The sequence below is a fragment of the Paraburkholderia sp. J8-2 genome, assembly GCF_905220195.1.
Lineage (GTDB): Bacteria > Pseudomonadota > Gammaproteobacteria > Burkholderiales > Burkholderiaceae > Paraburkholderia.
The window spans coordinates 114264-229606 of sequence record NZ_CAJMZA010000008.1 but is presented as its reverse complement, the minus strand read 5'-3'; the positions used below and the strand labels follow the sequence as shown (position 1 = coordinate 229606).

The window sequence follows — 115343 nt, the reverse complement described above, 5'->3', positions numbered from 1 at the left end:
GAACGTGGCCTCGTCAAAAAATGAACGGACGACCGGCATCCTATGTTGACCGGCACGAGTCTGAACGATGATCTCGATGGCGTGTTCAAGTGATCGATCCACGCGACGTCTCCTCTGTCTCGCCCGCGAGCCTCGCCGGGGCGTGCAATTTGTTGCGCGAGGCCTGTATGAATCGCTATACAGGCACACCATCGCAGACAAACTGTTCAGTTTTCCAGGAACTCGAGAAGATCCAGGTTGACTGCGTTCGCGTTTATCGTGGCCATGCCGTGCGAACCGCCGGGGTAAACCTTGAGTCTTGCGTTCGGGGCGATTTCGACCGATCGTCGCGCCGATGTGTCGATGGGGACGATCTGATCGTCGTCGCCATGCAGAATAAGGAGGGGGACGTCGATTCTTTTCAAATCCTCCGTATAGTCGACTTCGGAGAATTCACGAATGCAATCGAATTGTCCTTTGATCGAGCCCATCAACCCTTGAACCTGGAAGGCATCAATCGTCCCCTGCGGCACTTCCACACCCGAACGATTAAAGTTGTAGAAGGGGACGGCCAGATCCTTGTAGAGCTGCGAGCGATTGTTGACGACTCCGGCACGAAGTCCATCGAATACGTCTATCGGCAGACCCCCGGGATTTTCCGTAGTCTTCAGCATGATGGGCGGAACGGCTCCGATCAGTACCGCCTTCGCAACGCGCCCTGTTCCATGACGGCCAATGTAATGGGCGACCTCGCCGCCGCCGGTCGAATGCCCAACCAGGACCGCTCCCTTTAGATCGAGATGATTTAATAACGCTGCGAGGTCGTCGGCATACTGATCCATGTTGTTGCCTTCCCACGGCTGACCGGAGCGGCCGTGACCGCGGCGATCATGCGCAATGACGCGATAGCCTTTGGATCCGAAAAACAGCATCTGTGCATCCCAGGCGTCGGCACAGAGAGGCCAGCCGTGGGAGAAGACGATTGGGATGCCAGTGCCCCAGTCTTTGTAGAAAATTTCGGTGCCGTCCGTGGACTTGAAATAGCTCATTACGTATTCCTTGTTGATAAAAATGGAAGGGATACTTCAGGCAGAGCAATACGGCCATCGGGCCGAATCAGTGATTGCGAATCGTTCGCCCTGCTGAAACCGGCGTTCTGGATGTCCAGCGTACCTGCCGGAACCGGGGTGGTCTTGGACGAAGCGACGATACGATGGACAAACCACGGGCGGTTGCTGCAAAAGTCGAACGGGTTCGGCTTCGAAGCTGTCAACGGCGATGTTGGCGTGAACCTAGCGTCTGCGATTGTGCTGACGCCACTCCCTCGGCCCGCATCCTTCAAGGCGCGAAAACACACGTGAGAAGTGGCTCTGGTCGAAAAAGCCGCAGTTGGACGCGATGGTGGCAAGGCTCGCGTCGGTTTCGCGCAATTGGGATTTCGCTCGTTCGATCCGGTGCTTCAGCAGCCACTGATGGGGTGTGAGCCCGGTTGTTTGTTTGAACGCATCGGTGAAATAGCTCGTGGAGAGGTTGCACTGGCGCGCCAGGTCGAGAATGGACGGATTGCCGTGCAGGTGAGCGTCGAAAAATTCTTCGATTCGCCGCATCTGCCACGGCGCGAGTCCAGCGCGGCGAGGGCGGTTCGATCTATTGGCATTGCCATACCGCATCACCACGTGCTCGCAAAAGGCGAGGGCGATGTAGTCGACAAACAATGAACTCGCCGTGTCCGATTTTTCCAGAACAGCCTGCAGTGTTTGTGAAAGGCGATACAGGACAGGGTCGCTCGCGCCGAATTCGCGTTGCATGAGACCCCCGATGCGCCGTCGCCCTTTTTGCCAGGCAAACTCCTCGATCGTGCTCTGCGAGAGATAGAGCCGGATATTGTCGAATGGCAAGTCGAGCCGGCGCGTCGGCCCCGCGCGCAGATCAAGCAGATAGCTGTAGCCCGGTACGCAGGATGTCGACCCGTAGACGCTTGCACCTGAACAACGTACGTCGGAATCCGGACACGCAATAAGCGGAATTTGAAAGACGAATGCCTTTTCCGGTTGTGGCGTCAGAGAACGTCCGGGTTGCGGCCGGTTGTTTGTCAGCCTCGAGAAAGAGATCGGGGGGCCTTGCGAAACGATGCCTGCGCGCACGGTCGGCGCTTCCAGCAGGTTGAACCGCTTGGCGAGCGCCTCCTCCAGAGACGGCGGGTTCAGATCCACAGGGCTTCTTTCGTTCATCGATCTCGCTCGCGAAGGGACCGTGCCGACGGCTCTGCCGTTGCGGGGTATCAGGTGCAAAGAAGGAATCGCTAATCTAACCGAATTTTATTTCTGCTGCGCTAACCGGGCGCCGTCGTCTGAAATGCCTGACGGCCGGCGCCCGGAGTCGCCGCCAGGCTTGCCATAACTGACCGGGCGGGAGGGTGGTGACCTGCGAATGTGCGTTACCGCTAAGCGCGTGCGTGGTCAATTTGTGTCAGCGCCGCTCGGTCGTCACGCTTCAACTAGACGTGGCAACACACTAAAACCTGCGGAATCCAGAACGAACGTGACGTTTGTTTCGCGGATTCGAGGAGAACGACCATGCATGCGCAGTTTCGCGAACCTGCCTCATCGCATCCCGCCACTGGCGATGATATGTTCGCCCGTCAACCACTTTGCATCGTCGGAGGCGAGGAAAACCGCGATCGACGCCACGTCGTCCGGTCTGCCCACGCGCCCGAGCGGCGTCTGGCTGACCGCCGAACTTTCGAACTCCGATCCGATCACTCCGGCGAGCTGTGCGCCTTCGGTCACGATCACGCCTGGATTGATCGTGTTCACGCGAATCTTGCGCGGCCCGAGTTCGCGTGCGAGCGCGCCGGTGATGGAATCGACCGCTCCCTTGGTGCCGCTGTACACGGCGGTCGTGGCGGGCGTGAGCGTCGAGACGACCGAGCTGACGTTGATGATGCTTGCGCCCTCGCCAAGATGCTTGACGGCAGCCTGCGTGGTGAGCAAAACACCGAGCACGTTGATGTCGAACTGTTTGCGGTATTGCGCTTCCGTGAACGCGTCGATAGGCGCGAATTCATAGACGCCGGAATTGTTGACGAGGATGTCGAGGCGGCCATAGGTTTCGATTGCCGCTTCGACGATGCCTTTTGCGTCGGCGGCCTTCGATACGTCTCCGCCCACGGAAATCGCCTTGCCTCCGGCCGTGGTGATGGCGGACACCACGGCATCCGCGCCACTCTTGCTGCTCGCGTAGTTCACGACAACCGACGCTCCCTCTGCCGCAAGCGCCTTCGCAATGGCCGCGCCGATCCCTTTCGACGCGCCGGTGACAACCGCCACTTTCCCTGCAAGCTTGCTCATGATTTTCACCTCAGTGTGAATGAATCCGCTGATAGAAGCCGACGTCGCGTCGCGTACGATGCGATCGCCAATGTTTTCTGCCACCCCGGGCCGATGCGGCGTCGCGATATCGGAGTGCCAATCGCATGGCGTAGCACGAATCGCCGCGTATCGTCCCGCAGGACTTTTTCTTTAGCCCGGCCACGGCGAATTTCGGATCACCGAACAGAAATTGCCGCGATGGAAATGCGGCTCCTTGTCGGCGATTACGTCGGCTTTCACGTTGCCGAAGGTGGTCTCCGGTTTGTGTTTGATGCCGTCGTAGAAGGCCTGAATGATTGCCTCCTTGAAGTGGGGCGGGCGCGGATGCGCGTGCGTCACGGCTTCGCGTTCCTCGTGGGAAAACTCGTGGTAGGAGAGTCCGAGCACGTCCATCTCGACACCGGCCGTCACCAGCGCGACGATCGGGTGCATATGGCGTGGAATGCCGGGCGTGGTGTGCAATGCGATGGCCGTCCAGACCAGATCGATGTCGCTCGCGGTGATGCCCCGGGCCGAGAGAAAGTCGCGGGCTGCATTGGCCCCGTCGACTTCGAATCGCTCGGCGGCGCTGCTGTACGCACCGGCCAGGCCCACGTCATGAAACATGGCGCCCGCGTACAACAGTTCCGGATCGAATTTCAGGCCGCGGCGCAGGCCCTCCAGTGCGCCGAACATATACACCCGGCTCGAATGATGAAAGAGCAGCGGGCTGGACGTGTCGCGCACGAACTCGGTAATTTCCCGTGCGAGCTGACTGTCGGGTACGGAGACATCCTGAACGAACTGTGACATGACGTTTCTCCATCGAGATGTGAGCGCGCGTTGACGTCCTGGCAGACGCCGCGCGCGAATGGTCTGCTACTTCGTTGCAGTCATCGCCCTGTGTCTTGCGAGGGCCTCGCGAACGCCCGCGCCGTATTCGGGGTCGGCCTTCGAGCAATTGAGGATGTGGCGTTCCTGGATATGCGCCTGAACGGAGGCCATCTGGCGAGCGGTGTTATCGAACAGCAACTGCTGCTGCGCCTTGCTCATCAGACGAAACAGATCGCCGGGCTGCGCGAAATGATCCACGTCCACCCGATGGTCCCAATGGGCGGCGTCGCCGTCGATTCGCAGCGGCGGTTCGTGAAGTTCGGGACGCACCTCCCACTCGCCGGAACTGTTTGGGTAGTAAGACGGTGTGCCGCCGAGGTTGTCGTCGGTGCGCATGGCGCCGTCGCGGTGGTAGCTGTGGACGGGGCACTTCGGCGCATTGACGGGAATGTGATTGAAGTTCACGCCGAGCCGATACCGTTGCGTGTCGCCATAGGAGAAGAGGCGCGCCTGGAGCATCTTGTCGGGCGAGAAGCCAATCCCGGGGACCACGTTCGCGGGCGAGAAAGCAGCCTGTTCGACCTCGGCGAAAAAGTTGCCGGGGTTGCGGTTCAATTCGAGAACGCCCACCTCGATCAAGGGGAAATCGCCTTTCGGCCAGACCTTGGTGAGATCGAACGGATTGAATGGCAGAGACCGGGCCTCATCATCGTTCATCACCTGAATGAAGAGTGTCCAACGAGGAAAGTCGCCGCGCTCTATGCTCTCGTAAAGATCGCGGCCATGCGTCTCGCGATCCTTGCCCACAAGGTGCTCCGCTTCGCTATCGGTCAGATTTTCGATGCCTTGCTGCGTACGAAGGTGAAACTTTACCCACGTCCTGCGATTGTCGGCATCGACAAGACTAAACGTATGGCTGCCGAATCCGTGCATGTGGCGATAGCTGCGCGGAATACCTCGATCGCTCATGACGATCGTGACCTGGTGGAGCGCCTCCGGCAAAAGCGTCCAGAAGTCCCAGTTGCTGTTTGCGCTGCGCAGTCCCGTGCGCGGGTCGCGCTTGATCGCATGGTTGAGGTCGGGAAAACGCAGCGGGTCACGGAAAAAGAACACCGGCGTGTTATTGCCCACAATGTCCCAGTTCCCTTCTTCCGTGTAGAACTTCACTGCGAAGCCCCGGATATCGCGCTCGGCGTCGGCGGCGCCGCGCTCGCCGGCCACGGTCGAGAAGCGCAGGAATACCGGCGTGGTCTTGCCGATTTCCGAAAAGAGTTTCGCCCTGGTGTACTGCGTGATGTCGTGCGTGACGGTGAACACGCCGTGGGCGCCCGATCCTTTGGCGTGCATGCGTCGTTCAGGAATGACCTCGCGGTCGAAGTGCGCGAGCTTTTCGATCAGCCAGATATCCTGCAGCAGCGCGGGACCACGCGGCCCGGCCGTTTCGATGTTCAGATTGTCGACAACGGGCGCACCCGTTGCGTGATCAAGACGCGTAGACGTATCGCGATTTGTCATGCCACGACTCCAGGAAGGTTGTGCGGGACCGGCGCAGCGCCGTAGCGTTCCAGGCTGGCGCACGCGCGAGGCTTTACGGGCAAATCAGCGTGCTATTGCTGCGGGCGCGGCGAGTGACGAAACTGCCGCGCTGCGGTGGCCTCTCGATCAACGGGCGATGAGGGGCAGAGGCATCGACTCGTCGATGTGGAGAAAGCGTACCTGTTGGGTGCCAGACCGATCTTGGATAAAACAACGATTCGATGGACAAATCGCGGGCGGTCGTCGCGCATCTGTTGCGGTCGCTCGTGTTGCAGGGGAATGGCGAAGGCGAGGGAATTCCGGCGCGTTGTGTGTCGGCGAGCATCGCGCGGACGTACAAGCGTCGATAACGACGCTTGCGCATACCCGACGCTATCGCTTCTGTTGGCGCCGGTGCTTCGGCCCGCACCCTTCGAGGCGCGAGAACACCCGCGAAAACTGCCTCTGAGCGAAAAGGCCGCAGTTCGAAGCGATGGTCGCAAGGCTTGTATCGATTTTCGTTGCGCGCTCCACCACCGGGTGGCTTCGTCAGCGCGAAGACAGCGACGGCGGCATCTGGAGCGAGACCGGATCCCAGCCACCGCCGAGCGCCTTGAACGTCGAGATCGCTGCATGCGCGGATTCCGTTTGCGCTTGCGCGCGCGCGTCGGCGGCCTGGAGCAGGGTTTCGTTGGCGTGCAATACATCGATGAAGCTCGCCGCGCCGCTCCGGTACGCGGTCATCGACGAGTCCTTGGCCTTGGATAAGGACGATTCCGCGTGCGTCAGCGTGGCCGCTTGTGCTTCGCGATTCACCAATGACGAAAGCGAATTTTCCACGTCCTCGGTGGCTCGGAGGACGGACTGGCGATAAGCCGCGAGCGCTTGCTCGTCGGCGCCTTTCGCCTCGTTGACATCGGCGTTGATGCGCGCGAAATCGAACAGGCGCCAGCGCAGCCCGACGAGCCCGGCCGCCTGGCTGGCGCCGCCCGAGAACAACGTGCCGGCCGCGGCCGCGGTCGCGCTGCCGAGGAAGGCGTTCAGCGAGACCGTTGGGTAGTACTCGCTGATCGCAGCGCCAATGCGCGCATTGGCGGCGGCGAGGTGACGTTCTGCGGCGATCAGATCGGGGCGTCTTTGCAGCAGTTCGGCCGGCGTGCCCAAATCCGCGAGCGTGGGCGCAACAGGGATCAACGACGGCGGGTTCAACTCTGCCCGGTGCGTGCCGGGCGGCGCACCTAACATCACGTCGAGGGAATTCGACGCTGCATCCAGCGCCGCGTCGAGGACGGGCACACTGGCCTGAACCTGGTCGAGCGAGCCTTGCGCCTGCTGAACCTGATAGTCGGCGGCCGCACCCTTCGAATACAGGAGTTGCACGTCCGCAAGCAGCGCCTGCTGCGTCTGCACCTGCCGGTTTGCGATATCCAGACGCGCCTGGAGGCCGCGTATCGTGACGTAGATATCCGCAGTCTGGGCCGCGACGGCGAGCCGGGTGGCGACCGCCGCCGCCTGCGTCGCCGAATAGTCGGCGAGCGCGGCTTCACGCTGGCGCCGCAGGCCGCCAAAAATGTCGATCTCCCAACCGGCCTCCAGGTTGGTTTCGTACTCGGTGCCCCAGCGCTCGTAACCCGGCGTGGCATTGAGCAACTGGCCCACCGGCGTGTCGACCGACTGGTAGGCTCGCGCCGCCGTGGCCGAAACCGAGGCTGAGGGAAGCAGCGCGGCGTTGGCCGTGCCGAGGCGCGCGCGCGCCTGAGCGATTTGCGCCACGGCTTGGGCCAGGTCCAGATTCTGGGCCAGCGCCAGAGAAACATAGTGCGTAAGCAGCGGGTCGTTGAAGCCTTCCCACCATGCTGACAGATCGGCAGCCGGAGCCTTTGCAGCGCTGGCGGACGGCGGCTGGGTCGCATAGCGCTGCGCCAGCGGCGCATCCGGGCGATGGTAGTCGGGACCCACGGCGCAGGCCGAAAGGGCGGCGACGCTAGTCAGGAGAGCGAGTGGACGGCGCAAAGACATGATCATCTCGGGAGCGACATCGGAAGCGGTGAAAGTGTGACCAATATACAATATGGTCACAAGTTGTCAACTGCTGGGTGAGGGGCTAAGCTTGAGACATGAACAAGCCCATTCCCACCGCCTCCCCGTCCCGTGGCCCCTCAGACCACGAAGTTCGTGCCCAGATCGTCGAAGCCGCAACGGAATACTTCAGTCGCTACGGCTATGAAAAGACCACGGTCTCCGACCTTGCGAAGGAAATCGGGTTTTCGAAGGCCTATATCTACAAATTTTTCGACTCGAAACAGGCGATCGGCGAAGTCATCTGCGCCAATCGCCTCGCGGCCATGATTGCGGCCGTCAGCGAAAACGTCGACGACGCGCACAGCGCGACGGAAAAATTTCGACGTATGTTCAAGACCTTGCTGGCAGCAGGAAGCCAGCTTTTCTTCCAGGATCGCAAGCTCTACGATATCGCCGCCGTGGCGGCCGGCTCGCCCTGGCCTTCCGTCGCAGGCTATGAAGAACAGATCCGGCAACTCATTGCCGATATCCTGCGGCTCGGACGCGAAACCGGCGAATTCGAGCGCAAGACGCCACTGGACGAGGCTGTGAATGCGATCTTTCTGGTGATGAAGCCTTACTTCAATCCTTTGCTGCTCCAGTACAACCTTGATGCTGCCGACGAGGCAACGGTTCAACTCGCGAGCCTGGTGCTCAGAAGTCTTGCTCCATAAATTTGATAGTGACTATTGACTGAAATAGTCACTGGAATCAAAATGAGGCCTCCTGTTCTTTGCGAGGGGCGACCTCATGTTTCGGCACCATCATTTTGTCTGCGCACTGAGCCTGGTTTCGCTCGCCCTCGCGGCGTGCGGCGAGCGGCCTGCCGCTGATCCGCGTACCGAGGCGCCGCTCGTGCAGACAAGCGCTGTCCACGGCGCGTCTGGCGCAAGCCGGTCGTTTTCGGGCGTCGTGGGCGCTCGCGTTCAGAGCGATCTCGGCTTCCGGGTTCAGGGAAAGGTCATTGAGCGTCTGGTCGACGTGGGCCAATCGGTCAAGCGCGGCCAGCCGCTGATGCGCATCGACCCGATTGATCTGGGATTGCAGGCCCGCTCGCAGCAGGAACTCGTGGATGCCGCACAGGCACGCGCGACGCAGACGGCCGCCGACGAGGCGCGCTATCGGGATCTCGTTGCGGCCGGCGCGGTGTCGGCGTCGACCTATGAGCAGCTCAAGGCGGCCGCCGATTCCGCGAGCGCGCAACTCGTCGCGGCGAAGGCGCAGGCGGCGCTCGCCAGCAACGCGTCCGGATACGCCGTTCTCGTGGCGGACGCCGACGGCGTGGTGGTAGAGACGCTGGCAGAGCCGGGTCAAGTGGTTGCGCCGGGGCAGATCGTCGTGCGTCTCGCGCATGCCGGGCCCCGCGAGGCCGTCGTCCAGCTTCCCGAGACGCTGCGTCCCGCACCGGGCTCGATTGCCGAGGCGACGCTGTATGGCGCGGACAAGAAGCCGGTGCCCGCCGCCTTGCGTCAGCTCTCGGATTCGGCCGACCGGCTGACGCGGACCTACGAGGCAAGGTACGTACTCGAGGGCGCGCTGTCGAATGCGCCGCTCGGTGCGACCGTGACCATCGATCTGGCCGGCGATGCCAGCCAGGGACCGGCCGCGATGGAAGTGCCGGTCGGCGCCTTGTTCGACCCGGGCACGGGCACGGGCGTCTGGATCGTCGACAGATCGCAGGCGCGGGCGAGCTGGCACAAGGTTCGTGTCACCGCCTTGAGCGACGACACTGCAACGGTGACCGGCGATCTTCACGAAGGCGACCAGGTCGTTGCGCTCGGCGCCCAGCTGATTCACGACGGAGAACGCGTGCGCCTCGCCCACGATGCCGTGTCGACGGCGTCGGTCTCCCGGCAAGGAGCTGCGCAATGAGCGGCTTCAATTTATCGGCGCTTGCGGTGCGGGAGCGCTCGGTCACGCTGTTTCTGATCCTTCTGATTTCCATCGCAGGCGTCGTTGCCTTCTTCAAACTGGGGCGGGCCGAAGACCCGCCATTCACCGTCAAGTCGATGACGGTCATCACAGCATGGCCGGGCGCTACCGCGCAGGAAATGCAGGATCAGGTGGCCGAGCCGCTCGAGAAGCGCATGCAGGAGTTGCGCTGGTACGACCGCACCGAGACCTATACTCGCCCGGGGCTGGCCTTCACCACCGTGACCTTGCTCGATAGCACGCCACCCGCCGACGTTCCCGAGGAGTTCTATCAGGCGCGCAAAAAACTCTCCGACGAAGCGGGCAGCCTGCCGCCCGGCGTGATCGGTCCGCTCGTCAATGATGAGTATTCCGATGTGACGTTCGCGCTGTTTGCGCTCAAGGCGAAAGGCGAGCCGCAACGATTGCTGGTGCGCGACGCAGAGGGACTGCGCCAGCGGCTCCTTCATGTGCCGGGCGTCAAGAAGGTGAACATTATCGGCGAGCAGGCGCAACGGATCTATGTTTCGTTTTCGCACGACCGCCTCGCGACGCTCGGCGTGACGCCTCAGGATATCTTCGCAGCCCTGAATAACCAGAACGTGCTGACGCCCGCGGGGTCGATCGATACCAAAGGCGCGCAGGTTTTCATTCGTGTCGAAGGGGCTTTCGACAAGCTGCAGACCATCCGCGACACGCCCATCGTCGTTCAGGGCCGAACCTTGAAGCTCTCAGACGTGGCGAGCGTCGAGCGCGGTTACGAAGACCCGGCTAGCTTTGAGATTCGCAATAACGGCGAACCGGCGCTACTGCTTGGCGTCGTGATGCGGGACGGCTGGAACGGACTCAGCCTGGGGCAGGCGCTCGACACGGAAGTCGCGTCGATCAACGCCGGATTGCCGCTCGGGATGAGTTTCACGAAGGTGACCGATCAGGCCGTCAATATTCATTCGGCGATCGACGAGTTCATGGTCAAGTTCTTCGTTGCGCTGCTCGTGGTGATGGTCGTGAGCTTCGCGAGCATGGGGTGGCGTGTCGGCATTGTGGTGTCGGCTGCGGTGCCGCTGACGCTCGCGGGCGTGTTCGTCGTCATGGCCGCAACGGGCAAGAGCTTCGACCGCATCACACTGGGTTCACTGATTCTCGCGCTGGGCCTGCTTGTCGACGACGCGATCATCGCCATCGAGATGATGGTCGTGAAAATGGAGGAGGGCTATAGCCGTGTTCAGGCATCGGCGTATGCGTGGAGCCACACGGCGGCGCCGATGCTCTCGGGCACGCTGGTCACGGCCGTCGGCTTCATGCCGAATGGCTTTGCGCGGTCGACGGCGGGCGAATACACGAGCAACATGTTCTGGATTGTCGGCATCGCCTTGATGACTTCATGGATCGTGGCCGTTGTGTTCACGCCGTATCTCGGCGTCAAGCTGTTGCCCGACATTCCCGTGATCGCAGGCGGCCACGCCGCGATCTATAACACGCCGAACTACCAGCGTTTTCGCCGGTTCCTGGGGCGTGTGATCCGGCGAAAGTGGCTGGTCGCGGGGATCGTGGTGGGCTCGTTCGTGATTGCCGTGATGGGCATGGGGCTCGTGAAAAAGCAGTTCTTCCCGACCTCCGATCGCCCGGAAGTACTCGTGGAAGTGCAGATGCCTTACGGTACGTCGATCGAACAAACTTCCGCGGCGACGGAGAAAGTCGAGGCCTGGCTCGCGAAGCAGCCGGAAGCGAAGATCGTGACGTCGTACATTGGGCAGGGGGCGCCGCGCTTCTATCTGGCGATGTCGCCTGAGTTGCCGGATTCATCCTTCGCGAAGATGGTGATCCGCACGAATGACGAGAAGCAGCGGGAGGCGCTCAAATTCCGTCTGCGCAAAGTGATTGCCGAAGGCCTGGTGCCAGGGGCTCAGGTGCGCGTTACCCAACTGGTGTTTGGCCCTTACTCGCCTTACCCCGTTGCGTTCAGGGTCATGGGCCCGGACTCCCAGACCTTGCGCACGATCGCCGCGCAGGTCGAACGGACCCTGAACGCGAGCCCGATGATGCGAACGGTGAACGCCGACTGGGGGCCGCGCGTTCCCACGGTGCATTTCACGCTGGATCAGAATCGACTCGGTGCGTTCGGCTTGACGTCGAGCGCCGTCGCACAACAACTGCAATTCCTGCTGACCGGCATTCCCGTCACGCACGTGCGCGAGGACATTCGTTCGGTGGAACTTGTCGCGAGATCGGCGGGCGACATCCGGCTCGATCCGCAGCGCATCGACGGATTTACGCTGATCGGCGCGGCAGGTCAGCGCGTGCCGCTCTCGCAGGTCGGCAAGGTCGATATCCGCATGGAAGAGCCGATTCTTCGCCGCCGCGATCGGACGCCGACGATCACTGTGCGTGGCGATATCGCGGAGGGGTTGCAACCGCCCGACGTGTCGACCGCGATGCTCGTGCAACTTCAGCCTATTGTCGCGAAGCTGCCAGAAGGCTACCGGATAGAGGAGGCGGGTTCCATCGAGGAAGCCAACAAGGCGACGAAGGCGCTCGCACCCCTGTTCCCGATCATGATCGCGCTGACCCTGCTCATCATCATTTTCCAGACGCGCTCGATTGCCGCGACCATGATGGTGTTCGCGACCAGTCCGCTGGGTTTGATCGGCGTTGTGCCGACACTGCTGCTGTTCGACCAGCCCTTCGGGATCAATGCGCTGGTGGGGCTCATTGCGCTCTCCGGCATCCTGATGCGCAATACGCTCATCCTGATCGGCCAGATCGAGCAGAACGCGCGCGAGGGCATGACGCCGTTCGACGCGGTGGTGGAGGCCACCCTCCAGCGCTCCAGGCCTGTGATCCTGACCGCGCTAGCCGCGATGCTCGCCTTCATTCCGCTGACCCATTCCGTATTTTGGGGCACGTTGGCTTATACGCTGATAGGAGGGACGTTCGCCGGCACGATTCTGACATTGGTGTTTCTGCCGGCGATGTATTCGATCTGGTTCAAGATCCGGCCCGGTGCAGGGGAAAACCACTCCGCGCTCGAACCCAGTGCCAGTGCGATTATGTAGACATGTCCACACCCGGGCGATGCTGGTTTCGCCCGGGGCTCGTCGATGCGGGCCCTCAACGAGGCATTCGGACAGGAAGCAACTCCGTGTCTGAAGTCCTCAAGACGACTGCGGTATTGGCAGGACACTCAAACCGACGTTCCGCGGAAGCAAACCAAACCTGAGCGCATCGGCTGTGGAACATCCGAATTTAGGGGTTTTGCAACAAGCGACGACGTGATTGTATGGCGCCTCCTGGCCGATCGCGCGCTCGGTGATTTCGCCGTTAGCTTTCGTTCAAAACATTCCCGGGCGCGGGGCGAAAGTCAGGGATCGGGTGGACTGAAAAAATCCAGACGGAATGTGCGGTATCCAACGTACCGCCGCTGAAACTCCCTACAGCGATGCTGACAAATTGACTACGCTTCTGGCGGCATACCCAGGAGCGTGTTCTACGGTGTGGACCCCGCGAGATGCCACAGGACAAACCACGAGAGGAGGTGCCAGCGATGCCTACGATCACTACCCCGGATGGGGTAGAAATCTTCTACAAGGATTGGGGGTCCGGTCAGCCGATCCTCTTCAGCCATGGCTGGCCCCTGTCGGCCGACGACTGGGACGCCCAGATGATGTTCTTCCTGCACCACGGCTACCGGGTGATCGCCCATGACCGGCGCGGGCACGGTCGGTCCGACCAGGTCGGCACCGGCAACGACATGGACCACTGGGTCGCCGACCTCGCTGCACTGACCGAGCAACTCGATATTCGCGACGCGATCCACATCGGCCACTCCACCGGCGGCGGTGAGGTGGCCCGCTACGTCGCTCGCCACCAGGAGCGGGTCGCCAAGGCAGTGCTGGTGGCCTCGTTGACGCCGAACATGGTGAAAACCGACGCGAACCCCGGCGGTCAGCCGCAAGAGTGGTTCGAAGCGGTTAAGTCGGGCGTGCTTGGCAACCGGTCGGAGTTTTACCGGGCAGTCCCGGAGGGTCCGTTCTACGGATTCAACCGTCCGGGCGCCAAGCCGTCTGAGGCAGTGATCGCGAACTGGTGGCGCCAGGGCATGGCCGGCAGCGCCCAGGCCCACTATGAGACCGTCTTCTCCTGGCTGGAGGACTACACCGAAGATCTGAAGAAGATCAGTGTGCCGGTCCTCGTCATGCACGGCGAAGACGACCAAATCGTCCCATTCGCCAGTTCGGTGCCGCGCGCGGTCGACCTGCTCGCGAACGGTACGCTGAAGGCATACCCTGGCTTCCCGCATGGCATGCTGACCACCCACGCGGACGTCCTCAACCCCGACCTTCTCGCGTTTATCAGATCCTGACTGGACGAAGGGACTGCTGACGGCGCTGAGCATCTGCTAGATCTCGGCGTCGATTCGTTCTGTGATTCGTCTCGTAACAGACGAAAATCAGGTCGATGCGCTTTGGGCGCGGCTTCCCCAACTTTCAACTCGCGCGAATAGAGAGAAGGATCCAGGCGGGCGCGCACTCGCGACCTCCTTCGCCCCGTCACCCCTCTGCGCGCCGCCATGCGTGGCTCGGACAGACCGTTGCCGCGCGTCCACGTCGCGCGTGCCCCGACGCCGGGCGTTGACGAGCCACTCTGAGCATGCGTCGCTGGGCGGACGTATTTCGACTCTGAACAGCCTTTCAGACTGGCACTACACCAATGTCTGCCTACGGGGGTACAACTGCCCGCGGTATCTCCCCACGTTTGCGGGTGCATGGTCAGCGTTTTCGGAAGGTCCACACCCAGATTTAAACGGCCATTGGCGACTCACCGACGCATACAAATTACTTACAGTTTCAATTATAGTTGATTTATCAACTTGAAAGACGGAGGGGCGATGACGACCGAACAACAATTTGTCGGGACGCTGGAAGCGCGATTGCTGGATGTGCTAGCTGATGGAGCGCAACAGAGCGTCGCGCAGTTGGCGGCAGCCTCGGGTGTAGCTGGCCGGCGACTAACAAACGTGCTTAGGGCACTGGTGTTGAGCGGCGACGTGCATGTTTCGCAGCGCGACAGCCGAAGTGGCGAGCGCCATTTCAAGCGTGGCCTGGCACCCGTCAAAGACCGGGCACCACGCATGCACCAATCGACGGACACTGCGAAAAAGTCGCCCACGATGGACCCGGTCTACGCGGCCTTTCATGCGATGGCGGCCCTTGGACACCACCCTGAGCAATACTGATCATGAACTGCAAACCCAAAATCATTCACTGGGAGGACGTTGAACCTACACGTTCCTTCCTGAAGTATTCGATCCCTGCCAGGGATCTTTGTCTGGGCTTGGACGAATGGCCCCTGTTCCTCGAAACGAGCATGGGTAGCGGCAGGCCATTCGAGCGCATGCAGCGGCTGGAAGAGGGTACCCTGTACCGGCAGGGCAGAGATCTCGTCCTGCTTGTGCTTGACCGCAAAGTCCGGTCAGGTCGCTTTCGGGAGAAAGTCTTCTCGATGGTTGTTTCTTAACGAAGCAGGGTAAGCAATCTTTATCGCACTCATCAGAGCAATCCGCCTCACGGATCCTGGACCACACCGTCAGCCTGAAGAGGAGCACGGGAGAGGGACGACCTCGCCGGACACTTTATTGCGCAATCGGCGCTTTTGGCGTACCGGCTTGTCGGGGGGCGAGCGCGCCGTGCACACACTGGCCGGGCGCCCGTGCAGGCGAGACGCGATGCGCACGGGTTGCGTGTCGCGCGGCATCGGCAGGACACGGGCCACTCAGGCGAATCTCAGGTCGCGTCGCGTACCGGGAAAAATCGGTTGTCCGGACGCGGGAGGCCCAGATGATCGCGCAGCGTCGTCCCTTCGTATTCGCGCCTGAAAATGCCGCGCCTCTGCAATTCGGGCACGACCTTCTGCGCGAAATCGTCGAGCCCGTCCGGCAGGTACGGAAACATGACGTTGAACCCGTCCGAGCCTTCCTCTACCAGCCATTGCTCCATTTCGTCGGCGATCATCTCCGGCGTGCCGGTCATCTGCAAGCCGGAGTAGCCGCCAACGCGTTGTGCAAGCTGGCGCACCGTCAGCCCTTCAGTTTGGGCCATTTCGATCACACGTTGCCGGGACGTGCGACTTGCATTGCTCTCTGGAATTTCGGGCAGCGGCCCATCGGGCTCGAGGCCCGAAACGTCATGGCCCAATGCGATCGACAGCGATGCGATACCGCTGTCGTAATGCACGAACGAATCGAGGCGCTCGCGCTTCTCGCGCGCTTGCTCGAGCGAATCGCCTACCACGACGAACGCACCAGGGAGAATCTTCAGGTGATCACGCTGCCTGCCGAGCGCATCGAGCCGTCCTTTGACGTCGGCATAGAAGCGCTTGGCGGCGTCGAGCGACGATTGCGCCGTGAACACGGCTTCGGCCGTTTCGGCGGCCAACTGGCGGCCGGCCTCCGACGAACCGGCCTGCACGACGACGGGCCAGCCCTGCACCGGGCGCGCGATATTCAGCGGGCCGCGCACGGAAAAATGTTCGCCCTTGTGGCCGAGGACGTGCAGCTTTTGCGGGTCAAAATACAGGCCACTTTCGGCATCGCGCACGAACGCGTCGTCAGCCCAGCTGTCCCATAGGTCCGTGACGACGTCGAAGAATTCGCGCGCGCGGTGATAGCGGGCATCGTGCTCCACGTGCTCGTCGAGGCCGAAATTCAGGGCGGCGTCCGGATTCGAAGTGGTCACGAGATTCCATCCGGCGCGCCCGCCGCTCAGGTGATCGAGCGAGGCAAATCGGCGCGCGACGTGATAGGGCGCCTCGAACGTCGTCGAAGCGGTCGCGACGAGGCCGATGCGCTCGGTAACCATGGCGAGCGCGGACAGCAGCGTGAGCGGCTCGAACGACGTCACCGTGTGGCTGCGCTTGAGCGACTCGATCGGCATGTTCAGGACTGCAAGATGATCGGCCATGAAGAATGCGTCGAAGCGAGCGCGTTCGAGCGTCTGGATGCAGCGCCTCAGGTGCGTCAGGTTGAAGTTGGCGTCCGGCCACGCGCCCGGATGACGCCACGCGCCGGTATGCAGGCTGACTGGGCGCATGAAGGCACCGAGATGCAGTTGTCGTTGACGTTTCATGGTGGAGCGCCGAGGGCGTCATCGGGAAACAGGGAGCACCAACGATACGCCGGATCGGCGCATTGCGCTGGACGTCACATTGGGCCGCGTTCGGGATTGCCGCCCGATTTCGCAGGCTTTTCACCTCGGCCCCGGGGCAGCCCGAGGCTGTTCTGGCGGTTGGATCCCAAAGCGGGGCACGGCATGCATCCGCGCGCCGCCCTTTTTTTGTTACTGCCTGACGGCAACGGTCTGCTGCACGGGCAACAGCGCCCATTGATGCTCGCGCACCACGAGGTCGATGCTTTTCACGCCGTCGACGCGGCGCGTATGCGGATCGAAGGTCGCCTTGCCGAATACCACGCTCGGCACGTCGTGCAGCTTCGGTAGCGCGTCGTGCACGCCCTGGCGTGTCGTGCCGCCCGCGCGCAGCGCATAGGCGGCGATGATGGCCGCGTCGTACGCGTAGGCGTTGAACGCGTCGGGGTCCCGATGATATTTTGCCTTGAAGCCCTGCACGAAGCGCTGAACCTCGGGGCGCGGGTCGCCGGGAAAGAAGCTCGTGTTCGTTGTCACCCCATTCACGGCGTCGCCGCCCAGCTCGAGGAATTTCGGTGAATAGACTGAGCCCGCCGCGACCACCGGCAGGCCGATCCCGCTTTCGCGCGCCTGGCGCACGATCTGCGCGCCATCGGCGTAATAAGCGATCAGCACGAGGGCGTCCGGGTGCGTGTCCCGCACACGAATGAGCGTTGCGCGAAAGTCCTTGTCAGTGGGCTGATAGCCTTCGGCGGCAATGACCTGCGCACCGCGTGCGTCGGCGGCCTTCACGAACACGTCCTTGCTGGCGCGCCCCCAGTCGGTGTTCTGATAGAGCACTGCCACGCGCTTGAAGCCCTGCTTCACGGCGAGATCGGCGATGAGCGGCTGCGCGTCGGCCTGGCTGACCGATGGGCTCCAGATATAGTCGCCGCCCTTGGTGAAGTCAGGGTGCGAGTTCGTGAAGCCGAGCTGCACGAGGCCCGCGCGCTGATAGATCGGCGAGGCCGCCATCGAAGCCGGGCTCGAAAAATCGCCGAGCTCGATCAGGATGCGAGGATCGGAGACGAACTTCTGCGCGATGGTGACGGCCTGGCGCGGGTCGCTCTGGCTGTCCTCGAACACGTAGCGCAGCGGATGACCGTTGATGCCGCCTTGCGCGTTGATCTGGTCGAGCGCGAGATCGAAGCCCGCTTGCCATTGGGCGCCGTACTGCGCGTTCGGGCCCGTGAGCGGACCGCTCACCCCGAACCAGACAGGTTCGCCCGTCGCAGCCGCGGCTTGCGCGTTTGTGCCAAACGCGAGAAAGCCCGCGCCGCCTGGCGCGAGCACGAGCGCAACCGCGAGGCGGGCGAGCAGCTTGCGTCTTGCACCGCGAAATGATGTCGTCATGGCTGTGCTTCCTTTGTGGATTCGTTGAGTTCACATGAATGGAAAGCGATTTCCTGTCGAGTCTCCAACGTGCCCTCCCTCTGCACAACAAAGCGATTCAACTATCGATATGCGGTTCACAAGGGCCCGGTTCCGCTTCGTGAAGTGCGCCGGGCGCGTCGTTCAACAGGCACAAAGCGCATTTCAGCAATGCGAATAAGCATTTCACAGCCGCGCTTAAAAGCTTTGACACGAAACTTGGTTGGTCCGCCTCTTTGCCGCGTGATTAGATCTCGGCACATCAATCCGTTGTACGGGAACAGAGCATGGCAAACGGGGTAGGCAAAGAGGGCGGCGCATTGGCGTCATTCAGGTGGCTGCGCGCGCTGGCGTGCTTCGGCGCGCTTGCGCTGCCGTGCGCGGCGCACGCCGCCGACCCATACTGGGTAGGCGTGAGCGGACCGCTAACCGGTCAGGACGCCCAGTACGGCGAGCAGTGGAAACGCGGCTTCGACCTCGCGCTCGATCAGATCAACGGCAGCGGCGGCATTCATGGCCACCCGCTGCAATACGACTTCGAAGACAGCCGCAGCGACCCACGCCAGGCCGTGGCCATCGCACAGAAGTTCGCGGGCGACAGCCGCATCCTGCTGGAACTGGGCGACCTCTCGAGCGGCGCTTCGATGGCGGCTTCGCCCGTCTATCAGCGCGCGGGGCTCGTGCAATTCGGCTTCACGAACTCGCATCCCGACTTCACCAAGGGCGGCGACTATATGTGGAGCACGGCGATCAGCCAGGCGGAGGAGCAGCCGATGCTCGCGAAATACGTAACCGGCGGCCTTGGCTTCAGGAAGATCGCCGTGCTTTATCTGAATAGCGATTGGGGCCGCACCAGCGCGGACATCTTTGCGAAGGCCGCGCGTGCACACGGCGCGCAGATCGTGGCCGCCGAAGGTTACCCGCCCGACGAAAAGGATTTCCGCGCAACACTCACCCGCGTGCGCAGCGCCAACCCCGATTCGATCGTGCTGATCTCCTACTACTCGGACGGCGCGCAGATCGTGCGCCAGGCGCGCACCGCGGGTGTCACGCTGCCCATTGCCGCCGTCGGATCGGTGTATTCGCCGAAGTTTCTCGAACTCGGCGGGAACACCGTGAACGGCGTCTATACCGAGTCGAACTTCTTTCCCGGCGATCCGCGCCCCGAGGTGCAGAGCTTCGTGCAGCGTTATCGCGCGAAGTACGGCGCCGATCCCGACACGTTCGCCGCGCGCGCCTACGACGCGATGATCCTCGCGGGTGAATTGTTGCGCCGCTACGGCGCGACGCGCGCCGCTGTGCATGACGGCCTCGCGCAAATCGACGATGTGCCGAGCGTGATCTTCGGGCGCTTTCGCTTCGACCCGCAAACGCGCCGCGTGGCGGGCGCGAAGAATCAGGATCTCGTCGTCAAGGACGGCAAGTTCGCGCGCTGGGACGGCGCGAGCGCGCTGCGCGCGCAGTAGGCGCCGTGTTTTTCGCACTTCCCATACGGAACTTCCGCGACCATGAGCGCATGGCTTGACTACACCCTCAACGGCCTGATCGTCGGCAATATCTATGCGTTGCTGGCGGTTGGGCTGGCGCTGATCTTCGGCGTCTCGCACCTCATCAACTTCGCGCACGGTTCCGTGTATATGGTCGGCGCGTTCATCGGCTGGCTGTGTCTCACGCGGCTCGGCCTGCCGTTGCCGCTCGCGCTCATTGCCACCGTGGCGGGATGCGCGCTGCTCGGCATGGCGATCGAGCGCATCGGTTTGCGTCCGCTGCAAGGGGCCGCGCGCATCGCACCGCTGCTCGCCACCATCGGCATCAGCTTCGTGCTCGATCAGCTCGCGCAGCTCGCCTTCGGGCCCGATCCGCGCCCCGTGCCGTCGCCGCTGCCGAACTGGACGCTCGCGATCGGCGGCGCCACGCTGGGCTCGCTTGACGTGCTGATCGCGGCGATCGGCATCGGTGCGGCCGGCGTGCTCTACGCCTTCCTGCGCTTCAGCCGCCTTGGCTGGGCCGTGCGAGCGACGGCCCAGGACCGCGACGCCGCGCAGCAGATGGGTGTCGACGTCAACGCGGTCAACCGTGCGGTGTTCGCCATCGCGTGCGGCCTCGGCGGACTGAGCGGGCTGCTCGTCGGCATGTACTACAACAGCATCGACCCGGCGATGGGCTTCCAGGCCACGCTCAAAGGCGTCGTGGCGCTGCTGATCGGCGGGCTCGGCAATGTGCCGGGCGCGATCGCGGGCAGCCTCATTCTCGGGCTCGTGGAGAGCTATGGCGTGGCGCTCTTTGGCACGAGCTATCGCGATCTGTTTGCGTTCGTGTTGCTGCTGGCGTTTCTGGTGTGGCGTCCCAACGGCTTGTTCAGCGCAAACCGGCGCTTGCCGCCGGAGCCGCTCACGGGCACCTTTGTTTCGAATCGGCGGGCGCTGAGCGTGCCCAGGCCCGCGATCCCCGCCCTGATCGCGATCGCGGCCGCGCTGCCGTTCGTGGTCGCTTCGTCGTATGTGCTGCAAACGCTCACGAACGCATGGATTTATGGCCTGCTCGCGCTGAGTCTCACGCTCGTGGCGGGCACTGTAGGGCAGATCTCGCTGGGCCACGCGGCGCTGCTGTTGATCGGCGCCTATGCCTCGGCGCTGCTCAGCGCCCATTTCGGATGGACGCCCGCGTTGACCATTGTGCTGGCAGGATTGCTGACGGCGGCGCTCGGCACGCTGCTGGTCTATCCGTCGTTCCGCCTTCGCGGCCACTACGTTTCGATCGCAACGCTCGGCATTGGCGAAATCGTGGGACTGATCGTGCTCAATTGGGACAGTCTCACGCGCGGCCCGATCGGTGTGTCGGGGATCGCGCCGCTCTCGCTTTTCGGCTGGACGCTCGAAGGCGCGCGCCAGGTTTACTGGTTCACGCTCACCGTCCTGATCGTGCTCGCGCTGCTGCAACTGCGGCTGCTGCGTTCGCATCTGGGCCGCACATGGCGCGCGGTGCGCGAAGATGACGTGGCCGCGCGCGCGTACGGCGTGCGTCCGAACCGCTACAAAGCCCTTGCGTTTGCGTGGGGCGGCTTCGCGGCGGGGATAGGCGGCGGCATTGCCGCGCACCTGTACAGCTATATCAACTACCAGACTTTCGATTCGCAGGTGTCGATTCTCGGCCTGACGATGGTGATCCTGGGCGGACTCGGAAACGTTGCGGGCGCACTGATCGGCGCGACGGCGCTGATTGGCCTGCCCGAGCTGTTCCGCTTCGCGGCGGAGTATCGAATGCTTGTGTACGGTGTCGTGCTTCTGTTGCTCGTGCGATTCAGGCCGCAGGGTCTGTTCGGTTCGGTCTGAAGGGGGATCTGCGATGTCCATCCATTCCACGGCGCAAGCCGAAATCCTCTTCGACGTGAGTAATGTCACGCGCCGGTTCGACGGACTGACCGCGGTTGCGGGCGTGAGCTTTTCCATTGCGCGAGGCGAATGCGTGAGCGTGATTGGCCCCAACGGCGCGGGCAAGTCCACGCTCTTCAACCTGCTCGCGGGCGCCGACATGCCCAATGAAGGCGTGATCCGTTTCGAAGGCGAGGATGTAACGGGCTATGCGCCCGAGCAGCTTGCCGCGCGCGGTCTCGCGCGCACGTTTCAGCACGGCCGCGTATTTGGCAACCTGAGCGTGCTCGACAACGTCCTGATGGGCGCGCATGCACGCCTTGACGCCGCGCGCAAAGGCTTGCCGGTTGCGGGGGCAGTGGTGGAGTTGCTGCGCGCGTTGTTCCAGCCGCCCGCAGTGAGGCGAGAGGAGGCGGCGCTGCGCGCCGAAGCGCACGCCGTGATCGCGCGCTTTGGCGAGCGTCTCGCGCCGCGCGTCGATCAGCCCGCGCATAGCCTCTCCTATGCGAACCGGCGGCGCGTGGAGATCGCGCGCGCGTTGATGCTCGGCCCACGCATTCTGCTGCTCGATGAACCGACCGCCGGCATGAACGAATCCGAAACGGCCGAGATGCTCGCGCTGCTGCTCGATCTCAAGCGCGAAGGGCTGACCATTCTGCTCATCGAGCACAAACTCGAACTCGTGATGACGCTGTCCGACCGCGTGCTCGTGCTCGACGAGGGCCGCGTCATCGCAGCGGGCGCGCCGCACGAGGTGCGTCATGATCCGGCAGTGATCGAAGCCTATCTCGGTCATCGCCATGTCGGCGCCGACGATCTATCGCGTGCGGTGGGCTTATGAGAGAGGCGCACGTCATTCCACTTTTCAACGACACTTCACGCGAGCGCCGCGCCATGACCACGCCGCTCCTGAAACTCGAGCGCATCGACACGTTCTACGGCCAGAGTCAGGTCCATTTCGGCGTGACTGTCGAGGTGCCGCGCGGCGAGATCGTCTGCCTGCTAGGCGGCAACGCGAGTGGCAAATCGACGACCATGAAGGTGATTCTCGGCCTGCACAAGCCGCGCGCGGGCACGGTGAACTTCGACGGCGCGCCGCTCGACGGGCTAAGCACCGCACAGATCGTGCGCCGCGGGATCGCCTCCGTGCCGGAGGCGCGGCGGCTGTTCGGTGACATGAGCGTGCGCGAGAATCTGCTGATGGGCGCCTTCACGCGGCGCGACCGCGAAGGCATTGCCGAGGACTACGAACGCATGCTGACGTTGTTCCCGCGTGTGAAGGAGCGGCTCAGCCAGCGCGCGGGCACCCTCTCCGGCGGCGAGCAGCAGATGCTGGCGATGGCGCGCGCGTTGATGAGCCGACCGAGGCTCGTGTGCATGGACGAGCCGACGATGGGACTGTCGCCGCTTTATGTCGACAAGGTGCTCGACCTGATCCGCACGATCAACGCACAGGGCGTGACGTTCTTCATGGTCGAGCAGAACGCGAGCCTCGCGTTGCAGATCGCGCATCGCGGCTACGTGCTGCAAACCGGGCGTGTGGTGCTCGCGGGCGAGGCTGGCGCGCTGCTCGCCGACGAGCGCATTCGTGACGCTTACCTGGGCGGCCCGCTCGCGGCGCAGACCGCCTCCTGAGCGCGCGGCCCGTGTGTCCGCCACTCGGCGCGACGTGCAGTCGTGCCGCTCATTCGCCCGAGCCATAGCCCGGCGGCGCCTGGAAGCCGCCATACGCATCTTCCAGCAAGCGTGCGAACGCGATCGGCGTGCGATCTTCCAGCCACGGTCCGACCGCCTGTGCGCCGATCGGCAGTCCGTCGTCGTCCAGGCCCAGCGGGAAGCTCGTCGCGGGCAGGCCGGGCAGCACCGGCAAGCCGGCCCAGTAGAAAAAGTCGCTAAAACGCAGCGTACGCACGCCGTCCGCGAACGTCACGGCGAACCCGCGCTGGTCCTTGGGTTCGCTGTGATCGTGGCGGAAAGCCGGCGTGGGGGCGACGGGCGTGACCACCACGTCGAACGCTTCGAAGAGCGCTTCCCATTGCGAGCGCAGCGCGAAACGGCGCTCGTTGGCGGCCAGCCAGTCGCGATGCGAGATCGAAGGCGCGCGCAGCGTGGCGGCTTCGTGGCTGTCGTCGTCGTGCGCGAGGGCGGCGAGGCGCGCTTGCGCAGTCTTGTCGGGCAACGGCTGCACCGCCGATGAACCGAGCAGCGTCCGGTACACCGTGTGCGAAGTGCGCAGATCAGGCAGCAGGCCTTCGGGTAGATCGGCAGGGCGCCGGAATTTCACGCGCTGCGCGTTCAGGCGCTCGACCACCCGATCGACAACGAGCCGCTCCGAGGCGCTCGGCTCCACGCCCGGCCAGCGATCGATCACGAGCACGCGAAACTCGGCGAGCCGCGAGTGGCGCGGCGGCGGCAGCGTGACGCGCCACGCCTTGTTCAACTCCGGGTCGCGGTTGAGCAGCAGGCCGAGCGCGAGATCGAGATCGGCGGCGGTGCGCGCCAGCGGCCCGGCCACGCCGAGATCGCGCGGTGCGTGGCGGCCGGGCGGCAGGCCCGAGCCCCGCGTGGCGATGAGGCCATAGCTTGCCTTGTGCCCATAGACACCCGTGAAATGCGCCGGAATACGCACGGAGCCGCCAATATCCGAGCCGACTTCGAGCGCGACATAGCCCGCCGCGACGGCCGCCGCACCGCCGCCCGATGAGCCGCCAGGCGTACGCGCAAGGTCCCACGGATTACTGGTGTTGCCATAGACCGCGTTATAGCTCTGCAAATCGGTGAGCCCGAGCGGCACGTTGGTCTTGCCGATCACGACTGCGCCTGCCTCGCGCAACGCGGCGACCACCGCTGAATCGCGCTGCGCGCGGTTTTCAGCCAATTCGGGCTTGCCGACCGTCGTGACGAGCCCTTCGGCATCGAACGATTCCTTCACGGTGATGGGTACACCGAGCAGTGGCTTGCGCTCGCCGCGTGCGAGCGCGGCCTCCGCGGCACGGGCGTCGGCGCGGGCGCGTTCGTCGTCGCGCACGACGACTGCGTTGATCGCGCCGTCGAAGCGGTCGATGCGCGCGAGGCTGTGCTCGAGCAACTCGAGTGCGCTCACGCGGCCTTCGGAGAGCGCGCGGGCTTGTTCGCTCGCGCTTGCGAAGGTGAGCGCATCGAGCACGCTGGCAGTGTCGTTGTCGTTGTCGTTGTCGGTGTCGTGCAGGTTGGTGGTGCTCATGGTGTGGCTTTCCTTGTGGTCAGGGTCGGCTCAGGCCGGTGCGATCCATGCGTCGGACAGGTCTCCGGCCGTGAGATCGATGCTGTTGTTGAGGTTGTGCACGCGGCGGTTGTAGACCTGTACCGCCGAGGGCACGGTCACGAGCGGGAGCACGGGCAAATCGCGGCCGACGATCTGCTGGATCTGCTTGAAGTTCGCCGCGCGCCGAGCGTCGTTCTGCTCGACGGCCGCTGCCTTGAAGAGCGCGTCGACCTCCGGACTCTGGTAATGCGACGCGTTGATCCAGATGAGCGGATGCGTCACGCCGTCGCCCCAATAGATGCGCTGCACGCCCACGGTCGGGTCGTAGAGGCGCCCGAGCCCGTTGATGTTGAGATCGAAGTCGCGTGCGGTATAAGCGCGGCGCAGATACGTGGGCAGATCGCCGTCGAGAATCGTCGCCCTGATGCCCACGCGAGACAGCGCCGCACGCAGGTATTCGGCGCTGCGCCGGAAATCGCTGCCGGTGATGTAGTTGATCTTCACCGTGAAGCGCTGGCCGTCCGCGCCACGTTTTTGACCCGCGGCGTCGAGCAGCGCATTGGCCTTTGCGACATCGTACGAATAGGCGAAGGTGCTGTCGTCGTAGTAGTCGGCGAGCACGGGCGGCACCGGCGAATTGACGACCTGCGAACGGCCGTAGAACACGTGATCGCGCAGGAAGTTGCGATCGACCGCATGCGCGATGGCACGGCGCACGTCGGCGTTCGCGAACACCGGATTGTCGAGATTGAATTCGAGGAACGCTGCATTGTTGAGGTACGCGTCATAGCTGTCGTCCACGCGCAGATGTGGCAGGCTCGCAAGCCGCGGCAAGTCGGCGAGCGCGACGTTGGTGGCGGCGTCGACTTCGCCCGTTTCGAGCGCCGCCGAAATCGCGCCTTGGTCGGGCGTGATGCGATACACCACGTGGTCGAGATGCGGCGCGCCCTTGCGCCAGTAGTCCGGGTTGCGCTTGAGGCTGATGTACGTGCCGCGCACCCATTTATCGAAAACGAACGGACCCGTGCCGACGGGCGCGAGCACGTTCGGGTTCGTCACGGGATCGCCTTCGCCGTAGCGGTGTTGCGGCACGATCGGCAGTTCGGCCGAAGCGAGCGCCTTGAGCAGATACGGCGTGGGCTTGTCGAGCACGAGTATGGCTGTCAGCGCGTCGGGCGTGTCCACGCGGGAGACGTTCGCCAGCGTGATGCGCCCGCGCGGGCCGAGGCGCTTTTGCGTGAGTACGGAAAAACGCACATCGTTCGATGTGAACGGCTGGCCGTCGTGCCAGCGCACGTCGGGACGCAGCGCAAACGTATAACGCAGGCCGTCGTCGCTCACCGACCAGCGCACCGCGAGCAGCGGCTGCGGACGGAACTGTGCGTCATAGCGCAGCAGTCCTTCGGAAATTTTCGCGCTGATGTTGCGGATCACCGTATTGGTGTCGAGCAGCGAGACGAGGCCGGGGGGCTCCTGCTGGACCGCGTAGGTGAGGGTGCCGCCCGCTGCAGGCGTGGGGGATGCGGCGGCCGTCTGTGCGCGCGCCGCGAGCGGCATGCCGGCTCCGCTCGCGAGCAGGCTCGCGGAAAGTTGCAGGAAAGCCCTGCGGTCGATACTCATCGTGCCTCCAGTGGTGGAAACGGGATTCGGCGCGCCTCGCGCGCCGCAATGCGTTCGTGCCAACGCGGGAACTAGTCGGGCTGCCGATAGCCTTTGCAGGTATCGTTGTGCAGGTTCGCTGTACGGAATTCGTCGGCGTAAGGACAGCGGCCGGCAACGCTTTGCTGCGCGAAAATGCGCGGCTTATGAGGCCTGACCGAGCACGCCGAGCCATAGCTGCCCGATCAGTAGTACTCAAGACGTTACCTCCTGTATGCAGGCGCTGGCGCGAGGCGTATCACCGTGTGGCGCAAGCGTTCGCGCCCGCAGCGGTCCAGACGGGGTTGAGAGCGCGCGTTTCACGCCAGGGCGAGCGCGCGTGTGCGGCGAGAGCCGCTCATTGCCGATTATGGTTTTCGCCTTGAACGACGGCCAATATCAATTCGAGATTTACATATCGGCCGCCGATAATACGAACATCGAATCATTTCCGGTATCCGTCGTGCAGGTGAGCGACTTCAAGCCCGAAATCACCGTGCGGATCGTGCGTTCGCCTGCCATCGGCTAGATGGAGTCCGCAATGGCCGTGCTCTCACAGCGCATTGCGCAATGCTTCAAGACCATATTCGAAATCGTGTGCTGCTTTTGATGAAGGCCCCCATAAGGATATAAGAAGAGCAGCGTTCACCTGGCCATGAGCGAGCAATACAATCAGCCGTTTCACACGCCGTTCCCTGCTGCCATGCCCCGCCAGATCCGCTTGAACGCTTTCATGATGAATTGTGTCGGGCATCTTGCGCCCGGACAGTGGACCGGCCCCGCCGACAATTCAATCGGCTACCTCGATACCGACTACTGGGTCGACCTCGCAAAAGTGCTGGAACGCGGACTCTTCGACGGACTCTTCCTCGGCGACGTGACCGGCATCTACGACGTTTTCGGCGCAAGCCCCGCAGCCGCCGTTCGCACGGCCGCGCAGGTGCCGATGAACGATCCCGTCCCGCTCATTCCCCTGATGGCGCACGCCACGAAGTCGCTCGGCTTTGGCGTGACCGTCTCGGTCGCTTATGAAGCCCCCTACCTGCTTGCACGACGTTTCACGACGCTCGATCACCTGACGAAAGGACGCGTAGCCTGGAACATCGTGACGTCGTATCTGCAAAGCGGTGCCCGCAGTCTTGGCGAGACGCAACTGCGCGCGCACGACGAACGCTACGATCGCGCCGACGAGTTCCTGGAAGTTTGCTACAAGCTGTGGGAGGGGAGTTGGGCAGACGGGGCCGTGAAGCGGGATGCGGCGCGAGGCATCTACGCCGACCCGGAACAGGTTCGCCCGATCGTGCACAAGGGCCGTTACTTCCAGAGCGAAGGCATTTTCCAGTGCGAGCCGTCGCCGCAGCGCACGCCGCTGCTGTTTCAGGCCGGCGGGTCCACACGCGGCACGCAGTTTGCCGCGAAGCACGCGGAATGTATCTTCGTTGGCGCGCCCACGCGCAACGGTCTTCGCAAATCGGTCCAGGCGATCCGCGCGGCGCTCGAAGAAGCGGAACGCGCGCCCGACAGCGCGTTGCTGTTTGCAATGTGCACCGTCATCGTCGACGAAACCGCGCAACGGGCACAGGCGCGTTACGAAGCCTACCGGCAACGTGCGAGCTACGAGGGCGCACTGGCGCTGCTTTCAGGCTGGACGGGAATCGATCTGTCGCGTTACAAGCCCGAGGATACGCTGCACTATGTCGATACGGATGCGGGCCAGTCCGCGCTCGCGTCGTTCAGCAAGCTCGATCCGGATCGCGAATGGACGGTGCGTGACGCGGTCGAGTTCGTGACGATCGGCGGACGCGGCGCCGTGATCGTCGGCGATGCCGCGCAGGTCGCGGACGAACTGCAGTCGCTGGTGGAGGAAACCGGCATCGACGGTTTCAATCTCGCGTGGGTCGAATCTCCGCGCACGTTCCACGATGTCGTGGATTACCTCGTGCCCGAACTGCAGCGGCGCGGCGCATACAAGACATCTTATGAAGAAGGCACGCTGCGCGAGAAGCTGCTCGGACAGGGTGCGCATCTCGAAGCGCCACACGTGGGCGCGCGCTTGCGCTTCGATTCCGGCGCGGCGCAGTGAGTACGAGCCCTTCATCCACTTCCTTTCACGGTAGAACCCCCTATGCCCCGCGTCAGCGAACCCGATCCTTCCAACTTTTCCGCCGGACTGCGTGAACTCTTCGATGCATTCACCGGTAATGGCGCACACTTCGCCGATCAGTTCTCCGTACTTTCGCACGTCGGGCCCGCGGTCGAGCATTTGCCGCGCATGCTGCTTGCACTGAAAGCGCGAAATGCGGTGCCGTACCGGTACATCGAAATGGCGATCGTCGTGGTCTCGCTGCTGAACGACTGCGAGTACTGCGTGAGCAATCACGCACCGCGTCTCGCGATCGAAGGCGTGAGCGAGGCCGGCGCGCGCTCGTTGCTCGAGTATCGGGACCATCCGGAACTGGATGCCGTCGACAAGCTGGTGGTGGAATACGCGATCGCGGTGACCAACGCGCCGCAGCGCATTCGCGACCAGGTGTTCGAGCGTCTGCGCGAGCACTTCAACGAGGCGCAGATCGTCGAACTGACCTTGCGCATCGCGCTGTGCGGCTTCTTCAATCGCTTCAACCAGGCGCTGCAGATCGGCGAAGACCCGACTGCCGTGCATCCGGCTTAACCGCTCCTTTTCACCGTTTTTCACCGCTTTTCACCGTTAGTCATGTCCGATTCCACCTTCGACCGCCGTGCCTTCCTGGGTGTGGCGAGTGCCGCCCTCGCCGCACTTGCCGCTCCGCGTCTCGCATTTTCACAGGACCGTGGTGCTGTCCGCATCGGGCTGCTCGCGCCACTTACCGGCGCGGGCGGCGCCTATGGCGAAGGCATGGTCAACGCCGCGAAAAAGGCCGCGGACTTCATCAACACTGAGGGCGGCGGTGTGCTGGGCGGCCGCAAGATCGAGATCCTCGTCGAAGACGACGAAAGCAATCCGACCGCGGGCGTTGCCGCCGCACGCAAGCTGCTCGACGTCTCGAAGGTCGTGGCGATCACAGGGGTGTGGAGCAGCGCGGTTGCGATGGCGATCAAGCCGCTCACCATCGAAAAGGGCGTGCCGCTGTTCGTGACCGGCTCCGGCGACGAAGTCACGCAAGGCGACAACAAGGGCCTCGTATGGCGCTTCCAGGCGCGCGGCACCGACTGGGGCGCGGCCTTCGCGCGCGCCGCGCTGAAAGACGGCGCGCATACGGCTTCGGTGCTCGCGTTGCAAACGCCGTTCACGTTGAGCATGGTGAATCCGTTCGTCGATACCTTCAAAAAGGGTGGCGGGAAGATTCTCGACGTGGTGTATTACAACCCGGATCAGGCTTCGTATCGCGCGGAAGTGGAGAAGGTGTTCGGCAAGAAGCCCGACGCCGTGTTCCTGCCGAGCTATCTGCCGGACCTCTCGGCGATCACGCGCGAAGTCTATCGCAGCGGCTTCAGCGACTCGCGTATCTATGCGAACTCGTCGGCGGCGGACGCGGAGGGCGCATTCATCAAGAACGTCGGCAAGAGCGTGGCCGAGGGCATTCATCATATTCAGTCGATTCCGAGCGCAAGCTCGACCGCGTACAAGACCTTTGCGCAGCGGGCGAGCATTCCGGCGAACACGCTCGCAATCTTTCCTTCCAACGTGTGGGACGAGATTTCGGTGCTGGCGCTTGCGATCGAACGCGCTGGCAGTGCCGACCCCGCCGTGTTCGCGAAGTTCATCTTGCCGGTCGTCAACGGCACGGGGCCGAATCCCAAAACGGTCGAGAATCCGGTCGATGGCCTCAAGGCGCTGCGCGCGAAGCAGGCGATCGCCTACAGCGGCGCGGGGTCGAGTTTCCGCTTCACGCCGACCGGCGATCAGCTCAACCGCGAGTACGGGCACTTCGTCATCAAGAACGGCGCGAATCAACTGGTCGACACGCTCGGATGAACGACGACATTGCGTTGAGCGCCGAGCATGTCAGCGTTGCTTTCGGTGGCGTGCACGCCCTCGACGGCGCATCGCTCGGTTTGCGGGCCGGCCAGATCACCGGGCTCGTTGGGCCGAACGGCGCGGGCAAGTCGAGTCTCTTCAATGTGCTCGCGGGCACGCTGCGACCGCAGCGCGGCACGGTGATGCTGCGCGGACGCGACATCACACGGCTCGCGGTCCATGCGCGCGCGCATGCGGGCATCGGACGCACCTTTCAGCTGTCACGCGAACTGGATAGCCTCACGGTGCTCGAGAATCTGTTGCTCGCCGCGCCCGCACAGCGCGGCGAAAGTCTCGTGGGCGCAGTGTTCTCGCGCCGCAGCGTGCGGCGCGCCGAAGCGCTGGCCACGGAACAGGCGCTGTCGCTGCTCGCGCGCGTACGTCTGACACATCTGGCCGACGAACCGGCGGGGGTCCTCTCGGGCGGTCAGAAGAAGCTGCTGGAGCTATGCCGCGCGCTGATGCTCGAACCGTCCATCCTGCTGCTCGACGAACCCGCCGCGGGCGTCAATCCTGCGCTCATCGGCGAACTCGGCGAGTTCATTGTGGATCTGCGCAATGAAGGCATGACGTTCGGCATCGTCGAACACAACATGGAACTGATGGCGGCGCTGTGCGATCACGTGTATGTGCTCGCGGAAGGCCGTGTGCTGACCCAGGGCACGTTCGACGCCGTCACCGCCGATGCGCGCGTGCAGGAAGCCTGGCTCGGAGCGCCGGCATGAGCGCGGCCCTGTCACTGCAACGCGTGCATGCGGGATACGCCGGCAAGGACATTCTTCATGGCGTCGATATCGAGCTGGAGGCGGGCGGCGCGCTCACCGTCGTCGGGCCCAACGGCTCGGGCAAATCGACACTGCTCAAGGCGGTGGTCGGGCTATTGCCGCTGTCGCGTGGATCGATCGCGCTGAGCGGCAAGCCTGTCGAAGCGTTGAACGCGCTCGCGCGATCGCGTCTCGGGCTCGCGTATGTGCCGCAGGAGCGCAATGTGTTCGCCAATCTCACCGTTGGCGACAACCTGCGGCTCGGCTGGGAGTTTCTGCATCCACGCATGGAGATATCCGCACGGCGCGATCGGCTCGATTACGTTCTGCAGCTCTTTCCCGAGATCCGCGACCGCCTTGCGGCGAGCGCCGGCTTGCTGAGCGGCGGGCAGCGCCAGATGGTGGCGATCGCGTCCGCGCTGATGCAGACCCCTTCGCTGCTGGTGCTGGACGAGCCCTCAGCGGGCCTCTCGCCGCGCAACGCGGCACTGCTGTTCGAATCGATCGCGCGCATTCGCGCGACGGGCATCACGCTGCTGATGATCGAACAGAACGTGAAGCTCGGCCTCGCAGCAGCGGATCACGGTCTCGTGCTCGTCGCGGGACAGGTTCGCCTGCTCGCGCCAGCGCAGGAACTGCTCGCCGATGACCGGCTGCATCGTCTTTACCTCGGCACGCAGCCCGGCGTGCCCGAGACTCTCTGATTACCTCGCACCATGTTGCAGATCCTTTTCAATGGTCTCGTCTCCGGCCTGCTCGTCGCGCTGCCCGCACTGGCGTTGGCACTGAGCTTCAGCATTCTGCGTTTCGCGAACTTCGCGATCGGCGCAATGCTCACGCTCGGGGCCTACGTGATCTACTTCTTCAATGTCGCGCTGGGCTGGCCAATCCAGTTCGCGGCGCTGGCCGGTATCCTGCTGGGCGGACTGATCGCGGTCGTGATCGACTGGCTGGTCTATCGCCCGTTGCGCGGCCGCTCCGGCGTGACGCTGCTGGTCGCGAGCATGGGTGTCGCGCTGGTCATGGAAAACGCGGTGCGCTTCGTGGCGGGCGGCACGCCGCTGGGCTACGACGTGGAGCCGGCGCGGCCGACGCGTTTCCCGTCGCTCGATTCGCTCGGCGGCTTGCGTGTGAATCATGAGCAGTGGCTGATCGCTGCCGTCGGTCTCGGCAGTCTCGTCGCCGTGTGGGCGCTGTTCGGCTATTCGCGTCTGGGACGGGCGATGCGGGCGGTCGCGGACAACGCGGCGCTTGCTGCGGTGCGCGGCGTCTCGCTCAACCGGACGGTGGCCGCGATGTGGTTCGTGAGCGGCGCGCTCGCCACGGCCGGCGGGCTGCTCGTCGGGCTCGACGCGACGCTCGATCCGCAAATGGGCTGGAACTACCTGTTGCCGATGTTCGCCGCGGCGATTCTCGGCGGCATCGACAAGCCGATGGCCGCCGTGTTCGGCGCGCTCGTCATGGGCGTGGCATCCGAACTCTCGACGCTCGTCATTGCGTCGCACTACCGCACCGTGGTCGCTTTTGCCGTGCTCGCCGCGCTGCTGCTCGCACGCCCCTGGGGCGTGTTTGGGCAGGCGCGCGTTACTCGATAGGTCAAGGACATGGCGCCGTATTTTCTTTCTCTGATGATGCTGATCGCGATTGCGGGCATCGCAGCGCTCGGGCTGAACGCGCAATGGGGCCTGACGGGTCTCGTCAACTTCGGGCTCTTCGGTTTCTACATGCTGGCGGCGTACGTGTGCGCACAGCTCACGAAGATGGGTCTCAACCCGTGGCTCGCGATGGTCTTCGCCGTCGTCGTTACCGCGTTGGCGAGCGCGTGTGTCAGCCTCATCTCGATACGTCTGTCCGACGACTATCTCGCCATCGTCACGCTCGGTGCGGCGGAATGTCTGAAGCTCGTGGTGGTTCATGAGGAATGGCTCACGCGCGGAAGCCTTGGCATCTCGAACATCGCGCGGCCCGTCGCGGGCGACGCGTCGCTTCTGCTCCTCACGCTCGCGCTGCTCGCGGGCGTGTTCGTGCTATTCGAACTCGTTGCGCGCGCACCGCTCGGGCGTGCGGCCCGCGCGATCCGCGACGATCCGCTGGTCGCCGCGACGCTCGGCAAGAACGTGCTGGCGCTGCGCCTGCGCCTGTTCGCGCTGGGCGGCGGCGCGATCGGGTTGGCAGGCTGCCTGCATGCCTTTTACTACCAGTACATCGACCCGACGCAATTCGGTCCCATTCTCACCGCGTATGCGTTCATGAACGTGATCATCGGCGGCAGGGGCAGCAATCGCGGCATGCTGCTCAGCACGTTCACGGTGGTGCTGCTGCTCGAGGGCACGCGATTCCTGAACGACTACGTGACATGGTTGTCTTCGAGCCAGCTCGCGGCGTTGCGGCTCATGCTGGTCGGACTGGGGCTGATACTCGCGCTGATCTTCAAGCCCGAAGGTTTCGTGCGCGAGTACCGGCTCGAAGTCGGGCGCGGTTCGCAATCGAATCAGGCCGCTAACGGCGTAGGGGGCGGGCGCCGGAGGCGGTCGGCGGCAAGCGCGGGTGAGCGATCGGTGTGAGTGCGCAAGCGCGCAAGCGCCCACGTGCGCTCGCGCGATCAGCCGGTTTGCGCAAGCGCGGTGTCCTCGCGCCGCCGCGGCGGATTCCAGTCCCGCCCCGGCACCGATTCGAGCAGCGTGCGCGTATAGGGGTGGGCCGGCGCGGAGAATATCTCGCCCGGCGCGCCGTACTCGACGATGCTGCCGCCCTTCATGACCGCGACGCGGTCGCACAGTTGCGCCGCCACGCGCAGGTCGTGCGTGATGAACAGCATCGACAGGCCGAGTTCGTTCTTCAGCCGCGCGAGCAGCTTCAGCACCTGCGCTTGCACCGAAACGTCCAGTGCCGATACCGGCTCGTCGGCGACAAGCAGCTTGGGCTCGAGTGCGAGCGCACGCGCGAGCCCGATGCGCTGACGCTGTCCGCCGGAGAATTCATGAGGAAAGCGCGTGAGCGCGTCGGGCGCGAGACCGACCAGCGCGAACAGTTCGCGTGCGCGGGTATAGGCGCGCGCCGGCTCCACGCCGCGCGCGATCGGCCCTTGCGTGACGATGTCGCCAACGCGCCGCCGCGGGTTCAGCGAACCGTACGGGTCCTGGAACACCATCTGTACGCCGAGGCGGTGCGCGCGCGTTTCGCGGGTGCGGGCGCGGTGGGCCAGGTCGTCGCCGCCGTAGCGGATCGCGCCGGCGTCGGGGGCGATGAGTTGCATGATGGCGCGCGCGAGCGTCGATTTTCCCGAGCCGCTTTCGCCGACGATGCCGAGCGTCGCGCCTTGCTGCACCTCGAACGACACGTCGCGTAAGGCGGCGGTGGCTTGCGCGCGCCGGCCGCGGGCGCGGTACGTCTTCGTCAGTCCCTCGACGCTCAGCAACGCCGGCGCGGCCCCTTGCGTGAAGGGCGGCGCGGCGTCGACGCGAGTTGCCGCAGGCGCCGGTGGCACTGCGTCGATCAGCGTCTGCGTATAGGTATGACGCGGCCGGTTCAGCACTTCGCGGGCCGCGCCTTGTTCGACGACTTCGCCATGCCGCATGACCGCGATGCGATCGGCAACTTCGGCCACCACGCCGAAGTCGTGCGTGATGAACAACACTGCGGTGCCGTTGCGGCGCTGCAGGTCGCGAATCAGATGGAGGATTTGCGCTTGCGTCGTAACGTCGAGCGCCGTGGTCGGTTCGTCGGCGATCAAGAGCGCCGGTTCGAGCGCGAGCGCCATGGCGATCATCGCGCGCTGACGCTGACCGCCGGAGAGCTCGTGCGGGTAGCGGCGCAGCGCGTGTTCCGGTGTGGGAATCTGCACGGCGTCGAGCAGTTCCAGCGAGCGCGCGCGAATCTGGCCGCGGCCAAGGCGAGTGTGCGTGCGAAAGACTTCGGCAATCTGGTCGCCGATCGTGCGCAGCGGATTGAGTGCTGTCATCGGCTCCTGGAAGATCATGCCAATGCGGCTGCCGCGCCAGCGGCGCAACTGCGCGTGCGGCAGTGTCAGCAAATCGGTGTCGCCACGCCACAGCAGATTGCCGCCCGTCACGCGCACGCCTTCCGGTAACAATCCCAGCAGGGCGCCGGCGGTCATCGACTTGCCGGAGCCGCTTTCTCCGACCATGCACAGCAGTTCGCCCTGGTCGAGCGAGAGCGATACGTCGCGCAACGCGTGCGGCCGGTCGGCGCCTGCGGGCAGGTCGACCGTGAGGTTGCGTACTTCGAGCAGCGTAGTCATCGCGTTTCCGGGGTTAGAGGCGCTGGCCGCCGCTTGCGTCGATTTTCTGGCCCGTGACCCAGCGGCCCTCGTGGCTTGCGAGAAAGGCGACGATGTCGGCAACGTCGTCGGGCTGGCCCACGCGGCCTAGCGCGACGGTTTGCGCGATGGCCACGCTCGCGACCGGGTCGCTCGCGTCGCGGTTCAGGTCCGTCGCGGTCGCGCCGGGCAGCACGGCGTTCACGGTGATGCCACGGCTGCCGAGTTCGGCGGCGAGCACGAGCGTCAGCGCTTCGAGCCCGGCCTTGGCGGGCGCATAGACGCTCATGCGCGGATAGGCGGCGCGCGTGCCCATCGACGAGATGTTGACGATGCGCCCGCCGTCGCGCAGCAACGCCAACGACTGCTGGATCAGGAAGAAGGGCGTTTTCAGGTTGACCTGCATGATGCGGTCGTAGTCGTCGGGCTGCACCTCGGCAATGCGTGCGCGCAAGCCCTCGCCGGCGTTGTTGACGAGGATGTCGAAGGCTTCGGGCAGGCCGCGTTCGCGCAGCGCGGCGCGCAGGCCGTCGAGCAGCACGCGCACGCCATCGGTGGTGGCGAGGTCCGCGCCTAGCACGAAGGCCTGGCCGCCTGCATCGGCGATTTCGCGTGCGACTTGCTCGGCCTTTTCACGCGCGCTGCCGAAGTGCGCCGCGACGAACGCGCCACGCCGGCCAAGCGCGAGCGCGATCGCACGGCCGATGCCACGGCTCGCGCCCGTGACGAGCGCGACTTTGCCCGCGAGGCTCCCGGGCGCGGCATTGACGTTCAGGGCGGCGCTCATGCGAGGACTCCCGGCGCGGCCAGCTTGCCGCGACTCCAGCCGCCGGCGGCTTCCAGCTCGCGTGCGCGCTGCAGCAGCGCGTGGCGATCGACCTTGTTCGTGCCCGCCCACGGCAGTTCCGCGACGAACGCAATACGGCGCGGGTGCTGATAGGCTGGCCCGTTCGCCAGCGCATGCTGCTTGAGCGCATCGGCCGACAGCGCGCTGCCGGGCTGCCGCACGACGAAAGCCACGGGCACGGCGGCGCGTTCCTCGTCGGGCAGCGGCACAACGCTCGCCTGGCGCACTTCGGGGTGCGACTCGAGCAGTTTTTCGACCTCGACCGGATAGATGTTCTCGCCCGCGCAGACGAACATGTCGTCGGCGCGGCCTACGAAGTAGAAGAAGCCGTTCGCGTCGCGGCGCATCACGTCGCCGCTGTTGTACCAGCCGTCGTCGAGCACTTGCGCGGTCTTTTCCGGCAGCCGGTGGTAGCCATGCATCACGGCGGGATTGCGCATGAGCAGCACGCCTTCGCTTTCATCCGGGCCGTTCACGAGACGCACCGCATCGGCCGAAAGCGGGTAGCCGAGGGCAAGCGGGGGCGTGGGCAAGCCTTGCGGATGCGGCCCGAACACGCTCGGCCCGGCTTCTGTGGTCCCGTAGCCGTGGACGATGCGCGCCTGCGCGAACACCGCCTGGATGCGCTCGAACAACGCGAGGCTCATCGGCGCGGAGCCGAGCATGATGCGCCCGAGCGCGGAAAAGTCGCGGCCGGCGTAGTGCGCGGGGTCCTTCACGATGCGCGCGAACATGGTGGGGACCGCGGCGAGCACGGTAATGCGGTAGCGTTCGAGCGCATCCACGTAGGCGGGCACGTCGAAGCCTGGCTGGATCACGAGCAGGCCGTTCACCGAGAAGGCGCGCTTGGCCATGAACAGCCCGTTCATATGAAAGAGCGGCTGCGCGAGCAGATAGCGCTCCGCGCCAGGGTCGGCGGGCTTGACCCAGGTCGCCCCGAGCGCCCACAACTGGCCCGCGTGCGTGAGCGGCACCCCCTTGGGCTTGCCCGTCGAGCCCGACGTGTAGAGCATCTGCGCGACCTGGCCGGGGTTCGCGGCGACGGCTTCGAAGTCGGCTGGCGCGATGCGCGCCGCGAAGCCTTCGGGCCCGGCGTCGTCGAAGTCGATCACGGGTACGCGCGCGGCCAGCGCCTCGCGGCGGTCCGCGTCGACGAACGCTAGCGCCACTTCGGCGTCCTGCAGCACGTAGTCCAGGTTCTCCTGGGACTGCTTGATGTTGATCGGCACCGCTACGAGTCCTGCCCGCATGATGCCGAAGTAGGCGATCAGATATTCGGCCCGATTCAGCGAGGCAATGGCGACATGCGTGCCAGCCTGCAACCCGCGCGCGAGGAGCGCGGCCGCCACGCCGTTCGCGAGACGGTCGACCTGGGCGTGTGTCCATGTGACGGGACGCGAGGCGTCGCGCAGATCGATAATGGCGGGGCTGTCGAGATCGAGCGAGCGATCGACCAGGCTGCCGAGATTGGTCCATCGTGTCATGATCAGGAATCCTTCTTGATGAGTTTGAAAAATCGCGACCGCGCGCCTAGCGCTTGCGGAACACGGGATTGAGCGCGTCGTTCAGGCCGTCGCCGATCAGGTTGAGCGCCAGCACGACGAGCATGATCGCCATGCCGGGCTCGGCGCACAGGTACCAGGAGGACCTGATGAGCGTGCGCCCCTCGCCGATCTGGCGGCCCCAGCTCGCGAGGTTCGGGTCGCCGAGCCCGAGGAACGACACGACCGATTCATAGAGGATCGCGCCCGCTATGACGAGCGTGCCCATCACGAGCACGGGCGGCAGCGCGTTGGGCAGGATCTCGCCGAACGCAATGCGCCACGGGCTGAGTCCGACGGTGCGGCACGCCGCCACGAAGTCGCGGCTTTTGAAGCTCAGGCATTGCGCGCGCGTGAGCCGGGCGATTGCCGGCCACGAGACGAGCGCCACGGCGATCACGGTGTTTTGCAGGCGCGGGCCGAGAATCGAGACGATAGTCAGCACGAACACGACGTTGGGCACGATCTGGAACAGCTCGGTCGTGCGCATGAGAAGGGCGTCGATCCAGCCGCCGTACCACGCGGCGGCGAGGCCGATCGCGACGCCGATCAGCGTTGCGACGAGGCTGGCGCAAAGGCTCGCGAGCAGCGTGGCGCGCGCACCGTGCGCGAGCAGTGCCGCGATGTCGCGTCCGAGTGCGTCGGTGCCGAGCGGAAAGTCGCGCGTCTGGAAGGGCCAGGTCTCGGGCGCACCGACGATACGCAGCGGGTCGCCAGGATAGAGCCAGCCCGCCGCGACGGCGACGGCGACCGTGAAGGCGAGCAGCAGTGCGCCCAGCACCGCGCCTCGATGGCGCAGGAACTGCCGCCATGCGCCGCCGCGCGCGGGCGAGGGCTCGCGTGCAACGGGCGCGGTGCCGGCGAGCGGATCGAGCGTCGTCATGGCGCCTCCGTACGAATGCGCGGATCGAGCCGCGCGTAGAGCAGGTCAACCACGAGATTGGCGAGCACGACGAGCAGCGAGCTGAGCACGAGGATGCCCAGCACGACAGGGTAGTTTCGGCTCATCACGCTGTCGAACAGCACGCCGCCGATGCCCGGCCAGCTGAATACGGCCTCGACGACGATGCTGCCGCCGAGCACCGCGCCGAGCTGGATGCCGAGCAGCGTGAGAACGGGCAGCAGCGCGTTGCGCACCATATGGGAGAGCACGACGCGCAGGCGCGTGAGGCCCTTGGCGTAGGCGGTTCGAACGAAGTCGAGGCGGCTCACTTCGAGCATCGACGCGCGCATCACGCGCGCATAGGTGGCGGCATAAAAGAGCCCCAGCGTGGTGGCCGGCAGCACGAGGTGCCGCGCGACATCGAGCGCGGCATGCCACTGGCCCGCGAGCCCGCCGCCATAGTCGGCGCCGATGGTGGTCATCCCGCCCACAGGAAACCATTCGAGCCGCACCGAAAACAGGATGATGAGCATGATGCCGAGCCAGAAGCTCGGCGCCGCGAAACACAGCACGGCCGCGGCGGAAACGAGCGAGTCCCACCACGTGTTCACCTTGACCGCGGCGATCACACCGGCGCTTACGCCGACGAGCACCGCGATCGCGATGCTGGAGAGCATCAGCACGAGCGTGGCGGGCAGGTGCTCGACGATCACGTCGAACACGGGTTCGTTGTGCCGGTACGAGTAGCCGAGATCGAGATGCGCGACCGCGCCGATGTAATGCAGCAGTTGCTGCCACAGCGGTTGATCCATGCCGTAAAGCACGCGCAGACGCTCGATCAGCGCGGGGTCGGTGACCTGCTGGTCGGCGGTCATCACGTCGAGGAAGCTGCCCGGCACCGAGTGAATCAGGAAGAAGTTGAGCACGATGACGCCCAGCAGCAGCGGAACGGCCTGCAACAGCCGGCGTACGATCAGGCGCGCGATCATGGCTGCGCCCCTCTCACGCGGCCAGCCAGACCGCGTTGAGCGAGTCGCCCTGCACGTTCGAGCTGGTGGTGAAATCGCGCACGTTCGCTCGTGCGAGCGTGAACGACTGCATTTCGACGAGCGGCACGATCGGCACCTCGGTCGAGGCGAGGCGCGCGAAGTCGTGCGCGAGCTGCTTGCGCTTGTCGGGGTTCGTCTCGGTGCTGAGTTTGTCGACGAGCGCATCCATGGCCGGATTCGAATAGCCGGTCGCGTTACGGAACGCCGCGCCCTTCACGATGCCATCGGTCGTGAAATATTGCGTGACTACCGGCACCGGTTCGAGCGGCGCGGTGAAGTTCGAAATGGCGATGTCGTAGTCGTAGTCGGTGTAGATGCGCTTGAGCGCGGTCGCGCGGTCAACGGAATCGAGCCTCACCTTCACGCCAACGTCTTCGAACGCCTGCTTCAGGTACTGGCCGAGCTTCGCGTTCTCCTCGAACCACGCGGCCGCGAGCAGGTTCACGGTGAAGCGACCGCCCTCGCGGTTCGGGAGCCCCGCCGCGTCGAGCAGCGCGCCTGCGCGCTTCGGGTCGAAGGGGTAATGGGGCACGTCGTCGGTGAAGAAGAGCGGATTGCTGTGAAAGATCGGCGAGACGGCGGGGCGGCCGCGCCCGAAGTAGATCGTGTCGACGATGAACTTGCGGTCGATGGCATGCAGCAACGCCTGGCGGACTTCACGGCGCTGCACGTTGGCGCGGCGCTGGTTGAACTCGACCGTGACCGTCCACGCGGAATCTTCGTAGCCCCTGGTATCGACGACCACCTTGCCGGTTTTCACGAGCCGGTCGATATCGCGCACCGGCACCGGGTTCGAGTACGCGAGTGCAAGCTCACCGGTTTCGAGTGCTGCGGAACGCGAGGCGGAGTCGCCCCACCACGAGACGACCAGCTTGTCGAGATACGGCTGACCCGCGCCCCAGTATTGATCGTTGCGCCGGTACTCGACGTGGCTGCCGCGTACCCACTCGCCGTATTTCCACGCGCCAGTACCGACCGGCGCGTTGTTCAGCGGGTTCGTGAGGATTTCCTTGCCGGCATAGCGGTGCTTCGGCAGCAGCACCTGGTACTGACCCGCGAGCACCGATTTCAGGAAGAAGTCGGGCACGGGCCGCGTGAAGCGCAGTTCGACCGTGAGCGGATCTAGGGCCTTTGCGCTTTGCAGCGTCTTGAGCGCGATGCCCGCGGAAATGGGCTTCCAGTATTCGAGCACATTGAAGACGACGTCGTCCGCCGTGAACGGCTGGCTGTCGTGCCAGCGCACGTTCGGGCGCAGCTTGATGGTGTAGGTCTGGAAGTCGGGCGAAGCGCTCACACTCGTGGCGAGCACCGGCTGGAACGCAAGCGTGCTGTCGAGCTTGAGCAGGCGCTCGAGGATCTTCGTGGACGTCTGCAGCGGGCTGGAGCCGCCGCCGCCGGGCACGAACAGCGCCTGGGGTTCAAGTCCGCCCCAGCTCGCCACCAGCGCGCCGCCGCGTCTGGGCGCGACGGTTTGCGGGGCGGGCGTGGCCGCGATGGCGCGGCCCGCCGTGGCGAGACCGCCGATGCCGCTAACGCCGGCACCGGCCGCGAGCGCGCCGCGAGCGGTCAAGGAAAGAAAGGAGCGTCGGGAGTAGGGCGGATTCTTCTTCATGACGAAATGGGGCGACCCGCACGGGCCGGCGTAGCGTGGGTTCTGGAGGGATCGCGAGCCGTCGTGGTCTCACGCGGTGGCGTAGCTGGCGCGGCCGATGGCGAGCAGCACACCTTTGTCGTTGTAGAGTTCGACGTCGGCCACACTCACGCTGCGGCCGAGGCGTCGTACGGTGGCGACGGCCTCGATGCCGGTCTCGATGGCGGGCCGCAAATAGTCGACGCGGAAGTTGATGGTGGGCAGACCGCGCCCGACCAACATGCCGACCGCGAAGTCGCCGACGGTATCGATGATCGCCGCGAGCGGGCCGCCATGCCATTGACCCGTGCCCGCGCCTCGCTCGAAACCGGGCTGAAACGGTATGTGTACGCGCAGCGCCTGCGCTTCGTGGTCGGCCCCGGTCACGCGCATGCGCAGCGAGGCGATGTAGGGTGAACGGTCGAACGCCTGCTGGATCTGCTCGATCGTGAGGATGTCGCGCGCTTCGCTCATGACGCCACCAGCACCTTGCCGACCACCTCGCGGTTTTCGAGCGTCGCCAGTGCCTGCGCGCCTTCTTCCAGCGGCCACTTCCGGTCGATCAGCACGCGCAACCGGCGACGCTGAACGAGATCGAGCAGTTCGTGAAGGTCTTCGCGCTCCCAGCCGTTCGAGCCGCGAATCTGCAATTCGAAAGTCCAGATGTAACGGATATCTTCAGGCGGGGCATAGCCCGCGGTCGCCCCGCAGGTGAGCAGGCGCCCGCCAAGACGCAGGCAGCGCAGCGAACGCGTCCAGGTGTCGCCGCCGGTGAAGTTCACGACCACGTCCACGCCGCCGCGTTGCGCGGCGTTGCGTCGCCGCGCGGGCTTGCCGAACTTCGCGTGTACCGCCCGCATGAAGTCTTCTTCGGTGTACAGAATGACGTGATCCGCGCCGAGATCGCGCAGGCGCTGTGCCTTTTCCGGCGAACCCGCGCAAGCGATCACTTCTGCGCCCGCGAGCTTCGCGAGCTGCACCGCGCACACGCCTACGCCGCCGCTCGCGCCGAGAATCAGCACGCGCTCGCCGGCCTCGATCTGGCCGATGCGGCGCATCATACGCAGTGCGGTGCCGTAGGCGACCGGCAATGCGGCCGCTTCGTCGAAGCTCACATCGTCGGGCAAGCGGATCAGCTGATGCGCCGGCACGCGGCACAGTTCGGCCAGGCCACCGTGCGTGGTTTCGCCGACGAGGCCGCCGTCGACGCGATCGATGGGGTCGACGAGCACGCGATCGCCTGGCCGCCAGTCGCGCACGCCTTCGCCGACCGCGACGATTTCGCCCGCCACGTCGAGCCCGATAATGACGGGAAAGGGCAGATTGATGCCGGGCATGCCGCGCCGTGTGAACACGTCGTGGTAGTTCAACGAAGCGGCTTTCACGCGGAGCACGACATCACCGGGACCGGCCGCCGGATCGGGGAACGCAGTTTCGAGCCGCAGCTTGTCGAGGCCGCCGTGCTCGCGCAAAACAATAGCTTTCATGATGGAGACGAAAACGTGAATAACTTCGAAGTACGATGAATATTGGTTACCAGCGAGCGAGCCCGTCTAGCGTTTGCGCCGTGATTGCGAGGCCATGCCGGATCACGCTGTCGCGCCAGAGCGAAGAAACGGGTACGAACGCATCGAGCAGATCGGCGCGCAGTTGTGCGTCGCGCTCGGGTTCGGGTGCTTGCGGGGCGCGAAAACGCAGCCACTGGTCGAGCCGCGACGCGAGGCTCACATTCGGCCCGCGCGTGCCGAATTCGACCACGGCGCCGGCCATCGGGCGCCCCGCGAGAAACCGCTCGACGCCGCGGAACACGAGCCCGCGATAGTCGGGCCGCGCGAGACCGTGCGGGCGCTGACCCAGCACGCGCCCGGCGCCCCACCATTGCGCGGCGCGCTGCTGAAGCTCGCTGCCTTCCGCGTTGAAGCAGAGAAAAAACGGCTCGCCGTATTCGCCGATGCCGGTATGCCAGTCGATGAACGCCACGCGCTGTGCGTGCGCCAGATGGTCCTCGACCACACGCTGCAGCGTGAGGTTCGACCATTCGCGTTCGCGGCCGCCGTAGATCAGACCGTCAGCGTGTGTGTACTGACCGCTCGCGAGCGTGTTGAAGAGGGCGTCGGCGCCGTGTGTGTCGCGAAAGCGGTCGGTTGCCGCTTTCGCGGCCGCGAGCGTGTCGTGGTCCCAGCGCGGCGGAATCAGCCACTCGTGCAGCGCTGCGTAATGCGGATTGTGCGGATGCGGCTCGTCGTGATCGACGAAATTGCGATTCAGGTCGACGTTGTTTTCGGTGGTGCGCGAAGCGTGCGCGAAACCGTAAGGGTTGAGGCCGTGTACGAGCGTGACGGCGACATCGAGCGGCAGGCTGGCTGCCGCGTTCTCAAGCCACGCAATCTGCACAGCCGAGCCCGCGGCGCCTTCAAGACCGTGCGTACCGCTGATAGCGAGAAGCTGCTTTGGCGCGTGCTGCGCTCCGAGACGCGCGACGTCGATGCTGAGCGCGATGCCGCCCGGTCCGCTTGCATGCGGATGCCGGTAGCTCGCGAGTTGCGCGCCAGCGCGTTGGGCGCTGGCGACGAACCGTTCGCGCGCCGAAGCATAGTCGGGAGCGAAGTAATGCCAAAAGGCGGCTGCCTCGCTCATGCCGCGCCGCCTTCGACGAAGCGCAGCGCAACGCCCGCGGCGTGCGCGGCGGCAACGCGCACGGAGCCGTCCGCGATCGTGGCAAAAGCGACGTCATTGCGCTCGAACAATTGGCGCAGGGCATCGAGCGAGCGAACGCGAAGATCGAGCGCCACATAACGTTCACTGCCGTCTTGCGTGGCCGCGACCGCGCCGTAGCGACGTTCTGCCTCGGCGGGCGTGACGAACTCGACTGTCGCTCGCCCGGCCGGCAGGCGATAGTGATCGTTGCCGGCACGCTCGACGATGCCGGGCCCGAACAGCCGCTCATAAAGATCCGCGACCTGCTCAGGTGCAGGCGCAGCGACGACGAAACCGACGATATCCGTCACGCCGTTCGGATGGCGCCGGTCCTCGTCGCGCCACACGAGTTGCGGCGTGAAGTGATGGCAGAAGAACGTGCGGCCGTTGCGCACCAGCTCGGCGCCCAGACGCACGGTGCGAAAGCGTGCGTCCTCTGCACCGTCCGGCAGTTGAACGGGTCTGAAAAATTCGGCGGGTGGCTCGACGGCAATGCCGCGCGCAGTGATCGCTTCATGCAGCGCGAGCGAATCGTCCGTCTTGAACACGAGCCCGGACAGGCCGGGGGGCGCGTTGACAATGTCGGGACGGTCCACGCTCTTGCCGTGCTCGAAGCCGAGGAGTTCCAGATAGTTCTCGCCGAAGATGGCGAGGTGGTTGCTCGACCCAAGCGAATGATGACCGCGCGCGGTCAGCGCGAAGCCGAGCTTGCGATACGTGTGCGAGGCGTCGTCGAGCTGGTCCTTGACGTTGACGACGACGTGATCGAGAACGGGGGCGGGGATGCGGCTCATCGTGGTGAGGGTCTCCTGTGGGCAGCGGCGGAACGCACGCCACGTAGCCCACTGCGATTGCGTCAGATGGAAGGTCGCTGAAGAGTGTAGTGACGGCTCGGTCCGCAACAAACCAACCTATCGTGATTTGCTCAGCGCGATTCGTTCGAATGTGGGCAGCTCAGTTGTGTGCGGCGTGCCGTGGGTTGTGTCATACGTTTTGTTCCGCCAGCGTTGATCAAATATAGAGGAATCCAAATCAACATCGCGGTAGATGAATGACCCGCTTCACGGATCATCGCTTTTCGCTGAGGTGCCCACGATCCGCTTGCCCGTCGTAAAGCTTAGACAAATAACTTGTTTTGAAAAGGAATGCGGAGTGCCTAGACTCGGTGCCCGCGGATTCGGCAAGGCAGCACTTTGCTGGTCGCCGCCGCATCTTCATGCCGGTCCGCTGCACTTACACACGCACGTTGTCGACTAGTCCACAATCACCGAAGAACTCATCGCAGATGAAATTCAACAAGTTCAGCGCAGCGGCTCTCTCGCTCGGCCTCGTTGCCGGCGCCGCGCACGCGCAAAGCAGCGTCACCCTTTACGGCATTGTCGATGCCGGCTTCCTGTACAACAACAACGTGAAGGGCGGGGCGCTGTACGGCCTGTCGTCCGGCACGTCGTCGCGCTGGGGCCTGCTCGGCGCCGAGGATCTCGGCGGCGGCCTCAAGACAATTTTCGATATCGAAAACGGCTTCACGGTGGGTACCGGCGCACTGGGGCAGGGCGGCCTGCTGTTCGGACGCAAGGCATTCGTGGGCCTGAGCAGCGTGACGTGGGGTACTGTCACCGCCGGGCGGCAGTACTCGGCCAGCAACGACGCAACAAGCTCGTTTGCATCGGGTGCGGACTGGGCCGCTTCGGGACTCGGTTACGGCACGCGCGCTGCCGACGTCGACAACGTCGATACGTCCAACCGCATCCAGAACGCCGTGAAGTACACGAGCCCGAACGTCGGCGGCTTCACGCTCGGCGTGCTCTACAGTTTCGGCAACGTTGCCGGCAACTTCGGCCAGAACTCCGTCAAGGACGTGGCGCTCGCGTATGCCAACGGGCCCGTCAAACTAGGCGCGAGCTACATGTTCACGAAGGACCCGTACTACGCGACCTTCGGCAATCAGGGGAACTCCTCGACCTCCGCCACCGGCACCAACAACAACATGCCAAGCCGCATTTTTGGCGGCTATGCGTCGGCCGGTTCCCAGCAGATCGTGACTGCGGGCGGCTCGTACGTGCTCGGGACGGTAACGGTGGCGGTGCTGTATTCGAACACGCAGTTCCAGAATCTCGGCGAGGTCAACGCCGGCGGAAGCTACGGCACGCAATACCATGGCGGTACGGCCACGTTCAATTCTGGAGAACTGAACGTCAAGTACGCAGTCAATCCCAGCCTGACGCTTGCCGCAGCCTATATCTATACCCACAACAGCGGCGCCGGAAACTACGACAGTGCCCATTACAACCAGGTGAACCTGGGCGCGACCTACGCGATCACGAAGCGCACGTCGCTCTATGCGGATGGCTTCTATCAAGCTGCTGCGGGGACGGATTCGACCGGCAAGGCCGCCGTGGCGAACTTCAGCGGCTCGACGTACTCGAGCACGAGCCACGCGGTTGCGGCCATTTTCGGGATGACGCATCGCTTCTAGGCGACAGGCGCTCTCAAGCCGGCCCCGTTATTTGCTTATATCGATCCGTCGGTTCACGCGCGTGAACCGCATGGATACGATCATGGGGTCTTCTCCGGGACACCCTGAAGTGGAGTTACCCGCCGCGCACAACGTGGCGGTTTTTTATATTGGATTGATCATCGCAACGGTTTATGTGCGCGACGCTGTGTTCGAGCAACGCGAATCCTGAATCCAGGGCGCCGGAAAATAACGATTTGCGCAAACCATATGTGCTTTGCGTTGAATCGAAGCACGCTGGCGCGAAGCACAGCGTGATGACGAAGTGAGGCTCACGCTGGTTTGCTATCGCCAAAGCATTCTTTGGCTCCGCGCGATTCGCGCACTGCTATGAAAGGCCGCGGGCGCTCCTGTCCGCCAGTGTGCTCACAGAACCCTTCATGCGATACAAGGGATACAACGTCGAACCGTCCGCGCATGCGTTGCCAAGCGGACGCTATGCGGCGAACCTGACCATCGAGAACAACTCGCCGGCGCTTGAATCGTCGTTTTGTTTCGAAGCGCTCGATTACTTTTTCGAGGCCGATCACGCCGTCGCGTACGCCTCACGCTGGGCTCGACTATGGATTGATCAGCGCGGCAAGCCGGCTGCGAGATGAGAGAGCGGATCGGCCACAGCTGCGATTTTTCCGCGCGAGCGTCGTGAATCGGCGCTGCACTGTGAGATCGCGATCGAACAGCGCGCGCGGTGTGCCTTGTCTTGCCCATTTCGCCGCGTCGGCGTTGCTGCCTCGATCGAGCATTTGCTGATGCGGAAAAGCACAGCAGATTGCTGGGCGCGAGACCCTAACTGGACCGCGGTCGCGCCTCCTTGGCGTTGCATCCGCTTCTGCACTTTTCTTGGGTTCCTCGGCGTCGACTTGTCCGGTAGCCGATCGCTGTGGGTCTTGTGGCCGGAGCTCGTCAGACCAATCGAGCGGCCAAGTAAACCCCTCAAAAATGTTAGTGGCGGTCACTCACTGGGCGATTTCCGATCTTTCCTTGCACTGACGCAAAATACTGTATAAATTAACAGTATGTGTTTACGTCCAGTAGGAGCGTCGCATGAAATCGCCAATCCGCATTGTGAACGACGAAGACCGTCAGGCGTTTGAATGGCTGCTCGCAAATGTAGGTGCGGATCGCGTTGCGGCGGCGGCCCAACGGCTTGCTGGCGGAGGGAAGCGGCCGTTCGTTTCCGCGCTGTGCCGCTACCTGGGTGCGTGGCCTCCTTCTGCACGTCGTACCCGCAAGATCGAGCCCGCCCATACGGCCGTCGGCGACCTGCATCTGGCGCGCATACGCGAGCTGCTTGCGCAACGCAATGCGGTGAAAGTTGGCGCACATTGATCTGCCAACTCACCTTGGTTTGATTTGCATCAGAGCACAGCATTGGCCAAACGCTTACGTTGAATTCTCATCGCGGCGCTGTCTTGTTTGACGTCTTGCGTCATCCCCGCTGCAAAACCTGTGGTTCGCCCTTTCTTGTCTGACTGGCTTAAATCCAATCTGACAAGTCAATTTTCCGCATGCCTGTTCGAAACTCGCCTCCGTCATAGTTCGGGGTCAACGAGTTTGCGTAATGAATTGGGGAAACTCCTGACTCAATCCCTGGTCATCTCGCGGATTTAACAAAGTTAGAATGAAGGCTCTAGATCGACGCCGGCATTCGTTTCTGAACGGGCAACGTCTCTTGCGTTGCGAAGCCATACATCAAGCGCGGTCGGTACAGACATAACGATTGATGAAATACACGGGGGATAAATTAGTATGTCTAATCAACAATTCGCAACCGGGGAAAGCGGACCATGGGCCGCAAATATCACTACGATGAGCGCTCATCTGTTCGACGGTTTTTGTGAACTGGCACGCCTGAATCTCGCGACTTGCAGGTCGATATTCGCTGGGTCCCGAGAGCATTTCGAAGGCATCTTGTCGGCGCAGACGCCGGAGCAACTGGTCCGCAACCAGGTCGATATATTGCCGTGGGTCGCTTCGCAGACGGCTGGCTACACGCGCGCATATATGGAAATCGCGGCGGAAACTGCGGCAAAGCTGAGATAGCGCGCATCGCGTTCGAGCGACGAGTGCGCTCACTGGCGCGATCCAATGCGAAGCAGAAAAAAGCGGGATCATGCGGGAGGGAAATAACATGTTGAGCCCCCACGAACTTGCCACGTTGATGCTGATAAAGAATGCGCCCGGGCGTATCGAGCCGGACCGCGAGGAACTCTGGGCGCTTCGCGACCTTCATCTGGTTATTGTCGATACGCCCGAATCGGGTTTCCCAACGCCCCGAGTGACGCCTCAAGGCGATGCGCTTCTGAGAGCGGTTGCCCGAGTGCGCTGATTGGCGGTCGAGACCGCATAGCCTGTCACATGAACCGGCTATATTCAGAGTGCGTTGCTCACAAATGGGTTGCGATCCGCATGGATCTGAGGAGGCTGACGTGGACCAGTCCTGGCTGGGGATGGCTGCCGGCACGATCGTGCTTGTGATAGCCGCAGTTAGTGTCACCGCTCACTACCGCCGCGAACGGCGCCGGGCCGATTTGCTGCGCAATCTCGATCACCACGATTGGTGTCGCTGGACACGCGTTCGACGCTGAGCCGCCTCGTGCTGCGTTATGGCGCTGCGGGCAGAGGTCTTCAATCGATGCCAATTTGCTTAGGATAATTGATCGATTGCCTACGCTCGACCGGTGTGTCCGCGGACGACATGCTACGATCGACGGCATCTCACTTCAATTTGTGCGAGCCATGGCGACGTTGTATGACTTGCTGGGCGTAAGCGACGACGCGAGCGACGCGGACATCAAGCGGGCCTACCGCAGGGCCGCGATGAAAGCGCATCCCGACCGTAATATGGGACGCGAAGCCTCTGCCCATGCGCAGTTCCAGGAGATCACGGAGGCTTACGCGATTCTTTCCGATCCGGTGCAGCGCAGCGTCTATGACGCGGTCTATGCCGAGGAGATGGGGCGCCTTGCCCGTGAGCAGGAGGAACAGGCGCGTTTGCAGGAGGCGGCGCGCCAGGAGGCGTACGCGCGTTACGTGGCCGTGGCCATGCGCTTTGCCGAGCAGGGCTACAACCGCGACGTCGTGTTTGGCGCACTGCTCGCAGGCGATTGCGAAACCCAGTTGGCCGGGCGTATTGCCGACGGTGCGCTCGCGCTGCACCTTTCGCGTCAGGCGGACAACGCCACGCCGCGCGAAGCCGGGGAACCGGACGAGGCAATGCAGCCATCTGCAACGCATCGTGCAGGCGACGAAGCGTCGCAAAATGCCGACGATCGCCGTCACGCAAACCTCTTTAGTGCGATCTGGCACGGTATGTTCGGGTTGCATCCCTGATCCTGCACCCGTGCCAAATTCAGGCGCATGTGCAGGAGCAGGGGTACGATAGTGAGTGAAACATTACTCAGCGTGGTCACCCTATGACTTCGAACTCACATGCCTCCCACGATGTCGACACAGAGGCGTTGGCTACCTTGTCAGAGTATCTGGAGCTTGCACTCGACAAGGGGGGAAGCCTGATTCTCGTTCGCACGCCTGGCGGCAAAAGCGAGGTGTATCTGGGTGACCCCGCTCTGTTGCAAGAGGAGTGGGCGCACCTTGGCGCAATTCCAGAGCCGGTGGCCCGGGCGATACTGGAGGGCACGCGCTCCGGGCTCAACGAACTGACTATCCAGGCGCAAAGCTATCGTTTTGTACGGTTGTTCGCTCAGGTCGCCGACGTGGGGGCAGTCGTCTTCGTCGCAGCCTGACCGATCTGCCGCGCCCGCCTGGTTTCGCCGCCGCAAAGATCGTGCGATCACGTTGAGAGGGGGCGCGCGCGAAAGCCACTATGATTAGCGAATGGTGTCCACGTGCAGGAGACGATTCGTGGCAACGTACAAGGAACTCAAAGCGCAACTCGCGGAACTCGAGGCTCAAGCGGCGATTGCCCGTCAGCAAGAGTTCGAGACGGTTCTCGCCGATATCCGCGCAAAGGTGGCCGAATTCGGTTACACGGAGCAGGACATCTTTGGTAGTCGCCGTGGCAGGCCGGGGCTTTTGCATCACGCGGCGGCCCCGAAATATCGCGATCCCGCAAGCGGCGCGACCTGGTCCGGCAGGGGCCGCGCACCGAACTGGATTAAGGACGCGAAGAATCGCGACAAGTTTCTGATAAGCGAATAAGTTGCCTGATATCGGCAGTCAGACCGACGTCTTCCTCAAAAAAGGTCGCGCAGCGGCAGGCGGCGCAAATCGTCGGTGACCGGAACGCTGGCAAGGACCACCAGCAGCATCGACAAAGGCACGCCCGCGGCAAATCCGAAATGGCGGAACGCCAGTGCGCCTAGCGTTCCGCCAAGCAAAAACATGCCGAGCAGGGAACCGAGTACGCGTACGCGCTGCATATCGGCTGCCACGTGCTCCGATCCTGAAGCCGGTACGCCCCAATTCCAGTACAGCGCCTTCCCCAATTCAATGCCCAGATCGGTCACGATGCCAGTCACATGCGTTGTGCGGATTTCTGCGTGCGAGATTTTCGTGATCATGGCGTTTTGCACGCCCATGACGTAACAGAGCACGGCAACCGTCAGCGGCACGAAGAGAACACGATGAATCTCGAGATTCGCGCCGAGCGCGGCGAAGCACAGGAGCAGGGCGGCTTCGAGCATGAGCGGCAGTGCGTAGACACTGCGCGCGCAACGGCGGCGTCCCCAGTTGATCAGAATGGCGGAAGTCGCGGCGCCACTCACAAAGGCAAGGACGGAACTGATTGCGGACAACGCGATGGCGCTATTGCCGAGCGCGGCGCTGTCGGCAAGAGACGAGACGATGCCCGACATGTGCGACGTGTATTGCCCAACGGCAAGGAACCCGCCGGCATTGATCGCGCCGGCGACCCAGGCCAGTGCGCGGCCGAGCCGCAGGTTGGCCTGCTCGGTGCGTTCGACGGAGGTGAAGCTGCGCAGATAGTGAATGGGCACGACGGCGTTCCGGGGCGACGAGCGTCGAAACGCACAGTCTACGATGCGTACGGATTGCATGGCCCCGCGCGATGCGGCGTTGGGGTGCGGTTGTTTGCCGCAGGGCCCGCCACGTTGTCGTGAATTCGTGTAGCTCGATTGCACGTGTCTTTGCCACGCACGAGCCGGGTTTTTGCGGTGCGCGTCGGTGGGAGATCGTTCAGGCTCGCGTGCGAGGCATCGTTTGGACGATCAATCGGTAAAGATTGTTGAGATTCTCACCGGTTGTCGCGAACAGATTGCGATTCGCGCTGAACGGCGCGTCGGTCTTCACGCGGTTCGACACCGACGTCTGTGCATTCGGCACGGTAACGCTGCGCCGTGCCGATACCAAAGCGATGCGGTCATGGCGAGCGCTCTCGACAGGCGCACGACCTCGCGCCGAACCTGGGCCGCACGTCACTGCGCTGGCTCGTCGGGAGCCTCCTGTGCTCCCTTGCCGCTGCGCGTTGGGGTGAGTATCGGCGGCTCGTAGCCGCCCGTATCCACCGCGAAACCCGTTTTGGCCACGCCGGTCATACCAGCCGGCGGGCCGTAGTTGTTCGAAGCCCGTGCGGGACCGGCGCCGCTGCCCGTGCCGGTTATGGCTGGCGGACCGTAATCGGTCGCCGCCGCCGCGGCAGTGGGCCTCGGTACCGCAACAGGGGCCAAGACAGCCGGCGGCGGGGCGTTGTGTGCAATCGGCGTAGTGGCTGCCCCGGCGGTCGTGCTTCGGACCGAAGGGGTCACGTTCGTTGGCGCGGCGTAGTCGCTCCTGGGTGGCGCGGGCACCGCCGCCGCGCTCTTGGGGGCGTCCGAATCGGGGACGTGCGACGGTGGGTCGTACGCGTTCATAACCGGCGCGGGTGGGCGAGGTGGCACTATTTCGACTACGGCCGAAGGTGTACTCACGCCAAATGAGCTGCGGCCCAGATGTCCGCCAGGCCCGCTTGCACTCGCGCCGCCCGCGGAGCTACCCGCCCCCGAGTTGCCTGCGCCGGAGCTGCTTCCGCCGGAACCGCTTGCGCCAGCGCTGCTTCCACCAGAACTGCCCGCACCCGAGCTACCTGCGCCGGAACTGCCTGCGCCTGAGCTACCCGCGCCGGAGCCGCCCGCACCCGAACTGCCTGCGCCTGAGCTGCCCGCGCCGGAGCCGCCCGCACCCGAGCTACCTGCGCCGGAGCTGCCTGAACCCGAGCCGCCCGCACCTGATCCGGAGCCCGATCCAGAGCTTGAGCCCGATCCGGAGCCGGAGCCAGCGCCCGACCCAGAGCCCGACCCAGAGCCCGACCCAGAGCCCGACCCAGAGCCGTGGCCACCGCCTGCGCCGTTCCCGCCACCATTACCACCGCCGTTCCCACCGCCATTACCACCGGCCGCAGCATAGGCCGCGCCCGACAGGGCTAAAACGAGCACCCAGACCACGGCCTGCTTGATTGATCGGTTCATCGTCCCCCCCAATTTCGCGCAAGCCGACTCAAAAACCGCGTCTGGCTCGCGCAAAGCCGCTCCGCGCGTCGCTCCACAGGCGCGCAAGCGATATACCTCGACTCGCTCCCCTGGTGCGTCGTCGGCATTGTTCAGAGCAACTATCGTCGTTGCGGCCCCGCCGGTTACTAGCGGAGCGCAATAACGTATCGCTGCAAAGCGCGATGACTTGAAACGCAAGTCATCCACTACTTGATTCGCATTACGAAGCAATACGATTCATATGATCCACTCGCGCGGTCAACGCGGAGCCGCCTTATATGGATTGTCGGGGCTAACCGTTGCGATGGGGTGCGTTGGCGAAGAAATGCTAGCGAATGGCGGGGAAGGGACGCCCACGGCAGGGGACGGTAGCGCGCGAACAAAGCGCTTTCAACGCGCGAACCAGACGCCCCACATGCCTGCGCGGGGTCAGGCCCGGCAGCGTGCCCTAATGCGGAGTCACTGCGCGTGCATCTTCGCTGCCGCGAAACCGGTTTTCCGACTCGAACATGTGCCGCTTCAGCGCACGTACATTGTTGGCGACCCGCATCGCCTTAACCATCGCACCGAGCGCGAAGCGTCCGACAATGGGTCGTTGGATCGCGTCGCGCTCGTCGAACAGCTTGCGCGATTAAAGGCCATGCGGTTACGGGTGCCAGCGATAAGCCACGATGCTCGATCCGTTGTAATTGTCTTTCGTGATCACGTATTCGCCGCTCGAGCGCAGGTACGCGCGTATGCCATACATCGAATCCACGTCGTTGCCGACATCGATTGCGGCTGGATTCGAATTCGTCAGCGTCGTGACGAGACTGCCGGTGTCGAGGTCGAACACGTCGATATTCGGCACCATATGCACGTAGCCGACGAACAGATAGTGTCCGGCCGCCGCGATCGATTTCGGATTCGGACTCGTGAGATCGATCACCGGACCCGGCGCGCTCGTGTTGCCCGCTTTCCAGCCGTGATAGACCTCGATGTGACCGTTCATCGCCGTCCAGTCCCAGCTTCCCGCAATGCCTTGCGCGAGGATCATCGTGTCGCTGTCCGCTTGATAAACAATGCGCGTGAGCGGCCGCACGGTGCGCGGAATCTGGATCGTACTGGCTGGGCCCCATGACGGTTTGCCGTTCGCGTCGAAGCCCGCTAGCGGGTAGTGGAATATCTGGTTGGTGCGGTCGAGACCGGCCCAGACGTCGCCATTGCCGTCGATCGCGAAGCCGCCCGTCACCTTCGTATTCGTATTGAACGCCTTGCCCGGAATCGAGCCGTCGGGAATGGCGATATACCCGCTAGACGGATGGAAATGAAAGAAGTTGAACGTGTCGGGATTCTGACCGGAGGCGACGAGAATGCGGTTGCCGCCCACCACGACGAGTTGGCCGAAAAACTGGCCGCGCTGATAGTCGCTCATGTTCAGTCTCGGATCGGTCGGCCAGGTGAACGGATCGATCGTGTTCGCGACGAACGTGCCGCCTGACGTACCGGTGTAGATGGTGTTGCCGCTGTAGAAGTTCGCGCCGTCCGTTGCCGGGTCGGGCGCCGCGATGGCCTCGAAATTGAGCGCCTGCAACGTCCACTGCAGCGTGCCCGTTGAGTTGTACGAATGAATGTCGGTGCTGCCGTTGCGCCCGAGATCCCAGTCGCCACCCCACGCGTTATTGAGCACGTAGAGATTGCCGGCTGCGTCCTTGCCGATCCCGACGACGCGCATGAAGCGCTTGTCGCCGACTTGCCCCTTGATGCCCGTGGTGGTGTCGAGATAGCCGCCCTGCACGCCGAAGGTGCCGACCAGCGCCGGCACACCGGTCAGGGTGTAACACTTGATGTTCATGTCGGGCCCTTGGTCGCCAACCAGCAGCTGATTCGTCGGTGCGTCGAAATCGAGCGCCGATGGACGGGCGCTCGCGGCCATCTGGATCGTGTTCAGCAGTGCGCCGCTTGGGCTGAACTGCGCGAGCACGCCAGCGTTTTCGCGCGCCACCCAAACGTTGCCGGCACCGTCGATGGCAAGTGCGCCGGGTTGCTGCACGCCGATGTCGCGCTGCCAGACGCCGTCGGTCGTGTACACGCGTACGCGGTTGCCGTAGTAGTCGCTGGCGTAGAGCAGTGTGCCCGCTGTTGCGAGACCCGTGATTACGTCTGCATTCTGGATTCCGGTCCAGGTGCTGACTGCAATGCGCAGGTCGCGCGCATTCGCGTTCCGGTTGTAGCGGCCCACGGAGCCGCTGCCGAATGCGCGGCTGTAACCGAGCGCGACGAAGATCGACGTCGCGTTGCCGGTAATGGCACTGCCCTGAAATTCGTCGTGCGCCCCGACGGTGCCACGCGCGGCGCCGTTCTGATAGAGCGCTACGCCGCCCGCGTTTTCGTCCCAGCGCGATGACGTGTAGATGACCCCCTCGGGCGCAACCCACATCGAGCGTGCGCCGTTACCAACGTGGGCGGCGAGCGTGCCAAACGTGTTGGCGAGCCAGTCGGTCGTGTATTGCGCGTGACTGGCGGGCGCAATGGCGGCGACGAAGACACCGATGAGTGCTGCACGAATCCGGCTTTTGGACATACGCCGTATTTCCCATAGACATCGCACCAGGATGGCGCGAATCGCGGCGCATAAAGTGACCGCACTGGAAGCACCGTTGCATCCAGGAGGTCATGCTTGTGCGCCCGTGCCTATGAAGTGTAGTCAGGAAATTGCGCTCGGCGTGTCAACCCGTTCATGGGTTTGGGTCAATGGTGCGCAGCGGATTGGCCAACGGTATGCGCGTTGAGTTGACGATGGTAAATACGTGTCGTCGCGACGAAGCCGCCATTCCGGAAAGCCCGGTAGCGGGGCACGGCGAAAGGCCGCCCCCTCTAACACGAGTTGCGTGGTTTGGAACATCGCCATGTGTTTGGCGAGCGTGAGTTAGTCAGGGCCGCGTAGCACGTGCGATGACTGCTCGCACGCGTCGCTCAACTCGAGCGCGTCTTGACGTAACGCCCGGGCGCGGGCTCGGTCGGCTGGAATTTCGCACTTCCGAGCTTTGTGCGCGCCTTGACTCGCCCACCCGCGTGCGGTTGCAGCCAGGCGATCCAGTGGTTCCACCATGTGCCTGAAGCCTGCTGCGCAGAGGCGAACCAACCATCGGCGTCACTTGCAGGGTTGCTGTTCACATCGCCGCCTGCCCAGTAGCACCGTTTGTTCTTCGTCGCCGGATTAATGACGCCAGCGATATGTCCGCTTGCCCCGAGCACGAACTGGGTCTCCCCGCCAAGAAGCTGGGTGCTGCGCCACGCCGATTTCCACGGAACGATGTGATCCTCCTGGGTTGCCAGCACATAGGCCGGCATGTCGACGCGGCCGAGGTCGACCGGAACGCCGCACATGGTGAGCTTACCGGGCACGCGCAGGTTGTTTTCAAGGTACATGTTGCGCAAATACCAGGTGTACATCGGGCCGGGCAGGTTGGTGCTATCCGCGTTCCAGTACAGCAGGTCGAAAGCCGCCGGGCTTTTCCCCTTCAAATAGTTGTTGATCACGTTAGGCCAGATCAGATCGTTGGCGCGCAGCATCTGGAACACGAAGCCGAGTTCCCGCCCCGGGTAGATGCCGCCGCTTCCGATCGCCCGCTCACGCTGCAACACGGTTTGCTCGTCGATGAATACACCGAGATCGCCCGGATCGGTGAAGTCGAGCATGGTCGTCAGCAGCGTCAGGCTCGCAACCTTTTCTTCTTCGCGCGCGCGTATCACCGCAAGCGCCGAAGAGAGGATCGTACCGCCCACGCACCAGCCTACCGTGTTGACCTTGTCCGCACCGGTAATGGCAAGGGCGATATCGATCGCCTCCATCACGCCCGATTCCAGGTAGTCGTCCCACGTCGTATGCGCGGTTTGCGCGTCGGGGTTGCGCCACGACACCATGAATACCGTTTGTCCCTGCTCGACAGCGAAGCGAACAAACGAGTTTTCAGGCTGCAGGTCGAGAATATAGAACTTGTTGATGCAAGGCGGCACGATGAGCAACGGGCGTTTGGCTACGTGCGTGCCAAGCGGGGCGTACTGGATCAGCTGAAACAGGGCGTTCTCGAAGACAACCGCCCCTTTGGACACAGCAACGTTCTGACCCACCTCGAAGGCGGCCTCGTCGGTAATCGTAATGGTGCCGCGGGCGAGGTCTCCAATCAGATTGGTCATGCCAGTCCGCAGGCTTTCGCCGTTCGACTCGATGGCCATGCGGATCGCCTCCGGGTTCGTGGCGGCGTAGTTCGTGGGGCTCGCAGCATCGATGAACTGGCGCATGAAAAAGCGCAGTCTGTGCTTTTCGCGTTCGTCATAGCCCGTCGCGCCGATCATGTCTTCGAGCAGGCCGCCATTGGCGAGGTAGCTCTGCCGCAGCAGGCTGTACCAGGTGTTGCTGGTCCACTCGTCCGCCCGAAACCGCTGGTCGCGGCATGCCTCGCTGCCTGCAGGCTGCAGGTTCAGCATGTTCGTCCACAGCGCCCACTGCTGCCCCCAGTAGCGAGAACCCGCTTCCTGCAACACGGCTGGCGCAACGGCTGCGCTCGCGGGAATACCGGCCAGCGCGTTCAGGAAGTCTTTCGCCGAGCGGGAAAATCCGTGCGCGACCTCGTCGGGCATATTGAAGAGATTGCTCATGCCCGTTCCAATGCAGTATTCGCGAAGTCGTTTGCCGAACGCTCTTCGATAGCGCGATCCGCGCGTGAAGTGGGCATGACGAGCGCGTCGCCGTCGATCACGACCTTGCCCTGCACGGTGCAGACGGTGTCCAGCACGACGCGCCGCTTGCCGGGAATGAGTTCGCGCACCGTCACGGTGGCTTGCACCGTGTCGCCCGGCCTCACGGGCGCCTTGAAGCGCAGATTCTGCCCGAGGTAGATCGTGCCGGGGCCAGGCAAGCGGCCGGCGATTGCGGCGGAAATAATGCTTGCACTGAGCATGCCGTGCGCAATGCGCCCCTTGAAGGGCGTCTTGCGCGAAAACTCTTCATCGATGTGCACGGCGTTGTTGTCTCCCGACGCGCCGGCAAACAGCACGATATCCGCATCGGTGATGGTCTTGGCGAAACTCGCACTCATGCCCGGTGCCAGATCTTCGAAGTCGTATCCTGCAATATCATTCATACGTTATCCTAAAGATATGATTGTCGCTTGATCTGTTGGGGCATGCGGCGAAGGCGGTTCACCTCACCTCGCGTAGCGCGGCGCAGGATGCTGTCGCGGCCCGACGATCATGTCGCGATTGTTCACACGAAATGTCGTCAGTACAGGGTTCGTGGTCGAATTCGCACAATACGGCAAACACGGATAACGCATTTACGATTGGACGCCACAGTTTTAAGATTTCGCGCCATCGTCGGCTTCGGAACGGGGCGCAAAAAAGGCCGCAATCGGCACGCGCCACGTTTGCGCGAGCAGCACGCCAGCGAGCGCCACGCCGCCGCCCACGAGGTGATGCGCGTACAGCCGCTCGCCGAACGCGCCGACCGCGAGCACCGCGGTGAACACAGGCAACAGATTCATGTACATGCTGCAGCGGTTCGGGCCGAGGTGCTTCACCCCTTGCATCCAGAAAAACGGCAGCACGACCGATGCGAGCGATCCGGCGTAGGCGATGAGCGGCAGGCTCGCGCGCGTGGGCAGCGCTTCGGCGAGCGGAAGGCGCGCCATCGGCACGAGCATGAAGAGCAACGCGGCGATCGCCTGGAAATAAGTCGATTGCCACGAAGGCAGTCCGACATGCCAGCGCCTGAGCAGCACGCCATAGAGTGCGTAGGCGGCGCTTGCGCAAAGCATCAGCAGATCGCCCGCATGCACGCCGCCCGCGAGCAGGGCGGCAGGACGCCCGCCCGTGATCAGCCACACGAGTCCCGCGAACGACAGCATGCCGCCAGTGGCCATGCCGGCCGTCGGCGTTTCGCCGAGCAACACGACCGAGAGCAGCATGGTGAGCAGCGGCACGAGCGCGGTCATGATGGCCATGTTGGTGGCCGTTGTCGTTTTGGCGGCTTCGTACGAGAGGCACTGGAACAGCGCCATTGCGAGCAGGCCGAGAAAGGCGAGCCTGGGCAGTTGCGCAATGATCGCCGCGCGGTTGCGCCACGCGCCCACGGGCACGAAGAGGCTCATCAGCGCGACGGCGAGCACGAGGCGCCAGAAGGTGATGGCGTACGGATCGATGGTGTGCGCGGACAGGCGCGACACCATGACGTTGCCGGACCACAGCGCAATGGCAGTGACCGGAAAGAGCGAATAGAGCGCGGAGCGCGAGGAAGCAGCGAGCATCGGGGTAGGTGTGCGAGTGGAATGAACCCGGAGATTGCGCGCCCAGAACGGGGGCTGTCTCGCGCTAGAATGGCAACTCCTGTCGCAAAACTGCCATCGAACATCAACTCAACTTCGACCCCGCGCCCACGCCGATGACTGTCCTCCCGCCGCCGGACGTGCACGTTCCCTTTGAAAACACGCCAATGCCGGTCGCGGCGCTCGCCGCCGACTACCCACACGGCGCGTTCGTCGCCACGCATAGCCATAGGCGCGCGCAGCTGCTCTATGCGGTCGAGGGTGTCATGCTGATCGAAGCGCAGGCGGGCCGCTGGGTCGTGCCGCCAACGCGTGCGGTATGGCTCGATGCCGGGCTCGAGCACACGGTACGCATGAGCGGCAACGTGCGCATGCGTACCGTGTTCGTGGAACCCGGCGCTGTAGCGGATCTGCCGCAAGGCAGCTGTGTGGTCGAGGTGCCGCCGTTACTGCGCGAATTGATTCTTGGCGCGGTGCAAGTGCCGCTCGACTACGCGCCGGGCGGCCGCCACGACCTGCTCATGCGTTTGCTGCTCGCCGAACTCGCGGTGATACCGCGACTGCCGCTGTATTTGCCCTGGCCTGCCGACGCGCGATTGCGCAAGCTTTGCGACGCGATCATCGCCGCGCCGGATGCGCCCCACGAAGTCGCGCATTGGGCGCACAGGCTGGGCATGGCGGAGCGCACGTTGCACCGCGCGTTCCAGCGCGAGACCGGCATGACGCTTGGGCGCTGGCGCCGGCATGCGCGGCTCTTTCTGGCGCTCGAGCGTCTTGCGCGAGGCGAGAAGATCGTGACCGTGGCGCTGGACCACGGTTATACGAGCCAGAGTGCGTTTGCCGCGATGTTCAAGCGGCATTTTGGTGTTGCGCCTTCCGAGTTTTACCGCTGAGATTAATTGAGCACGCGTTCATGCCAGCAAGACGGCGATCGGCACGACGTTGCCGATTTTCTTATTGCCCAGGCGTGCGCGCGCCACTTGCACGCAAGATCAATCGCACCACTTCCTCGGTGCTCGCCTCGAACCCCGCCGTGGAAAGGGCGCGCTTGCCCGAGAGCGCGCGAATTTGCGCCTCGAAATCGGCATAGTGCTGCGTGGTTGCCCAGATCATGAACAGGAGCGTCTTCGGATCGACGGGGGCAAGCAGTCCTTCGGCAATCCAGCGATCGATCAGCGTGACGCGTGTCTCCATCCATGGCTTCACGCGCTTGAGCAGGATGTCCTGCATATGCGTCGCACCACTAATGATTTCGTTCGCCCACACTTTCGACCCAAGCGGCCTGCGCCGCGAGAGTGCCATCTTCGCGCGCACATAACCGCCAATGGCTTCGACCGGATCGTCGCTCGCGTCGAAGGTGTTGGCGGCCGCATTCCATTCCTCGAACAGGTCGTCGAGCACGCGCCAGTAGAGCGCGAGCTTGGTCGGGAAGTAGTAGTGCAGATTCGCTTTCGGCAGGCCCGCGCGCTCGGCGATCAGCGCCGTGCTCGCGCCTTCGAAGCCGCGCTCGGCGAACACGGCCTCCGCGCAGGCGAGCAGATGCGCTTCGTTCGACTCGCGAATGGCGGCTTTGCGACGGCGCGGCTTGTGCGTTGCGTCAGCCGCTTCCCGTTCGTGCGCCGTGCCGCGCAGCGCGTGGGTCGCGGCTCGCGTGGTGGGTTCGTCGTCGCGCATGATGATCGGTCCGTTCAGAAGAAAAGAGGCGGCGCGCGGCTCCCGCGCCTTTGACGGCTTCATTGTAGTCACGATGTAAGCGCCTCGTGCATTCGCCGCACTCGGGGAAAACGCGTGGACCGGCGCGGGCGCTTTCGCGCACTGCAGCATCGATGGCACGCTTCTCGCTGGTAACACCGCATTGAATTCGCAAAGTTTATCGTCTACAACCTGTCCAATCGGACAGGATTCGCGGGGCGAGGTTTCGGCAATCGCGAAGAGTCACCGAGGCGTGCACCGCCATGGTTCTTCCCGCCCCAGAAGGTGGCACGAATGCACGTTTGACGAACACGCACAGGAGGACACGCATGAACGCAGTAAGCGAAGCCGCGCTGACGACCGCGATCCACGTGAATGGCCAGCGTTTGTGGGACAGCCTGATGGAAATGGCGAAAATCGGCGCCACGCCCAAAGGCGGGGTGTGTCGTCTCGCGCTGACCGACCTCGACAAACAGGGACGCGATCTTATCGTGCAATGGGCGAAAGAGGCGGGCTGTACGGTGAGCGTCGACCAGATGGGCAACGTCTTCATGCGCCGCGCGGGGCGCAACAACGACTTGCCGCCCGTGATGACCGGCTCGCATGCGGATTCGCAGCCCACGGGCGGGCGTTTCGACGGCATCTATGGCGTGCTGGGCGGGCTCGAAGTGATCCGCTCGCTCAACGATCACGGCATTCAGACCGAGCGCCCCGTTGAAACCGTGATCTGGACCAACGAAGAAGGCTCGCGTTTCGCGCCTGCGATGGTCGCCTCCGGCGTGTTCGCGGGCGTCTTCACGCTCGATTACGGACTTTCCCGCAAGGATGTCGATGGCAAGACCATCGGCGAGGAATTGCAGCGTATCGGCTATGCGGGCGAGCTGCCGTGCGGCGGGCGCAAGATTCACGCGGCGTTCGAGCTGCATATCGAGCAGGGGCCGATACTCGAAGCCGAAAACAAGACCATTGGCGTCGTGACGGATGCACAGGGCCAGCGCTGGTACGAAGTCGTGCTCACGGGGCAGGAAGCGCACGCGGGCCCCACGCCCATGCCGCGCCGCCGCGACGCGCTGCTGGGCGCCTCGCGCGTCGTGCAGCTTGTGAACGAAATTGGCCTGCGTCACGCGCCGCTCGCCTGTGCGACGGTCGGCATGATGCAGGTGCATCCGAATTCGCGCAACGTGATTCCGGGCCGCGTGTTCTTCACCGTCGATTTTCGCCATCCGCTGGACGACGTGCTCGCGCAGATGGACGCCGAACTGCGCGAAGGCATTGCGAAGATCGCAGAGCAAGGCAAGCTCGAAGCGCAGGTCGAGCAGATTTTCTATTACGCGCCGGTACCGTTCGACAAAGCCTGCGTGAGTTCCGTGCGCGCGGCGGCGGAGCGCTTTGGCTATTCGAACCGCGAGATCGTTTCGGGCGCGGGCCACGACGCTTGCTATCTCGCGACGGTCGCGCCGACTTCGATGGTGTTCGTGCCATGTATCGACGGCATCAGTCACAACGAGATCGAAGACGCGACGATCGACTGGATCGAGGCGGGTGCGAACGTGCTGCTGCACGCCATGCTCGAACGCGCGAGCGAACCCGGCTGACGCTTTTGACGCTAGCGCAAGCGGCCTGAGAGCCGCGTTGTCATTCCCGTTGTCCCCACGTACCGGCTGTGCGTCCCGCACAGCCGGCGAGTCCGTGTTTTGCCTCGCAAGGAGCATCCGGATGTCCCAGCCCAACTCGAATGCCGCCGACGGCATCGCACCTGGCCGCCTCACCGCCGAACAGCTAGGCTGCAACTTCGCCGACGTCGCGCCGCCGCTTTCCGCCAACGCCGCTGTCATTGCCGCCGACCGCTGCCACTACTGTTACGACGCGCCGTGCGTAGCGGCCTGCCCGACCGGCATCGATATTCCGGGCTTTATCCGCAAGATCGGCAACGGCAATCTCAAGGGCGCGGCGCGCGATATTCTGGGCGCAAACCCACTGGGCGGCACGTGCGCGCGCGTGTGCCCAACCGAGATTCTCTGCGAAGGCGCATGCGTGCGCAATCATCAGGATGGCGAACCAGTCCAGATCGGCGCGCTGCAGCGCCATGCCACCGACTTCCAGATGGCGCGCGAAGCCGCCGGTGCACCGGCGCTCTTCAAGCGCGCCAGCGAGACGGGGCGCCGCGTTGCCGTGGTCGGGGCCGGGCCGGCGGGGCTCGCCTGCGCGCATACGCTTGCGCTTGCCGGGCACCGCGTGAGCGTGTTCGACGCGCGTGAAAAGGCGGGCGGCCTCAATGAATACGGCATCGCGGCATACAAGGTCGTCGACGACTTTGCGCAGCGCGAAGTGCAATGGCTGCTTTCCATCGGCGGGATCGAAATACATCAGGGGCAGCGCCTTGGCCGTGACATCACCCTAACGGAGCTGCGAGCCGCGTATGACGCCGTATTCATTGGCGTGGGCCTCGGCGGCACGCAAGCGCTTTCCATCGAAGGCGAAGCGCTCGATGGCGTGCTCGATGCCGTGGAATTCATCGCACGCCTGCGCGAAGCCAGCGATCTCTCCACGCTGGCCGTGGGCCGCAAGGTGGTGGTGATCGGCGGCGGCAATACGGCCATCGACGCCGCCGTGCAAAGCCGCAAGCTGGGCGCGGAGCAGGTGACGCTTGCGTATCGGCGCGGCGCGGCGCAGATGAGCGCTACCTGGGCCGAACAGGCATTCGCTCGCGCACAGGGCGTGGCGCTGGTCGAATGGATGAAGCCGCTGCGCATTACGGGCGACACGCGCGTGCAGACCGTGGAGTTCGAGCGCACAGTGCTCGACGCAGGCGGTGCGCTGCGAGGCACCGGAGAAATGGTGCGTGTGGAGGCCGACATGGTGTTGAAAGCCATTGGCCAAAAGCTCGTGCCCGAAGGCCTGGCTGGCCTTGATGGCCTGCAGCTGAGCGCAGGCGATGCGCGTATCGCCGTGGATGCGGACGGCGCGACGTCCATCGAAGGCGTATTCGCTGGCGGCGACTGCGCGGGCCATGGTGCAACCGACCTCACGGTACAGGCCGTGCAGGACGGCAAGCTCGCTGCGCGCGCGATCGACCGCTACCTTGCGAGTCAGTCCGCCAGAGCGGCTTGAACTGAGCGGCTTGAACTGCGCGGCTTGAACTGCGCGATCAACACATCGAAACCAGACAATTCGAAGGAGTCGCATCATGGCCGACCTGCGTTGCACGATCGCCGGCATTGAATCGCCCAACCCGTTCTGGCTCGCGTCTGCGCCGCCCACCGACAAGGCCTACAACGTCAACCGCGCCTTCGAGGCGGGTTGGGGCGGGGTGGTGTGGAAAACACTCGGGCTCGACCCGCACGTGGTGAACGTGAGTTCGCGCTATGGCGCGACCACCTGGCGCGGCCAGCGCATTGCCGGGCTGAACAACATCGAGCTCATTACCGACCGGCCGCTCGACGTGAACCTCAAGGAAATCGCGCAGGTGAAGCGCGACTGGCCCGACCGCGCGCTTATCGTCTCGCTCATGGTGCCGTGCACCGAGCAAGACTGGAAGTGGATCTTGCCGCTGGTGGAAGACACCGGCGCCGACGCGGTGGAGCTGAACTTCGGTTGCCCGCATGGCATGAGCGAGCGCGGCATGGGCGCGGCCGTGGGGCAGGTGCCCGAATACATCGAAATGGTCACGCGCTGGGTGAAGGAGGGCACGCGCCTGCCTTGCCTCGTGAAGCTCACGCCCAATGTGACCGACATACGCCATGGCGCGCGTGCCGCGATGAAGGGCGGCGCGGACGGCGTCTCGCTCATCAATACGATCAACTCGATCGTGGGCGTCGATCTCGACGTGATGGCGCCGCTGCCCACCGTGGATGGAAAAGGCACGCACGGCGGCTACTGCGGCCCCGCCGCGAAGCCCATTGCGCTTCACATGGTCGCGGAAATCGCGCGCGACCCGCAAACACACGGCCTGCCTATATCCGGCATTGGCGGCATTTCCGACTGGCGCGACGCCGCCGAATTCATCGTGCTCGGTGCGGGAAGCGTGCAGGTCTGCACCGCGGCGATGCATTACGGATTCCGAATCGTCAGCGACATGATCGATGGCCTCTCCAACTGGATGGACGACAAGGGCTACGCGAATCTCGACGCCATTCGCGGCCGCGCGGTGCCCAACGTCACCGACTGGCAGTACCTGAACCTCAACTACGACATCAAGGCGCGCATCGACCAGGACCGCTGCATTCAGTGCGGCCTGTGCCATATCGCCTGCGAGGACACGTCGCATCAGGCCATTACCGCCACGCGCGACGGCAAGCGCCACTTCGAAGTGGTCGACGCGAATTGCGTCGGGTGCAATTTATGCATGCATGTCTGCCCGGTCGACCAATGCATCACGATGGAGCGCGTCGACTCGGGCCGCTACGCGAACTGGACCACGCATCCGAATAACCCTGCACGCGTGGCCGACCCGAAGGCCGCCTGACGCATTGAAACCGCACTGAGCCGAACCGAACGAAACGAAAGAAACCAACGACAAGCCACGGAGAACCGCAACCATGAGTCAACCCTTGACTGGCGACGCCAGCGCGCGCCGCGCCGAAAGCGAGTTATACAACGACGATCTCGCGCCAACCGGCGCTGCGCAGCGCACGTGGCGCTGGTATCACTTCGCGGCGCTCTGGGTGGGCATGGTGATGAACATCGCCTCGTACATGCTCGCGGCGGGGCTCACCGAGCAGGGCATGTCGCCGTGGCAGTCGGTGCTCACGGTGCTGCTCGGTAATCTCATCGTGCTCGTGCCGATGTTGCTGATTGGCCACGCAGGCACGAAATACGGCATTCCCTATGCTGTGCTCGTGCGTTCCTCGTTCGGCACCCAGGGCGCGAAGCTGCCTGCCATGCTGCGCGCCATCGTGGCGTGCGGCTGGTACGGCATCCAGTCGTGGCTGGGCGGCAGCGCCATCTATACGCTCATCAATATCCTCACGCATAACGCGCTGGTGGGCGACGCGCTGCCGTTTCTCGGCATTTCTATCGGCCAGGGCGCGTGCTTCCTTGTGTTCTGGGTGCTGCAGCTTTATTTCATCCTGCACGGCACCGATTCGATCCGCTGGCTCGAAAGCTGGTCCGCACCCATCAAGGTCGTGATGTGCGTGGTGCTCGTGTGGTGGGCCTGTTCGAAGGCAGGCGGGGTGGGTTCGATGCTCTCGCAACCCTCCCAGTTCGTCGCGGGCGGCAAGAAGGCGGGGCTCTTCTGGGCGACGTTCTGGCCCAGCCTCACGGCCATGGTGGGCTTCTGGGCCACGCTTGCGCTCAACATTCCCGACTTCACGCGCTTCGCGAAAACGCAGAAGGACCAGTTTGTCGGCCAGGCCATCGGCTTGCCTATTCCGATGGCGCTGCTTTCGGTGGTTTCCGTGGTCGTGACTTCGGCGACGGTGGTGATCTACGGCAAGGCGATCTGGGACCCTATCGACCTCACGAGCCGCATGGAAGGCGTTGGCGTGGGCATCGCGCTCGTCATCCTCACGCTCGACACGATGTGCTGCAATCTCGCCGCCAATCTTGTCGGCCCGGCCTACGACTTTTCCAGCCTCTGGCCCAAAGCCATTTCGTACAAGGCGGGCGGCCTGATTACCGCGGGCATCGCCATTGTGATGATGCCGTGGAAGATTCTCGCCACCACGCAGGGCTACATCTTCACCTGGCTCGTCGGCTATTCGGCGCTGCTCGGGCCCGTGGCGGGCATTCTCATCGTCGACTACTTTCTCGTACGCGGCACGCGCCTGAATACGGCCGAGCTATTCGAAGAAAACGGCGAATACGCTTACTCGAACGGCTGGAATATGGCAGCGGTGATCGCCCTCGTCCTGGGCGTGCTGCCCAACCTGCCGGGATTCCTCAACACCGCGTTTCCGAACGCGTTTCCCTCCGTGCCCGACGCGTTCAAAAGCATCTACACCTATGCGTGGTTCGTGGGGCTTGCCATTGCGGCGATCGTGTACGGCGTGATGATGAAGCTCGGCAAGAGCCGGCGGCCGAGCGTGGCGAGCGCGTGAGGCATGGCGGCGTGAAATCGTTCAACTGAAGGAGACATGGCATCATGGCGATCCTGATTCGAGGCGGCACCATCGTCAATGCGGACAAGAGCTGGCGCGCGGACGTGCTGTGCGAAAACGGCGTGATCCAGGCCGTGGGCGAGAACCTCGACGCGCCTGCGGGCGCGACCGTGGTCGACGCGGGCGGCCAGTACGTGATGCCGGGCGGCATCGACCCGCACACGCATATGGAACTGCCGTTCATGGGCACGACGGCTAGCGACGACTTCTACACGGGCACGGCGGCCGGTCTCGCGGGCGGCACGACGTCGATCATCGACTTCGTTATTCCGAGCCCTAAGCAGCCGCTCATGGACGCGTTTCGCGAATGGCGCGGCTGGGCCGAAAAGGCCGCCGCCGACTACGGCTTCCATGTGGCGGTCACGTGGTGGGACGACAGCGTGCATCGCGACATGGGGCTGCTCGTGAACGAACACGGCGTGTCGAGCTTCAAGCACTTCATGGCATACAAGAACGCCATCATGGCCGACGACGAGATTCTCGTGAACAGCTTTGCGCGTTCGCTGGAACTGGGCGCGTTGCCCACTGTGCATGCCGAAAACGGCGAACTCGTCTTCCAGTTGCAACGTCAGTTGCTTGCGCGCGGCTTCACGGGGCCGGAGGCGCATCCGCTTTCAAGGCCGCCGGAAGTCGAAGGCGAGGCGGCGAATCGCGCCATTCGCATTGCGCAGGTGCTGGGCGTGCCGGTGTACATCGTGCATGTCTCGGCGAAAGACGCGCTCGAAGCCATCGCCCGTGCACGCAGCGAAGGGCAGCGCGTGTTCGGCGAAGTGCTCGCCGGGCATCTGGTGATCGACGAGTCCGTCTATCGCGACCCGGACTGGACGCGCGCGGCCGCCCATGTCATGAGCCCGCCGTTCCGCACGAAAGAGCATCGCGACGCCCTTTGGCGCGGCCTTCAGGGCGGGTTGCTGCACACCACGGCGACCGACCACTGCGTGTTCTGCGCTTCGCAAAAGGCAATGGGCCGCAACGATTTCACAAGGATTCCGAACGGATGCGGCGGTGTGGAAGATCGCATGGCGGTGCTATGGGATCAGGGCGTGAACACGGGAAGGCTTACGCCAAACGAGTTCGTGCGGGTGACCTCCACGAACGCCGCGCAGATATTCAACCTGTACCCGCGCAAGGGCGCGGTGGCCGTTGGCGCCGACGCCGATCTGGTCGTGTGGGACCCGGAGGCCACGCGTACGATCTCGGTGAAGACGCATCATCAAAACGTCGACTTCAACGTCTTCGAAGGCATGACGGTGCGCGGCGTGCCCACGCACACGGTCTCGCAAGGCGAACTCGTGTGGGCGAACGGCGATCTGCGTGCGCGGCGCGGCGCCGGGCGTTACCTGAAGCGGCCGGCGAATCCCGGTTATCTGCAGGCGTCGCGGCTTGCGAAGAGCTTGAAGGAAACGCAACCGGTGCATCGTGAGGGCGATGCGTCCTGACGTCGACCGTTGTTTCAAGGCACCAGACTTCTCACGTAGTTGATCGGGGCGTGATCCGCGAGGTCGCGCACCACGACGTTACCGATGCGCCACGCGCAGTTGAGCAGATAGTCGTCGCGCGCGGCGCTTCGGTCCGCTTGCACGAAGGCGTCGTCTGCGTGCGGCGCAAGCTCGCCCTCGCGCGTGATGTAGTTCGACGCTCCCGCGTGGACGTATCCGCTAAGCGTAGGCGGCGGCAAATCGGTGATGAGATCGCAGCAGTCGACATAGCGCGTGATGTGCAACCCGTTGAGTGTTGCGACAAACGCCGCGTTGCCCACTCGCGGCGAGCCGATCGTCACGAGGGCGCTTGGCTTGCATAGGCTGGCGAAGAGCGTCGCGATGGCCGCACCAAGGCTATGGCCCGTCAATATGAGTTGCGATCGAGTCGGCCCGGTCTCCTGCAACCAGTTCTCCACTGCGCTGCGCAAGCCGCGGGCAGCGCCCGCAAATCCAGCGTGAACCTGGCCAGCGCTTTCCGGCCAGTCCGTCAAGTTGAATTTCAGATCATCCGCGATATCGCTAATCGACTGCGGGTCCGTTCCGCGGAAGGCGAGGATGGCGAGGCCGTCGGCTTGCCTCACGGCGCCAAATCCGTGCACGTCATCGCCTGCAAAGTTGAAGGTGACAGCGCCTTGAAAACCGACCAGAGCGAGCGCTTGGTCGAGCTGTTGGCGTTCAGCGGCGCCATTCTCGTAGCGTATGTAGGCAAGGCGGGCAAATTCGGCACACAGTCCGTCGATGTCATAGTTGACACCGGCGGTGAACACCGTTGGCCTGAGTCCCGGTGAGTTGAGCGCGTTGAGCGACGGATCGTAGGGGATAGTCGGCATGTGTACCTCCATTTTCGCGTTGAGCTTCTTCTTTGTTGCCACGCATTCGCGGGGCAATGGCAGATCACTGCGGGGCTCGAATCGATAAAGCGGACATAGAATCGCTTCCGGGATAAAAGCGCTTTAAAAGCGTGCCGCTTACTGCATTAGATTGCGCATCTGCGAGTAGCCCAACTCGCGATGCGATTCCCACTGGATGTCGTCGAAAAACTGGTTCGCCGTGGTCTCGTTCGGAAACGTGCGGTTCTGCTTGCGATACTCCCGCACGTCGGGCGGCGCGGCAGACGTGACGCGCGGCTTGATGACCAGTATCTGTCCGTCGCTTGCGTCGGCGAACTTGACGGCAAACTGGAGCGCGAGAAACTTGCGCTTCTTCCTGAATTCCCCGATCGACAGGGCGATATGGGCCGGATTCAGGCGCAATGACGACGGGAGCGAAAGCCGTGTGACCGGCTCGCGAATTTCGGCGCCGAAATCGACGCGCGCGCGGCGAATCAGGTTAGCGATATCGCCGAACCGGTATTTCGGATCGTAGCCATTGTCGATCAGCACAATGAATTTCAGCTTACGCCTTAGCAATTCATAGGCGCCCGTGTTTTCGAAATGACCGCCGTCGGTGAGATACCAGCGTCGGCCACGAGGTCCGTCGAATTCGCCCATCAGTTCGTCCATGAGGCAGAACTGCGTGCCGAAGAGCTTCTCGGAGAGAAAACGGTGAGGGAGGTTCGCATCGGGTATCGGTACACGCTTGCGCTCGAAGTTCACCGCACCGAACCGGAACGGCTTCGAATACGTGTCCCACCAATAGCCCAGGCGGATATTGGCCACGCCAAGCAGCAGCGAGTAGCCGACGTGCGTATTCTGGCCGAGCCCGGTGCTCACAGCCGCACCGGAAATGGCGACCCAGTCTCCTAGCGTCATCGATTCGAGCCAGATGTCACGCGTGCGCAAGTCGCCGCGCACGTAACACGCCGGCGTCGAAATATCGTTCGCGCTTTCCCATTCGCACTCGAGCACGCCGAGCCTCGCGCCCACGGTCATGCCTGCTGGTCCGATACTGAAGGCGAGCCCCCGCGCGCCGCGCTGCACCAGCGACGAGTCCCAGTCGATCGTCTTGTTGATCGTCGCGTTGATGAGATGCACCGGCGCATGGCTGCGTGAGTGGAAATATTCTCCCATCGTGATGCTGTCGCCGGCTACGAGATTGGTCACATCGCGCATGGCGGGCGTGCGCAACCGCTCGGCATTCGTTGCGCCCAGGAAAGCGCGAGTGAGTCGTGTGCTATAGAGCCGCTGATAAGTCGAGAGGTTCAGGAACTGAATGCACAGGCCGTCGACGATCGCGAGCATGAGAAAGGCGACGCACAGGATCGCCATGCGCGTGGCGTAGTCGTGCCCGTTGCCGTAATGCCGCCATATGACCATCGAGATCGAAAGGGCCACGGCGGACCAGAACGCCAGCGTCGCGAGCGCGGCGAAGATGGCGGCGACCGAAGCGAGAACGAGGCGCGGAATCTTGGCCAGACCGCCGACGATGTTGTCGCCTTGCGCTAACAGGAACCGCGCGAGAGTCCATAGCACCGCCCCGATGCCGGCCAGCGCGCCCAGCGGGCCGGAGTTCGTCGCGCTAAGGAAGTTCATGGAGACATGGCGAGTGGCCTCGTATGCGAGGCCGCCGAGCGCGTCGACGAGTGCGAGAAGCAGCAACCAGAGCACGATCTGAATTGGACCGGCGCCGACACGATGTCCACAGAGGCGAAGCGGTGTTGTGAACGCGTTCGTGAGCGCATTGCGCAAGCGGTCGACGAAGGCGCGGCTGTCCGAGCGCGGCGAAGAGGAGGGCGTCGACCCGCGGAACCACGATTTGCCGGAGCCGCTGCCGCGCTTGCCGACATACAGCCATGCAATGATGAGATACAGGGTGCCGAGCACGCCGGTGCTGATGACGAATATCGCAGCGAGAAGTTTGCCCGATGGATGCTTGAGCTGGCCCAGAAGGAGGGTTGCGATCGGCTTTGACGATCCGTGGTTGAAGATGACGATCGTGCTGACGGCCAATGCGGTGACCACGAAGAGCGAGATGAATGGCAGCCACTTGCCGACGAAACCCGTTTTCTGCGCGAGGTTCTGGGTCAGCCAGTAGGCGCGGCTGAGCGGAGAGAAAACAAATGCGGCGATGAAGACGGCGATGGACGCGGGCAACAGCGAGCGGGCCCACCAGATGTCGGGCACGGCCGACTGCAGCGGCGCCCACCAGGGGTCGCCCACGATCAGCGGCGAACACCAGACGTCGGGTACGGACGAGAGCAGCGGAGACCAGCACACTTCCGGCGAAACCAACTGCAATTGCTTTAGACCGGCTGTGGCCATCGATGGATGCGTCAACCAGGTCGCCGGGTGCGGCGAGAGTACGTAGAACCACCAGACGTTCGATGCTGGCGAGGGCGGCCCGAGGAGCTGCTCCGCCAGGCCGTGCGCGGCGAAGTCCAGCAGGCCAAACGCAAGGAGGATAGTCAGGAGCGATACGCCGATTACGTACTGCACGGCGAACCAGTTTCTCATCGAGAACACGAGATATTGAAGGTAGTCCTTCAAGCCGTTCGGCACGAGATAGTTGCAGTTGTCGCGCAAATAGGCAATGGGCGTGACCGCGTTCGCAGCGTCAGGCTGCGCGTCCGGGCATAGTTTGCCCGACGCGCTTTTGGCTTGGTCGATATAAGCCGACTTTTCAAGCTGCAGGTTTCCGGCGCGCAGTTCGTCCGGAACGAAAAGACTGCCATAGAATGCGCCGATGTAGCTGCCGCCGGATACCGTGGATAGATAGTCGAAATGCTTCAGTGTGTCCTTGTCCGCCATCGCCTGAAGGATACCTAACGAAAATACGGCGCTTCGTATGCCGCCGCCCGAGATCGCCAGGCCGCAGGCATCGGTGGCATGAGGCAACGCGGAAAGGCCGACCGCATGCCGGTGTCGCTCGACCTGCGCGTGCTCGCGGCGGGAGAAGTCCGTGGGCAATTGCCAGGACGGCGCGGGTGGGGGCGTCGCGGCCCTGGCGCGTTTGGAGGCGGGCCGCAGTAGGGTCCTGACAAGGAACGAGAGGAGGCCCGGCATCATTCACTCCTGTTCTCTGGACGATGAACGGCGCAGCACTTGTCGCAGTGGCAGGACAGACAGGCGCAGAACGCGAGACCGTGGCGTGTTCGAACTGCGGCGGCGAGCCCTGGCATGCGCGCAAGCCCGCCCGCCGGCTGCTACCGAAGCGGTGCTGGAACCGGGCGAACGTGAAGCGCTAACGGCAGGCGCTTTGCAGATGCGCTTTCGAACACATATGAGGAAATTAAAGGCCGGATAGTGGGACGCGTATGTGATCTGGCGAACACAAGCGGCGCAAACACTTGAGGTAACTCACGTAGCGCTGGGCGCTTGACCATGAGGTCGTGTGGTGAGCGACTGGTTTGCTTACAACGTGCGGGTAGGCGTCGGCGCGGTCAATGCCGACTCAATCGTCAATCAAACGCGCTTATTCTGTATCGTCTGCCATGAATGGTTTTATAGATGATGGAGAACGGGCATTCGCTCAATATGGCGCTGATCAGAGACTCGTTGTTGCAATAAATTTCCTCGGGGCCAACGGCACGAATGCCATGCACGATCGAATGATAGTCACCGTTGAATGCCAGGCGGCAATCGACTCTCCACTCCTGCTTCAGGTTTAATGGGTAGTTAGCGTCGTCGATGGCCAATGTTTTTTTATACCGTTGATCGTCCAGCAGTGCCGCTTGCGCCTTCGCGAAATCGTCGAGGCACTCGTGGCTGGTGACATAGCGCTCCCATGGCAAAATCGCGTGGACTGACGAACAGTCTTTGTAGTAGTCCGCTTGTGCTCTGCTGTTTGCGTGGTGCACCAGTGTCAGCACCCTGATCGAAGACTCGTCTTTAACAAGCGAAAGCAAATAATCGCGGCAATTGGCCAGCGTATATCCCACGCCGGCAACGTCGTCCACCAGCAGGATTCTCTTGCCTTCCTTGATGCAGGCGTCGACAAGATCGAGCGCTTTCTTGTTTTTGATCTCGGCCTTAGCTTCGCGCCGATCGTAGTGAACAAAGTCCACGGGCAGGCCCAACATCTGCGAAAGCATCAGGGCGGGTATGGCGCCGCCTCGCAAGATGCCGAGTATCAAACCCACGTTTTCGTGAATCAGTGGGTCTCTTCTGGACAGGCAAAACGTTTCTATGTCGTCGTAGCCATAGAAGTAGACGGGGCGTTTGGCGAACTCGGTGTCCATCTATTTTTGCTCCATCTTAAGGACGAAATTCAAGGCTCACGTGGCGTCAATTCATCTACAGCGAAAGCGGCAGCGCAAGATGCCGCGCGTACATCAGATCGCGATGTTCAAGCAAAATGGGATCCAGCGCCGCGTCGGTCTTGGGGTCGCGCATTTCGAATGCGGCCCTCACGCTCGCGTCCATCGGACACACATCATCCGGTAGCGGGCGGAAAAGTCCGACAACACTGGCACTGTAGACATCGACCGCGGTCACGGTATTGCCGATGTAATACGAGGACCCCGCCGCCCGCTGCGCCTTCAGACGCGCGGCCAGCATTCCCAGCACAGCGGTTACGCGCCCGGTCGCCGCCGCGCCGGTTTCCTGGCTGTACCCATATTTCTTGCCCAGATATTTCGCGACCCGCTCGGGGAAGCCGCCGCTATTGTGCAAACCTGCATGAATGAGCTGCAAACGGCGCGACCATCCCAAACCGCACTCGCCGCACAGTTCATGCGCGAGGCCAAAAGCCAGAGCGCGCTCCGCGGGGTTGTCCGGCAGCAACGAAGGCGTGGGCACCAGCCGTTCCGCGAGCAGAAGAATATCCGCCCAACCGCGGCGCGGCCGCTCCTGTCCAACCATGAGCACGGGCGCGCTCAACTCCCCGGTCCACTGTTTCAGGGTCTCGCTGTCGTAGGCGAGTCGCACGGCGGCCCACTCGATACCCTTGATATGCAGGATGCCCTTGGCCGCCTCGCTCCAGGGGCTAGGAACGCCGCCGACCACGACCATGCGCAATCCGTCCCGCTGGACTGCTGTTTCGACATCGATATATTCGAACGGCATCGATCTGCTCCCTCAAGGCCGAGTCCAGGTCGATTCCTGGACCACCGTGCGCGAAGCGTCACTGTACGCTATTGAGCCGCCGTTCGAGCGAGCGTCACTGCGAGTGCGGCGCGTTGCCTTGCTTGAGCGTTGGATCGAGCAACGCGTCCTTTACGTCAAGCGAAGACGTTTGCCCGAGATTCGCGTAGTCATGTTCGAGCCATCCGTCCGCCACCTCGCGTCCGCGCTCGAACAGCGCCTTGAGCAACGACCAGGACGTACTGCTCTTGGAGACGAAGCCGAACTTCGCGAGAAAGTCGTCGTCGCGAATCAGATGGAAGCGGACGGTCTTGTAGCGGCTTTTGCTTGCGGCTTCCTCGCCAACCGAGTCGAGCACGCGGTTGACCGCTTCGATCGCGTTGATCTCCAGCACGACGGAGGCGTTGAAACCGATTTCGTTGAGCCGCTCCAGAATGCCGCGTGCGTTTTTAGGCGGCATGTCGTGGCGCGCGAACGGATTCACGAGAATCAGGATCAGGTCCTGCGCGTGGGCGATCAGCGGGGCCAACGGCGGATTGCCCAGATAGCCGCCATCCCAGTACGGCACGCCGTTGACCTCCACGGTACGGAATTCGCTCGGCAGGCACGCGGAGGCGCGCAGCACCTCGACGGAGATGTCGGGCTGCGTGAAGATGGCGCGTTCGTTGGTTCGTACATTGGTCGCGCAAATGAAAAGCTGCGGGGCGCCGCGCGTTGTGTTGAGCGTGGAGAGAGCCGTTTTCGAAAGTGTGGCGTGGATCAGCGGGCCGAGCGGATCGCGATAAAAGGGATTGTTGTAAGGCGAGGCGACGAGCCCCACGACCTCCGTGAAAATGGCGCCGGGACTCCAGTCGATATTCCAGCCGCCGAACGGACCAGGCTCGGAAAAGCCGAAGAGGGCATTGCCGGCCAGCGTGCCGGCGCGCGACACCGCTTCCCAGAAGTCGCGAAGCATCTCGCGCGCTCTCGCTGCGCCGCCGGTGGCGAGGCCCGCTGCGCAGAGCGCCGCGTTGATGCCGCCCGCGCTCGCGCCGCTGATCGCCGCGACGTTGAGTGGCGTTCCCTGCGCTGTCGATTCGAGCAGTCGATCGAGCACACCCCACGTGAACGCGCCGTGCGAGCCGCCGCCCTGCAGCGCGAGCGCGACTTTGGGGCCGGACTGTTGCACACCGCTCGGGGATTCCTCGGTCGCCATGGCTCTTCTCTCGTCGTCATCGCGTTGCTGGCCATCGTACGCGCGAGCGGGAATGCGCGTGCTATGGATGCTGCGTCAGCAACGGGTGAGGGCGGGCGTCGCTTCCTCCAGCGCATGCGTCAGCAGGGCGATTGCCAGTCGTTCACCGGCGGCATTGGCCGGAATGCGTCCGTCGAGCGCCAGCGTCGCCAGGCCGTGAACCAGTCCCCAGCAGGCAAGTGCTCCGGCCTCGGCCCAATCCGGCGCCAGTTCCGCCACCCGACGCGCCATCAGTGTGTAAGCGCCCCGGCAGTCACCGTGGGGCAGCGCGAGTCCCGCGCCATCTGCGAACATCAGCCGGAACAGCGCAGGATGCGCGCGGGCGAAGGCAACGTAGGCCAGGCCCTGCGCCGTGAGCGCTTCGTGCGCGTTGTCCACTTGATCCGCGCGCGCGGCCTCTGCTTCCAGCATGGCAAAGCCCTTGAGCGCGACGGCGCCCATCAGCGCGGCCTTGTCCTCGAAATGGCGATAGGGCGCCATCGCCGAAACACCGGCTGCCCGCGCAACGGCACGCAGGCTGACGTCGCTCTCGCCCTGTTCGAGCAGGGCCAACGCGCAGTCAACCAGCCGGTCACGCAAGGACGAAATCGAATCGCTCATGGCTGTTTACACTGTAATCATCGAGGACTATGCTTACAGCGTAAGCAGCCGGGAGCCATCATGCAAGCCTCCGTTACCCGCAGGTCCGTCGATCTCAGCGCCTATCCGAATCTCGTGGTCATCCTCCTGGGTTTTCGCGTGCGGCGGCTGCGCGGCATCGCCACCTTGTTCGGCATCGGCAAGGGCTTGCGGCAAATCCAGTTGAACCCGCCTGCCGGACTGCTCTCGAGCGAGCAGTTCCTGTTCGCACTGAACCACGTGGGGATCCGCCAGTATTGGCGTGACCTCGAAAGCCTCGAAGCTTTCACGCGCAGCGCGCCGCATTCGCGCTGGTGGGGCGAGTTCCTGCGCGACAGCGGCGGTGCGGGCTTCTGGCATGAAAGCTATAGCCGGCAAGGCATGGAAGCGGTTTATGTCGACATGCCGGGGCCCGTGGGCTTCGACCGGTTCGCGCCGGCGTGCGAGCCGACCGGGCCTTTTATGAGCGCGAGAAAACGCATGGCGGCGGACAAGGGCGTGGCCGGTTCAATTGGCGCGTAAATGCGCGCAAGCGCCATCGTTATCAAACACTTCGATATCCTCGTGCAGAATGCGGCGGATTTCAAAAATCGCCTCCGGGGTTTCCTGAACGCTATGTCCCGAAACGATCACCTTTTCGGAGAGCGCGCCGTCGAGGTGCGCGCTGCGATAAGGGACGACCCCATCGTCGGAATCCTCGAGCGGGCCCGTCTCGCGGCGTCTCGCAATAATCGAGTGAAAGCACACGTTTGGGCTGATCGGCAGTCGTGAGGTCGACTGAATGATGGGATTGGTGTCCCGCAACTGCTCAATGCTGTTGGGAACCGCGATGGTCTCTCCCGCCCTGTGGGTGCTATCCGCGTTGGTCGCGCTCTGCAGCATCTCGTCAAGCTCCTTTAACAGCGCAAGCGGCAAGCGCACCAGGTTTGCAACCCAGCGAGAAAGGCGATTGCTTGCGAACGGCGTGCCGCGGTGTGGCGTGGCGATGAAGATCGCGCGCTCGACCTGTGGCATTGGCGTAAAGCGCAGCAGACGATTGAGCCGCTCGTCCTCGCGAACGATGTCGATGCCTTCGGGCAGGTAGTTGTTCTGGACGGTGACCCAGAGCACATCGTCGGACGATGAGACGAGCAGCCGGGCAAGCACGCCGCCCATGCTGTGCCCGATCAGCACCATGCCGTTCGATGCGGGCAGCACGCCAGCGGGATCGAAATGCGCGAGTGTCAGTTGCACCGCCTGGCGTATTCTCGCGAGATTCACGAGAATGGGCACGTTGGTCGGGTAGTAGACCTGCCAGACCTGGAAATGCTCGCGAAGCATTTCGTCGCCCTGAATGTCGTTGGCGACGTTGACCCACGCCTCAGGACTGCTCGCTAGTCCGTGCAGCATCAGAACGATGCGCCGGTCCGGGTCGAAGGGCTGCATCATGTAAATGCGCGGACGGTCGATGCCCCGCGTGCGGCCGAGCAGAGAACGCAAGGACTGCCTGGCAAAGCCCGAGCGGGCGAGCCAGATGCCATAGCCCGCACTGAAGTTGGCGGCGAGCGGCACGGTCTGGCCGTTCAGCTCTACGCTCTCTACGCGATACGGATCGTAGGCGGAAAAGACCACGTCGTGCGAATCGAGCACTTGCTCGAGCGTGCCGTCGCCAAACGACAGCAGTGCGGTGACGCTCGGCGAAGGCATTTCGTTGAACGGACGCGCGCCGGGGGCGAGCCAGATAGTGGCGGCCGCGTTCGAATTCCCGTTGCCTTCGGCAGTTGGTGCGCTGCTTGTTGTGCTGTTTTTGGCGCTGTTTTCGTCGCTGTTGTTCGTCTCGCTGGCCGGGTCGGGCGCCGCGGGTTGCGTGACGGCGACCAGTTCCGCGCCCAGGCCGTCGCGGCGATACGTGTTGCGCAGTCCCGCGAATGACAGCCCCGCGGCCGGAATGACTTCGCTGAGTTCGCGTACGCCCTCGGGCAGCCGGACTTCTCTCAGGTCGATGCGTAGGGTCCAGCCTGCTATGAACTGCTTTTTTGGATCGCGGTTGCTGTTGTTCGTTTCATGCGCGCCGCGCAGGAACAGCGCGCCGGCGAGTTCCTGGACCGCATAGTTGTAGTAGTCGCGAACCTGTGTCTGGCGGTCCTCGAATGCGCGCTCGCCAGCCGTGCGTTGACCGAGGAACAGAAAGGCGTACGCGTATCGCGCGGTCTTGAGCCACGAATCGAATTGCGCGTCGCCCCAGGGGTTGCCGGCAGGCGGCGTTTGCGCAAGCGCCATCTGGAGCGATAACTCGGCCAGGCTGGCGAGACGCTGGTCGGTATTGAGCCCGCCCACGGTTGCGATCGTGTCGATACACGCTTGCGGTGCGTTCCGGCATGCACTTTCGTCCAGGGCCGCAACGCGCAACGTGGCTTGTGTCGCCGTACTCAGCTGGCCGGTCGAGAGAATATCTCCGCGGCGCATGGCAAAGTACTGCTGCGGGCCGAGCGAGTTCACGCGCACCATAGCGCAGCCGGACAGCAGCGCGGCGACGAGAATGACCGAAAGCTGGGCCAATACACGGGCCACCTGCGGGCAACACGGCTTGCGGGACGAGTAAGGGCGCGTCATGAAGGATCCAGGCCAATCGCGCGGGCGCGCACAAGCGTGTGGCGAAATGGGGGACGGCGCGGCGCTGTGGCCATCAGGTCGATGTATACCAGCCTGATCCGGATTGCGTTCGCGCGGTGATCCGCGGCGCGCAGGTATGTGCTCTCCCGGGTTGACTGGCGAGCCCGGCATCAACAGACTCTAGTCACCCTCGATCCACAAGGGAGCGAACTTGGCCAACCCGGATCTTGTTGAAAGCGAGCCGAAGGGCGTGCACGTCGTCGCTGCGCAGGCGAGCCCGTGCGACAAGCTCGTGATCCGCACGCAGCCCACCACAGTCGACCGTCCGTGCCAGCGCAAGCGTCTCGCGCTCGCGGCGACGATTCTGGGTTCGAGCATGGCGTTTATCGACGGCTCGGTCGTCAATGTCGCATTGCCGTCCATTCAGGGCGAACTCGCTGCGAGCGTCGCGGCGATGCAATGGGTCGTCAACGCGTATCTGCTCTTTCTCGGGTCCCTCGTGCTGGTCGGCGGCTCGATGGGGGACAAGCTTGGCCGCCGCACGGTGTTTATCGCGGGCATTGCGCTTTTCACGCTGGCGTCGGCTGCTTGCGGACTGGCGCCGAATGCGGGCGCACTGATCGCCGCGCGCGCGGTGCAAGGCATAGGCGCGGCGCTGCTCGTCCCCAGCAGTCTCGCGATCATCGGCGCGGTGTTCGACGACGCCGCGCGCGGACGGGCAATCGGCACCTGGGCGGGCGTGGGCGCGATCACGTCGGCGGTGGGGCCCGTGGCGGGCGGCTGGCTCGTCGACGCGTTTTCGTGGCGCGCGATCTTTTTCCTGAATGTCCCGCTCGCCGCGATAACGATCGCGCTCGCCGTATCGTCGGTGCCCAACAGCCACCGGCTCGATGCGCCCGGGCAGCTCGACTGGCCCGGCTCGCTGGCCGCGGCAGGAGGCCTCGGCGCACTGACGTTCGGGCTGACCGAGGCGTCGGCGCGAGGCTTCCAGCATCCGCTCGTATTGGGCGCGATAGGCGCTGGCGTGCTCGTGCTTGTCGCATTCGTCGTGATCGAAGCACACAGCGCCAGCCCCATGATGCCGCTCGACGTGTTCCGCTCACGCGATTTCACCGGCGCGAATCTCGTCACCCTGCTGCTTTACTTCGGGCTCGGCGGCGCATTCTTCTTCCTGCCGTTCACGCTGATCCGCGCGCATGGCTACACCGCGACCGAAGCGGGCGCGGCGCTGCTGCCGGTGCCTGTGATCATCGGCTTGCTATCGCGTTTCACCGGCGGATTGACTAGCCGTTTCGGCTCGCGCGCGTTGCTGACCGTGGGGCCGGGCGTCGCCGGAATCGGCTTCGCGCTCCTGGCATTGCCATTCGTGCGCGGCGGCTACTGGGCCGGATTTTTCCCGGCGCTCGCGGTGCTTGGGCTCGGCATGACGATTACCGTCGCGCCGCTCACCACCACCGTCATGGGCTCGGTGTCGCACGAGCGCACTGGCGTCGCCTCGGGCATCAACAATGCCGTTGCGCGCGTGGCGAGCCTGCTGGCGGTTGCGGTGCTTGGCATCGTGTTCGTGTGGTCGCATCACGCGGCGCTATCGGCGCGGCTCGACGCGTTGCACGTGCCGCCCGACGCGCGCGAGGCGAGGCAGTTGCTGGAGCCTGACGCGCGAGGGGAAATGCCATCGCGCGGCGCCCATGGGCAGCACGAGACGCTGATGGCGCGTGCAGAAGCGGACGCCCTGATCGATGCGCTGCGCGCCGTCGCCGTTGTGTCTGCCGCGTGCGCATTTGCTGGCGCTGGGATTGCTGCGGCAGCCATCCAGCCGCGCAAACGCGCTGCAAACGTTTGCAGCTGAAATATTTCGCAAAATTACACATGGCACGTACATTTCGCGAATCGCGGAGGGCTATACACGCACTAAATAAAAATGACAACGACTGAATTCAGGTTTCAAATTCGGGCAAATCGAAACGAACAACAGCACGACAACATTATCTCGTGCACCGTGGCGGGCGCAAAAACGCCCGTGCCATGCGAGCGGCCTTAAGTCTTACGTGCCCCATTTTATGCGCAAACGTTTTCGTATTTGATCTGTCGCGCAGGCGTGACAAATTCAATGATGCAGGCCAATTAAAAAATAAACTCGGCGGGAATAATACGTATAATCCGCCGCGCGTGTCAGTTGATCCGACGTTCTTCCGGAATCACCAGCAAGAATTGCCTGCGCTTAACGCCGGTCACCGCCCGGATGGTGATGAGGTTGCTTGCGCAAGTTTTGTTGACCCTATGCGCCTTCTTTCAGGGCGCATGAATATGTGATGAATTCCATGCCAGCACCGCAATGGCGTCCGTTCGTGTCGTTCCTCACGCAAGAGTTGACGCAGAACCTGACGCCCAGGTTTCTGACCCAGCTCATGCGTGCTGCTGGCGGCCAGTTCGCCCGTCAATATGCGCTTGCCGAGGCGCTCACCGTGGCCGCGATGCGCGACGCCATGAATCAGGTTTGGGGCGAGCTGGACTGGGGGCAGGTCGAGATACGCGAGGCTCAGGACTGGCTGGTGCTCACGCATTACCACGCGCCGCTCAAGGTCGTATTCGGCGCGGAGAACGTGGCTTGGGCTGGCGCTTTCCTCGAGGGGGCCTATGAAGCATGGATGCACCAGCTGGGCGCCGATTCGCAGTTGCGAATGACCACGGCAGGCCCAGCGGATGCGTCGGGAACGATGGTTTTCCTGTTCGGTAAGTAGAAGTCGGCAAGTCAGTAAAAAAACACAAAACGTGCTGCGCGCGTCACGCGCCTTCGTGGACAGCACAACGAATACTACGGGGTCGGGGCATGAGCAGTGCATCGGACATTGCGAATCTTTTCGAGGTAGTGGACGCAAGCCCTTTTCAGTATCAGGAAGTGGAAAGGGCGGAGCAGATGCAAGGTCTGCGTGGGCGCTGGTCCACGCTGAACGCGGCGGAGCCGGATACCGTCGCGCCCGCGCCAATGGCGTTGCAGGACGCCGCCACCGATTCGGCCGAGGCTCCCGCTGCGATCGCCACGCTCGATACGGCCGAGACGGTCGACACGGCCGAGACGGTCGACACGGCCGAGACGGTCGACACGGTCGATAAGCGCGAAACGGCCGCCACGCCCGATACGTTACCCGACGCGCCCCAGCCGCCGCAGCCGGTCGCGTGCACCATTTCCGCTGCCGCTTCAGAACCTCCCCCGGTTGATCAGGTTGAACCCGGGCAGCCTGTCGTTCAACTTACGCCCGAGCCTGTCGTCGCCGCGCAGCAGTCTGCCGCGCTAAGCAGTGTGTTTGCGCGCCTCATGGAACGCAATGAGCCTCGCGCCGATGTCGCAGCACGCGGGGCGCCATGATCTTCAAACGCAAATCGATGCAGCCGCAACGACCAACCGCCGGTGCGGGACAAAGCGACGATGCGGGAGACTGGGACGACACACTGCTGGAAGTGGGGGCGTCGCTGCTCGCGTCGCGCTGGTCGCGCGTGCTCGTAACGCTGGCGGCCGTGCTGCTGTTCACGTCCGCCATGACGGTGCACCTCGCGCTGTCGAAGCAGTGGGTGTTCGCCATCCTTTGCATGGGCGTGGCGCTTGCGCTGAGCCGCATTCGCGGCCGTGTGCTCACGGTGTCGCTGGTGGCGTTGTCGGTGTTCATCTCGTTGCGCTACCTGTACTGGCGCGTCACGCAGACGCTGTCCTTCACCAACTCGCTGGACCGGACCTTCGGTTATCTGCTGCTGCTGGCCGAAGGCTACGCGGTGCTCATGCTGTTGTGCAGCTACTTCCAGACGCTCTGGCCGCTGCATCGCCGGCCTGCGCCGCTGCCCGCCGATACCTCGACGTGGCCCACGGTGGACGTGTATATCCCCACCTACAACGAACCGCTCGAAGTGGTGCGGCAGTCGGTGCTGGCCGCGACGCTGCTCGACTGGCCGGCCGACAAGTTGCGCGTCTACCTGCTCGACGACGGCCGTCGTGACGAATTCCGCGCATTCTGCGAACAGGCCGGCGTGGATTATCTGACGCGGCCCGACAACGCGCATGCCAAAGCGGGCAACCTCAACGCGGCGCTGCCGAAGACGAGCGGCGAGTTCATCGCCGTGTTCGACTGCGACCACGTCACCACGCGCTCGTTTCTGCAGGTCTGCATGGGCTGGTTCCTGAAAGATCCGAAGATGGCGATGGTGCAGACGCCGCACGTGTTCTATTCGCCCGATCCGTTCGAGCGCAATCTCGAGACCTACCGGAAGGTGCCCAACGAGGGCGACCTGTTCTATGGCGTGCTGCAAAACGGCAACGATCTCTGGAACGCCGCGTTTTTCTGCGGTTCCTGCGCGGTGCTGCGACGCTCCGCGCTCCAGGAGGTCGGCGGCGTGGCGACCGAAAGCGTCACGGAAGACGCGCTGACCGCGCTCAAGATGAGCATGAAGGGCTACAACACGGGCTACCTCGCCATTCCGCAGGCGGCGGGTCTCGCCACCGAGAGCCTGGGCCGGCACATCGGCCAACGCATTCGCTGGGCGCGCGGCATGGCGGAAATCTTCCGCCAGTTCAATCCGCTCTTGATCTCGGGGCTGACGATTCCGCAGCGGCTGTGCTACCTGAGCGCGATGATGCACTTCTTCTTCGGCCTGCCGCGCATCGTGTTTCTGATCACGCCCATGGCCTACCTGTTCTTCGGCGCGCATGTCTTTCATGCGTCGGCGCTCATGGTGCTGGCCTACGTCGTCCCGCATCTCGTGATTTCGAGCATCGGCGCTTCGCGCATTCAAGGACGCTTTCGCCATTCGTTCTGGAGCGAAGTCTACGAAACGGTGCTCGCGTGGTACGTGATGCTGCCCGCGCTCCAGGCCGTGCTGCGTCCCGGCAGCCGCGGCTTCAACGTGACCTCCAAGGGCGGCGTGATCCGGCAGTCCTTCCTGGATTGGGCGATGGCGCGGCCCTATATCGTCTTGCTGCTCATCAACCTCGCCGGGTTTGCGGTGGGTGTGGCGGGTTTGATCCGCAGCCCTGGCTGGCCGGAGGCGATGAGTATTTTGTTCAACCTGGTCTGGGTGACCTACAACGTCATGAACCTGAGCGCGGCGGCAGGCGTGGCGGCCGAGTCGAAACAGCTGCGCCTCACGCCGCGCGTGCAGATCGAGTTGCCCGCCGCGCTGCAGCTCGCCAACGGGTGTCGCGTCACGTGCCAGACCAGCGACTATTCGCAAGGCGGCCTGGGACTGGTGCTGCCCGAGGACGCCCCACTGCCGCAACGCGGCGAGCGCGTCGTGGTCTCGGTGTTTCGCGACGACTACGAGGGCAAGTTCCCCGCCGAGGTCCAGGTGTGCCGCGGCCGCACCGTGGGCGTGAGTTTCCCGGCCCTGACGATCGATCAGGAGCGCGACCTGATGCGCGTGACGTTCTCGCGCGCCGATAGCTGGATTGGCTCCTGGGGCCGCTATCGCCGTGACCGGCCGCTGCGCAGCCTGTTCGAGGTGCTCGGCGTCGGCATGCGCGGGCTCAAGGAGTTGGCCCGCCATCTGTTGATGGGCGGACGCGAGCGTTTCGCACGTTCGGCCGAAGCGCAGGCGAGCGAGTTGGGATCGAAGCAATCGTGAGCCACGCCTATTTGTTGCCTTTGCGCGCGCTCGCGTGCACGCGCCGGTTGGCGCCGCGGTGGGCTTCGGTGCTCGCCGGTCTCGCGTTCGGCGCCAACGTTGCGCTGGCCACGAGTTTGCCCGCCGCGCCCACCGTGCCCGCCGTAGCGGCGCCTGCGTTCGCTTCGCAGGCCGCGTCCGCGGCGCCGGCTTCGCCCGAGGCCGGGCAGCCAGCCGCCGCCGACTCGGCCAACACCTATACCTATCGCATTCCGCTACTACGGCAAAACGCGGCGCAGGGGCTGACCTTGCTCGGCGAGGACGCCTATGGCGGCATGGACTTCGGTTTGCGCCGCGACGAGCGCGTGGTCAGCGCGCGGCTCGTGCTCGACTATCGCTATTCGCCTACGCTGCTCCCCACGCTCTCGCACCTCAATGTGCTGGTCAACAGCGTGGTAGGGGCGACGCTTGCACTGCCCGAACCTGCGCCGCGCACGTCGACGCAAGTGACGGTGGACCTGCCGGTGTCGCTGCTCGCCGAGTTCAATCATCTGAACCTCGAGTTGATTGCGCACAGCAAGGCCAGCGATCAGGGCAATGATCCGCTGAGTCCCGACTTGTGGCTGAAGGCCGGCCCGCAGAGCGCGCTCGAACTGACCGTCGCGCCCGCAGCGCTCGCTAGCGATCTGTCGCAACTGCCCGCGCCGTTCTTCGACGTGCGCGACGTTCGCAGGCTGAGCCTGCCCATCGTGATGCCGCGCACGCCGGGAACCGGCCGCCTCGAATCCGCGGGAATCGTCGCCTCGTGGCTGGGCGCGCAGGCGGGTTATCGCGGCTCGCACTTTTCCGCGAGTCTCGGCGCGCTGCCCGCGCATGGCCATGCCGTCGTGCTGGCGCTGCGCGACGAGTTGCCGGGCCTCGGCCTGGCCCCGGCTGCGCTGGACGGCCCGAGCGGTCCGGCGCTCGCGATCGTGTCCAACCCCAGCGACCCCAACGGCAAATTGCTGCTCGTCACGGGCCGCGACGAGCCGCAACTGCGCACGGCGGCGATGGCGCTGGTGCTCGGCGCGAAGACGCTGGCCGGCCCTCAGGTCCGCATCGATGGCCCGGTTGACGCGTTACCGCGCAAGCCTTTCGACGCACCGAACTGGCTGCCGGGCGACCGCCCGGTGGAACTGGGCGAGCTGCTGCCGGCGGACCGTTTCACGATCCAGGGCTTGCGCCCCGGCGCGATCGATGTGGACCTGCGTCTGCCGCCGGGCCTGTTCGGTTTCAACAACGCCGGTGCGGTGCTGAATCTGCGCTATCGCTATACGGCGCGCCCGGAGTCCCGGCATTCGGAGCTGCACGTGCTGGCGGGCAATACGCCGCTCGCGGCCTTGCCGCTGCCTGGCGACGCGTCGGACGGCCATGCCGTGATTCGTATTCCTACGTATTTGCTGCCGCCGTTGACGACGCTGCAATTCGACTACCGCTACGAAGCCGTCAAGACGAAGGACCATTGGCAAGACGTGCCCGGCGGCCCGCTGCTGAGCGCCATCGATCCGACTTCGACGATCGACATTTCGCAGTTGCCGCGTTACACGGCCATGCCGGATCTGGGTGCTTTCACCAACGCGGGCTTTCCGTTCACGCGCCTCGCCGATCTGTCCGAAACCGCTGTGATCCTGCCGGCACAGCCGGTCGCGGACGACTACGGCGCGTATCTGACGCTGATGGGCAGCATGGGGCAGGCCACCGGTTATCCGGTGCTGGGCGTGACGGTAGGCAGCGCGTCGCAGGTTCAAACGCTGCGCAACAAGGACTTGCTCGTGCTGGCTTCGGGCGACAACCAGCCCTTGCTCACGACCTGGCGCGCCGAGCTGCCGCGCGGGTTCTTCGCGCCGGACGCGACGCCGGGCAACGGGTTCGCCAGGTGGTGGGACAAGCTGACCGGCGGCCAGGCGCAGGCCAGACGCGAAGCCGATATTGCCGCGCTCTATCGCAGCGACGACGACGACGGCATGGTGGCCGGGTTCGAGTCGCCGCTGGCGCACGGCCGCAGCGTGGTGCTCGTATCGGGCAATACGCCGCGCGGGCTCAGTGCGGTCGTGGACGCGCTGCAAACGCGCCATTACCGCGTCGACGACACGATCGGCGGCAGCCTCGTGGTGGTGAACGACGGCATCCTCACCACGCTGAACAAGGATCAGAGCTATTTCATCGGGTCCTTGCCGTTCCGGCTCGCTGTCGAGTGGTTCTTCGCGAGTCACATCGTGCTGCTGCTCGTGTCGACGCTCGTGAGCGTCGTGCTCATCGGTCTGCTCGGCGGCGTGCTGCTGCATCGGCGTGCCCTGAGCCGCCTGAACCTGGACATCCCCCAGACATCGCAACGTGAAGAAGGACGACGAGGTTCTCATGTTTAAAAGACGGCCTGCTATCTCCCGGGCACGCCTCGCGCGTTGCATGACCGTTCAGCCCGCATTGCTGCTCGGCTGCGTCTTCGCCTCGGCGGCGCACGCCCAGACCGCGGCAGGCGGCAATGCCGCAAGCAACGCACAGGCGCAGCCCGCCGCGGCAACCGTGGCAGCAGCGGCAACGCCATCGTCGTCGGCGGCATCGTCGACCGTGACCTGGTCGTTGCGGCAACTGGGTGCGCAATACGCGCTCAATCTGCGCGGTGTCGACGGCAGCAATACGCTGCCGGTCGGCGTGCGCGACGATCAGGTCGTGAGCGGGGCGCGCCTCAACCTGCGCTATGCGTATTCACCGGCGCTGCTGCCCGATGTCTCGCACATCAACGTGCTCGTGAACGACCAGGTGGCGGCTTCGATCGCGGTGCCGAAGGACACGGCCGGCACCAGCCTGCAGCGCACGATCACGCTGCCGGCGTATCTGTTCACCTCGAACAGCAAGTTGCGTCTGCAACTGATCGGCCACTACACCACGCAGTGCGAAGACCCGTTGCATTCGAGCCTGTGGGCCAACATCAGCAACGAAAGCACGCTGAGCCTCGACACGCAGCCGCTCGCGCAGGCCAACGATCTGGCGCGCCTGCCGAAGCCGTTCTTCGACGGCCAGGACATCCGCCGGCTGACGCTGCCGGTCGTGTTCGCAGGCAACCCCGACGCGGCCGCGCTGGAGGCGGCCGGCGCCGTGTCGTCGTGGTTCGGCGCGTTGGCGAGCTATCGCGGCGCGGACTTTCCGGTGTCGCTCTCCACGGTGCCCGCGCAGGGCAACGCGGTCGTCATCGTCGAGGGCGCGCAGCAGGCGGCGCTCGCGGGCGCACCGCTGCAGGGCCCGACCATCGCCATCGTCGGCAACCCGAACGATGCGAACGGCAAGCTGCTGCTCGTCATGGGCCGCGACGGCAAGGAACTCAAGCAGGCGGCCGATGCGCTGGTCACGGGCAGCCAGACGCTGTCGGGCGCAAGCGCGCTCATCACGCATTTCGCCGATCTCGCGCCGCGCAAGCCCTATGACGCGCCGCGCTGGCTGCGCACCGATAGCCCCGTGTCGTTCGGCGAACTGATCGACACTAAACAGTTGAGCGTGTCGGGCTACAGTCCCGACCTCATCCGCATCAGCACGCGCGTGCCGCCCGACCTGTTCGGCTGGCACGCGCCCAACGTGCCGATCGATCTGCATTACCGCTACACGCCGCAGCCCTATATGGTCAATTCGTCGCTGCTCTTCAGCGTCAGCGACCAGTTCATGAAGTCGATCCCGCTGCTGCCGCTCGAGCGCCTCGAAGGCGGCGACAAGCTGCGCGCCGAAGTGCTGCCCGACAGCAGCCTGCCGCGCCAGGCGAAGCTGGAAGTGCCGCTCGAGACGCTCCTGCAGCCGAACACGCAACTGCAGTTCCGCTACATGTACGACTACATCAAGCAGGGCGAGTGCCGCGACATCATCATCGACAACGTGCGCGGCGCGATCGATCCCGAATCGACGATCGATCTCTCGACCTATCCGCACTACATCGCCATGCCGAATCTGGCCGCCTTCGCGCAGGCGGGTTTCCCGTTCACGCGCATGGCCGATCTGTCCGACACGGATGTGGTGCTCGGCGCCAATGCGGGGCCGCAGGAATACAGCACGTACCTGGCCGTGATGGGCCGCATGGGCGACTCGACCGGCTATCCGGCGCGCGGCGTGACCGTGCTGCGCGGTCAGCGGATCGACGCCATGCCGACGGCGAAGGACCTGCTCGTGATCGCCACGGGCGCCGATCAGGCGTGGCTCAAGGACTGGGCGCCGTACATGCCCGCAGCCTATGACCACGACGCGCAGTTCTCGCTCTCGGATCTGCCGGGCCGCGTGCGCGGATGGTTCCACGCCAACCCGCGTCTCGACACGGCGCCTGGCCGCCTCTCGCTCACCTGGACAGGGCCTGGCGTGAGCGCCGTGCTGGCGGGCTTCGAGTCGCCGAAGGCAACGGGCCGCAGCGTGGTCATGCTGGTCAGCAATCAGCCCGAGGGCCTCAAGGATGCGGTTGCGGCGCTGCTGGGCGTGCCGAACTACGACAAGCAGCCCATCCAGGGCAGCCTCGTGTCGATCCGCGGCCAGCAAGTCGATTCGCTCGTGGGCGAGCACACCTACTACGTCGGGCATCTCGGCCTCTGGCGCGGCCTCGACTGGTGGCTGGCTTCGTTCGGCCTCTCGCTGGCTTCGCTGCTCAGGGCGCTCGGTGCTGTCGCGCTCGTGCTGCTCGCCGCGCTCGGGTTCGTCGCCTTGCGGCGCCGTCAGGCACGGCGCGATGCCGCGGCCGAGGCACGGCTGCGCGCCGGGCAGCACGCGCAACAATAATCAGGAAACCTTCATGTTAGTCAGCCGCAGCCAGGCCTGTGTTCTGGGTTTGTTGCTCACCTCGGTCAGCCACCCCGCGTGGGCGCAGGACGCCAGTTCCAGAATGCTGCTGGAGCAGGGCCGCTATTGGCAGGCGCATGACAAGCCCGATCTGGCCGCGCAGTCCTGGTCGAAACTGCTGCTGACCGACCCGAAGCAGCCCGAAGGCCTGTATGGCATGGGGTCGATCGCCGTCGGCAAGAAGCAGTTCTCGGTCGCCAACGACTATCTGGCGAGACTGCGCGCCGCGGCGCCCGACAGCCGCTACGTGCCGCTGCTCGAGCAGGACTTGCGTCTTGCGGTGGAGCCCGGCAAGTCCACGTTCGCCAAGGCGCGGCAGATGGCGCAGGACGCGGTCAACCAGAACGACCCGAAGGCGCTGGCGGCGGCGATGGCGCAATACGACAAGGCCCTGGGCGGCAAGCCGCCGCAAGGCAGCGTGGCGCGCGAGTACTACACCTTCCTCGGCTATACGGAGGGTGGCGTGGACCCGGCCATTCAGGGCTTGACGCGCCTGGACGCGCAAACGCCCAACGATCCGTACACCCTGTTGGCGCTGGCCCAGCATCAGGTGCGCGACGAACGCGAGCGCGCGGCCGGCGTCGCCTTGCTGGAAAAGCTGGCCGTGCGGCCGGACATCGGCGGCGCGGCCACGGAAGCCTGGCGCTCCGTGCTGACCTGGGTCACGCCCACGCCGAAGAACCGGTCGTGGTTCGAGGACTATCTGAAGCTGCATCCCGATGACGACGAGATCCGTCATCAGCTGCTCTCGCCGCGCGCGCCTGGCGCCGCCGCCGTGCCGGTCATGGACCCGCGCCTCACGCGCGGCTTCGCGGCGTTCAAGGCGGGCGACATCACGACCGCCGAGCAGTCGTTCACCGACGTGTTGCGCGACAAGCCGAACGACACCGACGCGCTCGGTGGCCTGGGTCTGGTGCGCATGCAGCAGGGCGACCTCGCGCAGGCGCAGACGCTGCTCGCGCGCGCCGTCGCGCGTCCGGGTGCCGGCGCCAACTGGAACAAGGCGCTCGCTTCGGCGCGCTACTGGCTGCTCGTGAATCAGGCCGAAGGCGCGCAAAGCGTGGGCGACTACGCCGCCGCGCGCAGCAAGCTCGACCAGGCGCTGCGCATGGACCCGGCCGAACCGGGCGGGCGCAACGCATCGGCCCGCCTGTATGCGGCGCAGGGCGATCTCGCCCATGCGGAAAAAGTCTACCGGGAGGTGCTGGCGGCACACCCGAACAACCGCGAAGCGGTGAGCGGGCTCGTCGATATCCTCGCGGCAACGGGGCGCGCCGACGAGGCCCAGAAGTGGGTCGACGGCATGTCGCCCGAGCAGCAGGCCGGCATCGGCGGCCTCGATCGTCTGCGCGCGGCAGTCGCTTCCGGGCGTGCCGACGCCGCCGAGCAGCGCGGCGATCTGGACGCGGCGCACCGCATTCTCGAAGACGCGCAGCGCGCGGATCCCGACAATCCGTGGCTCCGTCTGGAACTGGCGCGCTTCGAACTGAGGCAGGGCCATGCCGACGAGGCGCGCGAACTCGTCGATGGCCTGCTCGCGTCGAACCCGGACAATCCGGACGCCCTCTACGCGAGCGCGCTGCTGGCGATGCAAATGGGCGATTGGACGCGCGCGCAGGACACGATGGCGCGCATCCCCGCTGCCGCGCGCACGCCGAACATGGTGGCGACGGCGCAGCAGATCGATTTCCAGGCGGTGGCGGCGCAAGCCTCGCAACTGGCGCGCGACGGCAATCTCGACGACGCGCGCAACATGCTGGCGCGGCTCGAGGCGTCGGCGGGCAAGGACCCGGCGCGGGTGAGCGCGCTCGCCCAGGCCTGGGTGGACGCCGGGAACCTGCCGCGCGCCATGGCCCTGATGCACGGGCTGATGCTTGATTCGACGAGGAGCGGCGTGAAGGGCGGCGGTCCCGATATGCAACTGGCCTATGCGGGCCTGCTGCTCAAGACCGGCCAGAACGTTCAGGCCCAGGAAGTGATGCGCGGATTGCAGACCGTGACGCTGACCGCGGACCAGCGCCGCCAGCTCGACGATCTGAATTATCTCTACGCCGTGCGTCTCGCCGAACAGCAGCGCCAGCAAGGCGATCTTGCGCAGGCTTACGACACGCTCGCGCCGGTGCTCGCGAAGCGGCCCAACGACAGCCTGGCCAACGCCGCGCTTGCGCGCATGTATGCCGCCGACGGCCAGTACGGCAAAGCGCTGTCGCTCTATCGGAAGGCGCTCGCGAACGACCCCGACAATCCGGGGCTGCAACTGGGCGTGGCGATGACGGCGGTGCAGGCCGGCAAGGGCGGCGTGGCGGACGCAGCCCTGAAACAGGCCATTGCGAAGGCGCCGAACGATCCTGACGTGCTGGCGGGCGCCGCGCGCATTTACGTCATGCAGGGCAAGACGCGCGAGGCGCAGTCGCTGCTGGTGAGGGCCATTGCCGCGAAGGAACAGCGGCTCGGCGTGCAGGCGCAAGGCGCCCATGTGGCGGGCAATCCCTTCGTGCACGACGACGATCGCCGCCGCCGTGCGGCTCGCGACAATCGCCGGAGCGCGGCCAATGCGCTCGCGGCACAAGGCACCGCAGGCACCGCGGGCGACGCAGGCGCCGTGTCCGACGGCGCGCTCGCGAACGATGCGGCAACGATGCCCGGCCTCGCGTCAACAACGGCGTCCGCGGCGTCCACGGCGGCGGGCGAGCGTTCGCCGGTGCGCGCGTCCGCGCTGCCTACGGTGGCCGGCACGCCGATCGGCGAGCGGGCGCCGCAGGACGCGGTGGCCACGAGCGCGCCTCAGGAGGGCGCCATTTCGCTCGACGACATGCGCAACGAACTCGACGATATCCGCTCGGAGCGCTCGCCGGAAATTCGCGGCGGCCTGTTCGTCGCGTCGAACAACAGCGCCGGCGGGACCTCGCAACTGACGAACGTGCAGCAGCCGCTCGAAGCCTTGCTGCCGGCCGGCAACGGCAAGCTGTCGTTGCGCGTGACGCCGGTCGAGCTCGAAGGCGGCACGCTCGGCACCGATGTCTACAGCAGCAGCCAGTTCGGCGGCGGGCCGGTGGCGGCGCAGGCGCAGAAAGACGGCACGGTCGCGGCTCCCGGCGCGCAGAGCGCTTACGGCGTGGGTCTGGGCGTTGGTTATGAGACGCGCAAGTGGGCGTTCGACATCGGCACGACGCCTTTGGGTTTCCAGTACACCAACGTGGTCGGCGGCGCGTCGTTCAAGGGCAGCATCGGCGCGAAAGACGGCGGCTGGTTCAACGCGGGCGTGTCGCGCCGGGCCGTGACCGACAGCATCACGTCGTTCGCCGGTTCGACCGATGCGCGCTCGGGCCTGAGCTGGGGCGGCGTGACCGCCACGGGGCTGCATGGGGCGATCGGCCTCGACAATCAGGACTACGGTTTCTACGGCTACGGTTCCTTGAAGTACCTGGACGGCCATAACGTCCAGTCCAACGAGGGCGCGGAAGTTGGCGCGGGCACGTACTGGTACCTGCTTCGCAGTGCCAACACCATGCTGACCGTAGGCATGAACCTGAGCGGCGAGTTCTACCGCCACAACGAAAACAACTTCACCTACGGCAACGGCGGCTATTTCAGTCCGCAGCGCTTCTATGCGTTCACCGTGCCGGTCACCTGGGCGCAGCGCTCGGACCGCTGGACCTACAAGCTGCAAGGGTCCGCAGGGCTGCAGTACTACCACGAGGCCGGCGCGCCGTATTTCCCGACCGACGGCACGCTGCAGTCGGCGGCCGAATCGGCGGCTTCGACGCTAGGCTTGAGCGATGGCGCGGTGCATCCGGCGCAGTCCAAAACCGGCATCGGCTACAACCTGCTGGCCGCGGCGGAATACCGCTTCAGCAATCACCTCACGGGCGGCGCGTCCGTGGGGGCCAACAACGCGTCCAGTTACCGCCAGTGGGTGGCCGGACTGTATCTGCGCTTTAGCTTCGCACCGCAAACGAAGTCGCTGGACATGCCGGTCATGCCTTACCAGTCGCATTACAACGATCAGTAGCCCGATCGATTCGACGATCGATCGTTTTTCAGGAGTCACAGATTCATGCTTGCTTCCGTACTTGCAGGTCTCAGCATTCTCATGATTGGCGATAGCCATTTGAGCGAGCCCGGTTATCTCATCGACACGTTGCAGGACCAGCTGATCGCCGCCGGCGCGCAGGTGCATACCTACGGCGTGTGCGGCAGTGCGCCGGGCGACTGGGTGAAGTCGGTGCCCGGCACCTGCGGCGGGGCCTCGCGTAACGGCAAGTCGCCGCTCGTCGTCGATCACAACGCGAAGACCCAGCCGATCGATCAGCTGGTCGCCGCGAACAAGGCCAACCTCGTCATCATCGTCGAAGGCGACACGATCGGCGGTTACGGCAAGGACGACTTTCCCAAGAGCTGGGCGTGGCAGCAGGTCACGGCGCTCACGCAAGACCTGGCCGCCAGCAAGACGGCGTGCGTCTGGGTCGGCCCGGCCTGGGGCACCGAGGGCGGCAAGTACCAGAAGACCTTTGCGCGCGTGAAGCAGCTTTCGTCGTTTCTCGCCACCAATGTCGCGCCGTGCCAGTACATCGACTCGCTCACGTTTTCGAAGCCGGGCGAATGGGCGACCGTCGACGGTCAGCATTTGACGACGACCGGCTACAAGTACTGGGGCGCGGACATCATGAAGGCGCTGGTTCAACTGCCGGCCGTGCAGCAGCACAAGTAAGGCGCCGCCGCCTCGCGACATCGAAAGAGTGGAAGAACAATGAAAAAAGTCCTTTTCCAGCCGCTGCGCTTCGTTTTTCGCGGCCTCGCGCTGGCCGGCTTCGCGCTGGCCGCGCAGTCCGTCATTGAACCGGCCATGGCCGCCGATATCCCGCTGTACCCAACCGGGCCCGCGGAGGATGCATCGTTCGTGCGTTTCGTCGACGGCGGATCGCAGCCGGTGGACGTGAGCTCGGCAGGTTCGAAAGCCCGCCTGACACTCAATGCCGCGAGCCCGGCCAGCCACTTTTTCCCGATCGCCGCGGGCAAGCCGGTGGCCGGAACGCTGACGGCGGGCGGCGCCCACCAGGATGTGAGCGCAACCGTGCAGCCCGGCGAATTCGTCAGCATCGTGGCGCTCGACGGCGCGCAGAAAGGCGCGCGCTCGCAGGTCGTGACGGTGCGCGAAAAACCGGACGACTTCAACGCGCTCAAAGCCTCGGTGGGCTTTTACAACCTCGATGCGCGCTGCGCCGCACCCACGCTGAAGGTGCCTGGCCGCGACATCGTGCTGCTCGACGGCGTGGCCGCGGGGCAGGGCAAGCGCCGCCAGGTCAACCCGGTCGCGCTGTCGGTGCAACTGGCGTGCGGCGGCCAGCCGGTGGGCCAGCCGCTGAGTCTGGGCACGCTCGTGGCGGGACAGCGCTATACGGTGTTCCTCGTGCCGGCCGGGGCGCAGTCGCGCATCTTTTTCGCGAACGACGCGGTGAGCCGCTGAGCGCATGGTCTTCGCGTCCCTCGAATTCCTGACACTGTTTCTGCCGGCCTTTCTCGCGATTTACGTCGTATCGCCCGCGCGCTGGCGCAACGCGGTGCTGCTCTTTTGCAGCTGGTTCTTCTACGCCTGGTGGAGCCCGGTCTTTCTGCTGCTGTTCATTGCGCTGACCTTCTGCGGCTGGCTCGGCGGCGTGGTGATCGACAGCGCGCCGAGCCCGCGTGCGCGCGGTGGCTGGCTCGCGGTCTTCATCGCCGTGAATGTCGCGATCCTGTGCTGGTACAAGTACGCCAACATCGTGGTCGATAGCCTCGACAGCGTGCTGGCGGCGGGCCATGCGGGACCCATTCCCTGGCAGCACGTCGTGTTGCCCATCGGGCTGTCCTTCATCGTGCTGCAGTCCGTTTCTTACCTGATCGACGTGCAGCGCGGCACGGTGCCGGCGGACCGCAGCGTGATCCGCTACGGCGCCTATCAGGGAATGTTCGTACACCTGATCGCCGGGCCGATCATTCGCTACGCCTGGGTCAAGCGCGAGCTGGTGTCGCGCACGGTCGACTGGGACGCTTTCGCGGCGGGCGCGCGGCGGCTCATGGTGGGGATGAGCATGAAGGTGCTGGTGGCCGACACGCTTTCGCCCATCGTCGACGCGGTCTTTGCCATGCACGCGCCCACGCTTGCGGACGCGTGGCTTGGCTGCGGCTTCTACACGCTGCAACTGTTCTTCGATTTCGCGGGCTATAGCGCGATGGCCATCGGGTTGGGGCAAATGCTCGGCTTTCGCTTTCCCGAGAACTTCAATCATCCGTACCTCGCGAGCAGCATTCAGGACTTCTGGCGCCGCTGGCACCTCTCGCTGTCGAGCTGGATTCGCGACTACCTGTACATCCCGCTAGGCGGCAACCGCGACGGCGAATGGCAAACCTGCCGCAACCTGTTGCTGACCATGGCCATCGCGGGCCTATGGCACGGCGGCGATAGCTGGAACTTCCTGCTGTGGGGCGTCGCGCATGGTGTGGCGCTGACCGTGGCGCGCCTGTGGCGCCGCGCCGGCATGGCCGCCGTGCCGCTCTGGCTGTCGCACGTGCTGACGATCCTGTTCGTCATGCTGGCCTGGACGCTGTTTCGCGCGGTGGGCTTTCACGCGGCGCTCGCCATGTACCGAGGCCAATTCGGCCTGAACGGCATTGGCCTGAGCGACGCGACGCTCGTGCTGCTGCGGCCTGTGCATGGGCTGGCCGCCACGCTCGGCATCGTCTGCGTGCTGCTGCCGATCTGGCAATCGCGCTGGGACCGCATGGCCGATACGTCGCTGGGAAGGCTGTGGCAAGCCGGGTGGCCGCTCGCGGGCTTTCTGCTGTCGTTCGGGTTGATTGTCGCGCGTGGCGCGGTGCCTTTCCTTTACTTCCAGTTCTGACGCCATGGACGATCCCAAGCCGCTACCGCAATTGCCCGCTACGCGCGCCGGCAAGGTCGTTGCCGTCATTCTGATGGTGTTTCTGTTCGCGGGCCTGTGCTTCAATATCCGCTTCGCCGCGACGACGGCATCACTGTTGCCTCACGCGCCCACGCGTGCAGGCCTGCTGGACGGCGCCGTATCGAAAGAAGTCGCCGGCCGCATGGCCGATACGCCGATCGCGGCCGACGCCGCACGCATGCAGCGCGCGCTGGGCTGGCTCACTGTGGGCGATCTGGGACCGCGCGTGCGGCAGGGCTGTCCCGGCTGGCTATTCCTGCGCGACGAACTGAACGTGTACGCCGACGGCGAGCACCATCTCGCAACGCGCGCCGCTACGGTTGCCGCCGTACAGCGCGAACTGGCGCGCCACGGTATTGCGCTCGTCGTCGCCGTGGTGCCCGACAAGTCGCGCATCGAAGCCCAACATCTGTGCGGGCTCTATCGGCCTGCATCGCTGGGTGCGCGGCTTTCTGACTGGACATCGCGTCTGGCCGCCGAAGGCGTGCCGGTGGTCGACCTCGCTTCAGCGCTGCGTAGTGTGCCGGGCGACGCGTTCTTCCGGACCGACACACACTGGACCCAGGACGGCGCGGGCGCTGCGGCGCAGGCGCTCGCGCAGCATATTCGGGCGATGCGCGAGCCGCTGGGTTCAGGCATTTCGAGCCAGCCCGGCTACCGTGTCGCCGGCAAGCCGGCCGCCCGTCGGCCCGGCGATCTCGTACGACTGGCCGGGCTCGATGCGTTGCCGGTCTCGTGGCAACCGAGAGCGGAGATCGTGGCCGGCCGCGATTACCTTCACGTAGCCCAGGCGGCTGCGTCGGCAGACGATCTGTTCGGCGATGCCGACCTGCCGGCCATCGCGGTGATCGGCACGTCGTATTCGACGACGTCCGATTTCGTGCCCCAACTGGCGTTGGCGTTAGGCAAGGGCGTGGGGAATTTCGCGCGCGAGGGTGGCAAGTTCGGCGGCTCGGCGCGCGCTTATTTCACTAGCGCCGCGTATGCGCAGACGCCGCCCAAACTGATCGTTTGGGAACTGGACGAACGGGATTTGCAGGCGCCGCTCGAAGCGGAAGATGATGTTGTCGTGCCGAAATCCGGTGCGGTCGGCACGGTGGCTTCGCGTTGAAGCTTTCACGGCCAGGTACAGTTAGCGCCAGTGGCCGTTGAGCTTGACGTAGGTTTCGTCCTTCAGCTTTTGCCGACCGGGCGCTTGCGCTGCCGAGTGAACGCTTCCAACACCGGCAGCCGTTTCAGCGCCAACCCATGGGCCGTCGAATGGTCCACTGAAAGCACACGTTCCGACGCCTGTCGATGCACTGCGCCAACAATCACATGCCGTTGGAGTGGCAGTGTGCCTGGAGGCGTCGGGCGGCGCGCTTCTAAGCTTTCAGCAGCTCCGCTGCAAAAGAATTGGCATGCGCTACGGCCTTTTGCGCGTCGGGAAATACGCCGAGCTGTTCCCAGCGCTCTTCGACCGCGTAGGTCCCTTTTTTCGCGAGCGCACGCTGCACGCACAATTGCGCCGCATAGCGGCCATCCTCCAATGGCTGAGCCCTCGCAATGATCTTGTGCGGAGGGCTGGATCGTTCTGGCTGAACCAACTCGACCGGCCCCTCGGGCGCGCCGATATCCTTCAACTCGTTCCTGGCGTGGCAGTCCGGGCAGTAGAAGCACCAACCCGCGTCCTCGTGACTGGCTCTGACTTGCCCGCGAGCCAGCACGGCACGGCATTCAACGTTTTCGCAGATGAACGGCATCGCAGTCTCCGGAGTTGTTTGGAGAAAAGCCTAGCACGTCCTTCGTTGACCAACCATTGGCAATGTTGCCGTGCCCGACGCTCGGGAAAACCCTCGGCCGCACGCGGGCGAAACAGCTCAGGTACGGTCCGTCAGGCTGCGCTCGCGACGCTCCACGTCGCCCGATGGGTGTTCCCGGAGAAACTGACCTCTGCGCCGAACGGCAGCGCGCAGTCCTGGGTGTAGAAGAAGAACCACGTTCCCTCGCGGTCAAAATACGCCCGGAAACAGGGTGAATCGTCACGCACTCCCGGCGCGTCTGAACAGCGAAACCAGTAGGTGATTCCATTCAGGACACCGTGGGAAAAGCGGTGTGAAGGGACTTCATCGCAGGCCGGAGATTCGAAGGCAAGGGCGCGGCTCACTCTTCCACCAGGCAGGAGTACGGTCACTTCGCCGGCCACGCGATCCTCGAAGGTGGGGGCCGTGCTATTCGGAGCCGGATCGATGGCGTCGCCACCCGTGCCAGGACACTGAATCAGGGAGCGAACGTGCGCGAGGTGGAAAGACGGCGAAGCTTTCGATCCTTGGCGAAAGGGCTTGATGTTGTCCACGTTGCGGCTCCTGTGCAATGGGTTTCTCGGGTGCAACTGGAGCATAGGATTTCACCGGCTGGAGGCCTGCGACCAGGCGGCGCGCATTGAGGCTCCACTCTAATTATTGGCAGGGTGGCCGCCCGTCAATGGCATGAGATTGATATGTCTACTAACGTTTCGCGCGGCTAAAGACTCACAGGTTTACTTTGCATGCGAACTATCTATATAATTCGCATGCAAAGTAAATTCATGGAGAGCACGATGACTGCGGAAATTCATGTCGATCAAGCCGACGGTATTCTGACGATTACGCTTGCCCGGCCGGACAAGAAGAATGCGCTGACGAATGTGATGTACGGCACGTTGGCGGACATCATCGAGAACGCCGAGCACGACAGCACGATCCGTGTATTGCTGCTGCAAGGGGACGGAGACATGTTTACCGCGGGCAACGATGTGGGCGAGTTCGCCGCAATCGCAGCGGGAAAGGGGCCGGCTGAGCGGCACGTACATCGCTTTTTGCATGCATTGGCGAAGTCGAGCGTGCCCGTCATCGCGGCAGTCCAGGGCAAGGCAGTCGGCATTGGCACCACCATGCTGCTGCACTGCGACTACGTGCTGCTCGCACCCGACGCGGAGCTGATCACCCCATTCGTCAATCTCGCCCTCGTTCCCGAGGCGGCGTCCAGCTGGCTGCTGCCGCTGCGCATTGGCCACGTCAGGGCCTTCGAGATGTTCGCGCTGGGCGAACCGCTCGACGCGCCATCTGCTGTCGCGTTGGGCATCGCGAACAAGGTCTGTGCGCAGGGGCAGCTACGGGATGACGCGCGCAGGATGGCAGAAAGAATCGCCGCAAAGCCGGCCGGCTCACTGAGCGCCATGAAAAAGCTCATGCGCGACGCCGAGGCGCTGGTTGTGCAGATGGACAGTGAGAGTGCAAAGTTCCAGGAACGGCTGGCTAGTGCCGAGGCAAGGGAGGCATTCGCGGCCTTTGCCGAAAAACGCAAGCCGGACTTCTCCAAGGTTGCGCAGCACTAGTCAATGCCTGGCTGGCGGCTGCGGATCGGGTTACGCGTCGCCGTCTTCGGCGAGCGGAAACCTGGTCTGCAGGCTGGTCAGCCACCGCGCCACGACGTCAATTTCCGCTTCCGTAAAGCCTTCGGTCAATTTCGCGTTCAAGTCTTTCATGCGAAGCTTTGAGCGCTGGCGTGCGGTGCGTCCGGCCTCCGTGAGCCACAGGCGCGACACCCGGCCATCGTTCTCGTCGGCACAGCGTTCGATCAAGCCGGCTTTTTCTGTGCGGTCAGCGAGACCGCTCATTCCCGGTGCGCCCAGATCCAGCGCGGCAGCGGCCTCGCTCATCAGCGCGCCGTTGCGCTCACCCAGAAAGAACAGCAGCCCCGCTTGCGCGGCTGTCACGCCGCCACCGGCGGCGCGTGCTTGCGACCACCGTTGCAGTCGACGCTGTCCGACATTCAATAGATAGACGAGGCGATGCTTCATTTCGCGGCAGAGAAGGTTGAGCGATTTAGTTCGCGCGCGAATGATATCACGCGCGAGGGTCGGCATCTTCCTCTGTGACTTCCCTGCCTTCTGCTGCCTACGCGACCTTGCGAGTCAAATCCACTTGCCCCGAAGCGCCGGCGCTCAGCTCGGCGCGGTCCGACTCAGGCACCTCGCCCGCGCGCCGATGGATGTCGTGCGTGACGAAGCCTTGTTCGCGGCTCGGTATCGCGAACCAGTCCGGATGCGCGAACGAGGCGCGAATGTCTTCTACGCCGCTCGACCAGTGCTCTTTCATCGTGTCGGCACTGAATTCGTAGTCCTTGTAATGCCCTTCGTAAGGCTTGTTCTTGTAGATCAGGTGGACCACGTTGATCGACGAACCGTCGGCCACCTTTTCGGCGAGCCGGAAGAGGGGATCGCTGCGGCGCGCCTCGGCGGGCACGTGCTCGAGCAGTTCCTTGATAAAGCGCGCGTGCTTTTGCCGGTCGGCAAGCATATTGGTGATGGCGCGCGTGCGGCTCGAGTATTGAATGTCCTTGGCCCGCTCGGCCACGTCCATGAAATCGGCGGGCACGGTGCCGCTCGCGCTCCAGAGATCGACCTGGAAGACGAGCGTGTCCTTGTGGTCCGCGTCACGCAGCACTTCCGTAAGCGGGGTGTTCGACACGAGGCCGCCGTCCCAGTAATATTCGCCGTCGATTTCCACAGCTGGAAAGCCCGGCGGCAGCGCGCCGGATGCCATGAAGTGCTCGGGCTCGAGGCGCATTTTCGCGTTATCGAAATACACGAGATTGCCGCTGCGAACATTGACAGCACCCACCGACACCCGGATTGGGCCATCGTTGATACGGTCGAAATCGGCGAAACGTTGCAGCGTCGACTTCAATGCGGCGGTGTCGTAGTAGCTCACGGCACTCGGCGTTGCCTTGTGCCAGCCCGCGATGGGCAGCGGGCGGCGCGGTGCGAAAAAGCCAGGCTGGCCCTCCGTGATCGCGCGGCCTGCGGCCCACATGCTAGCCCAGCGGCGCGCCAGTTCCTGATGGCTGAACATCGGCATGGCGAGGGCGCTGAGGTTGCCGAGCCAGTCGATCGGATGGCAGATCGACTCCCAGAAGCCACGCAACGCTTCTACGCGCTGCGCAGGCTCATTGCCCGCGATGATCGCCGTATTGAGCGCGCCGATCGACACGCCCGCGATGCGATGCGGCTCGACGCCCGCCTGCGCGAGCCCTTCGAACACGCCGGCCTGATACGACCCGAGCGCGCCGCCACCCTGCAAAACAAGGGCGATTTCGTCGTAGCGCGGCAGCTCAAACGGCTTGCGCTCCGTGCGTGCGGTTAGTGTGCTGCTGCGCATACGTTCTCCCTTCGTTCGTTTGTCGCTTAGTGCATCGACCAGCCGTGCGTGACGAGGACCGACTGGCCCGTCAACGCCGCCGACCCAAAGCCCGCGAGGAACGCGACCGTGTTGGCCACGTCGTCGAGCGAGGTGAACTCGCCGTCCACGGTGTCCTTGAGCATCACGTTCTTCACGACGTCGGCTTCCGAAATACCGAGCGCCCTGGCCTGCTCGGGAATCTGCTTGTCGACGAGCGGCGTGCGCACGAAGCCCGGGCACACGACGTTGGCGCGCACGCCGCGCGGGCCGCCTTCCTTCGCCACAACGCGCGCCAGGCCGAGCAGACCGTGTTTCGCGGTCACATACGCCGCCTTGAGCTTCGAAGCCTCGTGCGAATGCACCGAGCCCATGTAGACGATCGAGCCGCCCTTGCCGCTCGCGTACATATGCTTGAGCGCGGCCTTGGTCGTGAGAAACGCGCCGTCGAGATGGATCGCGAGCATCTTCTTCCAGTCGGCAAACGCAAACTCGTCGACGGGGCTGATAATCTGGATGCCCGCGTTCGACACGAGCACGTCGATCCCACCGAAGACTTTCGCAGCTTCTTCGATGCCGGCGTTCACGGCTTCCTCGTTGGTCACATCCATCGCCACGGCAAGCGCCTTGCCGCCTGCGGCCACGATGCCGTCCGCCACCTTGCCGGCGTTGGCGAGATTGAGGTCGGCAATCACGACTGCCGCGCCCTGGCTCGCAAACGTGCGTGCGCAATGTTCGCCAATGCCGCTCGCGGCTCCCGTGATGACTGCCACCTTATCTTTCAAAGACATACGTATTCCTTACTAAGTGAAATAGATAAAAAGATCAGGCGATCTCGGTTTCGGCTTCGTCCAAGGCGGCGCCGCGGCTCGCGCCGTGGTTGGATGCGTCGGCGAGATAGTCGAAGGCGACTTCGCCGATGTCGAGCGTGAGGTCCGCAATGACGTGGCGGGCGCCCACCACGCGGCGCACGGGCAGATCGGCGACCGGCGCAAGCGCGTGCGGATGCAGTTCGATGGCGGCCGGGCCGCTCCATGCGCCGCGCACAGTCACGTCGCGCAGGTAGAAGCGCACGAGTTCGCAAATGCGTGCTGTGCCGTCCACGTGCGGAATGATCTTGAGCAGATAATTGGGGGTGTCGGCGAGCTTGCGGCGCTCGTCTTCGCTATTGAGCACATGATGCTTGTAGCCCATCGTGCCGGTCGCGATGCGCTGCGTGCCGTAATCGAGCGTGCCGAGCAGCGTGTCGTTGCCGTCGACCGCGAGCACGGGGCGTGCGAGCTTCTTCGGGAAGCCCCAGATTTCACGTCCGCCGGCAATCGGGCCTTCGTCGTCGAGATACATCGAATGCGTGTAATTCGCGAGACGGCCTTGCGGATCGCGCACGGAGATCACCTGGCCGCTTTCGGTGTAGTCGCCGAAACCCGACGAGTCGGGCATGCGGATGAATTCGTAGTGGACGAGATTGTTTTCGGGCTTCAACGGCTCCGGCACGATGGCGCGCAGCGCATCGGGATCGGTTTCGTAGGTAATGATGAAATATTCGCGATTGACGAAGCGAAACGGCGGCCGCGGATACGCGGGGTTGTGCATCGGCATTGCGAAAGCATCACGGCGGATTCTTGCCAGATCCATACTGTTCTCCAGGCCAGGTTGCGTGAAAACGTCGCAACAGATGGTAAGGGGAAACCATGACACAATCGCATATATGGCGATAAAACACCGTTTCGATTTCGTTAAATAAAAAGGAAATTGAAAGTTTATTGGCCATAACGCGGTTATTTTCAGGTAATGAATTCGGCCTCGCATTTGCCAATTTCCGGCGCTTAATCAGCGGATTACGTTTATTTGCGTGAAAACGTATGAGGAATGCCGCGCTCAAAACACGAAATAGATTAATGCGTGGATCGGGAGGGGCGGCCAGCGACCGTGCACGAACGCCGCGTCGCGCCCCGACCTGCAGCACAGGCGATGTTGTAATACATCTTTTGGGTTGTCTGGCGTAACATAGCGTCGCTTCCTGCGGGAAAGGCGGCGGGGCAGGCCCGCCGGTAGCGAGAATAGTTACGGAGACACTATGCAGCCCGACGTGGCGCCTTCACGGCGCGTCAAAACCATTCAGCGTCAAACCCTCATCCTGTTGGTCATTTGTGTATCGATCAGCACCATCGACCGGGCCGCGCTTGCGGTGGCCAATCCCCTTGTCCGGCATGACCTCGGCCTTTCCGTTTCGGAAATGGGGCTGCTGCTGTCCGCGTTTCTGTGGGCCTACGCCGTCGCCCAGTTGCCCATCGGGCCGCTGATCGACCGGTTCGGTCCGCGCCGTGTGCTCACCGCCGGCATTGCCGTCTGGTCCACGGCACAAATGCTGTGCGGCGCGGCTACGGGCACCCTCGCGTTCGCCGGCTCGCGCGCGCTGCTCGGCGTGGGGGAGGCACCGCAGTTTCCGACCGCCGCGTGCGCGGCGAGAGACTGGTTCGCCGTGCGCGATCGCGGCCGCGCCACCGGCTGGTTCATGTGCGCGAGCTATCTCGGCACCGGCATTGCCGCGCCGCTCATCACGGGGCTCATGCTGACGTTCGGCTGGCGCTGGATGTTCGTCATCATGGGCGTGCTCGGACTGATCGTCGCGCTCGTTTGGGGGCTCAAATACCGCAGCCCGCACGAAGTCGCGCTCGGTGAAGACGAGCGAGCCTATTTCGGCACGCCCGCCCATGGCGGCGCGCGCGCTCAGCAGGTGAGCCTGCGGCAGTGGGCGAGCCTTTTCCGGTCCGGCACCACCTGGGGCATGCTTGCCGGCTACTTCGGCATCATCTACGTGAACTGGCTCTTCAATACGTGGCTGCCCGGCTATCTGCACATGCAGCGGCACATGAGCCTCGTGCAAGTGGGCTGGATGGCGGCCATTCCGTATTCGTGCGCGGTAGTGGGCGCGATCACGGCGGGCTATCTCGTCGACTGGCTTTCGAAGCGCGGCGCGAGCCTGACCACGAGCCGCAAGGCGCCCGCGTGCGTGTTCCTCGTCGTGCAGACGCTGCTCGTCATTTGCGCGGTGTCGAGCACGAGCAACGCGGTCGCGATTGCATGCCTTTCGGGGGCCATGTTCTGCGGAACGGCCGCCACGACGATCGCATGGGCGATGGTCAGCGTGTTTGCGCCCGCGGCCTATACGGGTTCGCTCGGTTCGCTGCAGAATTTCGGCGGCTACCTGGGCGGCGCCTGCGCGCCGATCGTGACGGGTCTCATCGTTCAGAAGACCGGTTCGTTCGATCTTGCGCTTTACATTGGCGCGGGAATGTCGCTGTTGGCGGCACTCGCCTATGTGGCGCTCGTGCGTGGCAAGATCGCTGTTGCGCAGGAGGAGGAGGCACCGGCGCTCGTCGGGTGATCACAAACGAGCAACGGTATGCGCGGCCTGCCGCCTAAATTCATTGCGCATGAAAGCGGGTTTGCAGGCCGGGACTGGAACGTGACACTTTACGAGTGGGCAAGATAGTGACGGACTAAAATGGATTGGCACGCCTAAGCACAAGACGTGCTTCCTGTTTCGCGAGGCCTGCGAGCATACCGGCGAGATGCGATGAGCATATTCAGGTTTCAATCGGCGACGGACTCGGCATTTCTCAAACGATCGCATGCGCCCAGCGCGATTCGCGCATGGCTGGTCGACATGCTTTGCTGGCCAGCCCGATTCGCCGATCCGCAGGTCGAGCGGGAATTCACGGAGGACTACGGCCGGCGTTTTGCCGACTTTCGCCGCGCGGCATTAGTGCTCGGCACGCTGATCTGGGTGTGTTTCGGCTTTTGGGAAATCAGTCTCGCGCAGACCAGCGCGGTGTTCCGGCCGTACTTTCCAGAGGTGTTCGCGTTCCGTTGCGCGGGGGCATTGGGCGCGACCGTCGGCATTGTGCTCGCCTTCAGACTCGAATTTCATCGCGACAAGGTTGCACACTGGATCCTGCTTTCGGGGCTGGCGTTCATGTGCTTCTGCCTGTTGATGCAAACGGTGCTCGCGCCACGTCCGTTCAATTTCACCCATTTCTTCGTCGGCTTTTATCTCATTCTCTTTTATCTGTTCGGCTTTCTTCGCTTGCGGGCCAAGGCGACTTTCATACTCACCGTGTGCGTGATAACCGTGATCGTGGCGGCGCAAGTGCTCACTCAGGCGGTCGAGCCCGATAACTTCGCGGCGGGCATGTTCTACCTGTTGAACGTCGCCCTTTTGGGCCATAGCGTCAACGTGAACGCCGAGCGGCATGTGCGCGACCGCTATGTCGCCGTCCAGGCGCTTGCCCATAGCAACGACGCGTTGCAAAGCGCCAATGCCGAACTCGCGCAAAAGCACCAGGATCTCGAGCGCGCGCGTCGCGACCAGCAAACCAAGTCGGAAGCCCTGATCGCGTTGCGCGAGCAGCAGCGCGAAGCCGCCGAGCAGGCGAGCCGGGCGAAATCGCGCTTCATGGCGGCAGCCGCGCACGACCTGCGCCAGCCCATGCACGCGCTCAACCTTTTTCTTGCCGCGGCTGACGAAGCGCTGGACGCGCGCGATATCGAAGCATCGAGCAAGCTGATCGGCGAGGCGCGCAAGGCTTCCGTGTTGTCGGCGCGTTTGTTCAACGCGGTGCTCGACCTGTCGAAGCTCGAATCGGGCCATGTCGACCCGGTCTATACGAGCGTCGACTTAAGCCGCGTAATCGCGGAGACGGTTGAGCAACTCGCGTCGTTCGCGGCGAGCCGCGGCGTGACGCTGCGCTATGCAAGGGCGCTGCAAAAACCGGCATGGGTGCGTACCGACCCCGACTGGATTCCCCGCGTGTTGAGCAATCTCATTGCGAACGGCATCAAATACTCGGATCCATCGAAAGCGGGGCGCTCCACGGTGCTAGTGGGATTGGTACGTATGCCTAATTATGTTCGCCTCGACGTGCTCGACAACGGCATTGGCATTGCGCCGGAGCATTGGGACACGATCTTCCAGCCGTTCGTGCAACTCGGCAATCCGGAGCGGGACCGCGAGAAAGGACTTGGACTCGGCTTGTCGATCGTGAATGCGGTGGTGTCCCTGCTCGAGGGGCACCGTCTCGAACTGAAATCGATCGAGGGACACGGATCGCGCTTCTCGGTGCGCTTGCCGGTGGCGGATCAATTTGCGCTCCAGGATGCCACGCTGCCGCCGGCCGATACGGTAGCGTCGCAGTCACCGTCGTCGCTGCGCGGTCTCTATGTGTTGCTGGTGGAAGACGACAGCCTCGTGCGCGCGTCCATGGAAGCGCTATTTGCGCGGTGGGGGGTGCTGTCCGATTCGGTGCGCTCCGCCGCCGAACTCAGCGAACTGCTGCAGTCGATCGAACGCGTGCCGGACCTGGTGATCAGCGACTACCGGTTGCCGGAGATGTCGACCGCACACGACGTCATTCGTCTGCTTGGCGAGCACGTTGCGCGGCCCGTGCCGTGCCTCGTGGTGACGGGCGAAGCCGTGGCCAGCACGCAGGGCGTATTGCCGGAGCGCTGCGTGCTCAGCAAGCCGTTGTCTCCCGACCTGCTGATTGCGCGCATGCTCGAATTGACGGAGGCGTCGGCCCGGGCGAGTTAGACCGCCGGGGCATGCGCCACGGTGGGAATCTCAATGCCCCGGCGCGCCATTTCGACGATCAGGAACGTACGCCGCGATACGTTGAAGCGGCTCAGCAGATCGCTGATGTATTCCTTTGCGGTGTTCTCCGAGATATTCATCTTGCGCGCGATGGCCTTGTTCGACATGCCCTGCAAAAGAAAACCCAAGGTTTGCGCGAGGCGCGGCGGCAGGTTCAGCGAGTCGATCGGCACGCCCTTGCTCGGGCCCGGGGACTGCGGGGTATGCCCGCCTTTGCCGAGCACGCTGTTGGGCAGATAAACGCGTCCGTTCAGGATCGTCTGCAGGGCCTCCCGGAACACCGCGCCGCCTTCCTCGCTGGCCTTCGAAATGAAGCCGCCAGCGCCATTCTTGATGCAGTCCAGCACGGTTTCGCGGTCGTCCTGCGCGGACAGCATCACTACATGGGCAGCCCGCTCGTTGTCCTGCAGCCAGCGCAGCAGGTCGAGCCCGGTGTGATTGTTCCCGATCTGGTAGTCGAGAAAAACGAGGTCGTAAGCCTTGTTCTGGAGCCGCTCGACGGCGGCGTCGTACGAGCCCGCCTCGTCGATATCGAGCGTCGGCTCCGAAGTCAGAATCAGGCTCTTCATCGCGATACGCGTCAGGCCTTCGTCTTCTACGAGCAGTACGTGGCGGAAATACAGGTTGTCCATCGGGCGCCTCTCTAGTCGCGACCACTGTACCCGTAATTCATCTGGTTGCGATCCCCCCATAGCGGGGGACGCTTCCGGGGCCACCTTCTGGAGGCGTATTTCCCCCGCTATGGCCGGTTTTTCCAGCGTCCCGAAACGAGCACGATGGCGTCAATGCAGTTCGGACGTGCAGTTCAGACGACTAGGGACACCACCATGCATACGCCGCATGCCGACTTCAAAAGCCTGCTGAATATTTTCCGCTTCGCGTCGGACGACGAAACCCGTGCGCGCCAGTGCAAGCCGGAGCCGGAGGCGGAACCGGCAACGCAGCCTGACGCCACGATCCTGGCGGAGCTTCTGCGGGCAAGGGCGCTGATGGTGCGCATCGAGTCGAGCGGCGTGAAATTCCCGGACCAGATCTACGACGTATTCGTGCAGGCCTTGAGCGCCTACGACCAGAAGTGCTGGACGGAGCAGATCGACCGGAGCTTCTGCATCACGCTGAGTCTGCTGGAGTCGATTGCGCGGCACCGGCGCGGGGCCGCAGCGAAGCGCGCCGTGTGCACGGATGTGACCCTGGTGAATCACGACAACCGTGGCCAGACCGTCATCATCAGCGAGCGGCGCGACGGGCTCAATGGGCTCGATGGTAATTGGTGAACGATCAACGCATGGGCCGACTGAACCGCCTGGCTGACGAGGAGATCGTGCGATGCAAGACCATTCCATCGAGTACGACGCCTTTGATGAAAGGCGCCTGCAATCCCTGCTCGCGCAGGAACGCGAAAGCCAGGTGGGAGGCCGGCGGGCAGGGCGCGACAAAGCGATTGAAACAAAGACAGAGACAGAGACAGAGACAGAGACAGAGACAGAGACAGAGACAGAGACAGAGCGGCGGCCTCACAGTCCCTACACTGTCCACACTCTCGACACCGCGATTGCTCACCTCGAAAGCGCCATTGGCGCAGATAAAGCGATGGAGATTTTCGGTGCGGGCTATTGGCACGCTCGTGTGCTCGAACTCCGGTCCACACCGGGCATTCTGTACGTTCAGGAGCGTCGGCTGAAGTGTTTGCTGGATCGGTTCGCGGTCATGTCCGGGGGGCAGGCAATGGGCTGAATAATGTTGGAATCAGAAAAACGGGGGCATAGCAAAGCAATACGGGAAGCGTGAGAGACCACCAAAAAAATCAGCGAAAAGAACCATTCATTCGCACGAGCGGGAACGCGATGCTGGCATCGGACACAGCAACGCTCGGGGTTCCGTTGTCCGTCGTTCAGGCAAGGAGATTGCAAGAACAACCGCCGCCCTTGAAGACCCAGCAATAACTACAGGGTTGTTGGCGTTCGCCGTGCGGCACGCGTATCGCGCCGCACGGCATTTATTTTTTTCGAGCGTGACGCCTGAATCTCATCGGCGTCGCAGAAGCTCATTGTGTTCGAACAGCTCGACGAGCCAGTCGATAAATACGCGGACTTTCGCGCTCAGATAGCGGTTGGGCGGATAGATCACGTGCACGGGGTAGGTGGGCTGCGACCAGTCCTCGAGCAGCGGCACGAGCTTTCCCGCGGCAATGGCGTCGTGCACCGAATAGGCGGGTGCCTGGATAATGCCGAGGCTCGCGAGGCCGGCTGCCAGATAAGTATTCGTATCGTTGACGATGAGCCGGTGAGTGAGCGGCAGCCCCTCTTTTCGATCGTCGTACAAAAACGGAAACGACGCGGGATAGCCGCTGCCCGACGGGATCATGCCGATTGTCGGAAAGTTGCTCAACTGGTCCGGCGAGGTGGGCGTGCCGTGCGCGTCGAGCAGCGCCGGCGTCGCGCATGTGGTGAAGCCGAACGCACCGATCTGCCGTGCGACGAGAAACGGTTCGTCGACCTTGCCGGCGCGGATCGCGCAGTGGAAGCCCTCGGCAATCAGGTCGGCGCGCTCATTGCCCACCTCCAGTTCGATCTGGACGTCCGGATAGGTGCGGTAGAAGTCATCGAGCGCCGGCGCGAGCACCAGTGTGCCGATCGCCGTCGCCGCGTCGACACGGATCTTGCCCGAGGGCTTGGTCCGCGCATGGGTCGTCGACGATTCGATGTCCGCGAGGTCGGCGAGCAAACGCACGACACGGTCGTAGTAGAGCGCGCCTTCCGGCGTGACCGTCACCGAGCGCGTGGTGCGATGCAGCAGGCGCACCTTCAGGTCTTCTTCGAGCTTCTGGATGAGCCGCGTCAACGACGCGTTCGGCATGTCGAGCGTCTCGGCCGCTTTCGTGAACGTACCGGCCTCGACCACGCGCACGAACGCGTTCATCGCTGCGATGCGGTCCATGAGGCGTCTCCGTTCGAAGGGACGCCGTCATTAGACCGCACAATCGCGACACCTGCTTTCAGATGCCCTTGAAGTCCATCGCCGGGCGTGGGCGGCCCGCCTTCAGCGCGTCGACGGCGGAGCGCAGCCCGCGTTGCACGTCGTCGGTTTCGAACAGCGGCATCGCAATGTCGAGCATCGCTTCGTCCGCCGCCGCGACGCCGCCAACGGCCCATGCGCGCAGCAGCGCCTTGTGCGCGGCATAGGCACGCGTGGGGCCGCTCGCGAGCTGGCGCGCGAACTGGGTCGCTTCATCCAGCAGCGCTGCGTCGGCCACCACGCGATTCACGATGCCGAATCGCTCCATCGTGGCGGCAGGCACTTTCTCCGACGTGAGCGCCCATTCGGAAGCGCGCGAGCGTCCCGCGCGTTCGGCGACGCGGTAGATGCCGCCGAGCACGGTGACGATACCCAGTGTTTGCTCGGGATGGCCAAAGGTCGCCGATTCGGCGGCAAAGATCACATCCGCCCGCAGCGCGAGTTCGAAGCCGCCGCCGAAGCACAGACCCTGCACCGCGGCGACCACCGGCAGCGGCAGGTGCTCGAAGCGATTGAACACGGACAGGTAACGCCCGAAACGCGCGCGCAGTTCGCGCACACTCGCATCGGGCCAGGTCATGATGTCGCCGCCGAACGAGAAGTTTTCGCCAACGCTGCGCACGAGCACGGCGCGAGCTTCGCTGCTCTCGATTGCGGTGACGGCCGCATCGAGTTCGTCGATCATCAGGTCGTCGATGCGATTTTGCGGAGGGCGGTCGATGACGATCGTCGCGAGCGCGCCGTCGAAGCTGACAGTCAGGTGAGCCATGAGGTGATCCTTGAAACGTGAGTGCGGAGATTAGCCGAGGTGCTGCTTGAACCACTCGAGCGCGGCGCTGCTGGAAATCTGAAACTGCGACAAATACGGATCGAAGTGCCCGCCTTCGATCGTCACGAGCCGCTTGGGCTCAAGCGCGCGTTCGTAGGCAGTCAATTCGAGGTCCGTCAACGTGATCGCGTCGCGCGTGGCGACCACCATCAGCAACGGAGTCGGCGATACACGCGCAATCCACTGGCCCGGCTCATACATGCGCGCCGCGCGCGTCGAGCGCACCGTCACGTTGTTTTCCCAGACGCCTTCCGGCAGCGACTGCAGATAGAAGTCGATCGCGTCTTTTGCACGATACGACGCGGCGACCGCGGGATCGGCACTGACGATTGCCTGGCGACGCGGCGCCTCGCCGCGCAGTTGCGCGCGGTCGTCGTCGGCGAAGGCTTCTTCGATGGCCGCGACGTTCTCCGGCGCAATGCGGCGCAGCCCCTGTTCGTAGCCGCTGATCGTCGGCACCTGGGCGACGACGCAGCGCAGGCGCCGCTCGGTTGCGCCCAGCACGATGGCGTGGCCGCCCGCATAGCTCGTCCCCCAGAGGCCGATGCGCGCCGGATCGACGACGTCGAGGCTTTCGAGGTAGCTGATCGCGCGCCGCCAGTCCGCGATCTGACGCCACGGGTCGATGTCGTGGCGCGGCGTACCCTCGCTTGCGCCGAAGCCGCGGTGGTCGTGCAGCAGCACGACGAAGCCCGCTTCGGCGAAGGCGCGCGCGAACGGCTCGAGACCGTGCTGCTTCACGCCGGCGTAGCCGTGCGCCATCGTGATGGCGGGGCGCCTTCCTTCGCCGGGCGGCGTGAAGAGCCAGCCGCGCAGCTTGACGCCGCCGTCCACTTCGAATTCAACATCGCTACGTTGCACCATTTCACACTCCTGGAATCGGGATGATTGCGCGTGGATACCACTCACGCGCCGGGATAAAAGAGGCTCGCGTCCACCTTGCCTTGCAGGCGGCGGCCGAGTTCGGCGGAGAATTTCAGCGCGCCGCCGAGCGGCCGATGATGGATCGCCACGTGGACGATCTTGCCCGCCGCGTTCTTCGTGAGCACCGTGACGCCGCGCATGCGCTCGCCGCCGAACGCCTGGACTTCCCACTCGAGGTATTCGCGCAGCCCGCTGTGTGCCTCATGCGTGAACGAGAGCGCCTCGTAGATCTTGCTCGCGGTGGTCATCACGGTCTTGACCTGTTCGATGCCGACAGCCGGCTTCGCGAGCACGCTCGCTTCGAGCACGACGTTCGATGCGAATGCGTCCGCAAAGGCATCCGCGGACTTCTGCTCGAAGGCCCGGGTCCATCCTTGTGGGGCGACAGGGGTGTCCTGCGAGTGCGCGGCATTGGGCGCGTGTTCGATATCGGCGAGAAACGACTCGACGACATGTGCAACGGCAGCCGGCTGCTCGACGTGCGGCCAGTGGCCAGCGTGCTCGATAGACGCGATGGAAGGCGCCTTGAAGCGCGGCATCACGCCCGAGGAAAGCATGGCGAAGTCGACGAAGCTGTCGCCGTCGCCGCGGATAATGAGGACCGGGCCGCGATACCGGGAGGGTTCTGCGCCGGATGCATGCCCCGCGTTCCAGAGGTCGGCAAAGACGCCGACCGCCCGGGCGGCCACGCGGTCGCCGAGCTGGCCGAGGCGTTCGAGCCGCGCGTCATCGAGGCTTACCGAGACATTGCGGCGTAGCTCGCGTTGCGCCGCCGGATTGCCGCCGATTGCATGGAACGCACTGACGGCTTCCTTGGGCAGTCTCGCGCCGCCCAGCGGCACCGGCGTCAACAGCACGAGGCCGTGGACCTGGTGATCCAGCCGTTGTGCGACGAGTTCGGCAATCTGCGCTCCCATGCTATGGCCGACGAGCACGACCGGTCGCGACAGCGTGCGAACCTGCGTTGTGATGTCTGCTGCGAAGCGGTCGAGGCTGAACGGGCCGGGGTCGTCGGCGCGCGCGCCCATGCCGGGCAGATCGATGCACAGCGCGCCGGCCGCGCGCTGGCCGAGGTGCCGCGTGACGTCTTCCCAGATCTGGGCGCCGTCGAGGAACCCGTGGATGAATACGAGCGCGGGCTGGGTCGAATGAATCGGATGCATGTTCGTTTCTCTCGCTGGCGGTTCGAAGATCAGCGTGTCGCGCCGGATGCGGACCAGTTCGCGGCATCGACAGGCGAGTAGTTGTCGTCAAAGTCGTCGAGCCGGCCAATGCGCTTGTTCTGCAGGCGCGCGAGCACCTCCGGGGCGAGCGGCGTCGTGAACGCGCTCTGTACCACCGTATATTCGGCCGCCAGGCGGCCAACGGCCTGCAGGGCGCCGGTGTCGATCCGGCCACGTTCGAGGTAAAGGTCATCGCGGATCTGGAAACGGAGCACTTCACCGAATATCACGTGGTCGTAATCGCTGATCGGGATGATCCGGTCGAGCTTGCATTCGAGCGCGATCGGCGCGGCCTTCACGCGGGGCGGGCGCACCGTCAGCGAATCGGCCTTCTCGAGTCCGAGTGCGTCGAATTCATCGATATCGGAAGGAAATTCGTATGCACTACGATGCATTGCATCCGCAAGCTCGAGATTGGCGATATTGACGACGAACTCGCCGGTGTCGCGGATATTGACGAAGGTGTCCTTCAACGTCACGCCGTCGGAGCGGGGCTGCATCGAAATGGAAATCATCGGCGGCTTGCGGCCCACGGCGGTGAAGAACGAAATGGGCGCGAGGTTGGCGACGCCGTCCGTGGAGAGTGTGCTGACCCAGGCGATGGCGCGCGGCAGGATCGAGCCGATCAGCAGCTTGTAGTTCGCAGCGGCGTCCTGAGTGGTGGGGTCAATGATCATGAAGAGTGTCCTTGAAACGGTGTCAGGTGCGCGGCGTTATGCGGGGCGGCGTGCGACGATCAGTTTGGCCGTCATGTTCTGCACGACCTGGTCTTGCTGATTGAGTGTTCTGGAGCGCAGCACGAGGGTGCCGATTTCGCTGCGCGAGCGCGAAGGAATCAGCTCCATCACTTCGCTTTCGACATGCAGCACGTCGCCCGCGCGCGTCGGCAGCTTCCACTCGATCTCGCAGCCGGCGCCGAGCACACCGTTGGCCAGCTTCGGACCGTCGTCGACGAGCAGACGCATCGTCATCGCCGCCGTATGCCAGCCGCTCGCGGCGAGTGAGCCGAACATCGTGTTGCGGGCCGCTTCATCGTCGAGATGGAACGGCTGCGGATCGAACTCCGCGGCGAAGCGTTTGATGTCGGCTGAACCGACTTCATGCGTGCCCGTGGTGAAGGTGTCGCCGACCTTGAGGTCGTCGAAGTAGAGCGTTTCCTGACTCATGAACGTGTCCTTTTCAGGGAGCGGGCGGCAAGCTGGCCGGTCGTGCCGGCTTGCTTGCCCGCGGAACCTGAAGCTACTGTAGGCAACGTCCGGAGAGGGAGAAAGAGGGGTGCGCTGAAAGCGGCATTCCAATCCGCTCAATAATCGGCTCGAATGCCGCCTGGCGGGCTGTCAGGCCTGGTCGAGCCACGCGACGATGTTGCGTACGGTATCGCCGTAGAAGGTCTGGTACATCTCGCGCGTCACGTAGCCGATATGCGGCGTGACGAGCACGTTCTCCGTTCTGCGCAACGGGTCGTCTGGGGCCAGCGGTTCGGTGTCGTACACATCGAGGGCCGCGCCCGCGATCTTTGCGCTTTTCACCGCCGCGAGCAGCGCTGCGATATCGACGATCGGGCCGCGCGACGTATTGACGATGTGGCTCGCGGGCTTCATTTTCGCGAGTTCCGCCGCGCCGACCAGGCCCCGCGTGCGCTCGCTCAGGCGAACGTGGATCGAGAGAAAGTCGGAGGTCGAGAACAGCGTCTCCTTGTCGACCAACTGGACGCCTTTGGACTCCGCACGCTCGGCCGTCAGGTTCTGGCTCCAGGCAATGACGTTCATCCTGAACGCCTGGCCGATCACCCCGACCGCTGAACCGACACGGCCCAGCCCGAGCAGGCCAAGGGTCTTGCCCGATAGTTCCGTGCCGAGCATGGTCTGCCAGCCGCCCTCGCGCACGGACCGGTTCTCGACGGTCAGATTGCGGGCCATGGCCAGAATCAAGGCCCACGTGAATTCGATCGTGTGGGTGGACCAATAGCCGGTGCCGGCAACCTGGATGCCGTGATCCGCCGCCGCGTCCATGTCGATCGAGGCGTTGGCCGGGCCCGTC

At 64.1% G+C, this 115343-nt stretch carries 99 protein-coding genes (2 of these 99 cut by a window edge); 50 read left to right on the top strand and 49 right to left on the bottom strand.

Annotated features, from left to right (window positions below):
• The 7 genes from U5A52_RS20190 to U5A52_RS20160 form a co-directional block, all read right to left on the bottom strand.
• On the bottom strand, window positions 1-102 hold the 5' end (the start) of the coding sequence (locus U5A52_RS20190; protein ID WP_321911201.1) for an MBL fold metallo-hydrolase. 822 nt of this gene lie to the left of the window's left edge; 102 of the gene's 924 nt are visible here — the first part of the coding sequence; its start codon is at window positions 100-102; the stop codon falls past the left edge of the window.
• Window positions 103-206: 104 nt separating this feature from the next.
• Window positions 207-1028, bottom strand: a complete 822-nt coding sequence (locus tag U5A52_RS20185; RefSeq protein ID WP_321935997.1) for an alpha/beta hydrolase — start codon at window positions 1026-1028, stop codon at window positions 207-209.
• A gap of 243 nt (window positions 1029-1271) precedes the next feature.
• Window positions 1272-1586 (bottom strand): AraC family transcriptional regulator, encoded by a 315-nt coding sequence (locus U5A52_RS43300; protein ID WP_415764311.1) that lies wholly within the window; start codon window positions 1584-1586, stop codon window positions 1272-1274.
• Between the two features lie 996 nt (window positions 1587-2582).
• Entirely contained in the window at window positions 2583-3329 is a 747-nt protein-coding gene (locus tag U5A52_RS20175) for a glucose 1-dehydrogenase (RefSeq protein ID WP_321935995.1), read from the bottom strand.
• A 171-nt stretch (window positions 3330-3500) separates the two neighbouring features.
• On the bottom strand, window positions 3501-4142 hold the full coding sequence (locus tag U5A52_RS20170) for an HD domain-containing protein (RefSeq protein WP_321935994.1): 642 nt from the start codon (window positions 4140-4142) through the stop codon (window positions 3501-3503).
• Window positions 4143-4208: 66 nt separating this feature from the next.
• On the bottom strand, window positions 4209-5678 hold the full coding sequence (locus U5A52_RS20165) for a catalase (RefSeq protein WP_321911195.1): 1470 nt from the start codon (window positions 5676-5678) through the stop codon (window positions 4209-4211).
• Window positions 5679-6227: 549 nt separating this feature from the next.
• Window positions 6228-7697, bottom strand: a complete 1470-nt coding sequence (locus U5A52_RS20160) for an efflux transporter outer membrane subunit (RefSeq protein WP_321911193.1) — start codon at window positions 7695-7697, stop codon at window positions 6228-6230.
• Window positions 7698-7795: 98 nt separating this feature from the next.
• Between U5A52_RS20160 and U5A52_RS20155 the strand changes: the two genes are divergently transcribed.
• From U5A52_RS20155 to U5A52_RS20130, 6 genes are all read left to right on the top strand, one after another.
• On the top strand, window positions 7796-8413 hold the full coding sequence (locus tag U5A52_RS20155) for a TetR/AcrR family transcriptional regulator (RefSeq protein WP_321911192.1): 618 nt from the start codon (window positions 7796-7798) through the stop codon (window positions 8411-8413).
• 76 nt (window positions 8414-8489) lie between these two features.
• Window positions 8490-9611 (top strand): efflux RND transporter periplasmic adaptor subunit, encoded by a 1122-nt coding sequence (locus U5A52_RS20150; protein WP_321935993.1) that lies wholly within the window; start codon window positions 8490-8492, stop codon window positions 9609-9611.
• Window positions 9608-12706, top strand: a complete 3099-nt coding sequence (locus tag U5A52_RS20145) for an efflux RND transporter permease subunit (protein WP_321935992.1) — start codon at window positions 9608-9610, stop codon at window positions 12704-12706. Before U5A52_RS20150 ends, U5A52_RS20145 begins: the two co-directional genes overlap by 4 nt.
• 488 nt (window positions 12707-13194) lie before the next feature.
• Complete coding sequence (locus tag U5A52_RS20140) at window positions 13195-14013, top strand: alpha/beta hydrolase (protein ID WP_321935991.1); 819 nt, start codon at window positions 13195-13197, stop codon at window positions 14011-14013.
• 525 nt (window positions 14014-14538) lie between these two features.
• Window positions 14539-14886 carry a hypothetical protein gene (locus U5A52_RS20135; RefSeq protein ID WP_321935990.1) on the top strand — a complete coding sequence of 116 codons (348 nt, stop codon included), beginning with the start codon at window positions 14539-14541 and terminating at the stop codon, window positions 14884-14886.
• Between the two features lie 2 nt (window positions 14887-14888).
• Window positions 14889-15167, top strand: a complete 279-nt coding sequence (locus tag U5A52_RS20130) for a hypothetical protein (protein ID WP_321935989.1) — start codon at window positions 14889-14891, stop codon at window positions 15165-15167.
• A gap of 266 nt (window positions 15168-15433) precedes the next feature.
• On the opposite strand, the gene U5A52_RS20125 is transcribed toward U5A52_RS20130, so the two are convergent.
• The gene (locus tag U5A52_RS20125; protein WP_321935988.1) at window positions 15434-16774 is read right to left on the bottom strand and encodes an LLM class flavin-dependent oxidoreductase; all 1341 of its coding nucleotides are present in this window, start codon (window positions 16772-16774) and stop codon (window positions 15434-15436) included.
• A gap of 210 nt (window positions 16775-16984) precedes the next feature.
• Window positions 16985-18184, bottom strand: a complete 1200-nt coding sequence (locus U5A52_RS20120) for an ABC transporter substrate-binding protein (RefSeq protein ID WP_321935987.1) — start codon at window positions 18182-18184, stop codon at window positions 16985-16987.
• Window positions 18185-18489: 305 nt separating this feature from the next.
• Here U5A52_RS20120 and U5A52_RS20115 point away from each other — a divergent pair, with 305 nt between their 5' ends.
• The 4 genes from U5A52_RS20115 to U5A52_RS20100 are packed head-to-tail and all read left to right on the top strand — an operon-like array spanning window position 18490 to window position 23208.
• Window positions 18490-19668, top strand: coding sequence for an ABC transporter substrate-binding protein (locus U5A52_RS20115; RefSeq protein WP_321935986.1), 1179 nt, complete (start codon window positions 18490-18492; stop codon window positions 19666-19668).
• Window positions 19669-19710: 42 nt separating this feature from the next.
• Window positions 19711-21534: an ABC transporter permease gene (locus U5A52_RS20110; RefSeq protein ID WP_321935985.1), complete on the top strand. Its 1824-nt coding sequence runs from the start codon at window positions 19711-19713 to the stop codon at window positions 21532-21534.
• A gap of 13 nt (window positions 21535-21547) precedes the next feature.
• Window positions 21548-22414 (top strand): ABC transporter ATP-binding protein, encoded by an 867-nt coding sequence (locus U5A52_RS20105; protein WP_321935983.1) that lies wholly within the window; start codon window positions 21548-21550, stop codon window positions 22412-22414.
• A 53-nt stretch (window positions 22415-22467) separates the two neighbouring features.
• On the top strand, window positions 22468-23208 hold the full coding sequence (locus tag U5A52_RS20100; RefSeq protein ID WP_321911329.1) for an ABC transporter ATP-binding protein: 741 nt from the start codon (window positions 22468-22470) through the stop codon (window positions 23206-23208).
• A gap of 49 nt (window positions 23209-23257) precedes the next feature.
• On the opposite strand, the gene U5A52_RS20095 is transcribed toward U5A52_RS20100, so the two are convergent.
• Window positions 23258-24796 (bottom strand): amidase, encoded by a 1539-nt coding sequence (locus tag U5A52_RS20095; RefSeq protein ID WP_321935981.1) that lies wholly within the window; start codon window positions 24794-24796, stop codon window positions 23258-23260.
• Window positions 24797-24826: 30 nt separating this feature from the next.
• On the bottom strand, window positions 24827-26437 hold the full coding sequence (locus U5A52_RS20090) for an ABC transporter substrate-binding protein (RefSeq protein WP_321935979.1): 1611 nt from the start codon (window positions 26435-26437) through the stop codon (window positions 24827-24829).
• Between the two features lie 358 nt (window positions 26438-26795).
• Between U5A52_RS20090 and U5A52_RS20085 the strand changes: the two genes are divergently transcribed.
• The 8 genes from U5A52_RS20085 to U5A52_RS20050 all read left to right on the top strand — a co-directional run bounded on the left by U5A52_RS20085 (window position 26796) and on the right by U5A52_RS20050 (window position 33780).
• Window positions 26796-26984, top strand: a complete 189-nt coding sequence (locus U5A52_RS20085) for a hypothetical protein (protein WP_321935977.1) — start codon at window positions 26796-26798, stop codon at window positions 26982-26984.
• Between the two features lie 174 nt (window positions 26985-27158).
• Window positions 27159-28538 carry an LLM class flavin-dependent oxidoreductase gene (locus U5A52_RS20080; protein ID WP_415774026.1) on the top strand — a complete coding sequence of 460 codons (1380 nt, stop codon included), beginning with the start codon at window positions 27159-27161 and terminating at the stop codon, window positions 28536-28538.
• A gap of 42 nt (window positions 28539-28580) precedes the next feature.
• Complete coding sequence (locus U5A52_RS20075; protein ID WP_321935973.1) at window positions 28581-29126, top strand: carboxymuconolactone decarboxylase family protein; 546 nt, start codon at window positions 28581-28583, stop codon at window positions 29124-29126.
• Between the two features lie 42 nt (window positions 29127-29168).
• Window positions 29169-30410 carry an ABC transporter substrate-binding protein gene (locus tag U5A52_RS20070; RefSeq protein WP_321935971.1) on the top strand — a complete coding sequence of 414 codons (1242 nt, stop codon included), beginning with the start codon at window positions 29169-29171 and terminating at the stop codon, window positions 30408-30410.
• Complete coding sequence (locus U5A52_RS20065; protein WP_321911164.1) at window positions 30407-31177, top strand: ABC transporter ATP-binding protein; 771 nt, start codon at window positions 30407-30409, stop codon at window positions 31175-31177. The genes U5A52_RS20070 and U5A52_RS20065 overlap by 4 nt, the downstream gene beginning before the upstream one ends.
• Entirely contained in the window at window positions 31174-31920 is a 747-nt protein-coding gene (locus U5A52_RS20060) for an ABC transporter ATP-binding protein (RefSeq protein ID WP_321911163.1), read from the top strand. The genes U5A52_RS20065 and U5A52_RS20060 overlap by 4 nt, the downstream gene beginning before the upstream one ends.
• A gap of 12 nt (window positions 31921-31932) precedes the next feature.
• Window positions 31933-32811 (top strand): branched-chain amino acid ABC transporter permease, encoded by an 879-nt coding sequence (locus U5A52_RS20055; RefSeq protein WP_321935969.1) that lies wholly within the window; start codon window positions 31933-31935, stop codon window positions 32809-32811.
• Between the two features lie 9 nt (window positions 32812-32820).
• Complete coding sequence (locus U5A52_RS20050) at window positions 32821-33780, top strand: branched-chain amino acid ABC transporter permease (protein WP_321911160.1); 960 nt, start codon at window positions 32821-32823, stop codon at window positions 33778-33780.
• Window positions 33781-33818: 38 nt separating this feature from the next.
• Here the strand turns inward: U5A52_RS20050 and U5A52_RS20045 are convergent, their stop codons facing one another.
• From U5A52_RS20045 to U5A52_RS20000, 10 genes are all read right to left on the bottom strand, one after another.
• Complete coding sequence (locus U5A52_RS20045; RefSeq protein WP_321935968.1) at window positions 33819-35477, bottom strand: ABC transporter ATP-binding protein; 1659 nt, start codon at window positions 35475-35477, stop codon at window positions 33819-33821.
• Window positions 35478-35490: 13 nt separating this feature from the next.
• Entirely contained in the window at window positions 35491-36282 is a 792-nt protein-coding gene (locus U5A52_RS20040; RefSeq protein ID WP_321935966.1) for an SDR family oxidoreductase, read from the bottom strand.
• Complete coding sequence (locus U5A52_RS20035; protein WP_321935964.1) at window positions 36279-37826, bottom strand: class I adenylate-forming enzyme family protein; 1548 nt, start codon at window positions 37824-37826, stop codon at window positions 36279-36281. Before U5A52_RS20035 ends, U5A52_RS20040 begins: the two co-directional genes overlap by 4 nt.
• A gap of 46 nt (window positions 37827-37872) precedes the next feature.
• Complete coding sequence (locus U5A52_RS20030) at window positions 37873-38766, bottom strand: ABC transporter permease (protein ID WP_321935962.1); 894 nt, start codon at window positions 38764-38766, stop codon at window positions 37873-37875.
• Window positions 38763-39755: an ABC transporter permease gene (locus U5A52_RS20025; RefSeq protein ID WP_321935961.1), complete on the bottom strand. Its 993-nt coding sequence runs from the start codon at window positions 39753-39755 to the stop codon at window positions 38763-38765. The genes U5A52_RS20030 and U5A52_RS20025 overlap by 4 nt, the downstream gene beginning before the upstream one ends.
• Window positions 39756-39768: 13 nt before the next feature.
• Complete coding sequence (locus U5A52_RS20020) at window positions 39769-41427, bottom strand: ABC transporter substrate-binding protein (RefSeq protein WP_321935959.1); 1659 nt, start codon at window positions 41425-41427, stop codon at window positions 39769-39771.
• 69 nt (window positions 41428-41496) lie between these two features.
• The gene (locus U5A52_RS20015; protein WP_321935957.1) at window positions 41497-41919 is read right to left on the bottom strand and encodes a PaaI family thioesterase; all 423 of its coding nucleotides are present in this window, start codon (window positions 41917-41919) and stop codon (window positions 41497-41499) included.
• Window positions 41916-42932, bottom strand: coding sequence for a quinone oxidoreductase family protein (locus tag U5A52_RS20010; RefSeq protein WP_321935955.1), 1017 nt, complete (start codon window positions 42930-42932; stop codon window positions 41916-41918). The genes U5A52_RS20015 and U5A52_RS20010 overlap by 4 nt, the downstream gene beginning before the upstream one ends.
• Before the next feature lie 46 nt (window positions 42933-42978).
• The gene (locus U5A52_RS20005) at window positions 42979-44082 is read right to left on the bottom strand and encodes a M14 family metallopeptidase (RefSeq protein ID WP_321935953.1); all 1104 of its coding nucleotides are present in this window, start codon (window positions 44080-44082) and stop codon (window positions 42979-42981) included.
• The gene (locus tag U5A52_RS20000) at window positions 44079-44936 is read right to left on the bottom strand and encodes a VOC family protein (RefSeq protein ID WP_321935951.1); all 858 of its coding nucleotides are present in this window, start codon (window positions 44934-44936) and stop codon (window positions 44079-44081) included. The genes U5A52_RS20005 and U5A52_RS20000 overlap by 4 nt, the downstream gene beginning before the upstream one ends.
• A gap of 491 nt (window positions 44937-45427) precedes the next feature.
• Between U5A52_RS20000 and U5A52_RS19995 the strand changes: the two genes are divergently transcribed.
• From U5A52_RS19995 to U5A52_RS19960, 9 genes are all read left to right on the top strand, one after another.
• Window positions 45428-46618 carry a porin gene (locus U5A52_RS19995; protein ID WP_321911141.1) on the top strand — a complete coding sequence of 397 codons (1191 nt, stop codon included), beginning with the start codon at window positions 45428-45430 and terminating at the stop codon, window positions 46616-46618.
• A gap of 70 nt (window positions 46619-46688) precedes the next feature.
• On the top strand, window positions 46689-46829 hold the full coding sequence (locus U5A52_RS19990) for a hypothetical protein (RefSeq protein WP_321935949.1): 141 nt from the start codon (window positions 46689-46691) through the stop codon (window positions 46827-46829).
• 208 nt (window positions 46830-47037) lie between these two features.
• Window positions 47038-47256, top strand: a complete 219-nt coding sequence (locus U5A52_RS19985; RefSeq protein ID WP_321935948.1) for a hypothetical protein — start codon at window positions 47038-47040, stop codon at window positions 47254-47256.
• A gap of 445 nt (window positions 47257-47701) precedes the next feature.
• The gene (locus tag U5A52_RS19980; protein WP_321935946.1) at window positions 47702-47986 is read left to right on the top strand and encodes a hypothetical protein; all 285 of its coding nucleotides are present in this window, start codon (window positions 47702-47704) and stop codon (window positions 47984-47986) included.
• Window positions 47987-48406: 420 nt separating this feature from the next.
• Entirely contained in the window at window positions 48407-48700 is a 294-nt protein-coding gene (gene phaP, locus U5A52_RS43295; protein ID WP_321911136.1) for a TIGR01841 family phasin, read from the top strand.
• A gap of 88 nt (window positions 48701-48788) precedes the next feature.
• Window positions 48789-48986: a hypothetical protein gene (locus U5A52_RS19975; RefSeq protein ID WP_233886704.1), complete on the top strand. Its 198-nt coding sequence runs from the start codon at window positions 48789-48791 to the stop codon at window positions 48984-48986.
• A gap of 410 nt (window positions 48987-49396) precedes the next feature.
• Window positions 49397-49990, top strand: coding sequence for a J domain-containing protein (locus U5A52_RS19970; RefSeq protein WP_321935943.1), 594 nt, complete (start codon window positions 49397-49399; stop codon window positions 49988-49990).
• A 137-nt stretch (window positions 49991-50127) separates the two neighbouring features.
• A complete protein-coding gene (locus tag U5A52_RS19965; RefSeq protein WP_321911131.1) occupies window positions 50128-50403 on the top strand; it encodes a hypothetical protein in 276 nt (91 codons plus the stop codon).
• A 118-nt stretch (window positions 50404-50521) separates the two neighbouring features.
• A complete protein-coding gene (locus tag U5A52_RS19960; protein ID WP_321911130.1) occupies window positions 50522-50818 on the top strand; it encodes an H-NS histone family protein in 297 nt (98 codons plus the stop codon).
• Window positions 50819-50853: 35 nt separating this feature from the next.
• Here U5A52_RS19960 and U5A52_RS19955 read toward each other — a convergent pair whose 3' ends face one another.
• The 6 genes from U5A52_RS19955 to U5A52_RS19930 all read right to left on the bottom strand — a co-directional run bounded on the left by U5A52_RS19955 (window position 50854) and on the right by U5A52_RS19930 (window position 59390).
• A complete protein-coding gene (locus U5A52_RS19955; RefSeq protein WP_321911129.1) occupies window positions 50854-51615 on the bottom strand; it encodes a YoaK family protein in 762 nt (253 codons plus the stop codon).
• 438 nt (window positions 51616-52053) lie between these two features.
• Window positions 52054-52305 (bottom strand): hypothetical protein, encoded by a 252-nt coding sequence (locus tag U5A52_RS19950; protein ID WP_321935941.1) that lies wholly within the window; start codon window positions 52303-52305, stop codon window positions 52054-52056.
• A 1444-nt stretch (window positions 52306-53749) separates the two neighbouring features.
• The gene (locus U5A52_RS19945) at window positions 53750-55666 is read right to left on the bottom strand and encodes an SMP-30/gluconolactonase/LRE family protein (protein ID WP_321935940.1); all 1917 of its coding nucleotides are present in this window, start codon (window positions 55664-55666) and stop codon (window positions 53750-53752) included.
• A gap of 392 nt (window positions 55667-56058) precedes the next feature.
• A complete protein-coding gene (locus tag U5A52_RS19940) occupies window positions 56059-57744 on the bottom strand; it encodes a class I poly(R)-hydroxyalkanoic acid synthase (protein WP_321911125.1) in 1686 nt (561 codons plus the stop codon).
• On the bottom strand, window positions 57741-58229 hold the full coding sequence (locus U5A52_RS19935; protein WP_321911124.1) for a MaoC family dehydratase: 489 nt from the start codon (window positions 58227-58229) through the stop codon (window positions 57741-57743). The genes U5A52_RS19940 and U5A52_RS19935 overlap by 4 nt, the downstream gene beginning before the upstream one ends.
• A gap of 213 nt (window positions 58230-58442) precedes the next feature.
• Window positions 58443-59390, bottom strand: coding sequence for a DMT family transporter (locus U5A52_RS19930; RefSeq protein WP_321935939.1), 948 nt, complete (start codon window positions 59388-59390; stop codon window positions 58443-58445).
• Between the two features lie 134 nt (window positions 59391-59524).
• Between U5A52_RS19930 and U5A52_RS19925 the strand changes: the two genes are divergently transcribed.
• Window positions 59525-60301, top strand: coding sequence for a helix-turn-helix transcriptional regulator (locus U5A52_RS19925; RefSeq protein WP_321911121.1), 777 nt, complete (start codon window positions 59525-59527; stop codon window positions 60299-60301).
• A gap of 61 nt (window positions 60302-60362) precedes the next feature.
• Here the strand turns inward: U5A52_RS19925 and U5A52_RS19920 are convergent, their stop codons facing one another.
• On the bottom strand, window positions 60363-61082 hold the full coding sequence (locus U5A52_RS19920; protein WP_321936033.1) for a TetR/AcrR family transcriptional regulator: 720 nt from the start codon (window positions 61080-61082) through the stop codon (window positions 60363-60365).
• Between the two features lie 347 nt (window positions 61083-61429).
• Between U5A52_RS19920 and U5A52_RS19915 the strand changes: the two genes are divergently transcribed.
• The 5 genes from U5A52_RS19915 to hydA all read left to right on the top strand — a co-directional run bounded on the left by U5A52_RS19915 (window position 61430) and on the right by hydA (window position 68640).
• Window positions 61430-62695 carry a Zn-dependent hydrolase gene (locus U5A52_RS19915; RefSeq protein WP_321911120.1) on the top strand — a complete coding sequence of 422 codons (1266 nt, stop codon included), beginning with the start codon at window positions 61430-61432 and terminating at the stop codon, window positions 62693-62695.
• 121 nt (window positions 62696-62816) lie between these two features.
• Window positions 62817-64211, top strand: a complete 1395-nt coding sequence (locus U5A52_RS19910) for an NAD(P)-dependent oxidoreductase (RefSeq protein WP_321935937.1) — start codon at window positions 62817-62819, stop codon at window positions 64209-64211.
• 76 nt (window positions 64212-64287) lie between these two features.
• A complete protein-coding gene (gene preA, locus U5A52_RS19905) occupies window positions 64288-65565 on the top strand; it encodes an NAD-dependent dihydropyrimidine dehydrogenase subunit PreA (protein WP_321911116.1) in 1278 nt (425 codons plus the stop codon).
• Between the two features lie 73 nt (window positions 65566-65638).
• A complete protein-coding gene (locus U5A52_RS19900) occupies window positions 65639-67141 on the top strand; it encodes an NCS1 family nucleobase:cation symporter-1 (RefSeq protein ID WP_321935935.1) in 1503 nt (500 codons plus the stop codon).
• Between the two features lie 44 nt (window positions 67142-67185).
• Complete coding sequence (gene hydA, locus U5A52_RS19895) at window positions 67186-68640, top strand: dihydropyrimidinase (RefSeq protein ID WP_321935933.1); 1455 nt, start codon at window positions 67186-67188, stop codon at window positions 68638-68640.
• 14 nt (window positions 68641-68654) lie between these two features.
• Here the strand turns inward: hydA and U5A52_RS19890 are convergent, their stop codons facing one another.
• From U5A52_RS19890 to U5A52_RS19865, 6 genes are all read right to left on the bottom strand, one after another.
• The gene (locus U5A52_RS19890; protein ID WP_321935932.1) at window positions 68655-69512 is read right to left on the bottom strand and encodes a lipase family protein; all 858 of its coding nucleotides are present in this window, start codon (window positions 69510-69512) and stop codon (window positions 68655-68657) included.
• A 138-nt stretch (window positions 69513-69650) separates the two neighbouring features.
• Window positions 69651-72626 carry a patatin-like phospholipase family protein gene (locus U5A52_RS19885; protein WP_321935930.1) on the bottom strand — a complete coding sequence of 992 codons (2976 nt, stop codon included), beginning with the start codon at window positions 72624-72626 and terminating at the stop codon, window positions 69651-69653.
• Between the two features lie 392 nt (window positions 72627-73018).
• A complete protein-coding gene (locus U5A52_RS19880; RefSeq protein WP_321935929.1) occupies window positions 73019-73798 on the bottom strand; it encodes a phosphoribosyltransferase in 780 nt (259 codons plus the stop codon).
• Window positions 73799-73853: 55 nt separating this feature from the next.
• Entirely contained in the window at window positions 73854-74624 is a 771-nt protein-coding gene (locus tag U5A52_RS19875) for a hypothetical protein (protein WP_321935928.1), read from the bottom strand.
• Window positions 74625-74718: 94 nt separating this feature from the next.
• Window positions 74719-75837: a patatin-like phospholipase family protein gene (locus tag U5A52_RS19870; protein ID WP_321935927.1), complete on the bottom strand. Its 1119-nt coding sequence runs from the start codon at window positions 75835-75837 to the stop codon at window positions 74719-74721.
• Between the two features lie 75 nt (window positions 75838-75912).
• Window positions 75913-76476, bottom strand: a complete 564-nt coding sequence (locus U5A52_RS19865; RefSeq protein ID WP_321935926.1) for a TetR/AcrR family transcriptional regulator — start codon at window positions 76474-76476, stop codon at window positions 75913-75915.
• A 60-nt stretch (window positions 76477-76536) separates the two neighbouring features.
• Here U5A52_RS19865 and U5A52_RS19860 point away from each other — a divergent pair, with 60 nt between their 5' ends.
• Window positions 76537-77016, top strand: a complete 480-nt coding sequence (locus U5A52_RS19860; RefSeq protein ID WP_321911104.1) for a monooxygenase family protein — start codon at window positions 76537-76539, stop codon at window positions 77014-77016.
• Here the strand turns inward: U5A52_RS19860 and U5A52_RS19855 are convergent.
• The gene (locus U5A52_RS19855; RefSeq protein WP_321935925.1) at window positions 77002-79086 is read right to left on the bottom strand and encodes an alpha/beta fold hydrolase; all 2085 of its coding nucleotides are present in this window, start codon (window positions 79084-79086) and stop codon (window positions 77002-77004) included. The two genes, U5A52_RS19860 and U5A52_RS19855, sit on opposite strands and share 15 nt — an antisense overlap.
• 211 nt (window positions 79087-79297) lie before the next feature.
• On the opposite strand from U5A52_RS19855, the gene U5A52_RS19850 reads away from it, so the two are divergent.
• The 11 genes from U5A52_RS19850 (at window position 79298) to U5A52_RS19800 (ending at window position 97572) form a co-directional block, all read left to right on the top strand.
• Window positions 79298-80935, top strand: coding sequence for an MFS transporter (locus U5A52_RS19850; protein ID WP_321935923.1), 1638 nt, complete (start codon window positions 79298-79300; stop codon window positions 80933-80935).
• Between the two features lie 463 nt (window positions 80936-81398).
• Entirely contained in the window at window positions 81399-81827 is a 429-nt protein-coding gene (gene bcsD / locus U5A52_RS19845; protein ID WP_321911097.1) for a cellulose biosynthesis protein BcsD, read from the top strand.
• Window positions 81828-81916: 89 nt separating this feature from the next.
• The gene (gene bcsR / locus U5A52_RS19840) at window positions 81917-82453 is read left to right on the top strand and encodes a BcsR/BcsP family cellulose biosynthesis protein (protein WP_321935921.1); all 537 of its coding nucleotides are present in this window, start codon (window positions 81917-81919) and stop codon (window positions 82451-82453) included.
• Window positions 82450-84696, top strand: coding sequence for a UDP-forming cellulose synthase catalytic subunit (gene bcsA / locus U5A52_RS19835; RefSeq protein ID WP_321935920.1), 2247 nt, complete (start codon window positions 82450-82452; stop codon window positions 84694-84696). Before bcsR ends, bcsA begins: the two co-directional genes overlap by 4 nt.
• Window positions 84693-87080: a cellulose biosynthesis cyclic di-GMP-binding regulatory protein BcsB gene (gene bcsB, locus U5A52_RS19830; RefSeq protein WP_321935919.1), complete on the top strand. Its 2388-nt coding sequence runs from the start codon at window positions 84693-84695 to the stop codon at window positions 87078-87080. The genes bcsA and bcsB (U5A52_RS19830) overlap by 4 nt, the downstream gene beginning before the upstream one ends.
• 40 nt (window positions 87081-87120) lie before the next feature.
• Complete coding sequence (gene bcsB / locus U5A52_RS19825) at window positions 87121-89460, top strand: cellulose biosynthesis cyclic di-GMP-binding regulatory protein BcsB (RefSeq protein ID WP_321935918.1); 2340 nt, start codon at window positions 87121-87123, stop codon at window positions 89458-89460.
• Window positions 89461-89473: 13 nt separating this feature from the next.
• Window positions 89474-93532 (top strand): cellulose biosynthesis protein BcsC, encoded by a 4059-nt coding sequence (locus U5A52_RS19820; RefSeq protein WP_321935916.1) that lies wholly within the window; start codon window positions 89474-89476, stop codon window positions 93530-93532.
• Window positions 93533-93577: 45 nt separating this feature from the next.
• On the top strand, window positions 93578-94231 hold the full coding sequence (locus U5A52_RS19815; RefSeq protein WP_321911086.1) for an SGNH/GDSL hydrolase family protein: 654 nt from the start codon (window positions 93578-93580) through the stop codon (window positions 94229-94231).
• A gap of 39 nt (window positions 94232-94270) precedes the next feature.
• The gene (locus U5A52_RS19810; protein ID WP_321935915.1) at window positions 94271-94987 is read left to right on the top strand and encodes a cell division protein FtsQ; all 717 of its coding nucleotides are present in this window, start codon (window positions 94271-94273) and stop codon (window positions 94985-94987) included.
• Window positions 94988-94991: 4 nt separating this feature from the next.
• Window positions 94992-96401 carry an MBOAT family protein gene (locus U5A52_RS19805; RefSeq protein WP_321911082.1) on the top strand — a complete coding sequence of 470 codons (1410 nt, stop codon included), beginning with the start codon at window positions 94992-94994 and terminating at the stop codon, window positions 96399-96401.
• Window positions 96402-96405: 4 nt separating this feature from the next.
• A complete protein-coding gene (locus U5A52_RS19800; RefSeq protein WP_321935914.1) occupies window positions 96406-97572 on the top strand; it encodes an alginate O-acetyltransferase AlgX-related protein in 1167 nt (388 codons plus the stop codon).
• A gap of 253 nt (window positions 97573-97825) precedes the next feature.
• Here U5A52_RS19800 and U5A52_RS19790 read toward each other — a convergent pair whose 3' ends face one another.
• Complete coding sequence (locus U5A52_RS19790; protein ID WP_321911079.1) at window positions 97826-98203, bottom strand: hypothetical protein; 378 nt, start codon at window positions 98201-98203, stop codon at window positions 97826-97828.
• A gap of 131 nt (window positions 98204-98334) precedes the next feature.
• Window positions 98335-98796 carry a hypothetical protein gene (locus U5A52_RS19785; protein WP_321935912.1) on the bottom strand — a complete coding sequence of 154 codons (462 nt, stop codon included), beginning with the start codon at window positions 98794-98796 and terminating at the stop codon, window positions 98335-98337.
• A 243-nt stretch (window positions 98797-99039) separates the two neighbouring features.
• On the opposite strand from U5A52_RS19785, the gene U5A52_RS19780 reads away from it, so the two are divergent.
• Window positions 99040-99816, top strand: a complete 777-nt coding sequence (locus tag U5A52_RS19780; protein WP_321911075.1) for an enoyl-CoA hydratase-related protein — start codon at window positions 99040-99042, stop codon at window positions 99814-99816.
• Between the two features lie 30 nt (window positions 99817-99846).
• Here the strand turns inward: U5A52_RS19780 and U5A52_RS19775 are convergent, their stop codons facing one another.
• The 4 genes from U5A52_RS19775 to U5A52_RS19760 all read right to left on the bottom strand — a co-directional run bounded on the left by U5A52_RS19775 (window position 99847) and on the right by U5A52_RS19760 (window position 103294).
• On the bottom strand, window positions 99847-100281 hold the full coding sequence (locus tag U5A52_RS19775) for a MarR family winged helix-turn-helix transcriptional regulator (protein ID WP_321911326.1): 435 nt from the start codon (window positions 100279-100281) through the stop codon (window positions 99847-99849).
• Between the two features lie 97 nt (window positions 100282-100378).
• The gene (locus U5A52_RS19770; RefSeq protein ID WP_321935910.1) at window positions 100379-101641 is read right to left on the bottom strand and encodes a patatin-like phospholipase family protein; all 1263 of its coding nucleotides are present in this window, start codon (window positions 101639-101641) and stop codon (window positions 100379-100381) included.
• A gap of 26 nt (window positions 101642-101667) precedes the next feature.
• Window positions 101668-102450, bottom strand: a complete 783-nt coding sequence (locus U5A52_RS19765) for a 3-hydroxybutyrate dehydrogenase (RefSeq protein WP_321935909.1) — start codon at window positions 102448-102450, stop codon at window positions 101668-101670.
• A 34-nt stretch (window positions 102451-102484) separates the two neighbouring features.
• On the bottom strand, window positions 102485-103294 hold the full coding sequence (locus U5A52_RS19760; protein WP_321911070.1) for an acetoacetate decarboxylase: 810 nt from the start codon (window positions 103292-103294) through the stop codon (window positions 102485-102487).
• Between the two features lie 442 nt (window positions 103295-103736).
• Between U5A52_RS19760 and U5A52_RS19755 the strand changes: the two genes are divergently transcribed.
• Complete coding sequence (locus tag U5A52_RS19755) at window positions 103737-105047, top strand: MFS transporter (RefSeq protein ID WP_321935908.1); 1311 nt, start codon at window positions 103737-103739, stop codon at window positions 105045-105047.
• Between the two features lie 192 nt (window positions 105048-105239).
• Window positions 105240-107252, top strand: coding sequence for a hybrid sensor histidine kinase/response regulator (locus tag U5A52_RS19750; protein ID WP_321935907.1), 2013 nt, complete (start codon window positions 105240-105242; stop codon window positions 107250-107252).
• On the opposite strand, the gene U5A52_RS19745 is transcribed toward U5A52_RS19750, so the two are convergent.
• Window positions 107249-107944: a response regulator transcription factor gene (locus tag U5A52_RS19745; protein ID WP_321911062.1), complete on the bottom strand. Its 696-nt coding sequence runs from the start codon at window positions 107942-107944 to the stop codon at window positions 107249-107251. The two genes, U5A52_RS19750 and U5A52_RS19745, sit on opposite strands and share 4 nt — an antisense overlap.
• Window positions 107945-108139: 195 nt before the next feature.
• Here U5A52_RS19745 and U5A52_RS19740 point away from each other — a divergent pair, with 195 nt between their 5' ends.
• Together U5A52_RS19740 and U5A52_RS19735 are read left to right on the top strand one after the other, a co-directional pair.
• Window positions 108140-108586: a hypothetical protein gene (locus U5A52_RS19740; protein ID WP_321935905.1), complete on the top strand. Its 447-nt coding sequence runs from the start codon at window positions 108140-108142 to the stop codon at window positions 108584-108586.
• Between the two features lie 52 nt (window positions 108587-108638).
• Window positions 108639-109046 (top strand): hypothetical protein, encoded by a 408-nt coding sequence (locus U5A52_RS19735; protein ID WP_321935904.1) that lies wholly within the window; start codon window positions 108639-108641, stop codon window positions 109044-109046.
• A gap of 291 nt (window positions 109047-109337) precedes the next feature.
• Here the strand turns inward: U5A52_RS19735 and U5A52_RS19730 are convergent, their stop codons facing one another.
• The 7 genes from U5A52_RS19730 to U5A52_RS19700 form a co-directional block, all read right to left on the bottom strand.
• Window positions 109338-110249: a LysR family transcriptional regulator gene (locus tag U5A52_RS19730; protein WP_321935903.1), complete on the bottom strand. Its 912-nt coding sequence runs from the start codon at window positions 110247-110249 to the stop codon at window positions 109338-109340.
• Window positions 110250-110307: 58 nt separating this feature from the next.
• Window positions 110308-111096, bottom strand: a complete 789-nt coding sequence (locus U5A52_RS19725) for an enoyl-CoA hydratase/isomerase family protein (RefSeq protein ID WP_321935902.1) — start codon at window positions 111094-111096, stop codon at window positions 110308-110310.
• Window positions 111097-111126: 30 nt separating this feature from the next.
• The gene (locus tag U5A52_RS19720; protein WP_321911052.1) at window positions 111127-112020 is read right to left on the bottom strand and encodes an alpha/beta hydrolase; all 894 of its coding nucleotides are present in this window, start codon (window positions 112018-112020) and stop codon (window positions 111127-111129) included.
• A gap of 41 nt (window positions 112021-112061) precedes the next feature.
• Window positions 112062-113243 (bottom strand): alpha/beta hydrolase, encoded by a 1182-nt coding sequence (locus U5A52_RS19715; RefSeq protein ID WP_321935900.1) that lies wholly within the window; start codon window positions 113241-113243, stop codon window positions 112062-112064.
• Window positions 113244-113272: 29 nt separating this feature from the next.
• Window positions 113273-113980 carry a flavin reductase family protein gene (locus U5A52_RS19710; protein WP_321935898.1) on the bottom strand — a complete coding sequence of 236 codons (708 nt, stop codon included), beginning with the start codon at window positions 113978-113980 and terminating at the stop codon, window positions 113273-113275.
• A 36-nt stretch (window positions 113981-114016) separates the two neighbouring features.
• Window positions 114017-114469, bottom strand: coding sequence for a MaoC family dehydratase (locus tag U5A52_RS19705; RefSeq protein WP_321911046.1), 453 nt, complete (start codon window positions 114467-114469; stop codon window positions 114017-114019).
• 171 nt (window positions 114470-114640) lie between these two features.
• Window positions 114641-115343, bottom strand: the 3' portion of a protein-coding gene (locus U5A52_RS19700) for a D-2-hydroxyacid dehydrogenase family protein (RefSeq protein ID WP_321935897.1). The gene runs 245 nt beyond the window's last position; 703 of the gene's 948 nt are visible here — the last part of the coding sequence; its start codon lies beyond the right edge, outside the window; it ends in the stop codon at window positions 114641-114643.

Coding starts and splice junctions, on each gene's coding strand:
- U5A52_RS20175 (WP_321935995.1), bottom strand. CDS start 3,329: ATGAGCAAGCTTGCAGGGAAAGTGGCGGTTGTCACCGGCGCGTCGAAA.
- U5A52_RS19880 (WP_321935929.1), bottom strand. CDS start 73,798: ATGGACACCGAGTTCGCCAAACGCCCCGTCTACTTCTATGGCTACGAC.
- U5A52_RS20140 (WP_321935991.1), top strand. CDS start 13,195: ATGCCTACGATCACTACCCCGGATGGGGTAGAAATCTTCTACAAGGAT.
- U5A52_RS19940 (WP_321911125.1), bottom strand. CDS start 57,744: ATGAGCAATCTCTTCAATATGCCCGACGAGGTCGCGCACGGATTTTCC.
- bcsR (WP_321935921.1), top strand. CDS start 81,917: ATGAGCAGTGCATCGGACATTGCGAATCTTTTCGAGGTAGTGGACGCA.
- U5A52_RS20010 (WP_321935955.1), bottom strand. CDS start 42,932: ATGAAAGCTATTGTTTTGCGCGAGCACGGCGGCCTCGACAAGCTGCGG.
- hydA (WP_321935933.1), top strand. CDS start 67,186: ATGGCGATCCTGATTCGAGGCGGCACCATCGTCAATGCGGACAAGAGC.
- U5A52_RS20105 (WP_321935983.1), top strand. CDS start 21,548: ATGTCCATCCATTCCACGGCGCAAGCCGAAATCCTCTTCGACGTGAGT.
- U5A52_RS19980 (WP_321935946.1), top strand. CDS start 47,702: ATGAAATCGCCAATCCGCATTGTGAACGACGAAGACCGTCAGGCGTTT.
- U5A52_RS19760 (WP_321911070.1), bottom strand. CDS start 103,294: ATGGATCTGGCAAGAATCCGCCGTGATGCTTTCGCAATGCCGATGCAC.
- U5A52_RS20065 (WP_321911164.1), top strand. CDS start 30,407: ATGAACGACGACATTGCGTTGAGCGCCGAGCATGTCAGCGTTGCTTTC.
- U5A52_RS19855 (WP_321935925.1), bottom strand. CDS start 79,086: ATGACGCGCCCTTACTCGTCCCGCAAGCCGTGTTGCCCGCAGGTGGCC.
- U5A52_RS20030 (WP_321935962.1), bottom strand. CDS start 38,766: ATGACGACGCTCGATCCGCTCGCCGGCACCGCGCCCGTTGCACGCGAG.
- U5A52_RS20060 (WP_321911163.1), top strand. CDS start 31,174: ATGAGCGCGGCCCTGTCACTGCAACGCGTGCATGCGGGATACGCCGGC.
- U5A52_RS19810 (WP_321935915.1), top strand. CDS start 94,271: ATGAAAAAAGTCCTTTTCCAGCCGCTGCGCTTCGTTTTTCGCGGCCTC.
- U5A52_RS20185 (WP_321935997.1), bottom strand. CDS start 1,028: ATGAGCTATTTCAAGTCCACGGACGGCACCGAAATTTTCTACAAAGAC.
- U5A52_RS20120 (WP_321935987.1), bottom strand. CDS start 18,184: ATGACGACATCATTTCGCGGTGCAAGACGCAAGCTGCTCGCCCGCCTC.
- U5A52_RS19970 (WP_321935943.1), top strand. CDS start 49,397: ATGGCGACGTTGTATGACTTGCTGGGCGTAAGCGACGACGCGAGCGAC.
- U5A52_RS20040 (WP_321935966.1), bottom strand. CDS start 36,282: ATGAGCGCCGCCCTGAACGTCAATGCCGCGCCCGGGAGCCTCGCGGGC.
- U5A52_RS20145 (WP_321935992.1), top strand. CDS start 9,608: ATGAGCGGCTTCAATTTATCGGCGCTTGCGGTGCGGGAGCGCTCGGTC.
- U5A52_RS19920 (WP_321936033.1), bottom strand. CDS start 61,082: ATGCGCGACGACGAACCCACCACGCGAGCCGCGACCCACGCGCTGCGC.
- U5A52_RS20080 (WP_415774026.1), top strand. CDS start 27,159: ATGCCCCGCCAGATCCGCTTGAACGCTTTCATGATGAATTGTGTCGGG.
- U5A52_RS19820 (WP_321935916.1), top strand. CDS start 89,474: ATGTTAGTCAGCCGCAGCCAGGCCTGTGTTCTGGGTTTGTTGCTCACC.
- U5A52_RS19735 (WP_321935904.1), top strand. CDS start 108,639: ATGCAAGACCATTCCATCGAGTACGACGCCTTTGATGAAAGGCGCCTG.
- U5A52_RS20070 (WP_321935971.1), top strand. CDS start 29,169: ATGTCCGATTCCACCTTCGACCGCCGTGCCTTCCTGGGTGTGGCGAGT.
- U5A52_RS19720 (WP_321911052.1), bottom strand. CDS start 112,020: ATGGTGCAACGTAGCGATGTTGAATTCGAAGTGGACGGCGGCGTCAAG.
- U5A52_RS20005 (WP_321935953.1), bottom strand. CDS start 44,082: ATGAGCGAGGCAGCCGCCTTTTGGCATTACTTCGCTCCCGACTATGCT.
- U5A52_RS19870 (WP_321935927.1), bottom strand. CDS start 75,837: ATGGCGACCGAGGAATCCCCGAGCGGTGTGCAACAGTCCGGCCCCAAA.
- U5A52_RS19885 (WP_321935930.1), bottom strand. CDS start 72,626: ATGATGCCGGGCCTCCTCTCGTTCCTTGTCAGGACCCTACTGCGGCCC.
- U5A52_RS19860 (WP_321911104.1), top strand. CDS start 76,537: ATGCAAGCCTCCGTTACCCGCAGGTCCGTCGATCTCAGCGCCTATCCG.
- U5A52_RS19805 (WP_321911082.1), top strand. CDS start 94,992: ATGGTCTTCGCGTCCCTCGAATTCCTGACACTGTTTCTGCCGGCCTTT.
- U5A52_RS19705 (WP_321911046.1), bottom strand. CDS start 114,469: ATGAGTCAGGAAACGCTCTACTTCGACGACCTCAAGGTCGGCGACACC.
- U5A52_RS43300 (WP_415764311.1), bottom strand. CDS start 1,586: ATGCGGCGAATCGAAGAATTTTTCGACGCTCACCTGCACGGCAATCCG.
- U5A52_RS19865 (WP_321935926.1), bottom strand. CDS start 76,476: ATGAGCGATTCGATTTCGTCCTTGCGTGACCGGCTGGTTGACTGCGCG.
- U5A52_RS19780 (WP_321911075.1), top strand. CDS start 99,040: ATGACTGCGGAAATTCATGTCGATCAAGCCGACGGTATTCTGACGATT.
- U5A52_RS20155 (WP_321911192.1), top strand. CDS start 7,796: ATGAACAAGCCCATTCCCACCGCCTCCCCGTCCCGTGGCCCCTCAGAC.
- U5A52_RS19875 (WP_321935928.1), bottom strand. CDS start 74,624: ATGCCGTTCGAATATATCGATGTCGAAACAGCAGTCCAGCGGGACGGA.
- U5A52_RS20100 (WP_321911329.1), top strand. CDS start 22,468: ATGACCACGCCGCTCCTGAAACTCGAGCGCATCGACACGTTCTACGGC.
- U5A52_RS19775 (WP_321911326.1), bottom strand. CDS start 100,281: ATGAAGCATCGCCTCGTCTATCTATTGAATGTCGGACAGCGTCGACTG.
- U5A52_RS19925 (WP_321911121.1), top strand. CDS start 59,525: ATGACTGTCCTCCCGCCGCCGGACGTGCACGTTCCCTTTGAAAACACG.
- U5A52_RS20135 (WP_321935990.1), top strand. CDS start 14,539: ATGACGACCGAACAACAATTTGTCGGGACGCTGGAAGCGCGATTGCTG.
- U5A52_RS19750 (WP_321935907.1), top strand. CDS start 105,240: ATGAGCATATTCAGGTTTCAATCGGCGACGGACTCGGCATTTCTCAAA.
- bcsD (WP_321911097.1), top strand. CDS start 81,399: ATGAATTCCATGCCAGCACCGCAATGGCGTCCGTTCGTGTCGTTCCTC.
- U5A52_RS20090 (WP_321935979.1), bottom strand. CDS start 26,437: ATGAGTATCGACCGCAGGGCTTTCCTGCAACTTTCCGCGAGCCTGCTC.
- U5A52_RS20000 (WP_321935951.1), bottom strand. CDS start 44,936: ATGAGCCGCATCCCCGCCCCCGTTCTCGATCACGTCGTCGTCAACGTC.
- U5A52_RS20055 (WP_321935969.1), top strand. CDS start 31,933: ATGTTGCAGATCCTTTTCAATGGTCTCGTCTCCGGCCTGCTCGTCGCG.
- U5A52_RS19915 (WP_321911120.1), top strand. CDS start 61,430: ATGAACGCAGTAAGCGAAGCCGCGCTGACGACCGCGATCCACGTGAAT.
- U5A52_RS19900 (WP_321935935.1), top strand. CDS start 65,639: ATGAGTCAACCCTTGACTGGCGACGCCAGCGCGCGCCGCGCCGAAAGC.
- U5A52_RS19990 (WP_321935949.1), top strand. CDS start 46,689: ATGGATACGATCATGGGGTCTTCTCCGGGACACCCTGAAGTGGAGTTA.
- bcsA (WP_321935920.1), top strand. CDS start 82,450: ATGATCTTCAAACGCAAATCGATGCAGCCGCAACGACCAACCGCCGGT.
- U5A52_RS20095 (WP_321935981.1), bottom strand. CDS start 24,796: ATGAGCACCACCAACCTGCACGACACCGACAACGACAACGACAACGAC.
- U5A52_RS20025 (WP_321935961.1), bottom strand. CDS start 39,755: ATGATCGCGCGCCTGATCGTACGCCGGCTGTTGCAGGCCGTTCCGCTG.
- U5A52_RS20115 (WP_321935986.1), top strand. CDS start 18,490: ATGGCAAACGGGGTAGGCAAAGAGGGCGGCGCATTGGCGTCATTCAGG.
- U5A52_RS20150 (WP_321935993.1), top strand. CDS start 8,490: ATGTTTCGGCACCATCATTTTGTCTGCGCACTGAGCCTGGTTTCGCTC.
- U5A52_RS19770 (WP_321935910.1), bottom strand. CDS start 101,641: ATGCGCAGCAGCACACTAACCGCACGCACGGAGCGCAAGCCGTTTGAG.
- bcsB (WP_321935918.1), top strand. CDS start 87,121: ATGACCGTTCAGCCCGCATTGCTGCTCGGCTGCGTCTTCGCCTCGGCG.
- U5A52_RS20015 (WP_321935957.1), bottom strand. CDS start 41,919: ATGAGCGAAGCGCGCGACATCCTCACGATCGAGCAGATCCAGCAGGCG.
- U5A52_RS19890 (WP_321935932.1), bottom strand. CDS start 69,512: ATGCCGACTATCCCCTACGATCCGTCGCTCAACGCGCTCAACTCACCG.
- U5A52_RS20160 (WP_321911193.1), bottom strand. CDS start 7,697: ATGTCTTTGCGCCGTCCACTCGCTCTCCTGACTAGCGTCGCCGCCCTT.
- U5A52_RS19755 (WP_321935908.1), top strand. CDS start 103,737: ATGCAGCCCGACGTGGCGCCTTCACGGCGCGTCAAAACCATTCAGCGT.
- U5A52_RS20035 (WP_321935964.1), bottom strand. CDS start 37,826: ATGACACGATGGACCAATCTCGGCAGCCTGGTCGATCGCTCGCTCGAT.
- U5A52_RS19740 (WP_321935905.1), top strand. CDS start 108,140: ATGCATACGCCGCATGCCGACTTCAAAAGCCTGCTGAATATTTTCCGC.
- U5A52_RS20130 (WP_321935989.1), top strand. CDS start 14,889: ATGAACTGCAAACCCAAAATCATTCACTGGGAGGACGTTGAACCTACA.
- U5A52_RS20045 (WP_321935968.1), bottom strand. CDS start 35,477: ATGACTACGCTGCTCGAAGTACGCAACCTCACGGTCGACCTGCCCGCA.
- U5A52_RS19815 (WP_321911086.1), top strand. CDS start 93,578: ATGCTTGCTTCCGTACTTGCAGGTCTCAGCATTCTCATGATTGGCGAT.
- U5A52_RS20110 (WP_321935985.1), top strand. CDS start 19,711: ATGAGCGCATGGCTTGACTACACCCTCAACGGCCTGATCGTCGGCAAT.
- U5A52_RS20165 (WP_321911195.1), bottom strand. CDS start 5,678: ATGACAAATCGCGATACGTCTACGCGTCTTGATCACGCAACGGGTGCG.
- U5A52_RS19930 (WP_321935939.1), bottom strand. CDS start 59,390: ATGCTCGCTGCTTCCTCGCGCTCCGCGCTCTATTCGCTCTTTCCGGTC.
- U5A52_RS19800 (WP_321935914.1), top strand. CDS start 96,406: ATGGACGATCCCAAGCCGCTACCGCAATTGCCCGCTACGCGCGCCGGC.
- U5A52_RS19790 (WP_321911079.1), bottom strand. CDS start 98,203: ATGCCGTTCATCTGCGAAAACGTTGAATGCCGTGCCGTGCTGGCTCGC.
- U5A52_RS20125 (WP_321935988.1), bottom strand. CDS start 16,774: ATGAAACGTCAACGACAACTGCATCTCGGTGCCTTCATGCGCCCAGTC.
- U5A52_RS19910 (WP_321935937.1), top strand. CDS start 62,817: ATGTCCCAGCCCAACTCGAATGCCGCCGACGGCATCGCACCTGGCCGC.
- U5A52_RS20020 (WP_321935959.1), bottom strand. CDS start 41,427: ATGAAGAAGAATCCGCCCTACTCCCGACGCTCCTTTCTTTCCTTGACC.
- U5A52_RS20170 (WP_321935994.1), bottom strand. CDS start 4,142: ATGTCACAGTTCGTTCAGGATGTCTCCGTACCCGACAGTCAGCTCGCA.
- U5A52_RS19985 (WP_321935948.1), top strand. CDS start 47,038: ATGCGATACAAGGGATACAACGTCGAACCGTCCGCGCATGCGTTGCCA.
- U5A52_RS19715 (WP_321935900.1), bottom strand. CDS start 113,243: ATGCATCCGATTCATTCGACCCAGCCCGCGCTCGTATTCATCCACGGG.
- U5A52_RS19995 (WP_321911141.1), top strand. CDS start 45,428: ATGAAATTCAACAAGTTCAGCGCAGCGGCTCTCTCGCTCGGCCTCGTT.
- U5A52_RS19725 (WP_321935902.1), bottom strand. CDS start 111,096: ATGGCTCACCTGACTGTCAGCTTCGACGGCGCGCTCGCGACGATCGTC.
- U5A52_RS20075 (WP_321935973.1), top strand. CDS start 28,581: ATGCCCCGCGTCAGCGAACCCGATCCTTCCAACTTTTCCGCCGGACTG.
- phaP (WP_321911136.1), top strand. CDS start 48,407: ATGTCTAATCAACAATTCGCAACCGGGGAAAGCGGACCATGGGCCGCA.
- U5A52_RS19945 (WP_321935940.1), bottom strand. CDS start 55,666: ATGTCCAAAAGCCGGATTCGTGCAGCACTCATCGGTGTCTTCGTCGCC.
- U5A52_RS19935 (WP_321911124.1), bottom strand. CDS start 58,229: ATGAATGATATTGCAGGATACGACTTCGAAGATCTGGCACCGGGCATG.
- U5A52_RS19765 (WP_321935909.1), bottom strand. CDS start 102,450: ATGTCTTTGAAAGATAAGGTGGCAGTCATCACGGGAGCCGCGAGCGGC.
- U5A52_RS19730 (WP_321935903.1), bottom strand. CDS start 110,249: ATGGACCGCATCGCAGCGATGAACGCGTTCGTGCGCGTGGTCGAGGCC.
- U5A52_RS19710 (WP_321935898.1), bottom strand. CDS start 113,980: ATGATCATTGACCCCACCACTCAGGACGCCGCTGCGAACTACAAGCTG.
- U5A52_RS19975 (WP_233886704.1), top strand. CDS start 48,789: ATGTTGAGCCCCCACGAACTTGCCACGTTGATGCTGATAAAGAATGCG.
- U5A52_RS19745 (WP_321911062.1), bottom strand. CDS start 107,944: ATGGACAACCTGTATTTCCGCCACGTACTGCTCGTAGAAGACGAAGGC.
- preA (WP_321911116.1), top strand. CDS start 64,288: ATGGCCGACCTGCGTTGCACGATCGCCGGCATTGAATCGCCCAACCCG.
- U5A52_RS20050 (WP_321911160.1), top strand. CDS start 32,821: ATGGCGCCGTATTTTCTTTCTCTGATGATGCTGATCGCGATTGCGGGC.